The organism is Streptomyces sp. NPDC028314 (assembly GCF_055565795.1).
Map to the genome: position 1 here is coordinate 215066 of NZ_JBVHTP010000003.1, position 110091 is coordinate 325156.

Genomic DNA, 110091 nt, shown 5'->3' on the forward strand with positions numbered 1-110091 from the left:
CGCGCCCGCCAGGTCGGTGGCAACGCCCCGGCGGAGTTCGCCGCCTGGATCGCCTTCCAGCAGGCCGTGGACCGGGAGGACGGGGCGGTGCCGCGCCGCTACCGCGAACTGATCTCGGTTGCGGTCGCGCTCGTCACCCAGTGCTCCTACTGCCTGGACGTACACACCGCCGCCGCCCGCCGCCACGGAGTCACCGCCGAGGAACTGGCCGAGGCCGCCTTCGTGACCGCCTCCGTCCGGGCAGGCGGCACACTCGCCCACGCACTACTCGCCGACCGCCTCTACGAGCAGCACACCCACGCCGCGGCACCCACCCACGGCTGAGGTCACTTCTTCATGCAGAGCTGGCGGTACGCCTCGTCGTAGGCGACGTCGTAACCGACGCGGTAGCCGTTCTGGTACGCGGTGATCCGCACGTCCGGCTTGGTCGGCGGGACCAGGTTCGCGTGCTCCCGGGTGCAGGTCAGCCGGGCGTCCTCCCTGCCCCACGTGGTTCCCGCCGCCCGCCCGGCGGCGGCCATGCTCTCCGGTGTCTGCGTCTGCGGCGGCTTCTGCGCCGGAGGGAGCTGGGGCAGGTCGCAGTTCCTCTCGTACGTGTGCGCGTAGGCCTGGTTGTAGCCGTCCACGTAGCCCTGCCGCTTCCCCTGTTCGAACGGGGTGGGGTTCACCGGCGACAGCGGGGGCGGGAGCTTCTGGCAGCGCAAGCCGCTCTCGTAGCCGGCCGTCAGCCCCAGGCTGAAGCCCTCGCGGCAGCCCAGGTGGTACGCGTCCTTGGGCTGGCTCAAGAGGTGGCACACGCTCGGGACGGCGGGAACGGCCGCCGTGGCAGCCGGAGTGGCCGAAGTGAGGGCGAGCAGGGCCATGAGCGGTGCTGCGCCGAAGGCGGTGAGACGTGCTGTTCGGCTACCGGTCATGGCTGCCCCCACGGGTGGTCACGGGCGTGACCGGGGTCGCGGCGGGCGACGCCGGGCTTGAGGGGTCGAAACCGATTCATGGCGATCCTCCGGGGAGGCGTTCGGCCCGGACGTCCCGCCGGCTCGAGGCGGGGGAATCGGAGGGAGGAAGCCGACGGGGCGGGTCCGGTCCGCAGCCTTCGCGCCGCCTGCCAGACGGCTGGTGAAGGGGGACGCCGAAGCGCGTCACTTCGCTTCCATCGTCCCGCTCCCGGGGTGCGGTGTCGACCGGGAGCGCCACCCGCCGTGCACCGGGCCGGCGACGTCACCGCCTGGACGGACCGGTAGGCCCGTCCAGCACATCGGCAACGCCTAAAGCCGGGCCTGGCGCGCCACGCGGTAGCGGAGGTGGACGACTCCTGAGCTGAAGGTGCGGTTCTCGACGAGTTCGAGATCTACCCTGCGCTCGCGCCGGGGAAAGAACGGAATGCCACCGCCGACCAGCACCGGGTAGACCCTGGCGCGGTACTCGTCGATCAGATCCGACGCGGCCGCCTCGGCGGCGAGAGTCGCGCCGCCGATCGCGATGTCGCCCTCCCCCGGCTCGGCCCGCAACCGCTCGATCTCCTCCGCCAGGCCGCCGGAGGCCAGGCGGGCATTGCCCTGCACCGTCGACAGCGTGGTGGAGAACACGACCTTGGGGAGCGGCTTCCAGAGCGCGGCCCACTCGAGCAGGGAGTCGTCGAGCGATGGGTCCTGGTCGGCGGTCTCCCAGTACAGCATCGTCTCGTACAGCCGTCGTCCCAACAGGTGGACGCCGACCTCTCGGATCTCGTCGGTGACGAAGCGAAAGACCTCCTCGTCGGGATCAGTCCAGTCGAAGTCGTCGTTCGGCCCGACGATGTAGCCGTCGAGGGAGACGCCCATCGAGTAGGTCACGCTGCGCATCAGAAGTCCTCCTCGGGAAGAGGTTCGACACTACGACCGTCGGCCGCCGCCCGCCGCAGGACTCATCACGGCTCGCGGGAATCCCCTCGGATCCCCCCGCACCACGCGAGACCATGCCGAAGGACGGCGATCTTCCACGACACGACACGACACGGCCCGGCCCGGCCCTAGGGCAGGCCCACCAGCCCCCAGCCGCGGCGCGCGGCCTGCGTGGTCACCTCGCCCCATTCGCGCAGCAGCGCGGTGAAGTCCTCGAAGGTGTCCGGGCGGCCCACCCATCCCTGACACTCGATGGCGAACGGTTCGCGCAGCTCCTTCAGCCGGGACTCCACCCGCTGCCAGGCACGGGCCTTGCCGGCTACTGCCTCAGGCGGGCACGCCAGCAGGACGCGCGGGGCCCAGCGGCCGGTGGCCGCCGGGAAGAACCCTCCGCCGCCAGTCAGCGCAGGATCGTCGGCCGGATCCGCATCCCAGATCAGACCTGCGAGAAAGGTGTCCATCTCCTCGCGCACGGACGCGTCGACGAGGGGCCGCATGTCGGCCCACCCATCCCCGGCGTGGGCGTGCGGGCGATAGGAGCCGGTGGTGGTGAAGAAGCTGTACTCGACGCACCACGCGGCCCCCCGATCCGGGGGCCACAGCCAGCCGTCGGGGCGCCCGTCTCCCCGGTACTCGTCGCCGAGCTCCGGTGCCCAGCTTGCGTCGTCCAGTGCCTGGACCCGCATCTCGACGGGGACGGCGCTCAAATGCTCCCAGTCCGCCATGAACAACGTGAGGTCCAGACCCATGGCGCCAGCATAGGCAGACCCCGCGCGCGGGGTCGCCTTGCCGGGACGATCATGACCTCCGCCGGGGCCGTAAAGCGGTGGACAGCCTTTCGGCGCTGGGCGAGCATCTCCGCGATGAACAACGAACTTCTCCCCATCGCCAAACGCGTCCGCTTCGTCGAGCTCAGCGCAAAGGCTCTACGGGCGCTCGCCGACGGTGACCTCGCCGGCGGCAGCGCCGAGGCCGGGGTCGCCCTTGACGAACACTTCGTCTGCGACCGGGCCCGCCGGATCTTCGACTATCGCGCGAACCAGCTCGCCGAGGACCCGTCCGCAGCGCCCTGGATCACCCGGGCCGCGGTGTCCGAGCCGGACGGGGCCGTCGTCGGCGACGCAGGGTTCCACGGGCCGCCGGACGAGGCCGGCGTGGTCGAGGTCGGCTACACCGTCGTGCCCGGGTACCGCCGCCAGGGCTATGCCCGCGCCATGCTGACGGCCCTGCTCGCCAGGGCCGCCGCCGAACCCGGTGTCAGGACCGTGCGGGCCACGATCGGAGCCGACAACAACGCCTCCTTGGCCACCATCGCGGGCTTCGGTTTCACGCGCGTCGGCGAGCGGGGGAACGAGCGCGACGGGATCGCGATCGTCTTCGAGATCCCGGCGGACGCGATTCAGGCCGGGTAGCCGTACGGCCTCGACGGGACATGGTGACCGGCCCGGGCCTCCTGCTCCGGCTCCAGGCGCTCGCGCTCGGCCCGGTCCGCCGCTGCGACAGCGTTCTCCCCGCGCGAAGCCTAGAAGGCCGAGTGGCTGAACCAGTGGGTGAGCAGGTCCGGGTCGCCGAGCAGGTCGAAGGCCTCGCTCCGGCGGTCCAGACGGCCGTAGAGGAGCAGCAGGAGGTCCGCGGCCGTTCCCCGGACCGTGGCGTCCGCCGTGCGGGGCTCGGCTCGGTCGGCCACCAAAGCGAAGCCGTCGGGGCGCAAGGCGACGAGCCAGTCGCCGTCGCCGTCCGTGCAGCTGAAGCGAACGGTCCGGTCAGGGGCGCGCAGTTGGGCGGTCAGCGGCGCGAAAGGGGATGCGAACGGCAGGTTGGTGAGGAACTCGTCGATGCCGTCGACCGCCAGGGGGCGGTCGATGTGCGGTGAGAGCCCCAGTGCGAGTTGGGCGTCGGCCCGGTGGACGAGGGTCTCGAAGAGCATGCGCCGGACCCAGAACCGGGCGTGCTGGTCGACTCCCCAGGCCCACATCGGCGCGTCCAGGTCGGTGGCGGCGAACACCTCGGCGGCCTCTGCCGCGCTCGCGGCCAGCCAGTCCGGCAGAGCGTCGGGGCGCTCCGGGAGACGCAGGTCCACGTCCCGGCTGGTGGGCGGCTGCTGGACGCGTCGGCGAAGCAGCTCGGTGAACCACCGGTGCACGCTGCCGACGTGCTGCGTGAGGTCGGCGAGGGTCCAGCCGGGGCAGGTCGGCACCGGGGTGGAGAGGTCTGCTGCCGTGACCGTGGTGACGAATGCGGCGGTCTCGGCCGCGACGGCCGCTCCGTGCCGGGCGGGGGTCATGTCTGTGCCCTTCCTCTGGTGATGCTGCCCAGGTGGCGAGGATACTTAAGGAAGTAGATGGTTTAAGTCCTTAAGTAATGGCGAAGGTAATCCGCAAGCGTCGGGGATGTCAACTTGCGTGCGGTCCGCGCCGCTCACCGCCGACAGGCCGTCCGGATCGGCCGCCACGAGCAACACCCGGTCCGCGCAGCCGGACAGCAGGGCGCCGGTGGCCGCGGGCAGTCCGTAGACGAAGCCGCTGCAGGCGGCGCTCACGTCCCGGGCCGCCGCGCCGCCGAGGCCGAGGCGCGTCGCCAGCAGCGGGGCCATGGCGGGCATCGGACGGTCCGGAGTGGAGGTCGCGACGAGCACCGTGTCCGCCGGCGCTCCACCCGCCACGGCCGGGCCGGCGCCCGGCTTCGTAGGCGAGTTCACCAGTGGATTCTCCGCGCGCCGCCGTTCACGGATCCCGGTGCGGCGGTACACCCGGGCGTCGTCGACACCCCAGCCCGCCGGGAGCTCCGCGCTGGTGACGACACCGACGGGAACGTACCCGGCGATGCCTTCCAGCACCGCCGGCCTTCCGCGCATCACCTTGAAGATTGAATTCGGAACTTGCGTTCCCTTTCTGCGCGGCGAAAGGGAGGTGTGGCCGCCTAGTGCAACGGGGGGAGGAGTGCGAGGCGTACAGCGGCCTTCCGCGGTGCGGGGGCCATCCTGATGTCTCGCAAGGTCGGCGGGGGATCACTCGCCCGGTCGCCCGCAACCGCCGTTCGACCGCCGTCCCGCCGGAAAGCTACGGAGACCCATGTCCGTGCCCGCCGCCCCTGAAGCCACTGCCGCGGTCCTGCTGCGCCGCCCCCAGCTGTGGCTGGTCCCCACGATCCTCACCGGGCTGCTCGCCCTGCTGCTGTCCCTCCTCTACATGGGCGGCATCGTCAACCCCAACGCGGATCTGCGTGACCTGCCCATCGCCCTCGTCAACGACGACCTCGGCACACCACCGACCGGGCAGCAACAGAACCTGGGGTCACAGATCACGGCCGCCATCGCCACCGACCCCGCGGGCGGCAAGGCCGACTGGCGCACGCTGACCCGCGCCCAGGCCCAGGACCAGCTCGACTCCGGCAAGGTGTACGGCGCGCTGGTGATCCCGGCCGGCTTCACGGACTCCGTCACGGCCCTGACCACGTCCGGGGCCACGAGACTGCCGACCATCACCGTGCTCACCAACCCCGGCAAGGGCAGCCTCGGCTCCTCGCTCGCCGGCCAGATCACGACCCAGGCCGCCCACCGCGCATCCCAGTCCGTCGGCCAACAGCTCACGACGGCCGCCGGCGCCCAGGCGAGCCCCACCGCGAAGCTGCTGCTCGCCGACCCGGTCGACGTCGTCACCCAGGTCGGCCACCCCATCGGCGCCCACAGCGGCCTCGGCCTGACGGCCTTCTACTACACCCTGCTGCTGGTGCTGGCCGGGTTCATGGGCGGCAACGTCATCAGCAACGGCGTGGACACCGCCCTCGGCTACGCCGACAACGAGATCGGCCCCTGGCACACCCGCCGCCCGACCGTGCCGATCAACCGTAGCCAGACGCTGATCCTCAAGATGGTGATGACCGCGGGCATCACGCTCGTCAGCACCGCGCTGGTGATGCTGGCCTGCGTCGTCGTCCTCGGGATGGACGCCTCCCACCGGCCCCTGCTGTGGATCTACTCCTACTGCGCGTCCCTCGCCGTCGGCCTGGGCGTGCAGGCCATCAACGCCGCGTTCGGCGGGATCGGCCAGCTCGTGTCGATGTTCGTGTTCATCGTGCTGGGTCTGCCGTCATCGGGTGCCACCGTTCCGCTCCAGGCGGTCCCCGGCTTCTACCGCTTCCTGTCCCACTTCGAACCGATGCGCCAGCTCAGCGACGGCGTCCGCGCGATCCTCTACTTCGACGCCCGAGGTGACGCCGGACTCACCCGCTCCTGGATCATGATCGCGGTCGGCACCGTCCTGGCCCTGCTCTTCGGTTTCGCCATGACCGCCTACTACGACCGCAAGGGCCACAAGCGCCTCACACCGCAACCCGCCTGATCCTGCCTCTCCCCCTGCCCTGCCCTGCCCTGCCCTCTCACGGTCTTCTGGACGGCCGGCGCAGGACCCGCATGCTGCGGGCGGTCAGGACCGTGGTCGCCGTCGCTTTGATCTCGGTCTCGTCCTGCGCGTCGCCCCCGGCCAGGGCGGTGTCGAGGGCGACCGTCCAGGTCTCACCGTAGGAGGCGGACGGAAGGCGGAAGACCGTGTCCTCAGCGGCCGCGTTGTACATCAGCAGCAGCGAGTCCGGCCACGTGGCGCGTTCGGCGCCCTCTGCCGCGAGGAGGTCCCCGCAGAGATAGACGGTGATGCTGCGGGCGTCGGAGCGGTCCCAGTCCTCCTGGGTCATGCAGTCGCCGTCGGGCCTGAGCCAGACGATGTCGGCGGCCGGAGCGGCCGCGTCCGTGGGAGCTCCCTGCGGGAAGCGACGCCTTCGCAGGACGGGCTGGGCGCGGCGCAGGGCCAAGGCCCGCCGGGTGAACGCGAGCAACTCCGTGTTCGCGGCTTCGAGGTCCCAGTCGATCCAGGACAGTTCGCTGTCCTGACAGTAGACGTTGTTGTTGCCGTACTGCGTGCGGCCCAACTCGTCACCATGGGAGATCATGGGCACCCCCAGGGAGAGGCACAGCGTGGCCATCATGTTGCGCTGCTGCCGCGCCCGGAGGCTGAGAACGCCCTCGTCGCCGGTGGGTCCCTCCACACCGCAGTTCCAGGAGCGGTTGTCGGCGTCGCCGTCGCGGCCGTCCTCGCCGTTGGCCTCGTTGTGGCGCTCGTTGTACGAGACCAGGTCGCGCAGGGTGAAGCCGTCGTGCGCGGCGATGAAGTTGATGCCCGCGCGGGGGCGCCGGCGGTCGGGCTGGTAGAGATCGGCGGAGCCGGCGATGCGGGCGGCGAATTCCGGCAGGGAGGACTCGTCACCTCGCCAGAAGGAGCGGACGGCATCGCGGTAGCGTCCGTTCCATTCGCTCCACAGGGCGGGGAAGTTGCCGACCTGGTAGCCGCCTTCTGCGATGTCCCAGGGTTCGGCGATGAGTTTGACGCGGCTGATGACCGGATCCTGGTGGACGATGTCAAAGAAGGCGGAGAGCTTGTCGACGTCGTGGAACTGGCGCGCCAGGGTTGCGGCGAGGTCGAACCTGAAGCCGTCCACGTGCATCTCGGTGACCCAGTACCGGAGCGAGTCCATGATCAATTGCAGGACGGCCGGGTGCCGCATCAGAAGGCTGTTGCCGGTGCCGGTCGTGTCGAAGTAGTGGGCGGGGCTGTCCTCGACCAGACGGTAGTAGGAAGGGTTGTCGATGCCCCGGAAGGACAGGGTGGGGCCGTGCTCGTTGCCCTCGGCGGTGTGGTTGTAGACCACGTCGAGGATGACTTCGATGCCTGCCCCGTGCAGGGCCTTGACCATGGACTTGAACTCGGTGACCTGGCCGCCGGGGCTTGCGCCGGCCGCGTAGGCGTTGTGGGGAGCGAAATAGCCGATGGTGTTGTAGCCCCAGTAGTTCGACAGACCCTGGTCGGTGAGGAAGCCGTCCTGGGTGAACTGGTGCACCGGCATGAGCTCTAGGGCCGTGACCCCGAGCTCCTTGAGATGCCGGACGACGGCGGGGTGCGCGACCCCGGCGTAGGTGCCCCGTAGTGCCTCGGGCACGTCGGGGTGGCGGCGGGTCAGCCCCTTGACGTGGGCTTCGTAGATGACCGAGTCGTGAAACGCGTGGCCGGGCGGGTGGTCCCCCTCCCAGTCGAACTCTCCGCCGGTCACGACGCCCAGTGGTACGTGGCCCAGGCTGTCGTGGCCGTCCGGGCGGCTCGGGTCCTCGGCATCGTGCCCGCTCAGGGAGGAGTCGCCGTCGATCTGTCCGTCGACGGCCCTGGCGTAGGGGTCGAGCAGCAGCTTGGCCGGATTGCAGCGGAAACCCTCGTCCGGGTTCCAGGGACCGTGGACGCGGTAGCCGTACCTCTGCCCGGGGCCGACTCCGGCGACCCGGCCGTGCCACACTCCGCCGTCCGCCTCGGGCAGGACGATCCGCTGCTCGCCGCCCTCGTCGCCGATCAGGCAGAGTTCCACCTTCTCCGCGCAGTCGGAGAACAGGGCGAAGTTCGTCCCCGAGCCGTCCGGGGTCGCGCCGAGGGGGTAAGGACGTCCAGCGGAGATATCCACCAGGGAAGGTAAGCACGGGAAGGGGGCGGGGCGCCGCGCGCCACGCATCCCGGCTGTGCGTCACCGACCCGAGCCGACCCGAGGACCCGAGCCACCCGAGGCGACCCCCAGCGGCAGGGACGGTTGGGGTGAACGGACTACGCCGTTGGTGTGAGGGGACCAGCGCGGTGACCACTCCCCAGGAACCGTCAGGAAATGCTCTGCTTTGGGTAAAGCGTCGCCGTGTCGCGGCGCCGCCTTCCCGTCTTCGATCCGTCTTCGATCCGTCTTCGATCCGTCTTCGATCCGTCTTCGATCCGTCTTCGATCCGTCTTCGATCCGTCTTCGATCCGTCTTCGATCCGAAAAGCGCCCTTGAAGGAGCCTGACCGTGAGTTACGGGAACACCCTGCGAGAGCAGATCGCGAAGCCCGGCACCACGCCTCTGATCGGCGTGTACGACATGTATTCGGCGTCCGTGGCGGCCGGGCACTACGACGGGATGTTCGTTTCCGGGTTCGGTTTCGCGGCCTCCTACTACGGGCTGCCCGACATCGGGTTCATCGCCTGGCCGGACATGATGGGCTTCGTCCAGCGGCTGCGCGGCGCGTTCCCCCGCCACCACCTCCTGGTCGACATCGACGACGGGTACGTCGACCCGGAGGTGGCCTGCCACGTCGTGGCGGGCCTGGAGCGGATCGGCGCCTCCGGCGTCATCCTCGAGGACCAGAAGCGCCCCCGCCGGTGCGGACACGCGGACGGGAAGCAGGTCCTGCCCCTGGGGGAATACCTCGAAAAGCTCGACATGGTGCTCGCCACCCGCCAGGACCTGGTCGTCGTGGCCCGCACCGACGCCACCGAGGAGGCCGACATCCTCCGGCGCGCGGAAGCCCTGGCCGCCACGGACGCCGACGTCGTACTCGTCGACGGCGTCCGCAGTACCGAGTGGATCGAGCGGATCCGTGGAGTCGTCGGCGGCAAGCCGCTGCTGTTCAACCAGATCGCCGGCGGCAAGTCCCCCCGCCTCTCCCTCAGCGAGCTGGACGACCTCGGCATCGATGCCGCGATCTACAGCACCCCGTGCCTGTTCGCCGCGCACCGGGCGATGGACACCGCCCTCGCTGAACTCCGGCTCGCCGACGGGCGCTTGTCCGCCACCGAGGGCGGCGAGGAGATCGGGGTCACGGAATCCACTCGCCTGCTGGCCAAGAACATCGCCCGCCACCACCCCTTCCCCGCCGCACGCGACAGCGCGGGCGTGAACGCGTGACCCGCCCGCCGGCGGGGTCCCGCCCTGCCGTGGCCGGACGCCGCCGAGCTACGTGTTGTCCTCGTCCGTACGGGCGCGGGCGCCCGAGCGGGTGCGGCCAGGGGTCTGGGCGCGTTTCGGATGGCGGCGAACGTACTCGCTCTCCAGCTCGTTCATCCGCTGCGTATGCGTGGCCAGGGCGGCATCGGACCCGTGCAGCAAGGTCTCGTGGCGCGTCCGGTGGATGCCCTCCAGTTCCTTGAGCAACCGGCCGTCTTCCAGGTCGGGGGCCGACGGCCCGCCCTCGTGGTCTGCCATCGCAGATGCACCTCCTCGCCCCGTACCAGGGCTGCTACCAGTGATCGCGGAGCCGATGCCCCCTCCATCATGGTGCCCCCTTGGGGCGGATTTGGCGCCGTGCCGTGCCCGCCCACCCGCCCATGCCCTGTCCGGGTGGCGCCAGGTTGATCACGCCCTGGGCCTACACGGTGTGTATCCGATTGGCTACGGGTGGGAGCGGGACCGCGGCCCGGGCCGAGCCGGGGCGTCAGCCGGGCGTTCTCCGAGAACGTACAACGCCGGTTGTAGCCGGACGCTCCCCCTGGGGGGAGGAAGGGTCACCTCTTGGTGGTACGGAGGAATCAACTCCCGGCGGACAGACACGGGCGGCGGCCCAGGGCTACGTTGTCGTCCGTTCCGCAACACCCATGACGGAGGATCGCCGCATGCAGACCCGTTTGGCTGATGACCCGCTCAAGCGAACGGTGTGGGGAATAGCCCTCGTCCTGATCGCGGTCACCGCGCTCCTCGGAGCCGCGCCCCGGGCCGCCACGGCGACGACCCTCGCCGCCCCGCCCGTGCCCGTGCTGTCCTGGGGCCCCTGCGCCGACCCGGGGGACGGCTTCGAGTGCGCGACCGCCCAGGTGCCGCTGGACTACCGCCGGCCCACGGGGCGTACGATCCCGCTCGCGGTCACGCGCAAGCTCGCGGCCGACCGGGCGCACCGCACCGGCGTCCTGCTGCTGCATCCCGGCGGACCCGGCAACTCCGGCGTGAACTTCGCCCGTGACAGCTACGAGGCGCTGCCCGCCTCCCTCCGCGACGCCTTCGACGTCGTCGGGTACGACATGCGCGGCGTGGCGCGCAGCGGACAGGTGGAGTGCTGGGACGACAAGGAGTACGCGGCCGCCGTCGACGCGGCACGCGGCGTACCCGGGCCGGGAGCCCTGCAGGACGCCATCCGGCAGGGCCGCGACTTCGCCGCCGCCTGTCAGCAGCGGTCCGGGGACCTCGTGCCGTTCGTCGGCACCGGGTCCAACGCCAAGGACATCGACCTGTTGCGCCAGGCCCTCGGCGAGGAGGCGCTCACCTTCTACGGCCGGTCCTTCGGCAGCTACGTCGGCACCGTCTACGCGGCGCAGTTCCCCCGGCGCGTCCGCGCCATGGTCCTGGACGGGGCCTACGATCCGCGGCGCTACGCCGACGTGCCGTACGCCTACGACGCCGCGCAGTTCGTCGCACTGGACTCCGCCATCGGCCGGTTCCTCGACTGGTGCGCGCAGAACGCCACCACCTGCGGATTCGGCGAGGGCAAGCCCCGGCAGGCCTTCGAACAGCTCAAGCGGGCCCTGGACGCCGACCCGGTCATCACCGCCAGCGGGCGCCCGGCGACCGGTTACACCCTGGCCTACCGCCTGATGTTCAACATCAACTCGGGCAAGGAGGTCTGGCCCTACCTGGGAGAGGCCTTGCGGGCGGCCCAGGCACGGCAGGGTTCCTTCCTGCTGTCGCCCCCCTCGCCCGCGTCCTTCGACTTCCTCAACGTCAACATGGCCGTCGAGTGCGCCGACCGCGTCTACCCGACGAGCCGGCTGCTCCTGGGCGCGCTGGTCAGCGCGCACGTCGCCTCGGCGCCCCTGCTGGGACCCCCCATCGGCCTGGGGCCGCCCACCTACGACCACAACCACGCGCCCACCTGCGCCCAGTGGCCGGCCGAGCGCCCCAGCCGCTTCGAGGGCTCCTACCGGGCGACCGGTTCCGCCCCGATCCTGGTGCTCGGCACCACCGGGGACCCGGACACCCCGTACCAGGACGCCGTGGCCCTCGCCGGGACGCTGGACAACGGACGGCTGCTGACGTTCGCGGGTGAAGGACACACCGCGTACAACCGGAGTGCGTGCGTCAGCGCCCTGGTCACGGACTACCTCGCGACCCTGGCACTGCCCGCACGGGGCACCGTCTGCGCGGACGAGACTCCCCCGGACCCGCTCGCCCGCCGCACCCCGGTCATCGAGGTCGACGAGACGCGCGATGTGATCCCCGCCCTGCGGTGAGCACCCCGCGGTGAGCACCCTGCGCTGAGACCGGTACTGCCGGTCGGGGCCGCAGCCGACCGCGGCTGCGGCCCCGAACTCGTCGCACCCCTCGGCCGTCTGCGGCAGGGTGCGGCGCACGACGTCGGCGGCGGCGTCGGCCGACAGGCGCGGCCGACGGGCGGCTGTCAGGCGAAGTTCGCCGTGATCCGCTGGAGCGGCACGAACTTGAAATTCTGGTTGCCGCTGGTGCCGGGGGCGCCGTTCGAGCCGTCCTGGCAGATGAAGACCCCCTGGGGGAATGCGGGCCCGAGGTTGGCCGTCGTGGCGTCGATGCCGTCGGTGTCCTCGCAATCGTCGGCCGCCGTCCCGTTCGAGACGGAGAAGCGGCCGAGGTAGGCGCGGGTGGTGCGGTCGTAGACGGTGAAGTCGTTGCTGCCCTGGGAGGAGACGTAGATGTGGTTGCCTGCAGCGGTGATGCCCTCGGTGTCGGCGGTGATGTGGCCGCCGGAGCCGGTGGAGTCGAGCTTGGTACGGCTGGTGCCGGAGGTGGGCTCGGCGCCGTACACCCACACGCCGACGTCCTCCTCGCCGAGGTAGAGCTTGCCGGTGGTCTCGTCGGCGTAGCAGCCTTCCACCGCGGAGCCCGCGTCCCACAGGCGGACGGAGGTCGCGGTCACCGAATCGCCGCTGACGGCGAGTTCCCACTGCTCCACGCGGCCTGAGGTGGAATTGGGGAAGGCGTACAGCTTGCCGGTGGCCGGGGAGGTGTAGAGGCAGATGCCGTGCGCGGTGACCTCGGTGGGTACGTCCTTCAGCCGCTTCAGCTGCCGGGTCGCGGGATCGATGCGGTAGATGTGCATGGCACCGTTGCCGCCGGCCGCCTCGTCGTCGGCCGAGACCACGATGTTGCCGCGCAGGTCGACGTTGTTGCCGTAGTCGCCGCTGATCCGCTGGATCCGGGCGCCGGTCATGTCGTAGACCACCAGCGCGCCCTTCTTGTCCGTGGCCACGACCACCGACCTGGCGGGGTCGGTCGGGTGGACCCAGATCGCGGGGTCGTCGGCGGCGTCACCGCTGTGCGCGACCGGAACGGTCTCGACGGCAGCGGTGACGGATACGGCCGCCGCCTGCGCCGGAGCGGCCGGCAGGGCCAGGGCGACCAGGGCGGCGGCAGGCAGTACGGCCGCGCGGACAGAGAAGGCGAATGACACCGGGTTCCCCTCGGTCGGGTGAAGGACAGGAGGAGGCTAGAGAGCCCCGGCGAGCGTGGCGTGAACGGCAGTTGAACCGGTCGCGGGGGCGTCGTGGCAGGGTGAGGCGGGCGGCGCGGACTCAGGCCCTGCCACGGACCAGTCGCAGGATCTCTCCCTTCTCCAGGGCCACGTACAGCGCACCGTCCGGGCCGAAGGACAGGCCGTGGGGTTCGCTACCGGGGTCGGGGAGGGCATGCTCCGTCAGCCGGCCTGCGGGCGTGAGGGAGCCGATGTGACCGGATGCCCACTCGGTGAACCACACGGAGCCGTCGGGCGCGGCGGTGATCGCGTGGGGACGGCAGGCGGGGTCGGGGAGCGGGAAATCGGTGAACTCCCCCGCGGTGGTGATCCGTCCGATCCTGCCGGCTCCGATCTCGGTGAACCACAGGGATCCGTCGGCGCCGGCCGCGATCCCCACGGGGGCGGCCTGCGGAGTGGGCAGGTGATGGAGGGTCACTTCACCGGCCGGCGTGATGCGTCCGATGGCGTGGGCCTGGTTGAGGGTGAACCACAGCGCGCCGTCACCGCCTGCCGTGATCATGGAGGGGAAGGCTCCCGCGAGACCGGGCAGCGGGTACTCCGCCACGGCTCCCCCGGTCTCGATGCGGCCGATCCGGTCGGTGTGCAGCTGGGTGAACCAGAGCGCGCCGTCCGGGCCTGCGGCGATCCCGTACGGGCCGGAGCCCTTGGTGGGCAACGGGTACGAACGGGCCCGCCCGTCCACGTCGATCCGGCCGATCCGGTCGTCCCGCATCCGGGTGAACCAGAGCGCGCCGTCGGGGCCCGCGGTGATGAGCGAGGGCCCGCAGGAGTCCGAGTCCAGCGGGAACTCGTCGAGCCGGCCCTCGGGCGTGAGGCGGGCGATCCGGCCCGCGTGCACGAGGGTGCACCACATCGAGCCGTCGGCGCCGGCGGTGAGGGCGTACGGGCCTGCGGCCGGGTCGGCCACGGGGAAGGAGCGGTCTGCGGTGAGGGCGTGGGGCATGCGGGATCCTCTCGTCACGGGGGGTACGGCTGGGATGAGGGTCTGGCAGGGGCGGCGCGTGCCCGGTCAGGCGACGCGGTCGGCGGCTGCCGACCGTACGGAGCGCCCGGCTGCGGTGGGCGTGGCGGTCACGAGGTCGAGTCGCTCGCCCTGCCAGCGGGAGCGAAGCATCCGGTCGTGGCTGACGACGACCACGGCGCCGGGGAAATCCGCGAGGGCCGCTTCCAGCTCCTCCACCAGGGCGAGGGAGAGGTGGTTCGTCGGCTCGTCGAGGAGCAGTACGTCGTACGGCTGCGTCACCAGGCGCGCCAGGGCGAGCCGCTGGCGCTGCCCGGCCGACAGGCTCCCGACGGGGACGCCCAGCCGGTCCCGGTGGAACAGCCCGAGTGCCAGCAGCTGTTCGGCGTGTTCCTCGGGGTGTCCGGGACGCCCCTGTCCGAAGGCGGCGAGTACGGTCCGCCCGTCCGGGACCGGGTCCGGCAGCTGCTTCAGCAGGCCGATCCGACCACGGCGCAGCAGGCGTCCCCGGGGAGGTGCGGCCGTTCCGGCCAGGAGGTCGAGCAGGGTGGTCTTCCCGGCGCCGTTGGCTCCGCCGATCAGAAGGCGGTCGCCCGGCCCGAGGGTCAGGCTCGTGGGGGCCAGGCGCCCTGGAACCGCTACGTCTTGCGCCGCCAGGAGCCTTCCCGCGCGTACGCCGCCGCTGGCCGGGACGGCGCTGAAGCGCAGGGGTTCCGGTGGCTGCGGCTGCGGATGCGCCAGCAGTCGGCCCAGCCGCTCCTCGGCCTGGCGCACCCGGCTCGCCAGGGACTGCTGCACCCGGCCGGCGGCCCGGTCGTAGGCCATCTTGTTGCCGTCCTTGCGGCCCCGTCCGGGTGCGACCCGCCGCGCGCTGCCGGCAGCGGCGTCGCGCAGCCGGGCGACCTCGGCGCTCCAGTCCGCGTGGGCCTGCGCCCTGCGCTCGCGCGTGGCGGCCCGGTCGGCGAGGTAGCCGGCGTAGCCGTTCCCGTAGCGCACGACTGTGTGGGTGTCGGCGTCGACCTCCAGCAGGGAGGTCGCAACGCGGTCGAGGAAGACGCGGTCGTGGGAGACCGCGACCGTGATTCCTCGGCGGGCGCGCAGGTGCTCCTCCAGCCAGGTCAGGGCGTTGTCGTCCAGGTGATTGGTCGGTTCGTCGAGGAGCAGGACTTCGGGTTCGGCGGCCAGCAGCGTCGCGAGGCGCAAGCGGACCTGTCCGCCGCCGGAGAGCGCGCCGACGGGGCTGTCGCGGCGCAGCCGCAGCAGGCCGAGGCCGTGCAGGGCGCGCTCGATGCGCGCGTCGGCTTCGTAGCCGCCGCGGAGTTGGTACCCGGTCAGCAGGTCGGCGTACGCGTCGAACACGGAGGTGTCCCCGTCCGCCATGCGCTGCTCCAGCCGGCGCAGGCCGGCTTCCATGGTGCGCAGTTCGCCGAGAGCCCGGTCGATGACCTGTTGGACGGTCAGGTGCGCGGGCAGCCGTTCCTCCTGGGCGAGGTGGCCGACTCGGCCGCGGGAACGGAGGAAGACCTTTCCCTGGTCGGGGCGTTCGGCGCCGGCGAGGAGGCGGAGGAGCGTGGATTTGCCGGATCCGTTCTCGCCGACGATGCCGAGGCGGTCCCCCGTCGTGGCGGAGCAGCTGACGGCGTCGAGGACGAGTCGGCCGACGTAGGCCTTCGTGACGTCAAGCGCGGTGAGCTGTGCGGAGGTGTAGGTCGCGGTCATGGGTGGACTCCAAGAGGTGGGCGGCAGGGGCGGGTACGGGAGCCGGGCGGCGGCGTGCGGGCCGGATGCGGCAGATGACCATCGGAACTCCTTAAGGCGACGGATGTTGCGTTAAGATGCTGACATGGCATCCCCCGCAGACGCAAGCGATCTTTCCGAACCCGATCCGGAGGCCGGGCCGGAGTCGGCGCCTGAGCCGGAACCGGCGCCCGGTACGGAGACCCCCCGGCGGCGAACCGGCGGCCGCAGCGCCCGGATCCGCTCCCAGGTCCTCGATGCGGTCGGCGAGTTGCTCGTGGAAGCCGGGTACGACGCGCTGACGGTCGACGCCGTCGCGGAACGGTCCGGTGTCCACCGCACCACCGTGTACCGGCGCTGGCGCGACGTCGGCGGGCTGCTGGCCGATGTCCTCGACGCCGCCGCCGACGACAGCTGGCGCCCGGCCGACACCGGCTCCCTGGAGGAGGACCTCACCGCGCTCAACCAGGAGGTCTTCGACGCCCTGCAGCCGCACCCGTCCGGCGCGGGCGCGAGCCTCACCACGGCGCTGATCGCCGCGTCCTTCCGCTCGGCGGAGGCCGCGCGCGCCCTCACCCTCTTCTGGGAGGGCCGCTACGCCCGGTCGGCGCCGGTCGCCGAGCGGGCCGTGGAGCGGGGCGAAATCCCGCCCGGCCTGAACGCCCGCGCGCTGCTCGTCACGGCCACGGCCCCGCTCTACCAGGAACTGCTCCTCCTACGGGGCTCCCCCGACGCGGAACTGCCCCGCCGCGCCGCGCGGGCCGCGTGTGCGGCGGCCCGGACAGGGGTGTTCCACTGACCTGCCCACAGCCGTCGGCGGATCCGCGCGGGTCGAGCCCTCCGCGCCCGGCCGGCCCCGGAACACGGGCAGGGTGCCCGCCGCCTTCTGCCGCGCCCTACGCTGGTGGCAAGAGCATCTGGGAGGCTGCCGTGGCGGGCCACCACCGGTACCACCTCGATCAGGACGGGCACTCCATCACCGTCCTGTACGACGTGCGGCGCGACCACGTCGAACTCCTCGTCGACGGGCGGGTCGTCTCAACGGCCCGGACATCCGGGGCCGCCGCCCTCCTGCGCGGCGAGGTCGCCACCGATCCGCCGCAGCCGTTCCTGATCCATGTCGGCCATCCCTACGATCCCGACGACGTCCCCCTCTGCATGCTGGAATCGGAAGGCACCCGCTACCTCATGCCGACCGCCCCGCTCACCCGGGGGGAGGGGTGGCCCGCCGAGCACACACCGCCGGCCCGCACACCGGGCGAACTCCTCGCACGATGGACCGCCCGCTACCGCGCCCACCGGTCCCACCGGGCCGCCCGGCGCCGAAGGGACCGCTGACCGGAGAAGTGCCTGCGTCTGCCATCCGGCACCGGCGGGGGGGCTCCCCCGCCGGTCGGGGGGGGGGTGGTTCGGGACGGTCGGCGGATACCTGCGGACGATCAATTCTCTGATGCTCATGACAAGCGGGGGCGGCACTCAGGCCCGTACCCCGTGCGACATGAGGGACGCAGTGAAGAAGATCAGAATCGTTTCCGCGATGGTTCTCGCGGCCGTCGCGTTCGGGGCCGCCCCCGCGCACGCCGTCGACCCGCGGCAGGAGTACAACGTCTCCAAGTGTGTCCTGATCAGCCTACTGGGGTGAGCTCGTCGCCACCGCGGTCATCGCAGCGGTCATGACCTACGCGCTCGGCAAGGTAGGCGCCCGCAAGAGCCCGGAGCCGGGACAGAGCTGAGCACACGCCCCGGGCCCGTCCGGTGGCCGCCCACCGACCGAAGAACCCGGGGGCCGCCGGGCGAGCACCACGGGCAGGTGGGGACGGGCTTCCCACCTATCGGGCCACACCAGGCGGTCTCAGTTTTCTCCCCTTGCGCGGGGGGCAGGGGGGTAGAGAGGCCGCCTGGTGGGAGCGCCATGATCGAGGTAGTGGTAGTAGACGACGAACCGCTGATCAGAGCCGGTCTGCGGCAGGTCCTCGATACGGCGGACGACATCAAGACCACCGCCGCCGTGCCCGTGGGCGAGGCCGTGGCCGCCATCGGTGAAACGCAGCCGCAGGTGGTACTGCTGGACTGCTGCACCACCGAAGCGCCCTCGGTCAACGCGGGGCTGGCACGGCTGGCGGTGGCGCCCGCGGTATGCGTCCTGTCGAGGTCGGCGGACCAGGAGTACGTGGCGCTGGCCTTGGCGTCGGGCGCGGCCGGGTACGTCCTGAAGTCCACGGAGCCCGAGCGTCTGGCTCCGCTGGTGCGATTCCTCGCGCAGGGCTGGACCATGCTGTCCTCCGACGTCAGCAGCGGCATCATCGCCGGCTTCCTCGACCACGCCCGGCAGCGGCCCGACACCACGCGCACCTCGCGCCTGACCCGCCGCGAACACGCCGTCCTCGTCCTGCTCGCTGCCGGCCTGTCCAACGCGGACATCGCCCGCCGCCTGCACCTCGGCCACGGCACGGTCAAAGACCACGTCAGCGCCATCCTGACCAAACTCGAAGTCACCGGCCGCGTCCAGGCCGCACTCCAAGCGGAACGCGCCGGACTCCTCCCCCACGGCCTCCCGCTCTGAGGGCCGGCCGCCCCGCGGGGCGCTCGCCCGGCGTGCCGGACCGGCCGGATCCCCTCAGGCTGGATGTATGCCGGACCAGACGGAGATCGTCATTCATCCCGTGTCACCCAAGGGCGGGCGGAAGGTGACCGTGCACGCCCTGGGCGTGGACGCCGACCTCGGCCGCGCCCACTCGCCGTCCGACGTGTCGGAGTTCCTGCGCCGGGCGGGCCTGGAGGACGTGGACCTGTCCGAGGACGGGCCGATCCGCTGGGAAGGCGGCGGCCCCGAGGTGTGGAGGGCCGGCATCTGAGCCGGGAGGGCGACGGCCCTCCCGCGGAGGACCAGGTCAGGGCATCTCGTCGGGGTCGCAGCTGGCCCGGCGCAGCCCGATCGTACGCAGGGCCCGCATCAGGGCTTCGGAATCCGCCTCGCGCACGACGTGGACGGCGCCCTCGACCGCGAGGCCCGACACCGCACGGGGCACGCGGGCGGCCGCCGTCCGCAGCACCACCCCGCTCGGCGGGTCCAAGGCGCGTACGCCGTGGAACACGCGGAGGGCGTCCGGGTCCGCCTCCAGGCTGTCGATCCCGGCAGGCAGCGACAGGACCGTGATGTCGGGGAGCAGGACGCGGGCGTGCGCGAGAGCGACGGCGGGGTCGTGGGCATGCGATACGACCCGGAAGTGGGGGTTGCGCTGGATACCCGAACGCAGCAGCTCCAGCTGCTCGCCGTCGGGCACGCCGACCACCAAAACCGTCATCACCTACCCCATCCTCCGTTCCCGCGCGCCGGGAGGCGACCCGGGAGCCGGAAGCCGGGGCACGCGTGTCACCCGCGTCCCCCGGAGCCGCTCCTACTCCTCGACGTCGACCATGACCCAGTCGCTGATCTCCCGCCATTGGGTGATCGCGTCCTGATGGAAGGGGTGGACGAGATATCGCTCGACCGCTTCCATGTCGTCGAGGAGCCCGTCGACCAGGAAGTCGTACGCGATGGGGCGCGTCGAGATGTTGCGCCCGTAGCGCCACTCCTTGAGGTCGGGGACTTCTTCGCCGACCCTGGCCGCGGTGCGTTCCGCTTCCAGGACGCGCGGATCGCTCCAGTCGAATCCCGGCTTGAGTTTGAAGAGTACGACGTGGCGTATCACAGTGGTTCTCCTGTACGCCTCGCTGTGCGAGGGCTGTTCGTGTCGGATTCGGACCGGGCCGTCACTCGGTCGTTGCCAGCGCCGAATCCGCCGCGGGACTGGCGCCGCGGCAGAGCTTGAGAACGTTCATCGCGATCGGCGTGCCCGTCGCGCCGAGTCCGTTCTGGTACCGGCCGAGGACTTCCGCCTCCCGGGCCAGAACCGTGCGCGGGCCTCCCCCGCTGATGCGGGTCCTCTGTATGCGCGCCGATACGCGGGCTCGCTGCCCGAGCAGCTCGATGATGCGCGCGTCGAGACCGTCGATCTCCCGCCGGTCCCCTTCGATGGCGTCCTTGCCCTCGATGGCGTTGTCCATGGTCCGGATTCCCTTCTGTGTCACTCACGTGTTTCGTTGCCGCGCGCGGACCGGAAGTCGGCGAGGCGGCCGACAGCCTCTCTGAGCCTGTCCTCGGGCGCCAGGAGACTCACCCGTACGTATCCCTCACCGTGTTCTCCGAACCAACGGCCGGGCGCCACGGCGACCTTGGCCTCCTGGAGCAGCTCGTCGGCGAACGCGACGGAACTTCCCGCACCCGGTATCGGCAGCCAGGCGAAGATCGACCGTGGCACGTCGACGTCCCATCCGGCGCCCCTCATCCCGGCGACGAAGCCGTCCCTTCGGCGTCCATAGATGTCCGACAGCTCCTGGACGCAGTCCTGGGGGCCGGTCAGCGCCGTGACGGCCGCCCTCTGGATGAACGGCGGGAGCGAGACGTAGTAGTGCTCCTGGATGAGGTTGATCGCGGCGATGACGTCGCGGTTGCCCACGACGGCACCGATCCGCCACCCCGCCATGTTGAACATCTTGGACAGCGAGATGAACTCGACGCCGACGTCCTTCGCGCCGGCCGCCTGCAAGAAGGAGACCGGTACGTCGCCGCCCAGGGTCAGTGCCCCGTAGGCGAAGTCGGACGCCACGATGACGTCATGCGCCTCGGCGAAGCGGACGGTGCGCTCGTAGAACTCCAGCGGCGCCGTCACCGAGGTCGGATTGTTCGGGTAGTTCAGGAACATCAGCTTGGCCGCGTCGCGGACGGCCGGGTCGAGGGCGTCGTAGTCCGGGAGGAAACCGTTCTCCCGCAGGAGCGGAAGAGGATGCATGCGCGCTCTGGCCAGCACCACGCCCGCCCAGTAGTCCGGAAACGCGGGGTCCGGCATGAGGCAGACGTCACCCGGGTTCAGGAAGCACTGGCTGATCTCCACCAGGCCCGCCTTCGCACCGAACAGGATCGCCACCTCGGTCTCGGGGTCCAGGTGAACCTGGTGGTGCGCCGCGTACCAGTCGGCGATGGCGACCTTGAGTTCGAGCATCCCGGAGAACGCCGGGTACCGGTGCGTGGCGGGGTCGAGAACCTCCTGGCGCAGGGCCTCGACGATGTGCGGCGGTGTGGGGAGGTCAGGGTTTCCCTGGCAGAGATTGACGACGTCCTCTCCTGCTTCGACGAGCTCGGCGATCCTGCCCGTGGTCGTCGCGAACGAACTTCGGGGCAGGTCCAGGAGCCTGCGCGCGAATTCAGTTTTCACTTCCCGCCGCCTTCGTCTCAAGGGTGCGCACCGGGGCGCCGTCGCCGCCCGTGGCCCGCTCGGTGCCCCGCCGGTGGGCCCAACCGCTGAGCACGAAGGCGACGAGGGTGATCCCTGCGCAGACCCAGCCCACGGCGGAGAACCCGTACTCCGTGAACAGGGGACCGAGCAGCGCGGCGCCCAGGGCCACCGCGAGGTTGGTCGCGAGGCTGTAGAAGGCGAGGACGGTCCCGCGGTACTGCTGGGAGGATTCGCTGAGGAGCGTGCTGAGCAGGGTGACGACCAGGCTCTGCATCGCGCCCCAGAGGAACAGGAAGATCACCAGAAGCGGCGTCCAGCGGGCCACGAGCGGGATGGCCACCAGCGCCGGGACGAGGCCGCCCAGCAGCGCGACCAGGACTCGCTCCTTGCCGAATTTGTCGGCCCACCTGCCGGTGACGAAGCTCGTCGCGAACCCGAGACCGTACAGCAGGATCATGATGCCGGTCATGGAGCTTCCGTCGCCGAACCGGTACTGCATGGCGCTGCCGAGGAAGGTGTACATGCCGTAGAAGCCGAGCATGTTCAGGAAGGTCGCCAGCACGTACAGGCCCACCTTCGGCGCCAGGAACGCCCGGGCTGCCGACCGGATCCACTTCTCCGACGAGACCGGGGCGGCGTCCTGCGCCGGCTGGGGGGCCTCGTCACCGGCAGGACCGGTGCTGCTCCTGGTGATCAGCAGTACGAAGGCGACGAAGACGCCCAGGACCGAGAGCAACCCGAAGGTCCACCGCCAGTTCGCCCATTGCCCGATGAAGGACCCCATGGGCACGCCGAGCACGAGGGAGATCGACCAACTGGACACCAGGATGCCCATGGCCCTGGCCCGATGCTCGTAGGCGATGTTGTCGCCGACGAAGGCGTAGGCGGTCGGCACGAAGGCTCCCGTTGCCAGACCGGCCAGTGCCCTTCCCGTGAAGAAGACGCCCGGTCCGGTGGCGAACGCGCACATCAAGGTGCCCAGGACGAATGCGGCCATCCCGATCGTCAGGCTGAGGCGGCGTGAGAAACGGTCGCCGAGCGGGGCGAAGAGCAGGGCGCCCATCGCCGTGCTGATGCCGTAGGTGCTGACCGACAGTGCCATCACTGCCACCGTCGTGTCGAACGACGTGGCCATGTCCACCAGTAGTGGGGACACCACGAGTTCTTCCGAGCCGACCGCGAAGATGCCGGCCATCAGTGCGAGAACCGCCAGCAAGGGGAACCTGGCCGCGCCCTTCTCGACGCTCAATCGGTTCGACACTACAACCAACCTTTCTTGCGGTGTTTCTGAACAGAACGGCTAGATCGCCGTGTATCCGCCGTCTACGGTGAGCGCGGCTCCCGTGATGAACGACGACTTGTCCGAGGCGAGGAAGAGGATCGCGTTCGCCACGTCCTCGGGCGTGCCGAGGCGCCCGATCGGATTCAGCTTCGCCTTCTCCTCCTTGACCGACGCGTCGTGGGCGATGGACGTGTCGGTCATGGGGGTGTCGATGATGCTGGGACAGACGCAGTTCGCCCGGATGTTGTACCGCGCGTAGTCGACGGCGAGCGACTTCGTCAGCATCATCACGCCGCCCTTCGTCGCGTTGTAGGCGGCGATGCCGGGCCATGCGACCAGCCCGCTGACCGAGCAGACGTTCACGATGACGCCCTTCGTCGCCTCGACCATTTCGCGCAGGGCGTGCTTCGAGCACAGGAACATGCTCTTCAGGTTGGTGTCGACGAGCTTGTCCCACTCCTGCTCGGACATCTCGTGCAGGGGCGTCGAGATCTCGATTCCCGCGTTGTTGACCAGGACGTCGAGCCGGCCGAAGGTCTCGACGGCGGCGCCGATGAGGTTCTTGCAGTCCGCCTCGCTGGTGAGGTCGGCCCTGACGAAGATCGCGTCGAGTCCGTCGCTCTTCAGGTCGTCGACGACGGCGGTGCCGAGCCGCTCGTCGATGTCGGCGACGACGACGTGCGCGGCCTGCCGGGCGAATTCGATCGCGGTCTGCTTTCCGATGCCGGAAGCGGCGCCGGTGACCACGACCACACAATCCTTGAACACGAGCTCGTCTTCTCCTATACGCATGTCAGTTGCCCACCGTCGACCGATATCTGCTGTCCGGTGAGATAGGACGCCTCTTCGGACGCCAGGAAAGCGATGAGAGCGGCCACCTCTTCGGCCTTTCCCGGTCTGGCCATGGGGATGGCCTGCTTCAAGCGGTCCTCCGCCTCGGACCGCGGTACGCCTCGGGCCTGGCTCATGTGCTCCACGGCGCGGTCGTAGCGCTGGGTCCGGATCGTTCCGGGGTGCACGCAGTTGACCGTCACGTTGTGCCGGGCGTACTGACCCGCCAGATACTTGCTGGCGTTCGCCACGGCCGCGTTGACCAGGCCCGAAAGAAACATGCCCGGGGCAGGTTCCTTTCCGATGTTGCCGACGATGTTGATGATCCGCCCGAATTCGTTGCGCACCATCACCGGAGCCACGGATTTGATGAGGTCCAGGTACGGGACGAGTTTCCGCTCCATCGCGGAGGTCACATCGGCGGCGGCCACGCTGTCGAAGGATCCCGGTGCCGGGCCGGGCGCATTGTTGACGAGTACGTCGATCCTGCCGAATCGCCGCTCCACGTAATCGACCAGTTCCTCGCGAAACGCCGGCGACGTGACGTCACCCGGTACTACATGGACGTCCTGCCCGCCGGATACCTCTGCGACCTCTTCCAGTGCGCTCTTCGTGCGTGCGGACAGGACGGTCACATGTCCTTTGGCACGCAGACGCAGGGCGGTCGCGCGCCCGATTCCCTGGCTGGCACCCAGGATTACCGCTACGCGCATCAGCTGGTTTCCTGCTCTTCTTCCTGCTTGGGTACCCGGTGGTACCGGGGCGGAATGAAGATGTTGAGGGAGCGCGCCAGGCCGGTGTTGGGGTTCTCCGCGCTGTGTCCCTCCTGCCCGGCGCAGAAGTAGGTGCCGCCGAACTGGAGCTCGTGGCTGGTTTCCTCGACGGTCATTTCGTAGCGGCCTTCGAGGCATATCCCGATCTGCTCGTGGGAGTGCTTGTGGTACGGCATCTGACCGCCGCCGGGAATGTCGGCGATCATCAGCTCGATCCAGTCGGCCAAGAAGAACGTCACGTCCATCTTGACGAACTTCCGGGACTCGAGGGGTTCCAGGAAGTATCCGTTCGGCGCGGGGTACTTCTCGCCCGGTTTGCTGCGCGTGATCTCGAGCAGGACCGTTTCCTCCGCCGTGGAGTTCACGGCGGACAGTCCGACGTGAGGCGGGACGACGTAGACGTCGTGCTCCGTCCGCATCACCTTCGTCACCTCCCCGACCGTCACGGAGAGTTCGCCGCGGACGATCATGCCGACCCGTGCCTTCTCGAGGTCGGGGCTCGTCGCGACGGCGCCGGGCGGAATGAAGGAGAGCCGGACCTCGGTGTCGTCACGTCGATAGGACTCGAATCGGATCCCGCTGTCGTGGCTCACCACGTCCGGAGCCGGGAAGTACAGCCGTTCATGCGTCTGCGTGGTCACTTGTTCACCTTTCGCGAGAAAACGGTCCACGTCATGGGGATGTGCGAGAACCTGTAGACGAACTTCAGGTTGTGCTCTCTCATCGCCTGCTCGTTGGTGATGGCGATGTCGTACCGCCCGTCGGCGACGTCGCGGGCGGCCTGACTCGTCGAATTCGCGGTGGCCAGCTGAACAGGCCGGTCGAAATGGTATTGCAGGAGGGGAACGGGCGCCGGGTGCGATACGACGGTCTCACTGAAGAGCATCTCTTCATGGAATTCGAAGTCGGGTCGCGTTGCCAGCCCATACTCGGGCGTATTGCCGCGAAAAACGATCGCCGGCTCCAGGAGCGGGTTCATGTAGAAGGCGTTGATCTTTGGATAGGCATGGGCCACGAGCGCCAGGTCGACCTGCCCGCCCGCCAGGGAATCCATGCACCGTTCGTACGTGTTCTCAAGGACGATGCGAAAGGAATCCCGGTCGCCGAGACTGCGCACCATCGATTGGGCGATGTACTCGCTGCTCGTCCCTCGTGGACCCAGTGTGCCCAGCTTGACGGATTTCGCCGAGTCGGCAGGTATAAGCGCATCAAATGCCCGCCTCTCGCTATCGGGTATCTGCAGGATTTCCACGCATCACTCTTTTCCGATATCACTGCCAGTCGACTCGATTTCGCCCTGACAGGGACACCTTTGGGACTCCCCACACCTCAAGTGCCGGTCCGAATGTGAGATGAAGATACATGGCTTGATCCACTCCTTCAACACGTTCCTGAGCCTGGCCGAAAACACCGCACCTCAGGTCTGAACCAACCCCTTTCATCGCTTCACCCAGCGAAGTTACGCCCTTGTTTCCGGTCAATGACGTTTCTTTTCCGCCTACTCGTTTGAGGCCTCGGGCCGACAGCCGACACCAGGAGGAAGCGGGAGCGAAGAGGGTGCACGCGCTTGTGCGACCGAGGGCGGGCTCACGACACCTTGGCCGAAACGCGCCCATCGATGCCCTCTGTTACGCCGGACGTCTCACGATTCGCAGCTCTACGCCTCAAGGCGTGAGGGCGTGGGGAGTTCCCGAGTTCGCGCAGCTGCTGGCGCGTGCAGGCGTGTCGCTGGTGCCGCTTGGTCCCACGGTGCGCTCGGTGGTCGCCGGCACGAAGCCGCCTTCGGCGCACGACGCGTTCCGGCTCGCTCCCGAGCTGGTCGCCGCGCGGTTCGACACGCTCACCGCGGCCGCCCAGGGATGCGACGCGCTGCTGGCGACCGGCTTGATGCCGGCCGGCGCACGGGACGTGGCCGAGAAACTGGGCATCCCCTACGTGTACGCCTGCTTCCACCGATCACGTCTTCACCGACCGGCCGTGGCGGGCGGCAGACGCGAACCTGTGGCCGTCCCAGGACATGACGGACCTCGACATCGTGCAGACCGGGGGCATGGATCCTGCCCGACGACCGTCCGCTCCCAAGAGAGTTGGAGGCGTTCCTGGACGCCGGCGCGCCGCCGGTCTACGTGGGCTTCGGCAGTATGGCCGCGCACGCCCCGAAGGACATCGCCCGGGTGGCGATCGAGGCGAGCCGCGCGCACGGCCGCCGCGTACTGCTCGCCCGCGGCTGGGCCGGTTTGGGCCCGATCGACGACGCCGACGACTGCTGCGTCGTCGGCGAGGTGAACCAGCAGGCACTGTTCGGCCGGGTGGCCGCCGTCGTGCACCACGGCGGCGCCGGCGCCACGACGACGGCCGCCCGGACCGGCGCACCCAGGTCGTCGTACCCCAGGTCGTCGTACCCCAGATCGTGGACCAGCCGCGCCGGGCCGCCCGGGTAGCCGAGCTGGGCACCGGCGCGGCACACGAAGGTCCCGCCGCGACCGTCGACTCCCTGTCCGCCGCGCTCACCACGGCCCTGACCCCCGGGACCCGAGCACGAGCCGGCGCCGTGGCCGGCTCGATCCGCACCGACGGAGCGACGGTGGCCGCGAAGCTGCTGCTCGACACGGTCGGCCGGGCAACGCCGCGCGCGTGTCCGTGCGAACCGGATCCGGGCGAGACCGTGAGGTGGGCCGCACTTACCTCGCCCGGCGGGTGAGGGCGGCGTTGCCCTTCATCAGCGCGGGGACCAGGAGGTAGACGACGATCGGGATGGCGATCGCCGTCAGGATCAGCGTCTGGACCACCAGCGGTATGCCCTTCATGACCGGGCGCAGCAGGGCGAGGGCGATGGTGATGGTGGGGTAGACGGCGATCCAGGTGATCAGAGCGCGGCGGTGGATCGAGGGTACGGGCTGTGCGGACATGGGTTCCCCTTGCCGTAATGGGTCGAAGCGGTGTTTCCAACCTTCCGGTTGGAGTCTGGCACAGCCGTCGATCAAATCCAACCGTCGAGTTGGAAATAGCGTAGGATGGGGCCATGGCCTGGGACACCGCACGCACCAAGCAACTCCTCCTCGACGCCGCCGTGGAGGAATTCGCCGAGCACGGCCCCGAAGGTGCCCGCGTCGCACGGGTCGCCACCCGCGCCGGGGTCAACAAGGAGCGGATCTACCAGTACTTCGGCAGCAAGGAGAAGCTGTTCGTCGCCGTACTGGAAGCGGAGATGGCCAAGCTCGCCACCGCCGTCCCCCTCACCCCCGAACAGGCCCGCGACCTGGGCGACTTCGCGGGGCGCAACTACGACTACCACCGCGCCCACCCGCACTTCGCCCGGCTCCTGGCCTGGGAGGGCCTGATGTGCCAGGACCGCGTCGTCGCCGAATGCGAACGCACCGACTACTACGCGCAAAAAGTCGCCGCCATCACCCAGGCCCAGCACGACGGAGCCGTCACCGCAGAGGTCCCCGCGGCCCAGCTCATGCACACCCTCATCACGCTCACCACCAGCTGGTTCACCCTCCCCCAGCTCGCCCGCATGCTCGTCCCCGAGACCCTCCCGCCAGCAGGCGTCCAGGACGGCACTGCCGCAACCGCGGCCGACCACCGGCGCGACACCCTCGTCGCACTCGCCCGCCACCTCACCGCACCCGGCGCCACCCCACGCCCCGGGCCCTGACATGCCGAGGCGAGCGCGGGCGGGGCGCTCGTTCTCGCCCCCCGCTGGACGGAGCTCCCCCAACTTCCCCTGGAGGAGGAGCAATCCGCGCCTTCGGGGAGGGGAGCACGCCAAAACCTCGTACGCTGCGGACGTGGCGGAAGTCGGCGGAAGGGGGACCCACATGTCCTTGCAGAAGGGTGCCAACGCACCGGTGGCAAGTACCAGCGTCCGGGTGGAGCTGGGCTGGCGAGAAGGTCCCGGAGCCCCGGATGTGGACGTGTCAGCTCTGTTGCTGACGGCGGCCGGCAAGGTGCGGTCGGACGACGACTTCGTGTTCTACAACCAGCCCGTGCATCCCAGTGGTGCGGTGCGTCATGAGGGCAGGCGCCAGGACGGCGCGGGCGCGCTCGAGACGATCGGGGTGAAGCTGTCCGCGGTGGAGCAGGAGATCGGGACGGTGGTGCTCGCGGCTTCCACCGACGGCACCTTCGGTCAGGTGTCCGGCCTGTTCGTACGCGTGCTGGACGCGGAAAGCGGCGCAGAGGCGGCGCGGTTCGACGCCACGGGTGCCACATCGGAGACGGCGTTCGTGCTCGGGGAGCTGTATCGGCGCAACGGCGCATGGAAGTTCCGGGCGGTGGGCCAGGGATACGCCTCCGGTCTGGCAGGGCTCGCCACCGATTTCGGCATCACCGTCGACGAACCCGCCACGCCCGCACCGGCGCCGCGGGCAGCGATTCCGTCAACGCGTCCTTCGCCTGCGCCACTTGCCCCGGCACCGCAGGCTCCGTCGCCCGCGCGTGCGGAGCCGGTGCGGCTGTCGAAGATCACGTTGACGAAGGCGGCGCCTGCGGTTTCGCTGACCAAGCAGGGGGCCACTTCAGGAGCCATGCGGGTCAACCTCTCGTGGAGCGCCCCCAAGCCGCCGCGGGGCTGGATGAACAAGGGGAAGGCCGCCGTCCGGCTGGAGGACGTCGATCTGGACCTCTCCTGTCTGTGGGAGCTGCAGAACGGAACGAAGGGGATCGTCCACCCCATCAACAACCAGTTCGGCTCGTTCGACCAGCCTCCGTACATCCGCCTGGACCAGGACGACCGGACCGGCGCGAGCGAGACCGGCGAGAACCTCATGATCAACCTTGATCACGCGGCCGAGATCAAGCGCATCCTGGTGTTCGTCGTCATCTACGACGGGGCGTCCAGCTTCGCGGGTCTGCACGGGGTCGCCACGCTGTATCCGCCCACCGGTCCGCCGATCGAGGTGCGCCTGGACGAGTGCACCGTTCCTTCACCGGTCGCCGCGATCGCACTGATCGAGAACGTGGGAGGGGAACTGATCGTGCGTCGGGAGGCGAAGTACCTCTTGCTGGCGCCCGGCGTCTTCAAGCAGCAGGCCGCGGATATCGAGTACGGCTGGGGAATGGCCTGGGAAACGGCCAGCAAGGACTGACCGACCCGGCCCGCCGCCGGCCGGGGCGGGGCCTCGTCCTCGCCGTTCTGGTCCTCTCGAAGCAGCATCCGCCCTCATCCCGCCCCTCGGCAAGGACAAGAAGCGCACCGGCCTGGCCGAAGACCTGACCGACCCGGCATCAGGTGCGGCTGAGGGGGCTGAGGGCCTTGGCCATCTCCGTCGCCAGCACCGCCTGGCCCGAGGCCGAGAAGTGGATGCGGTCCTCGCTCAGCAGGTCTTCGCGGGCGTTGACGGGGTGGTCCCACATGTCCACGACGACGCCCGCGTACTCGGCGGCCAGGGCGCGGGTGATGGCGTTGATCCGGGTCACCCGTTCGCTCCAGTCCGGGAAGACGGGAACGACGTACGCCCTGCCCAGGGTGAACGTCGTCAGCTGGGCGCCGGTGCGCGAGGCCAGTTCGTACATGCGCCGGAGCCTCTGCTCGATCTCGTCGAAGTCCGGCTTGCGCCGTACCAGGTCGTTGGCGCCGCAGGGCAGGTGGAGGAGGTCCGGTTCGAAGTCCAGCGCGCGGCCGATCTGTTTTTCGAGGGTCTGCGCCGTCGTCGCTCCGTCCTCGGCCGTGTTCAGGTACTCCAGGTCCGGCCGTACGCGCCGCAGGATGTCGGCGAACCTGTCGGGCCAGCCCCTGTCCTCGTAGCCGGGGCTGGGGTCCCCGGTGCCGGCCGACAGGCTGTCTCCGATCACGGCGAACCGGCGCCAGGGGGCGCCCAACAGCAGCGCTGCGGCGTCCCGCGGCGACAGGCAGAACGGGTCGGACTCCTCGGTGAGGTGAGTAGAAGTCATGATGAAAGAATACGGCCGAGCGTATGTAGAGACAAGGTCCATCCGCGGGTTCCGTCCTGGGGCCACATCTGCCAGTCGTCGCCCAGGGGGAGGAAGTTGTCCACGCTGAACACCGAGAGGTAGCTGCCCCTCCACGGTGCGACGCCTGGCCTTCGGCCCGGAGGAGCGGTTCGACCACCACCTGGGGGACCGGTATGCCCCACGTCACATGCAGTACGATCGACCGTATGGAAAGTGCGACGGAACCGGCCACCTCACGCTCGAACGGCCCCGGATCGTATGCGCTCCCGCCCTCGGACCAGGCTGAGGTCACGGACAAACGCCTCCTGCGCGGCGCCCGTACACGGAAGATCGTGCTCCGTCAGGCTGTGGACGTCGCCTCGCTGGAGGGTCTCGGCAGTGTCAGCTTCGGCCGGCTGGCACTCGACACGGGACTCAGCAAGGCGGGAATCCAGACCCTCTTCAAGACGAAGGAGATCCTGCAGCTCGCGGCCGTCGAATTCGCGCGCGGGCTCTTCATCGACGCCGTCATCCGGCCGGCCGGGTCGGCGCCCCGCGGGGCCGCCCGCCTGCGCTCCCTGCTCGACCACTGGACCGTGTACGCCGAGACGCCGCTCCTCGCCGGCGGGTGTTTCAGAGCCGCGAACCTCGCGGAGTTCGACAGCCACCCCGGGCCGGTCCGCGACGCGCTCTTCCACGACCAGCAGGAATGGCGCGAGGTCATCGCGACCGAATTGCGGTACGCCCTGGAGGCCGGTGAGATCGCCGAACTCGACGTCGAGCTCGCGGTGTTCCAGATCGACGCGCTGTTGTGCGCCGCGAATACGGCTCTACAAGCCGGGGATGCCGATGCGGTGGGCAAGGCCCGCCGCATCATCGATGGCCTGCTCGTCACTCCGCGCTGACGAACGCCGCCTGGGGCTTCTCGTGCTCGGCGAGCGCGCGATGGATGCTGGAGAGGCTGGGGCTGTGTCCCTTGCGGCGGCCGTGGGGATGAGCAGGCCGGGCTGGATGTTCTCGACCGTCTCACCGTTCGCGCGGCGGCGGAGCACAGTGTTGCCGTGCCAGGCGAGCGCGTCGAGCTGCGACTGGAGTTCCCGGGTGAGGCTGGAACACCTCGCGTACCCGATGCGGATGTCCGCGCTCGGGGTGCCGGGTCGACGGGCGCCGGTGTCGGGGTGCCGGGCCACCAGGGCTGGCCGGGGCCGCGGTCGGCGGGTGTCGGTACGCGCAGGAGTTTCGCGAGCCGGGGCACCTTGGTGAAGCGCCCAGTGTGATAGGTGCCAGCGACCGCGCCGGAGCGCGAGCGGCAGGGTGAACCTGGCGCTGCGTGACAGCGCGGGCTGGGGTGGCGCTCGAGGGTCGTTTGTGAGAGCCGATTCGTTTACGCGTCGAGTGAAGCCAGTGCCCTGCGAGTGACGTCGGCTGGGGCCGCAGCGATGACGTTGTTGAGCGCGTCCATGGAAGCCTGAAGGTCGCTGATGGCCTGAGCGATGCGGTCGCGCTCCTGGTGGAGGTCGGCAAGCAGGTCCGAGCAGGTGGGGACGAGACGGTCGCCGGTATCCCGCAGACACGGCAGGACCGCGGTGATCGTAGAGGTGCCCAGGCCGGCGGCTAGCAGGCTGCGGATGCGGCGGACGACGGCAACGTCCTCCTCGACGTATTCCCGGTAACCGCTGGGGCGACGCTGCGGATGGAGCAGACCCTGCTCCTCGTAGTAGCGCAACAAGTGCACGGCCACGTCGGTCCGCCGGGACAACTCACCTATACGCACATGGACCTCCTGATAGTCGCGCGGACATTGCCCGGTCGGCTTGACTCTCATACCGATGTGAGACTTTAGCGTCTGCGGCATGAAGGTGAACAAGGGTTACGCGACGCTCGCCGCATTGTGCGCAAGCGTCTTCGTCGTGGGTACCTCGGAGTACCTGATCGCCGGGCTGCTGCCCCAGGTCGGCGAGGATCTGGACGTCTCCGTGGGAACCGCCGGACAAGCAGTGACCGCATACGCGCTCGGAGTCGTGGTGGGAGGGCCGCTCATGGCCCTGCTGACCTCGCGTCTGCCGCGCAAGGGCCTCGCCATCGGGCTGATGCTGCTGTTCGCGGCGGGCAGCGCGATCAGCGCCGTGGCGCCGTCGTTCGGCCTGCTCCTGGTGGGCCGCGTGGTGTCCTCGCTGAGTCACGCCGCCTTCCTGGCCCTGGCGCTGGTGACGGCGACTCGGGTGGTCCCGGCTGAGAAGACGGGCTCGGCCATCGCCACCGTGGCCTCCGGCTTCACCGTGGCCACGCTCCTCGGAGTGCCCCTGGGGGCACTGCTCGGGCAGGGCGCAGGATGGCGGGCTCCGTTCGCCGCGCTGACCGTTCTGTCCCTGGTGGGCACCGTGCTCCTGGCCGCCGTACTGCCCCGGCAGGAAGCACCGTCCACGCGACTGCGTGACGAGATACGCGTGGTGACGCGTCGGCCGGTCATGGTCGCCATCGCCACCACCGCGGTGGGCTTCTCCGGGGTCGCCACAGTGTTCACCTACATCGCCCCGCTGCTGACCCGGGTCTCCGGCTTCTCCGCCGCGGCGGTCTCCGGTCTGCTGCTCGCCTACGGCGCGGGTGGTTTCCTTGGCAACCTCACCGCCGGAAAGCTGACCGACAAGTCGATGAGCGCCACCGTACGCGGGGTCTTCGGCGGGTTGGCGGGGACGCTCCTGCTCGTCCCGTTCGCCGTGGTGTGGCAGCCCACCGCCGTGGCAGCAGTCCTGGTACTCGGTCTGTTCGCCACCGCGACCATCGCCCCGCTGCAGGGACTGATCCTGCACCACGCGGGCGCCGCGCCGAGCCTGGCGGTCTCCGTCAACGTGGGCGCCTTCAACCTCGGTGCAGCAGCCGGCTCGGTCATCGGCGGCGCGATCGTCGCCGCCGGTGCTCTGCGGTGGACCGGCCTGGCGGGCGCGGTACTGAGCCTGATCGGACTGGCCCTGACCTATCTCGTCCTGCCCCGGACACGGACGTCGGCGAAGGGCGCCGCACACGAAGCTTCGGTCACCTGATTCCCTGTCCACTCGCCTCGCATAGGAGGACGCCATGTACGCAGTAAATCGCTCGTCACGGCGGGCCCGAAGTTCTGTCCGTCCGGGAGGTTCCCCAGCCCACTCCAGGAGTCGGCGAAGTACTGATCCGTACCGTCGCCAGCAGCCTGAACCCGGTGGACTGGAAAACCCGCGCATGGGAAGTCGGGCGCCAACTCCCCGCCACCTTGGGGTGGGATCTGGCCGGTGCCGTGGGCGGTATCGCCGTCCAACTCGCCCGCCACACCGGAGCCACCGTCGACGCCCTGGTCTCACGCCCCGAGCACCTCGACGCGGCCCGGGAACTCGGCGCCGAAGACGTCTGGCACATCCCGGCCGACCTACCCCGCCGCACCTACACGGCCGTACTGGACACCGCAGGCATCGACGCAGGTCCCGCCCTCGCGCCAGGGGGACGGTACATCTCCATCGCTGACCACCCCCTGCCCGACATCCCCGGAGCTGCCAAGAGCTACGTCCAGGAAGACCAGGATCACCTCGCCCGGCTTGCGTGCCCGTCGCGGGATTCCGGTACGGAGTTCGCCTCGAAGAGGATGACGGCGATCCCGATCGGCACGTTGATCCAGAGCACCGACCGCCAGCCGGTGCCGAATTGGTCGGCGCCGATCAGCAGTCCGCCGGCGAGCCGGCCGCTCGCCGGGCCGGCGGGGACGGCTACGCGGCCGCGGGCCAGACCGTCATGTCCAGGGTCAGGAAGCTCTGTACGCCCTTCACCCGCGCGGTCGATTTGATCTGGACCACGAGCAGTGCGATGTCTCCCGACGGGTGCTTGACGCAGATCTCGCTGCCGCCCGCTGCCGCGGCCAGCGGAAGTCGTCGCGAGGTGGCGCTCGCGAGGAGGAGCCGGCAGTCGTCGAGCGAGCCGTGCGGCTCGCCGTACAGGAGGAGGAACGCGCTCGAGTCGCTCTCCAGCTCGCAGCCGACCGCGGCGCAGTTCAGCCGGATGTCCCCCGAGCGGTCATCGCGCCGGACCGGGTCCTTGATGCCGATCGAGGTGTCCTCGTACAGGCTCAACGAGGGGTGGGGGACGGCCTTCGGCGGCGCGGGCGTGCTCGGTGCGGATCCGGAAAGTCCCGGCGTCCGGCTGCCGGTCACGGAGCCGGGCGACCCCGATGCCGGGGGCGTCCGCGGCGCCGACGCGGCCGAGCCGGCGGATCCCGACGACGTGTCCCGGTCGCGCAGCCGGTCCGCCGCGTCCATGACCTGCCAGGCAAGTCCGGTGAGCAGCAGTACCCCTGTCGTCACCGCCGCGACCGTGATCAGCGCGGTACGGCGTCGGCGCGTCCGCCGCTCCTGCGGCCCGTCCGGCGCCGGGAGGTGCGGCGGCCGCGCGAGCAGCGGGAGCGTGTCCACCGGGGTGGGATCCGGGGCGGGCGCGGGGATCGCGACCTCCGGCCCCATCACCTCCCGCCAGACGGCGGGGCCGCCGCCCGCGCCGGCGTCCCCGCCGAGGTGCTGTCGGCACCACGCCACGATCTCCGCCGGGGTGGCCCGCTCCTGCGGATCGGCGGCCAGGCAGCGGGCGATCAGCGGACGCAACGGCTCGGGCAGCCGGGACAGGTCGGGGTCGGAATGCACGATCCGGTACAGCACGGTCATCGAGGGGCCGTCTCCGTACAGCGGCTCGCCGAGCGCCGCGAACGCCGCCGTCTGGCCCAGCGCGAAGATGTCGGTGGCTGCCGTGGCCTCGCCCGCCAACGCCTGTTCGGGAGCCATGAAATGAGGCGTTCCGATGGCGGCGCCCGTGGCGGTGTGCGCGGTGGTGCCGGACGCCAGCGAGATCCCGAAGTCGATGACACGGGGCCCGTCGGCCGCGAGGAGCACGTTCGACGGCTTCAGGTCCCGGTGCACGATGCCCGCACCGTGGATGACTTGCAGGGCCTCGGCCACCCCCGCCACCAGCCACAGCACCGCGGGCGCCGGCAGCGGTCCGCGCCGGGCGACGGCCTCCGCAAGCGAGGGCCCGGGCACGTACAGGGTGGCCAGCCAGGGCGGCACCCCGTCGACCTCGGCGTCGATCAACTCGGCGGTGTAGGCCCCCCGTACCCGCCTTGCCGCCTCCACCTCACGGCGGAACCGCCTCAGGAACGCCGGGTCCTCGGCCAGCTCCGGCCGCACCACCTTGATCGCCACCGGGCGTCCGCCCTGAGTGTGCGAGAGGTACACCCGGCCCATGCCGCCCGCGCCGAGCCGGGCCACCAGGCGGTAGCCCGCCACGGCCTGCGGATCGTCCGCCAGCAACGGCTGGAACACCTCGGTCGCGCTGTTCATGGCCCCCCAGTCCCCCGGATTCCCCCTGGTCAACCGATGGGTTGACCTGCACAACCCTAAACGGTGGCGTTCCGCGCCATGACCCGTCCACGTGCTGAGGAAGTGAAGCCGCGGGCGGTCCTGCGGCGATGGCACAGCCGAGCGCGGCGGCAGCTGTTGCCATCCCCGCGGCGATCTGGTGAAGCCGCGTAGCTCGTGACCTTGCCCGCCTCCCCGCGCCCAGGGACCGCTCCGCACCAGGGCGCGGGTCAGGCGAGGTTGGTCCTGAGCGCGGCGATGTACCGACCGATCGAGTGGTCGCGCACGCCGTCACCGGCCGGGGCGAAGGGATCGGCCGTCAACCCCTTCGCCCGGTCCGCGAGGCCCCCCAGCAGCGTCATCGACTCGCGGACCTTCCCCGAGGCGTCGATGTAGCGCAGCGTGTCGACGTGGGTGTATGCGGGCTCGGGCGGGAGCTGGGGGACGACGTCGTTGTTGTTGACGAAGCGGTGGATGCGCTCGGTCAGGCCCTTGTTGCATGCGGTGGCAAGGAGTCGGTCACAGGTGCGGGGCTGGCCGAAGGTGTAGATGCCGTCGGCGGTGAGCTTGGGGTCCTCGAGGTGGAGGCGGGCGCCCGCGAGCATGGCGAGGGCGCCGCCGAGGCTGTGGCCGGTCAGCCAGACGCTCTGGCCGTTGGTGCGCAGTTCGGCGATGGCGGCCCGTACGTCGGGGTACACGGATTCGAGGGCTTCGCCGAATCCGTAGTGGATGTAGCCCGTCTTCGCCGGCCCCGGCCACGGCGGGGTCGTCGCGTCCGAGAGCCAGTCGCGGATCTGGGCCGGCTCCGTTCCGCGGAACGAGGTGATGATCATGTGGTCGCTGGCCATGGTGAAGGCCTGGGTGTCCTGGAGCGGGAACGGCGGGGAGAACCGGGTGTGGTGGTGGCGCACCCGGTCGAAGCCCCACTCGTGCGCCTTTTCCCCGATCACCGGCTCGGCTTTGTAGGCCAGATCGGCCACTTGGGCCAGGCAGTACGCGTGCGCGAGGCTGTACTCCTTGGCGTGGTGGTCGATCGAGGTCGGTACGGGCACGGGTGAGTCCTCTCGGGAATCCGCGGCTTGAGAGTGGAGTCGGGCGCCGGCGGCAGGGCCGTCACGCTGACGGCATGCGCCGCCGGACCCAACGCCCGGGGCGGCCCCGCGTCACGCCGGTTGGGCCGGTCAGGTGTGGAGGCGGCTGTTGGGGCCGTCCTGGTCGCCGGCGTTCTCGTCGTTGAACCAGTAGTCCCCGGCGGCGAGGTATCGGAAGGAGTGCGTGGTCTCGGCCGGCAGCTCGACCGTGACGGCCCGCTTTCCGTCCTGGCGCGGGTTCAGGGTGTGGACGCCGGGCTGCCAGTCGTTGAAGTCGCCCACCACGCTGACCGGCCCGGGCGGGGTGTCGGCGGGAAGGATGAAGGTGACCTCGGTGCGGTCCTTGCGCAGCGTGCGCTCCAGCATGGGGATCGACTCCTGACGGCGCGGGGCGGGTGGGATGTGCTCCATCCTCGGCACCGGACCTCGCCCCCGCATTCCGACGCATCCGCATCAGCGACGCACATCACCCTCTCGCCACGATCCGCAGCGGAAGCAGTCCGGAATGCGGGGGACGGCCGCCCCCTCAGAACCCGCGTCCCCCGGGGGAACCGGCACTATCCGGTCAGCCTGGATGGACGTTCGATGAACCGCCGGCGGCCGACAGCAGGTCAACGGCTCTCGCACGGGGCGTCACTCCCCGTATCCCCCTCCGTTCGCACGTCGTCGGGCAGGGCGCGCCCCCCGCCTGAGCTGCCTGAACGACCATTCGGTCGCCGATAATCGAACGAGATGTCTGTAAATCGGTCCTCGATGTGCATGCGACCTTCACACCCGACAGACTCAGCGGCGTCCAGTCGACATAACGCAGCCAACTGCTGCTTCTATCCTTCGAATTGAAAGAGAGTTCCATCGTGCGTCACCGCATCGCTGCCATCTCCGCCGCCGCCCTCCTGACCCTGGCCGGCGCCACCGGCGTCGCGGAGGCAAAGCCCGACAGCCTGTACGCGCCGTCCGCCGTGGTCCTCGCCGTCGCCCAGGGCGACGACAACGCCACCGTCCTGCGGGCGTCCACCGTCAGCTGCGCCCCGACCGCCCAGGGAACGCACCCCGACCCCCGGGCCGCCTGTGCGGCGCTCACCGCCACCGCCGGCTCCCTCGACACGCTCCTGGCGGCCCCGGACACCAACCGCGCCTGCCCGATGCACTACGACCCCGTCACCGTCACCGCGGACGGCGTCTGGCAGGGCAGCCGCATCTCCTGGAAGCACACCTTCTCCAACGCGTGCGCCATGTCCGCAACCCTCAACGGAAACGCCGTCTTCGCGTTCTGACCGCCCGGCCCAGGGCCGTCCCCTCTCCCCGTCCGCCCCGCCCCCGCCTGGCGGGGGCGGACACCCCCGCCAGGCGGGGGCGGACACCCCCGCCAAGCGCCAAGGGGCACAGCCGCGCGGAGCCCCTACTTGGGGGCCACCCGGCAGGCGGCCGTGGCGGTCCCGTTCGTCACACCGCTCCCGGTCAGACCGGTCACACATTGCGCTTGGTCGCCGGTCAGCCCGGCGGAACACGCCGTCCGGACCGATTCCGGGGCCTCACCACCCTGTAGCTCCCGCTCGACCTGGTTGATGCAGGCCGTGACGTCCGCGTGGGCGGCGGGGGCCGCGAAGGCCGCGCCACCGAGCGCCAGGGTCAGGCCGGTCAGGGCACCTGCGATACGGGTCGACGTGCGCATGGGACGCACCTGCTCTCCGGGTCTTCGCGCGGCCCGGAATCTGGGGTGCCGGATCCGCGATCCGCGTGGGGACGGCGCCGAGCGCATGCGGCCGGCCTACAGCCACTGGTCACGGGCCCCGCACCGGACCGGCTCGGCAGAACCTCCCCCTCCTTCGACGCTAGAACAGCCCCTTACCGCACGCACCCGCTGGGCCCTCTCCGCCGGACCGTGCCGCTGGCCCTGAGCGGGCAATGCGCAGGTGCGGGAACGTGCCTACGCTGGAAGGGACACCCGGGATGAGGATGACAATGAAGCGCACAGCAGCTTTGCGTTCGGTCAATGGCAAACCCGCCATCGCCGCCGTTGCCGCCGTTGCCGCCACGTGTCTGTTGTCCGGATACGCGGGTTCCGATGGGCGCGCTCCCTCCGCGACGGATGGGGCTCTTGCTGCCGGCTCGCATGCAACACGGTTGTCGGCGGCCGACGATTCCTGCCAGACCTCGCTGCCGGACAGTTTCTGGCGTGCGCCCGTGGACAAGCTTCCCGCACACCCGAGCTCTGCCCAGTACGTCTCCTCGATCGGGTCCACGAAATCCCTGCACCCCGACTTCGGGTCGGGGCTCATAGACGGCGTGCCCTTCGGCATCCCCATCACCGTCTCGGACGCGCAGGTGCCCGAATCGAAGGTCTCCCTGGACTACGCGGAGGAGAGCGACAAGTCCGGGTACCGGATCCCGCAGAACGCCAAGATCGAGAACGGTCCGGCGAGCACCGAGGACCGGCACGTCGTCGTCTGGGACCGCGCCCTGTGCAAGTCCTACGAGCTCTGGAACGCGAAGCCGCAAGGCGGCAATGCCTGGCATGCCGGCGGGGGCGCGGTCTTCGATCTGCGGACCAACCAGCTGCGGCCCGACGGGTGGACCTCGGCCGATGCCGCCGGCCTTGCCATCCTCCCCGGCCTGGTGCGCTACGAGGAGGCGGCAAGCGGGCAGATCGACCACGCGATCCGCATCACCGTGCCCCGCTCGGACCAGAGCTACCTCTGGCCCGCACGGCACCAGGCGGGCTCCGCGGCGGACAAGTCGCTGCCTCCCATGGGGCTGCGACTGCGGCTCAAGAGCTCGGTGGACACCTCGAACCTGGCCCCGCAGGCCAAGGCCGTGGCCGAGGCGCTGAAGAAGTACGGCGCCATCGTCGCGGACAACGGCTCGGCCTGGTACATCTCCGGTGAGGAGAACCCCGGCTGGGACAATGCCCAGCTCGACGGACTCAAGAACATCAAGGGATCGGACTTCGAGGCGGTCGACGCGTCCGGACTCCAGCAGTCGCCGGACTCAGGGGCTGTTGCGCCGAAGTGACCCTCGGGACGTGAGAGCGGCCGGCGCCGCCCTCAGTCCAGCCTGGCGGCGACGTCGTCCCGCAGGCGCGGGAGAAGAGCGTAGAGACGGTCCCCGGGGCAGGCGGTGTGGTTGAAGTCCCGATGGCCGTGGATCTCGTACGGCGCCAGCCCGTACTGCCCACAGACGTACGCGCACAACGACACGAGCGCCTCGTACTGGCCGGCAGGCGGGTCCACTCGCGTATAGGTGCCCTCGGTCTCGATGCCGACGGCCACGTCGTTCTGGCCGACGCAGTGGGCGGACCGGACCTGCCTCAGCCCCTCGGACAGTTCGGCGAGACTGTGGTGGCGCCCTTCGGTGACGTACGCGCCACGGCTGACGGTGAAGTGCTGGCCTGTGTCGACCCACCCCCGGGTGTCCATGTGAAGGCTCTGGACCGCCCGGGCGAGGGCGAAAGCACGCCGCAGCGAGAAGTCATCCCCGTTCGCCGTCGCCGTGTGGTGGACCACGATCCCCCGGGGCGGAGAGGAAAGAACCGTGACGGGCCCCGTCGGCGGCCGAGCACCCCACGCCTCACAGCCGAAGATTTCCGGACCGCCCGCAACCACCGACGCTGAGGCCCGGACGCCAGGCACCCATACCCCCGGCCCGACACCCAGCGCAGCGGCAAGCACCCTCCGGCGGCCGATCAGCCCACGACGCCCAGGCACCGGGACCCCGCCCTCGCCACGCACCGACACGTCCTCCACGAGACGCAGAGCCCGATCACCGCCGCCGTCACCGCTGTCACCGCTGTCACCGCTGTTCGCCCACACGCGGCTCAACGACCGGTCGTTCAAGAAGGAACGCACGGAGACGCGCGTCAGCCTTGCCTGCGTTGCCTCATTCGAGTGACGAGACAGCGGCCGGAGTTGGGGAGAAACCGCAGCTCGTGAGGTTTCTGCACCGGTCGTCGGCGCAGGTGGCCCCTGCGCCACGCGGGTGATCGGTCCGGGACCATTCACTGCTCGCGGACCGCGACGACGCGGCGCCCTGCCGCGAAGCGCAGCGGGCCCGGGTGAGAGTGGGCACTCATGCAGGCAGGAAGCAGGTTCGCCGGCAGCGGCACCGGTATGGCGGCCGGGGTCGCGCTGTGATTCCGGCACAGGCCGCCCGGCCTCCGAAGGACGTGCGGGTCGTGGTCGTCGGCGCGGGGTTCTCGGGCATCGGCGCCGCTGTCCGGCTGCGCGAGGCGGGTGTGCGCGATGTTCTCGTCCTGGAGAAGGGCGAGCAGTTGGGCGGCACGTGGAGGGAGAACACGTATCCCGGCTGTGCGTGCGACGTGCCTTCGACGCTCTACAGCTACTCCTTCACCCCCGGTACCGAGTGGACCCGGCTGTTCGCCGGGCAGCGCGAGATCCACGGATACCTGCGGGCGACGGCCGAACGCTACGGCCTCGGGGCCGTCCTGCGCTGCGGAGTTCGCGTGCTGGCGGCCCGGTGGGATCCGACGGCCGGGCGCTGGCTGCTGGAGACCAGCGACGGGCCCTACCGCGCCGCGGCGCTGGTCCTGGCCACGGGTCCCTGGCACGTCCCGCGTCGTCTTGACGTACCGGGGATCGAGGACTTCGACGGGCCCGTGCTCCACACCGCCCTCTGGGACGACGGCGTCGACCTCGCCGGCCGTCGGGTGACCGTGGTGGGGAGCGGAGCGTCCGCCGTGCAGATCGTCCCTGCGGTGCAGGCCCGGGCGGCCGCCGTGCACCTTTTCCAGCGCACCGCGCAGTGGGTGCTGCCCAAACCCGACCTGCCGTTGCCCCCACTGTTCAACCGGGCCATGGACCGTCTGCCCGGCAGCCGCGCTGCCCTGCGCGCCGGCCAGTACGCCCTTCAGGAGGGCTTCGGCTACGCCTTCCGCCACCCTCGGGTCGCCCGCCTGCTGGAGATCGGAGCCCGCGCGCATCTTCGGCTGGCCGTTCACGACCCGAAGCTGCGGCGGGACCTCACGCCGAAGTACCTGCTCGGCTGCAAGCGTCTGCTGACCTCCAGCACCTTCTACCCCGCGCTGACGCAACCGCATGTTCACCTGCACCCCACTGCGGTGACGGCCGTACGCGGCAACGAGGTCATCGGCGCCGACGGCACCGCGGTACGGACCGACGTACTCGTGGAGGCCACGGGCTTCCGCGTCGGCGAGCTGCCGCTGGCGCGGAGTCTGTACGGGGCGAACGGCCGGAGCCTCGAAGAGGTGTGGGGAGGCGAACCCCAGGCGTACCTGGGCACCACCGTCAGTGGCTTTCCCAATCTCTTCCTGCTGCTCGGGCCCAATCTGCTCGGTGGCTCGGCCTCCGCGATCACCGTCCTGGAAGCGCAACTGACCCACCTGGTCTGCGCGCTCGGCCACCTCGACCGCGGCGGCCATCATGCGCTCGACGTCACCCCAGCCGCACAGGCCGCCCACAACACCGCGCTGCAGGCGGCGTTGGCGACCACGGTCTACAACTCCGGCGGCTGCAGCAGCTACTACTTCTCCGCCCGAGGCCGCAACACCTTCGCGTGGCCCTGGTCCACCGGGCACCTCGTCCGCCGGCTGGGCCGCTTCGACCCCGGTGCCTACACGTGGACGGCGCCCGCGCCCCGCTCGGCGCCGGCCCCCACGGTGCACGGGGAAGAGATCAGCCGGTGAAGCCGCGACAGCCGAGGCGACCGCGCGGAGCTCATCCCGCGCCTTCGGCAGGCTTGTCCCACACGAGTGAGTAACGCCAGAGCAGGTGGCGGCGGAAGCGACATCCCGGCAGCAGGCGCGTCGCCTCCGCACGAACCTCGCGCCACGCCATGGCGGGCATGTGGATGGGCATGCCCTGCGGGTCGGTCTTGCCTCCGTGGCGGCGCGCGTTGAGCCAGGCTGCCGGGACGCCGACACCGCTGATGATCCAGTCCAGCGGAGTCCGGTTGCGGGCGAGGCCGAGGACCACCAGACGCCCGCCCGGCGCGAGCAGCCCGGCCATGGCCTTGATCGCCTGCGAGAAGTCGACGTGGTGGACCACCGCTACGGCGCTGACGAAGTCGTAGGTGCCCTGGGTCAGCAGGCCGTACGAGCCGTCGAGGAAGTCCACCTCGGCGAACGTCGCATTGCGGAGGTGAGAGCCGCGTTCCCGGGCCAGACGGATCATCTCGGCGGAGCTGTCCACGCCGGTCACCGTACGGACTCGCTGGGCCAGCTTGCGCACCATCAGTCCCTCACCGCACCCGATGTCCAGGGCCGCGTTGCATATGTCCGGTACGGCCCCCAGCACCACCGGGTGATAGTGCACGTTGTGGTTCCAGTAGTCCATGACATCACCGTAGCCAGCGGCGGACGGCATCCACCGGCCGGTGAGGAGTCAGCCCTCCGTGTACTGGAGCGCGTCGTGTACCGCCGCGTACGCGGAAGGCTGCGCCATCAGCACGCACAAGGTGTAGAGGGCGTCCTCCATGGCGCGGCGTGCGGCGTCGTCGGTGGGGGCGGCGGACAGTCGCACACGGGCATCGAAGAACCGGCCGAGGGCCTGTTCGGCGTCCGTACGGCTCGGCATGAGGTGCGGCTCGGGCGTGGAAGGTGCGGTGCCCGGGGTCTGGGCCGCCTGTACGGCATGGCGAAGGGCACGCTCGATGCGGACGGGGACGGGCGTGCCCCGGGATGCGGCGACCATCGCTGCCGCCAGCTCGGCCGCGGTGAGCTGGGCATATGCGGCCGCCGCCGACAGGATCCGGTCAGCCACATCAGCCGGGGCGGGGGTCGTCGCCATCAGCATGCCCACCGCCCACGACACGGCCGGCTCGGGCGGCGCCGGCGCGTCGGGGAGGTGAGGCCCCTCTGGAGCGGGCGAGAAAGGGACGTAGGCGGTCATGGAGATCACATGCCTTCGAGGGACGCGATCACGTGAGGCGGGAGCGGGTTCCGGTGCGGTGGAGGAGTCGTTCTTCGAGTCGTTCTTCTTCTACCAGCATCGTGGGCATCCGCCCGACATACGTCAAGAATCGCCCTCCGCCTCAGGCGGCGAGCGCTTCGGCCAGCTGGTCGTGGGTCATGGTCGAGCGGCCGGGTACGTTCGCGGCGGCGGCCCTCTTGTACAGCTCGGCCTTGGTCAGCGACTGGAGCGGCTGGTCCTTGGCACTGCTGATCCGCTTCTTCGCCGCCGGCTTCCCGGCCCGCTTCCCCGCCGCCGTCGTAGCCTTCTCGCCGGTCGCCTTGGGGCTGCGAGCGCGTTCGACGCTCGCGCGCAGCGCGTCCATGAGGTCGACGGTGCCGGTGGCCTTGGCCGGCGGCCCGGCCCTCTCGACGCGCTCACCTGTCTTCTTCGCCTCGATGAGGGCGGAGACCTTCTCCTGGAAGGTGTCCCGGAAGCTGTCGGGGTCCCAGTCCATGGACATGGTGCTGATCAGTTTGTCAGCCATCTTCATCTCACCCGCGCTGACCTGCGTCTTTCCGGGCAATCCGGGGATCTCCTTGCGCGGGTCGCGGATCTCGTCGGCCCAGTGGAGGGTGTGCAGGGTCAGGATGCCGTTCTCGGCCTTCAGCGCGACCAGGTACTCGCGGCCGCGCATCACGAACGTCGCGACGCCCGCCCGGTTGGCCTTCGCCAGCGCCTTCTCCAGCAGGGCGTACACCTTGCCGTACTCCTTGCCCTTGGGGCCCAGGTAGTAGGTCTTGTCGAAGAAGATCGGGTCGACCTGGTCGAGGTCGACGAAGCCGCTGATCTCCAGGGTCTGGGAGCGGCCCGGAGCTATGTCGTCGAGCTCCTCGGGCTCGACCAGGACGTACTCGTCGCCGCTCTCGTAGCCCTTGACGATGTCGTCGAGCTCGACCTCCTTGCCCGTGCGCTCGTTCACGCGCCGGTTGCGGATCCGGTCGGAGGTGCCGCGCTGCAGCTGATGGAAATGGATCGTATGGCTGTCGGTCGCCGTGTAGAGGCCCACCGGCAGGCTGACCAGCCCGAACGACAGGACCCCCGCCCACACTGGACGCGCCATGACGATCACCGTCCCTCGCGTAGCCGCTGTGTCCCCGGCGCCTGGCCACGTGCCGTGTCCGCACCCCACCGGCGCCCGGGCGTGCGGGATGCGGCCCCCGTCGCGGCCATGAGGGCCAAGGCCGCACCCCGCACCGGGCGCCTACCCAGCTCCCGACACGTCAACGCTCCGCTGCCGCTGCCGGTCCAGGTCCCGCTCCCGTGTCGCGACGCCGACGCGCCCGATCGCGTGCAGGCCGCGGCCACGGACCGCCCGGCGAGGCGAAGTGCGCCGTCACCGGCGTTAGGCTCGGAACAGGCTGCGAAGGGGATGGTGTGCATGTGCCGCTGGCTCGCCTACTCGGGTACACCGATGCTGCTCGACGCCGTGCTGTACCGCCCGGAGCACTCACTGATCAACCAGAGCCTCCATGCCCGGATGGGCGTCGAATCGACCAACGGTGACGGATTCGGCATCGGCTGGTACAGCCCGGACGGCGACGGGACGCCCGCGGTGTTCCGCGACATCGGGCCGGCCTGGAACAACCGCAACCTCCGCGAGCTCGCCGCGCATGTCCGTTCTCCCCTGTTCTTCGCCCACGTCCGCGCCTCCACCGGTTCGGCGATCCAGCAGACCAACTGCCATCCGTTCCGCCACGGCCGCTGGCTGTGGATGCACAACGGGGCCATCGCAGACTTTCCCCGGCTGCAGCGTGACCTGTGCATGGCCGTCGACCCGGCGCTCTTCCCGTCCATCGAGGGGTCGACGGACTCCGAGGTGATGTTCTATCTGGCGGTCACTTACGGCCTCGACCAGGACGTGCCGGGTGCGGTGGCCCGTATGGCGGGCCTGGTGGAGCATCTCGGCAAGGAACACGGCGTGCCGGATCCGCTGCAGATGACGGTCGCGGTGAGCGACGGCGAGCGCGTCTGGGCCTTCCGCTATTCCAGCCAGGGGAAATCCCGCTCGCTCTTCTACAGCAGCCGGGCCGAGACCGTCCGCCACCTCCACCCGGAACTCGACTACCTCAGAGGGGTCTCCGACGAGACCCGGATGGTGGTTTCCGAGCCCCTGGGAGACCTACCCGGTGTGTGGAACGAACTGCCCGAGGCCAGCTACGCGGTGATCCCGTCGGGCCCTCATACGGACTACCTTCCGTTCTTCCCCGAATTCCAGTGACGCAGTGACGGTCCGGCGACGCAAGGGACCCCCGGTCGACACCGAGAGTCCGTGGCGGGACGATGGAATCAGACCGATGAGGTTGCCCAGGCTGCCACCGGCGGGGCTGTGGTCGTCCTGGAACGCGGGACCGATGGATCGGGCCCACCCTCAGGGGTCTGCTCGGCGGACCGGCCCTCTGGGCCTGCGGACGCGCTTCCCAGGCGCGACTGCCGCCTGAAGAAGGCGTATCCGCCCTTCCCCCTCCGCGGCCCCGCATCATGTACGTCCGCGAGCTCCCGGACGGGAGAAGGAACAATGAATCGACGTATCAGGCTGGCCGTGCTGACGCCCGTGGTGGTGTCGTCGCTGGCGCTGGGTTCGGTGGCTTTCCTAGGGGGTACGGCCCAGGCGGCGCTCCCCGCTGCCACATGCAGCGTGACGCAGAACGCCGCGGATGCAACAAAGTTCGACTTCAAGGGTCAGGGTTTCAAGCCCGGTGAGGACGTCAAGGTCACGGTAAAGGGAGAGCCCGTGGGCGCTGCGGCGGCGGCGGCTGACGGGACGCTCGTGTTCACGGCGATCCCGCCTGCCGGAGTCGTCCCGGTCACCATGCAACAGGGCGACGACCCGAAGGTCACCTGCACCACGGTCAAGGAGGCCGAGCAGCAGGACGCCCGCGCCGAATACCGCAAGGGCTACCGGCAGGGCGTCGCCGACACCAAGGAAGACTGCAAGAAGGAACCCCCGAAGCAGGGTGTCGCCCCGCTCGACCCGAACTACGAGAAGGGCTACGCCGCCGGCTCGGCAGCCGCACTGGCTCAGTTCTGCAAGTGACGGGAAGAGTTCCCTACCGCGGCCAAGGCGGCCCCAGGCTTCAGCCGCCGGGGGTGAAGGTCACCGGCAGACTCTGGGGCCCGCGCAGTCCGCCGGGGCGCCAGCGGATCTCCTCCGGTGCCACGGCAATCGCGAGCCCTGGGAGGCGGCGCAGGGCGGTGCCGATGGCGATCTGCCCCTCCAGCCGCGCCAGCGGCGCACCGAGGCAGTAGTGGATGCCGTGCCCGAACGCGAGGTGGGCGTTGTCCGGCCGGGTGATGTCCAGGCGGTCGGGTTCGGGGAACCGTGCCGGGTCTCGGTCGGCGATGGCCGAGGCGATCAGTACGGTCGCACCGCGCGGGATGGCCACGCCCGCGATCTCGGCGTCTTCGCGGGCGAACCGGGCGATGCCGGGGCTGACCGGGCCGTCGTAGCGGAGGAACTCCTCGATCGCGCCCGGCAGCAGCTCGGGGTCGGAGCGCAGCAGGTCCATCTGGTCGGGGTGGGCGAGCAGCGTGGCGATGCCGCCGCTGATCAAGTTGACCGTGGTGATGTAGCCCGCCGCCAGCAGCAGGAACACCATGGCGATCAGCTCGTCCTCGGTCAGCTGCTGTTCCTCGTCCCGGGCGGTGATGAGGGCGCTGAGCAGGTCGTCACCGGGGTGGGCCCGTTTGGCCTGGATGAGCTCGGTCACGTAGGCGCGCATGTGCTGCCACGCCTCGTTCACCACGGCGGGGTCCGGCGGTTCCGCGCCCCGCATGACCATGCGGTCGGTCCAGCGCTGGAAGTCGTGACGGTCGTCCACCGGCACGCCGAGCAGTTCGCTGATCACCGTGACCGGGAGAGGCAGCGCGAAGTCCGCCACGATGTCGGCGTGGCCGGCCGGGAGGACCGCCTCCAGCAGCCGGTCGGTGACGGCCTGGATCCGGGGCCTCAGCTCGGCCACTCTGCGGGCGGTGAACGCCTTGGAGACCAGGCGGCGCAGGCGGGTGTGGTCGGGCGGGTCGCTGCGGAGCATGTTGCTCAGCATCGACTCGCGCTGCACTTCTGGCAGCTGCTGCAGGAGCCGGGTGTCCGAGGCATCGCGTACGTCGCTGCTCAGGTGGGGGTCGGACAGGGCCACGAGTGCGTCTTCGTAGCGGGTGACGAGCCAGGCATCCAGACCACCCGCGATGACGACGCGGCGCACGGGCGCGTCCTCGCGCAGTTGCCGGTAAAGGGGGAAGGGGTCCGCGACGAAGGCCGGGTCGGCGTAGGGCAGCAGGACCGGCCGCTCACTCATGATGCCTCCAGGAGTACGTCGCCCTAGCTGTGGAGAGCCTCAACCCTGCCCCCGCCCGCCGTAGTACGAGCGCCCTGCCCGATGCGTGGGGGCAGGGCGCTCGGGGTGCTGAGGAGAGCGCCGTTTCGCTGACGCGGAACGGGCTACTTCTTGTCGCGCAGGGTGTCCCTGGTGCTGCGGGCACGCTCTTCGGCGTCGGACATGGCTTCCTTCGCCTTCCCCTTGGCCTGGTCCATCTTGCCCTCGGCCTTCAGCTGGTCCTTGCCCGTGACCTTGCCCATGGCTTCCTTCGCCTTGCCCTTGGCCTGGTCCATCTTGCCCTTGTCAGCCATCGTGGATTCCTTCCGGTTCGGACTCCCGGCGCGTGTCGCCGGTGCCTGGGGAGTGGCGGGCGCGCCCGGACTGCGGCCTCCTACGAGGCCTGGGCGAGCGGCCCGCTCGGGTGGCACTCCGCCTCTGATCATGTGGGGGCCGGCGCACTGGCGCACCCCGGAATGCGCCAGCCGGGCCAACGCACCCGGAGAGCCCTTTGACGCGGCGTGTGCGGGGCAGGTGGCCCGGCAAGCGGCGGGGCGGGGCGGGGCGGTCTGCGGTCCCGATCGGGCTCGGCCCGGCTGACATGGACTGCAGCGGCCTTCGGTCCACCGTGGTGGACGGATCCCGCGAACGTGGGGCGGGCCCTGGAGCGGGCAAGGCCGGCGGCCGGCGCCGAGAGATGGCGCAGCAGGCCGAGGCCGCAAGGAGGCCGGACAGAGGGGGCCGCGCGAGGCGGGCGCGGGAGGCGGGCGGCGGGCGGAGAGACCCGCTGGAGGTGGCTCGCCGTCCGCAGGTTCACGCCGACGCAGTGCCTGGCAGCTTCGTCGTGGGCGACAGCCGGGATCCGGCTGCCGATCCGGCACCGCCCCGGAGCCTTATGGCCCCGGGGCGGGTGGATGCGCTGCCGGGTCAGGCGGCGGTGATGTTCTCCGCCTGCGGGCCCTTCTGGCCCTGCGTGATGTCGAAGGTCACGGCCTGACCTTCCTGGAGCTCACGGTAGCCGGTGGAGTTGATGTTGGAGTAGTGCGCGAAGACGTCCGGTCCGCCGCCGTCCTGCGCGATGAAGCCGAAGCCCTTTTCGGAGTTGAACCACTTCACGGTTCCGCTGGCCATGTCCATGCCTCTCAGTCGATGTCGGATCCGCACCGCGCGGACCCGGAGGTGATCGCCCTGGTCCGGCACTGCACAGCAAAACGCCCACGCCAGGGCGCGGGCAGGGACTGCGAACCACGACAGCTGGAGCTGAAGCTACACGCCGAAACCGCCTGCCACCAGAGAGCAACCGTCACTGGTTGCGGACGGAGGCATTCACCCGAGCCCGGAGGGCTGCCGAGAGAGCGGGCACGGAGTCCGCCGAGGCGTACACCGTGGTCGCGTCGACCTGCCCGGCCGCGCCAAGGTCGAGGCGTACCGGCGGGTCCAGGTGCAGGGCGACGTTCAGCGAAGTCTCCACCGAGCAGGCCACCGCCCCCGGTTCGCCCGGCACCGGCCGCGGGCCCCGGCCCGGGACGGTGCGGATCACCGGCGACGCGGAGCGGACCGCCGAGCGCGGCAGCGTCACGTCCCCGAGGAAGCCGGTCCGCAGGACCACCCGCTCCGCGTCCACCTCGTGCGGATGCCGGAGCACCGCGGCCACCAGGCCGAATCCGGCCAGCACCAGCAGCGCCTCCAGCGCCGCGTGCACCGGCCGGACCGCGGGCGGCAGCATCGAGGACAGCAGGAAGGCCACCACGACCTCCATCGCCGCCAGGGTGAACACCACCTGCCGCAGCCCCGCCGAATGCCGCAGCCCCGGCACCGGCGGGCGCCGCACCAGTACCGCCGTCAGCGACCCGGCCCACACGCGCGCGATGCCTGCCCGGGTCGGCCTGGTCGTCACGGCCCCCGTCATCCGTTCCGTCGCGGTCACGGATACCCCCCCTGTTCCGTCGTTTCCTCCTCTCAGGCTCGGGCGAGTTCGGGGAGGAGGAAAGTGACGAATGTCAGCGGCAAGCGGGGCATTTGCCGGACCCGCGCTCCCTCCCCGGATGCATCGGCGTGTACAGGGCCGCGACTCACGTGGCGCCCAGTAGTGTCCCGAATCAACACATTTCGTCCGATTTCGGGGATGCGCGTTGCGTCGATTCACTGTTGCTCTCGCCCTCCTGGCAACCCTCGTCCCTGGCTCCCACCTGGGCTCGCAGGCCGTCTCGGCCGTGAGCGGGCCGGCGAGGGGCGGCAGCCACGGCACGAACATCCTGATCGTCGGCACCGACAGCCGCGCCGGTCTCTCCGCTGCCGAGAAGCGCCGGCTCCACGTCGGTGGCGAGGGGTGCAACTGCACCGACGTGATGATGCTCGTACATCTGTCCGAAGACGAGCGGCGCGCCAGTGTCGTCTCCATCCCGCGCGACTCCTACGTCGCATACGCGGGCGACACGCAGCCCGCGCGAGGCAAGATCAACGCCGCGTTCAAGCTCGGCGGCGGCCCCCTCACGGTGGCCACCGTCGAGAAGGTCACCGGTCTGCACATCGACCACTACCTGGAAACCGGCTTTCTCGGCTTCGAGCAGACGATCGACAACCTCGGTGGCGCGACGGTGTGCACGGACCGGCCGGTCAAGGACGAGAATTCCGGCCTCGACATCGGCGCCGGCCGCCACCACGTCAATGGCAACGGAGCGCTGCGCTACGTCCGGGCCCGCCATGTCGACGTCCGGCCCGGTGACCTCGGCCGCGTCCGGCGCCAGCAGCGCGTGGTGAACGACCTGCTGGCCCGCCTTCGCTCCGAGGGCGCCCTTTCGGGGCCGGTGAGTACGGCCCAGACGGTCCGTACGCTGTTGAAGACCGTACGCACCGACGAACGGACCGGGCTGTACGACCTGGTCCGCATCGGGTGGGCCCTCGGCCGTCTCCGTGCAGAGCGGACCGAGTTCGCCACCGTACCGATCCGGCTCTTCGACCACCGGGTGCCCGGCGTGGGCTCCACGCTCGTGTGGGACGAGCCCCGCTCCGCCGCGCTGTGGGACGCCCTGGGCGCGGACCGCCCGATCACCGGCGACCCGCGCATCCAGCCCGTCCCGGAAACCCCGGCCGTGACGAATCCCGCCCACATCGCCGTGCGTGTGGACGACGCCGCCGTCGCGGCGGCCTTGCGCGCCAACGGGTTCGTCGTCACCGACACCTCGCGGTCGGCGCCGGCGGTACGCCCTGCGGGCCCCCCGGTCATCCGGTACCCCGCCGGCCGGGAGGACGATGCGGCGACCCTCGCGGCCGCTCTGCCCGGCTCCGTCCTGCGGCCGGTCGCGGTTCAGGGCGCGCCGTTCGACGTCGCCGTCGGCACGCAACCCGCCGTGGTCAAGACCGTCACGTACGACCGCAACGTCGCCGACGGCGCCCCGGTCACCGCCGACCACCTCCGCTGCGCCGGCCCTAAGGACCGGCCGGAACCCGCCAGCACACCCGCCGGCAGCTGACGCGGCCCAACTCACCCACCTGCGGGGACCTTTGACGCCCTGGCATATCATCCACTCGATCCCCGCTGCCCGCCCTACCGCAGGGTCGGCGGGAAGTGATTCCTGACGAGAGGGCAATGAGCACTTGCGATTGACAGGCAAGCACCGGATATCCATCGTTGCCGCGGCGGCGGCCGCGGCGGCCGTCGTGGGGAGTCTGCAGCTCTCGGCCACCGCGTTCGGCACCGAGGACACCGGGAACAGTGCGTCGGAGTCCGTGGCATCCGAGACGGCGCCGCAGACCGAGGCACCCGACACCCACGCCGAGGACTCCGCCACCTACAGCAGCGACAGCACCACCTTCAAGGGTGGCGTCATGTCGCTCGGCGCGCCGGCCTCCCAGCAGTCGACGAGGTCGGCCGCAGCCGCCGCACCCGCACCGCCCCAGGGCGAGGGGTGGAAGCTGAGCGGTGCCACCAAGTGGCTGGAAACCGGCTACACGATCAAGTTCTACGACCAGAAGTCCGCGGACTGGCTGGGCCCGTACGTGCAGGCCACCGCCGCGGACCTGCGGCGCATCACCAACCTGCCGGTCACCGTCGACACGAAGCCGGTCGGCTGGGACTACGCCAGGCCCAGGGGCGAGGTGGTCATCGGGGTCCTGCACCACCCGTGCGTTCCGCCGACCGAGGGCGGCTCCATGGGCAGCACCGGCTGGAAGGTGGTCCGGGACGGTTCGGGCACCGCGCACCTCAGCTGCGGTCTGACCGCCTCCTCACTGCCGGACACCGTGACCAGTGGGCACGCGTACATAGACGACGAGTTCTTCACCTCGGCCGGCAAGCCCGCCGCCGCCACGGGTGAGGCGTACATGCGCAACCACATCAGCCACGAGATCGGGCACACGCTGGGCCTGACCCACGCCAACCGCAGCCTGAACAAGAGCGATTGCGTCAAGGGAACCGACTCCGGCCAGTTCCCGGTGATGTGCACGCCCACGTACGCCTACCAGGACAAGCGCGCAGGCAACTACGTCCAGCAGTTCGACGTGCAGGGCCTGCGCCGCCTCGCCGCCGGCGCCGGCGCCGCGCTGTCCCCCCAGGGGAAGGTGACCGGGATCGGCGCCAAGTGCCTGGACGTCAAGGGCGGGAAGGCCGTCAACGGCACGCAGATCCAGCTCTACACCTGCAACGGCTCCGCGGCGCAGTCGTGGATCCTGGGCAAGGACGGTACGTTCCGCGCGCTGGGCAAGTGCCTGGACGACGCGCGCAACGCGAACACCGACGGCAACAAGATCAGCCTCCATGACTGCAACGGCACCGCGGCGCAGCGCTGGTCCGTCAACGCCAAGGGCCAGATCGTCCACGTCGCGTCGGGCAAGGTCCTCGACGTGACGGGCGGCGCGACCGCCAACGGGACCGCGGTGCAGCTCTACACGGCGAACACGAACAAGCGCCAGGTCTGGGTCACACCGAAGTAGCCCCTGCTCCGGTCGACCGTGTGCCGCACGCGGCTGTACGCGCGCACCGGGCCCGGGTCCCTGGAGCCCCTGCCTCCGCTCCTCGACCGGAGCGGGGCAGGGGCTCTTGTCGTCTTCGCGACGAGGCCGGCCAGTGGGGCAGCCCGACGGCCCTCTCTCCGCTGCGCCGCTGCTGGATGACGACGGCGACGACGAGGAGGGCGGGCGGCGAGTGTGCCCCTGGCACTCGCCGCCCTCACCCTCTTCGGGTCCCGCTACTTGTCGACGCTGAAGCCCTGGTCCGCGCCGTACCTGGTGCTCGACTTCCGCCAGGCCTCCAGTCCCTGGTCAAGGGTCGTCGAGGAGACGTACGCCTTGCCGACGGTGTCGTTGAAGACGGAGTTCGCGTACACCTGGTACGGCAGGTACGACCACCCGGTCCCGACGTTCCGGGCGGCGTCGGCCAGTACCTGGTTGACCTGCTGACCGCCGAAGTAGGGGAAGCCGGTCTCCAGGAACGCGTTCGACTCCAGGTCCGCCCGCGTGGCGGGGAAAGCCCCTTCGGCGACCCGGGTCGCGACTCCGGCTCCCGTGGTCGCGTATTCGATGAAGGCGTAGGCCAGCTCCTTGTTCTTGGCGGCCTTCGGTACGGCGAGGGAGCTGCCGCCGTTCTCGGCGCCGGCCTTGGCTCCCTTCGTCCACTGCGGGAGGGGAGCCACGCGCCAGTCCCCCGATGCGCCGGGAGCGCCCGAGGCGAGGTTGGCGGGCATCCAGGCGCCTATGGCCAGCGTGGCGATGCTGCCGTCGGACAGGCCCTTGTACCACTCGTCGCTCCAGGAGCCGACCGGTGCGAGCAGGCGCTCGTCCAGCAGCTTCTGCCAGGTGCTCGTGTACGTCTTGGTACCGGGGTCGCCGAAGTCGATGCCGACCTTGGTGCCTTCGACCTTGTAGGGGCGGCCGCCGGCCTGCCAGATGAGGCTGGTGGTGGCGCCCGCGTCCCCGGTGTCGTTCGTGATGAAGAGCTTCGGGTCGGCCTTGTGCAGGGCCCGGGCCGCCTCGACGTACTCGTCCCAGGTGGTGGGGACGGCGACGCCGTGCTGGTCGAATACCTTCTTGTTGTAGAACAGGGCCATGGGGCCGGAGTCCATGGGGAGGGCGTACACGGCCTTGTCGTACCGCACCGCGCTCCACGGCCCGGTGGTGAAGGCCTTGTCGTACGCGGACGCACCGTAGCGCGTGAGGTCCTCCATGGACTTGCCGATGGCGAACTGGCCGAGGGCGTAGTACTCGACCTGCGCGACGTCGGGGGCGCCCGAGCCGGCGGCGATGGCGTTCTGCAGCGCCGTGTACTGCTTGTCTCCCGTACCGGCGTTGACGAGCTCGATGTCCACCTTCGGGTACTTCTTCTCGAAGTCGGCGGCCACCTTCTTGAGCGTGGGCTCCCACGCCCACACCGTCACCTTGCCGCCCTCTTGGAGCGCCGCGGCCACGTCCTTCACCTCTCCGTCTTCGGCGGGGTCCGAGGTGCCGCAGGCGGTGGGCCCGAGGGCCATGACGCACGTCGCGGTGACGGCGGCGAGGAGCCGGCGGGTGCTGTTCGTTCTCATCGGTGGTGGTGCTCCTGATTCGGTGTGCGGAAAAGGAGGGTCGACAGGAGGAACGGGGGCGATCGCGCTCACTCCTTGACGCTGCCCGCGGCCAGGCCCGACTGCCAGTACCGCTGGAGCAGGAGGAAGACGACGACGATCGGCGCGATGGTGAGCAGGGAGCCGGTGATGATGAGGTCGAAGACGGCCTCCCCACCCGCGGTCTGGGCCTGGGCGCTCCACGCGTTGAGTCCCAGGGTGAGCGGGTACCAGTCCGGGTCCTTGATCATGATCAACGGCAGGAAGTAGTTGTTCCAGGTCGCGACCATGGAGAAGAGCAGCACGGTAACGGTTCCCGGCATGAGGAGCGGCAGGGCGACCCTGAAGAAGGTGCGCAGCTCCCCGGAGCCGTCGATGCGGGCCGCTTCGAGGAGCTCGCGGGGTACCGCCTCGGCGGCGAACACCCACATCAGGTACAGCCCGAAGGGCGAGATGAGGGAGGGGATGATCACGGCCCACGGCGTGTTGACCAGCCCCATGTGGCTGAACATCAGGAACGTGGGTACGGCGAGGGCGGTACCGGGTATGGCCACCGCTCCGATGACGACGGCGAAGACGGCGCGCCGGCCCGGGAACTCGTACACGGCCAGGGCGTATCCGCCGAGGACGGCGAGGGCCGTCGCGCCGCCCGCCCCGGCGGCGACGTACAGCAGGGTGTTCAGCATCCAGCGGACGAAGACGCCGTCGTCGTAGGTCAGGGTGCGGGAGATGTTGTCCCAGAGGTGGAAGTCCTTGCCGAACCACAGGCCGAACGAGCCGAGCAGGTCCTCCTGGTCCTTGGTCGCGTTGATCACCAGCCACACGAGGGGAAGCAGCGTGTAGACGAGGACCAGCGCGGTCACCAGGGTCAGCGGGACACTGGGCCGCGGGTCGAGGGGGGTGTGGGGGCGCCGGGGACGGCGTCGGCCCGCGGATACGCCCGTCCGTCTCCGGTCGCCCGGAGGGCGCGTGTCCGGGGTGCGGGGCCGTGCTGCGGCCTTCGTGGTTTCCGCGGGGGCGACGGAGGAGTTCGGGGTCATGTGCTCAGCCCTTCCGCATGCCGCGGAACTGGACCGCGTAGGCGATGACCGCGGTGATGGCGCCCATCACGATGGCCACGGTCGCCGCGTAGTTGTGCTGTCGGCCGGAGAAGGCCAGCGAGTAGGTGTAGAGGTTCGGCGTGTATCCGCTCGTGATCGCGTTGGGGGCCAGCTTCTGCAGGATGCTCGGCTCGTTGAAGAGCTGGAAGCTGCCGATGATCGAGAAGAGGGCTGCGATGACCACGGCGCCGCGAATGGCCGGCAGCTTGACCGCCGTCACGACCCGCCACTCCCCCGCACCGTCGATCGCGGCCGCTTCGTAGAGCGAACGGGGCACGACTTTCAGCGCGGAGTAGAAGATCAACATGTTGTAGCCGACGAACTCCCAGGTCACGATGTTGCCGATCGAGGCGAGCACCAGCTGGGGCGAGAGGGGATCGGGAAGGGAGAGCCCGAAGACGTCGTTGACGTCGCCCACCAGCCCGAACCTGGTGCCGTAGATGAATCCCCACATCAGGCCGGCCACCACTGCGGGGACGGCGTACGGAAGGAAGACCGACACGCGGAAGAAGGCCTTGCCGTACAGCCTGCCGCTGTCGATGGCGAGAGCGACCAGCAGCGCGATCCCGAGCATGATCGGCACTTGGACGGCGAGGAAGAGCGCGACCCGGGCGAAGCCCTCCCAGAACCGGGGATCGGTCAGCGCCTGGACGTAGTTGTCCGCGCCGACGAAACTGGTTCCGCCGATGAGGCGGTCGCGCATCAGGCTGAGGTAGAGCGCGTATCCGATGGGCGCGAGGAAGACGAGCCCGAACACCGCGGCGAACGGCCCGGCGAACCCCCAGCCGACGAGGGACTCCCTTCGGACGCGGAAGCGGGGTCGTGGACGGGGCTGGGAGACTGCTGTGGCCGGTGACGGCTGGAGCGTCATGGTGGGGTCCTTGTGTCGGTGACCGACAGGTGTGCGACGAAAGGGAAGAGAGGCCTCCGGGCCGGAAACGGCCGCATCGGGCAGGCAGCGATGAGAAATGTTTACGTAATCATCGGTAGCGTGATGGTGGCACTCCCGTCGGGGAGCGTCAAGCACGCCGAAGTCGATGGAGGAAACCCGGTGACGGAAAAGGACACGGCCACGCTCGCCAAGGCGGCTGCTGTCGGAGGCCGACGCACGCCGAAGGGCCGGCAGGCCCGTGTGTCGATGGCGGACGTCGCACACCGCGCCGGGGTTTCCTCGCAGACGGTGTCCCGGGTCTCCAACGGACATCCGGCGGTCGTCGAGGAGACCCGGCGCAAGGTGCTGGAGGCGATGAAGGAGCTCGGCTACCGGCCCAACAGCGCTGCCCGCGCCCTCAAGCGCGGCGATTTCCGAACCATCGGCGTCATCACCATGAGCCTGTCCAGCACCGGCAACGTGCGCACGCTGGAAGCCATCGCCACCTGCGCGTCCCGTGCCGGGTACGCGGTCACGCTGATCCCGCTGGACGCCCCGACACGGGACAACGTCAAGGGTGCTTTCACGCGGCTGGACGAACTCGCCGTCGACGCGATCGTGCTGATCATGGAGGTCCACCTGCTCGACGCGAGGCTGCTGGAACTGCCCCCTCACGTAAAGGTCGTGGTCGTGGACTCCGATGCCGGAGACCGCTTCCACGTGGTGGACACCGATCAGCAGCAGGGCGCTCGCGCCGCGGTGGAGCACCTCCTGGAACTGGGCCACGACACGGTCTGGCACATCGCGGGGCCCGAGGAGTCGTTCGCCGCGGGCCGGCGCGCGGCCTCCTGGGAGGCGACCCTGCGCGAGCGGAGCCGTGACGTGCCTCCCGTGCTGCGCGGCGACTGGACCCCGGAATCCGGCTACCGGGCAGGGCTGCGCCTCGCTCAAGAGCCGGGCTGCACCGCGGTGTTCGTGGCGAACGACCAGATGGCCCTCGGAGTGCTGCGGGCCCTGCACGAGAGCGGCCGGCGCGTGCCCGAGGACGTGAGCGTGGTCGGCTTCGACGACATCGCCGAGGGGACGTCCTTCATTCCCCCTCTGACCACAATCCACCAGGACTTCGCGAAGGTGGGGGAACTGTGCGTCGACGCCATCCTGCGGGAGCTCGGCGGAGAGACCCTGGAGGGCGGTACGACGCTCGTACCGACCCGGCTCGTCGTCCGCCGCAGCACGGCTCGCTGCGGGGCCGGCCACCTCGGGTGACGTGACGCCGACGGGCCGGCCGCGCGGCGTCCCCGCACGGCGCGACCGGGTCCCGCAAGCCGGCACCGTGATCCGCCGTGGCGGGCAAACACGGCCCGCTGAGGGTGAGTTGACGGGGCAGGGCTGCTCCGGACGCGCTGCCGCGGATTCCTGCCCAAACTCTTGACAGGCCTCGGATCGGCTTCCACACTCACAGCCAACTCCCGCGTGTTTACGTAAACATAACCGGGGCGATACACCGGTTTCACAGAACCCGACGCCGGGCCACCGGCCCGCGGCGCCCCCTGCGCACACGCACCCGCACGCATCCGCGTGCACCCGCACCCGCATCCGCACCCGTCAGCCGGCAAGAGGTACACACCATGCGACGTCATCCCCCGCGCACAGCGGCCGTGGCCCTGTTCGCCCTCGTGGCCGCCCTCCTCGTGAGCTTCCTCGGCACTCCGGGCATCGCCGAGGCATCGCCGTCCCCCGTGACCGTCGTCAACGCGACGCAGTTCACCGATCCCACCGGCAGCCCCGTCCACGCCCACGGCGGAGGGGTGATCAAGGTGGACGACTACTACTACTGGTTCGGTGAGGACCGCAACCCCGACAACAGCTTCCGGTACGTGTCCGCCTACCGTTCCACCGACCTCAAGACCTGGGAGTTCCGCAACCACGTCCTGTCCCAGGCCAGCGATCCGGAACTGGCGACCGCCAACATCGAGCGTCCCAAGGTCATGTACAACCGCGCCACGGACGAGTTCGTCATGTGGATGCACAAGGAGGGCAGCGCCAGCGACTACAGCGAGGCCCGAGCCGCGGTCGCCGTCTCCTCCACCGTCGACGGCGACTACTCCTGGCGCGGCAGCTTCCGGCCCCTGGGCCACATGTCCCGGGACATCACCACCTTCGTCGACACCGACGGCGCCGGCTACATGATCTCGGCCGCCAACGAGAACGCGGACCTCCACGTCTACCGGCTGAACGCGAGCTACACCGGCGCGGAGACCCAGGTCCAGAAGCTGTGGGCCGGCCAGTGGCGCGAGGCTCCGGCCATGTTCAAGCGCGACGGCGTGTACTTCCTGCTGACCTCCGGCGCCACCGGGTGGTCGCCCAACCAGCAGAAATACGGGACGGCCGACAGCATCACCGGTTCATGGAGCTCGCTGCGGGACTTCGGGGACAGCAGGACCTACGGCTCCCAGACCGCCTACGTACTGCCCGTCGAAGGCACCTCGGGTGTCACCACCCACATGTACATGGGCGACCGCTGGGGCGACTCGATGGGAGGCCGGGTCCAGGACTCCCGGTACATCTGGCTGCCGCTGAAGTTCCCGACCAGAACCACACTGTCCATGGACTACTTCCCCCGGATCATCATCTCCACGGTTGCCGGCACCGTCCGGGGCACGGGCGACTGGAACACGCTGACGGCCGTGCACAGCGGCAAGTGTGCCGACGCCGCCGACTGGTCGGTCGCCGACGGGGCCGCCCTGGTCCAGTGGACCTGCGGATCCGGCAGCGTCAACCAGCAGGTGTGGTTCCAGGGCGCCGGGGCCGGCACGGTGCAGATCATGCTGCGCCACAGCGGCAACTGCCTCGCGGTCCGTGACGCGTCCACCGAGGACGGCGCCGCCGTCGTCCAGACCGCCTGCGGGGACGGACCCGGCCAGAAGTGGAAGACGGCCCAGTCCGGACCGGGCGGGCTGCGGCTCGTCGCCCAGCACAGCGGGAAGTGCCTCGACGTCACCAACCAGGCCACGACCGACGGCGCGCCGCTCATCCAGTGGACGTGCAACTCCGGCGACAACCAGAAGTGGCGGCGCTCGGCCGCTTGACCTTCCGGCGCGCCTCCGGTGGCCGCCCGGCCGTGCCCCGTGCCGTGTGCGCGGGGCACGGCCGGCCGTCTACGGGCCGCCACCGGCAGCCGGGTGCCTTCGGCTTCGGCTTCCAGGACGGATGCGCTACTCCTCGGTGGGGCCGAGGTCGGGTGCGTCCCGGAAGTCGACCTCACGTGCTCGGTCGGGGGCGTGCAGTTCGAGTACGACGACCTCGTTGGCGCCGGTGCGCAGCACCGGGCCGGGTACGTACAAGGACCGCTGGGGGCCCCGGGACCAGTAGCGGCCGAGCGCGAAGCCGTTGATCCAGGCGCAGCCCTTCGTCCACCCGTCGAGGTGGAGGAAGGTGTCCGCCGGCCGGGCCACGTCGAAGGTGCCGCGGTGGAAGGCGGGTCCGGTCGGCGTCGTCGGGCCCGCTGCGGCGAACGGCAGGCCCGCGAGCGAGGTCAGCGGCAGCGGCCTGCTGCTCCACCCGACGAGCGGCGCCCCGTCCAGCAGGACGCGCCCGGGCAGCCCCTTGCGGTCGTGGATGCCCGGCCCGTAGTTCACGCGGCCCTGGTTCTCCACGAGGATGCTCAGGACACTGCCGGGGCGCCCGACGGTGAAGGCGAGGGAGTTCTCGTGACTCTCGCGTTCCAGCACCCCGACGGGCTGTCCGTCGAGGAAGACCTGGGCGCGGTCGCGCACCTGCTCCAGTTCGAGCAGTACGGGACCGGTGCCCGGCAGGGTCGTCTCGTACAGCACGAAGCCGAAGTCCTGCCCGAGCTGTTCCATCGTCAGCGGTGACGGGGACTCGACGGCGTCCCCGAGGATCGGCGCGCAGTCCAGCAGGCTGACGCTCTCGCCCAACGCCACCGCTTCCAGGCTGATCTTCTCCCCGCGTACGGGTGGGGGCCCGGCGGGGACCGGCGCGTACTTGGCGATGACCTCGCGGAAGGCGGTGAACTTCTCGGTCGGGTCGCCGGCCTCGTCGAGGGGGGCGTCGTAGTCGTAGGAGGTGACGGTCGGCCGGTAGGTGTGCTTGTCGTTGGCGCCGTTGGTGAAACCGAAGTTCGTGCCGCCGTGGAACATGTAGAAGTTGACCGAGGCTCCGGTCGCCAGCAACGCGTCGAGCTCCTGGGCGGCCTGCTCCGCGTCGCGCACCACGTGGTGGCCGCCCCAGCGGTCGAACCAGCCGATCCAGAACTCCGTGCACAGCAGCGGACCGAGCGGACGGAGGGCGCGCAGCGCCGCGAGGTTCTGCACGGAACGGCTTCCGAAGTTGGCGGTCGCGAGGACGCCGGGCAGTGCGCCGCGTTCCAGGTCCGCGGGCTGGTCACAGGTGAAGAGCGGAACGTCGACACCGCAGCGGCGGATCGAGGCCGCGAGGTGCTCCAGGTAGGCGGTGTCGTCGCCGTAGGCCCCGTACTCGTTCTCCACCTGCACCGCGAGCACCGGACCTCCCCGGCTGGCGAGCCGGGACGTCAGCGGGCTCAGGAGCCGCGCGAAGTAGTCGTCGACCGCGGCGAGGAACCGCGGGTCACGGGTGCGCAGCCGGATGTCGGCTTCGGCCAGGAGCCACGAGGGCAGGCCGCCGCCCTCCCACTCGGCGCAGATGTAGGGCCCGGGCCGCAGGAGGACGTGGAGTCCCTCGGCGGCGGCGAGATCGAGGAAGGCCGGCAGATCGAGCTCGGCGTCCATGCGGAACCGGTCCGGGCGGGGCTGGTGGAGGTTCCACGGCACGTACGTCTCCACCGTGTTGAGCCCCATGAGGCGGGCCTTGCGGAGCCGGTCCCGCCACTGGCCGGGATGGACGCGGAAGTAGTGCAGCCCACCGGAGAGCAGGCGGAAGGGCTCGCCGTCGAGTCGGAACCCGTCGTCGTCGGTCTGGAGAAGAGGCATGTACGGGTGCTCCTGAGCTGAAGCTGGATGCGTGAAGGTCGGGCGCATCGGAGGAGGCTCTTGCCATTCCCTGCATGTTTGCGTAAACATCAGTGCCATGGCAAGCCCCTCCCCCGCGGCGTGGACCCCGGCCCCCGGGGCTGTTCCACGCCGTCGGCGCTCCGCTGGGCGGCCGTCACCGCGTGAGGGACTCCAGCGCGCTCCGGGTGGCCGGACCGTAGACGCCGGGCGGGTCCGTGCGGATCCGGTGGGCGGCCTGGAAGGACCTGACGGCTTCCTCCATCTTGTTGTCGTACCGGCCCCGCCGCGGGTGGGGCCACAGCCCGATCTGCGCGAGCCGTGCCTGGAGTTCGGACACCTGCTTCCCCTCGCTGCCCCGCTTCAGCGTCGGGCCTGCGTCCGACGGTGTCGCCGTCGGGGCTCCCCCGGTGGGGTCCGGGATGGCGTCGGGTTCCCCGGGAGGCGACGTATCGGCGGCGGGTCCGGTGGGCGCGGGGGCGGCGGCGGGCGAGACGGAGGGGGGCTGGGACGGTGGCGGGGACGGCCGGGCGGATGCGGGCCGCGTGGGCGCCGGCCCGGTGGGCGCGGCCGGGTGCGGAGCGCTCGATCCGCCCGGCGAGGCTCCGCCGGACGGATCGACGAGCTCCAGCCTGACGGCCGGAGGGCCGGCCTTCGACTCCCCCGGGTCCGCGGTCTCGACGAAGGACAGCGCGCCTGCGATCGCGGCGGTGCCCAGGACGGTGGCGGTGGCGGTGGCCGCGAGCCGTGTACCGCTCGACCGCCCGGGTAGCCTGCGACGTTGCCGGTGCCCGGAGCCGCGCGGTGGGGCGGTCGGCCACGGTTGCGACGGGGAGTGCCAGCCCTCTCCCGGGGCGATCCGGTGAGGCAGCCAGGTGGATTCCGGGGCCTGTATGTGATCCGGCGCGGCCTCCAGGACGACATAGGGCCGGATCCGCTGCTGGACGAACTCGTCGTCCGGCTGGTCGTGGCGGCAAGCGCAGCGGGAGCCGGCGCCGCACAGCGGGCAGGGGGGAGGGGTGGTCACTGTTCTCCAGTCGACTGGGTGGGTGCAACCGATGCGGCCCGTTCGCGTCCCGACTCCCGGTACGTGCGTGCGAGATGACGGCCCGTCGTCGGCGGCCACGGGAGCGGGGTGTTCCTCGCAGGTGCGCGCGGCCGGCATCGCTGCCGCGGGATCGCCGCCGCGGGATGGCCGGCCGCCCTGGGCGGGCACGGCCGGGAAGCTAACGCGGGTGTTGATTACCGCCACGTTCAAACATCGTGCAACACATTCCATCGCAGCGGTGTTGCGGCGTCAAGGTGCGACAGAGGAACCGTCGGATGCTTTCCGAACGGCGAACTCTGTCGCGGGTAAGGCTGGTTGATCCGGGGCGCCCGATCTGCGGCCGCGCCGTACGCTGCTACGCCGACTGGGTGTCGGCCAGGATCAGCCGGCCCACCGTGTCGCCCAGGACGGCACGGGCATGCGCGTCGAGCCCGTCGTCCGAGACGAAGTAGTCGATCTCGGAGAGCGTGATGAACTGACTGAGCCCCACCACGCCCCACTTGGTGTGGTCGGCGACCACGGCCACCTGCGTGGCGGAGGCGATCAGCGTGCGGTTGGTCTGCGCCTCCGCCAGGTTCGGGGTCGTCGCGCCCGCACGCTCGGAAACGCCGTGGGCGCCGATGACGAGCAGGTCCACCTGGAGGGAGCGGATCGCCTGGTCCGCCAGGGGGCCGACCAGGGAGGCCGACTTCGTCGGAGTCCCTCCCGTCAGCAGCAGTGTGTGGCCCGCGGAGCCGTGCTCCGCCCCCTTCGTCCGCATCAGCTCGGCGACGGGCAGGGAGTTGGTCACCACGGTCAGACCCGGGACGTCCCGGAGCCGGGTCGCCACGGCGTAGGACGTCGTCCCTCCGGAGATGGCGACGACACTGCCCGGCTTCACGAGCGCGGCCGCGGCTTCCGCCACCGCCGCCTTGGCGCGCGATTCCAGGGCGGTCTTGGTCTCGAAGGACGGCTCGTCGCCGGTCGTGGCCGCGGCGCTGATGGCACCACCGTGCACCTTCGAGAGCGAGCCGCCGCGGGCCAGCACGTCCAGGTCACGGCGGATGGTCATGTCGGAGACCCCGAGCCGCTCCACGAGCTCGGCCACGCGCACGGCTCCGTCGCGGCGCACGATGTCGAGGATCAGCGCCCTCCGCTGGGGAGCAAGGCGTGCTGCGTCCGTCACGATCTCGTCCCCGCTCCTCTGTGCCTCGGCCGTGTGCGAAATCAAAGACACACGGCACCCCTCACAAACGAACAGTCTACGTCCCGGGGTCCTGGCATCCCAGGTCGGCTCAAGCGATGCGCCGGGCGCCGGCCGCCGGGGTGACCGGGAGCAGCTGCGGCGCCTGGTACCCGGCGGACCGGAAGGCCGCTGCGATCGCGGCGACCACCTCGTCGGCCCGGTCCTCGCCCACCAGAGCGATGACGGATCCTCCGAACCCCCCACCGGTGATCCGTGCCCCCAGGGCTCCCGCCGCCACGGCGGTGTCCACCACGAGATCGGTCTCGGCGCAGGAGACCCGGTAGTCGTCGCGCAGCGAGACGTGACCGGCCGTGAGGATCGGGCCCAGCTCCGCGACACGGCCCGCCCGCAGGTGGGAGACGGCCTCTGCGACCCGGGCGTTCTCGGTGACCACGTGCCGGACCAGCGGCACCAGCCGCGCGGGGAGCCGGCGCCCGGCCCAGGAGAGGTCCGCCGGGGTGAGGTCTCGCAGGGCGGCCACGTCGAGCAGGGCGCAGGCGTGCTCGCACCCGGCGCGCAGTGCGGCGTACGCGCCGTCCCCGAGGTCGTGTTTGACGCGGGTGTCGACGACCAGCAGCCGCAGCCCGCGTTCCTCGGGGGCGAACGGAACCTGTTCGTGGGTCCCGGCGCGGACGTCCAGGTGGAGCGCGGCACCGGTGGTGCAGCAGGCGGAGGCCATCTGGTCCATGACCCCGCACGGGACGCCGGCGAAGGCGTTCTCCGCCCGCTGGGCGAGCAGGGCGAGGTCCGGGGCGCTCAGGCCCAGTCCGTAGAGATCGTCGTAGGCGCGGGCGACCGCGCACTCCAGTGCGGCGGAAGACGACAGGCCGGCGCCGGCGGGCACCGTGCTGTCGATGTGGAGGTCCGCGCCCCCGACCGCGAGCCCGGCCTCGCGGAGCGCCCAGACGACACCGGCCGGGTACGCGGCCCACGTGGTGACGGCGCCGGGCATCAGGTCGGCGACCGCGAGGTCGATGACCGGACCGTCGCCCTGGGCGCTGTGCAGTCTCAGCCTTCCGTCCTCGCGCCGCCGCGCCGCGACCAGGGTGGTCTGCGGGATCGCGATGGGCAGGGCGGAACCGTCGTTGTAGTCGGTGTGTTCGCCGATGAGGTTGACCCTGCCGGGGGCCGCCCAGACTCCGTCCGGGTACGCGGCGAAGATGCGCCGGAAGTCCTCGTTCACGCGCTCTCCTCGAGTGCGAAGGCCCAGGCGTCGGCCACGATGGAGTCCAGGTCGGTGCGGCGCGGACGCCAGCCGAGGAGCTCGCGTGCGCGGTCGGCCGACGCGACGAGCACGGCCGGGTCGCCGGCGCGGCGGCCCCGTGCGACGGCGGGGATCGCGTGGCCCGTCACCCGCCGGACGGAGTCGATCACCTCGCGGACCGTGAAGCCCTCGCCGTTGCCCAGGTTGCAGATCAGGTGCTCGCCGGGGCGGGCCGCGTCCAGGGCGAGGAGGTGGGCCTCGGCGAGGTCGGCGACGTGGATGTAGTCGCGTACGCAGGTGCCGTCGCGCGTGGGGTAGTCGTCGCCGTAGACGCTGATGTCCCTGCGCTGCCCGAGGGCCACCTGGAGGAGGAGCGGTATGAGGTGGGACTCGGGGTCGTGGCGCTCGCCGTGGCCCGCGTGGGCGCCCGCCACGTTGAAGTACCGCAGGGAGACGGCGGCCAGGCCGTGGGCCGCGGCCTCACCGGTGATGAGGTGGTCGACCGCGAGTTTGGTCGCTCCGTAGGGGCTCGTCGGCGCGGTCCGGGAGGTCTCGGTGACCGGCACGTCCTCGGGTTCGCCGTAGACGGCCGCGGTGGAGGAGAACACCAGGGTGCGCACGCCGGCCCGGCGCATGGCGGTGATGAGCTCCAGCGAACCGGCCACGTTGTTGCGCCAGTACTTCTCCGGGTCCCGCACGGACTCCGCGACCTGCGAGGACGCGGCGAAATGCAGCACCCCGTCGTAGTCTGCGTCCAGGAGGGCGGCGGCCTGCGCGATCCCGCCGCGGACGAACTCGGCTCCTTCGGTGACGCCTTGGGACGTCCCCGTCGTCAGGTCGTCCAGCACCGTCACACGGTGGCCGGCCTCCAGCAAGTGGGCGGTGACCACGCCGCCGACGTAACCGGCGCCGCCGGTGACCAGGTACCTGCTCATGACGCGACCTCTCTCAGGCGCCGCGCCGCGGCTTCCGGCGCCACGTCGTTGACGAAGGACTCCATGCCCGACTCGACCCCGGCCAGGAACTTGAGCTTGCCGACCGCCCGCCGGACGGTGAACAGCTCCAGGTGCAGGGCCAGTTCATCCCCGCCGGACTTCGGTGCCTGGTGCCAGGCGGAGATGTACGGGGTGGGTGCGGTCGGCGCCGGCTCCGGCTCCGCGTCGCCGGGGAACAACCGGTCGAACCTGCGCAGCAGTTCCAGGTAGAGGCCCGGGAACTCGGCGCGTTCGGCCTCCGTGAGCCGGGTGAGATCGGGGACACGGCGGTGCGGATAGAGGTGCACCTCGTACGGCCAGCGCGCTGCGTAGGGAACGAAGGCCGTCCAGTACTCGCCCGCGAGCACCACCCGCGACGCCGTCGAGCGGGCCTCAACCAGCAGGTCCTCGAAGAGGTTCCGCCCGGTCGCGGCCCGGTGCGCGTCCGCGGCGGCAACCATCTTGGCGGTGCGCGGGGGGACGAACGGGAATGCGTAGACCTGCCCGTGCGGGTGTGCCAGGGTGACGCCGATCTCGGCGCCCCGGTTCTCGAAGCAGTACACCTGCTCGATGCCCGGCAGGTCCGCCAGCCGCGCGGTGCGGTCCGTCCAGGCGTCGAGTACGAGGCGGGCCCGGTCCTCGGTGAGATCGGCGAAGCTCTCGGCGTGCTCGGGGGTGAAGCACACCACCTCGCAACGTCCCGCTCGGCCGGCCAGGGACGGGAAGCGGTTCTCGAACACCACCACCTCGTAGTCGGCGGCCGGGATCTCGCTGTGGCGCCCCTCCCGAGAGGGGCACAGGGGGCAGGTGTCGGCCGGCGGGTGGTGCGCGCGCCCCTGGCGGTGGGAGGCGATGGCCACCCAGTCTCCGGTCGCCCTGTCCAGCCGCAGTTCCGGCTCGCTCACGACGGGCTCCAGCGTGCGCTGGTCGAGCGCGTCGCGGTCGGCGCCGTCGTCGAGGTCGTAATAGATGAGCTCGCGGCCGTCCGCGAGCTTGGTGGTGGTTCTCTTCACGGAACTCGCCCGTCTCATCGGTGTGCGGCAGCTCCCAGTCGAGCCACACACCAAGAGAGTAAACAGAAAGCAACGAAAGTCAACAGACTCCTTCACGGTCCTCGCCAGAGGCGCCAACACGGCCCGTCCGGGGACGACGTCGCCCAGCACCTCCGCGCATGTGGGGGCTACCGTTTTGGCCATGGCAGAACTGAAAGCGCGGCAGGTCGGCCCGTCCGGTATCGAGATCGCCTACGAACGGTTCGGTGCGCCGGGCGCACCGCCGGTTCTTCTGATCATGGGAGCCGGTGCCCAGATGATCAATTGGCCGGAGGGGTTCTGCCAGGCTCTGGTGGACCGCGGCCTGCAAGTGATCCGGTTCGACAACCGTGACAGCGGCCGGTCGACGCACTTGCATGACGCGCCCGTGCCGGACTTCCCGGCGGCCCTGGCCGGCGACCTCTCGACGGCGTCCTACTCGCTCTCCGACCTGGCTGCCGACACCGTCGGCCTGCTCGACGCGCTCGGCCTGGCGGGCGCGCACCTCGTCGGCTCCTCGATGGGCGCGATGATCGCCCAGATGGTGGCGATCGAGCATCCGGACCGGGTCCGCTCGCTGACCTCGATGATGTCCACGACCGGTGAACCCGGTGTGGGCGAGGCCGACTTCTCCTTGTTCGCCGGGCTGGGAGGCCCTCCGCAGGACCGGGAGGCGTTCGTAGAGTGGCAGGTGCGCGCCCTGCGCCTCGCTGCGTCACCGGGTTTCGGGTTCGACGCGGATGTCGCCGCCGAGCGCGCCGGACGGGTCTTCGACCGCGGCTACGACGCCCTCGGCATGCAGCGGCAGGGTCTCGCGGTCGTGGCGACGGGCGACCGCACCGAACGCCTCCGGTCCCTGCGGGTGCCCACCCTGGTGGTGCACGGCGCGTCCGACGCCTTGTGCGATGTCAGCGGCGGCAGGGCCACGGCCGCCGCCGTCCCGGGTGCCGAACTGGTGGTCCTGGAGGGGATGGGCCACAGCCTTCCGCGGGAGTTGTGGCCCGAGCTCGCCGCGCACATCGCAGCGCTGGTCCACCGCGTCGAGAGCGGGCGACGGGCCGACTGAAGCGTCGGCGGCCGAGCGAGCGCCTCGGCCACACCCCGGCGAGCCTGTCACCTGGGCCGGGATCACAGACCCGCCGGAACGCTCCCGAGAACGCGTCCTTGCGGTGGTCAGACGGACCGCAGCGGCGCCGCGCCGAAGGAGACGTCGAAGCGGTCGCACCAGATGGTGACGCTGCTGTAGTCGGCGATGTTCACGTCGGCGGGGATCGTGTAGTTCTGGTCGCCCTTGTTGCCCTTGAGCTTGCCGAGGCTCACGTACTTCCCGTCGTCGAACACGCGCCAGCCGGCCGTCCCCTCCTTCACCGGGGCATCGGTGAGCCAGACGCGCAGGTCGGGACCGTTGCTGGTCTCGAGGTTCTCCAGACGGAGGGTATGGGACCCGTCCGGGAGACGGACGAGCTTCGCCGTACCCGTGGTGCTGTGCTCGTGGCTGATCAGCGAGCCGTGGGCGACGGTCAGCGGGCCCGATGGGACGCTCGGCGCCACCGCGCCGGTGGAGGGAGCCGACGAGGACGGAGCGGCGGGGGCGCTCGAACCGGTCGGCAGGGCCTCCCGGACCGTCTCGTCCTGCCACAACTTCCATGGCTGGAACCAGTACAGGCCCGCGCCCAGCACCACCACCGCCGCGATCAGAGCGGTGGCGATGAGCCTGCCGCGGCGTCCCGTACCTCGTGTCATGACCGTTCCTTCTCCGTCGGTGGTGCGTCATGGTCATTCAACGCGGCAGTGCGGTCGCCACGCCATCCGCACACTGATGACGAAAGCCTTACGTCACGCGGCGCGGGTACGAGCCTGACCAGCGGCTCGGGGTCATGTCCCGCTGGGCGGGGGCGGGGAGGGTGAGTTCGAAGCGGCATCCGCCGGGGACGTTGTGGACGTCCGCGTGTCCGGAGTGGGCCTCGACGATGCCCCGGACGATGGCCAGGCCGAGGCCGGCGCCCGAGGGAGGGGTGCGGGCCTGGGAACCCCGCCAGCCGGTGTCGAAGACGCGGGGCAGGTCCTCTTCGGGGATGCCGCCGCAGGCGTCGGTGACGGAGAGGACCACCGTGTCCGCGCGGCGTTCGGCGGCGATCGCGACGGTGCCGTCGGCCGGAGTGTGGCGGATGGCGTTGACCAGCAGGTTGGACAGCACCCGGGTCATCTCCTTGCCGTCGACCTCCACCGGCAGCGGGGCCACTCCGGCGCCGGCGAGCCGCACCCCGTGTTCGCGGGCGAGCGCGTCGGTTCCCGCCAGGGCGTCACCGACCAGGTCGTAGAGGGAGATGCGGCTGGGTGTGAGGGAGAGTGCGCCCGCATGGATACGGGACAGCTCGAACAGGTCGGTGACCATGGAGTTGAGGCGCTCCACCTCGGCTCGCATCTGGCGGTGGTAGCGGGCCGGGTCGGCGGCCATACCGTCCTCCAGCGCCTCCGACATCGCGCGCAGCCCGGCCAGCGGGGTGCGCAGGTCGTGCGAGATCCAGGCCACGAGTTCGCGTCGCGAGGCCTCCAGGGCCCGCTCCCGTTCCCGGGAGGCGGCGAGGCGTTCGCTGGTGAGGGCCAGTTCGCGGCTGAGCGCGGCGAGTTCGGCGGGGGCGGGTACGGCGGGAGTCGTGAAGGTTCCCTCCGCTCCGAAGGCGCGTGCCGCGCCGACGAGTTCCCGGCAGCGCCGTACGACCTGCCGGCCCAGCAGCAGGGCGGTGCCCAGCGAGACGGCGGCGGCCATGGCGAGGACGGTGGTCACCACGGCGAGGTCGTGGGGGGACAGGAACATCGCCCACGCCACCGCGAGCGTCCCGGCGAGCATCGCGGACACGGCGACGGCGGCGACGACCGCCAGGGACACGGCGACGCTTCGCCTGCGCAGTATCCGCAGGGCGGCGGTGCCGAGAAGTCCGGCGGCTCCCGCTCCGAGGAGGGCGTAGAGGGCGATCAGCAGCAGGTCACGCACGGCCGTCCTCCGTCCGGGTGCCGGCCGGGGCTCCGGGGTGGTGCGGCGCGTCCGGTGCCGCTTCGAAGCGGTATCCGGCGCCCCATACGGTCCGGATCAGTTGCGGGTCTGCGGGATCGTTCTCGGTCTTGGCCCGGAGTCGGCGGACGTGGACGGTGACCGTGGACGGGTCCCCGAAGTCCCACCCCCAGACCTCGCGCATGAGCCGCTCCCGGTCGCAGACCTGTCCGGGGTGCCGCAGGAAGTACACCAGCAGGTCGAACTCCCGCTGGGTGAGGGCGAGTTCCCTGCCGTCCTTGGTCGCCCGGCGGGCGGCCGGGTCCACGGCCAGGCCGGCTGCCGCGAGCAGGGGCTGCCCGGCCGGCGGCTGCGCGGACGCCCGGCGCAGCACCGACTGCACGCGCAGGACCAGCTCGCGCGGGCTGAAGGGTTTGGTCACGTAGTCGTCGGCGCCGACCTCCAGGCCCAGGATCCGGTCGTCCTCGTCACCGCGCGCGGTGAGCATGACCACGGCTACGTGAGGGCTCCCTTCCTGGCCGGCGCGCAGCCTGCGGCAGACCTCCAAGCCGTCCATGCCGGGCAGCATCAGGTCCAGGACGACCAGGTCGGGCCGGTGGCGGGCGGCGGCTTGCAGGGCGGCCGGTCCGTCGGCGGCCTGGTGCACGGTGAACCCGGCACGTTCGAGGTAGCCGGTGACCACCTCCGAGACGGTCGGGTCGTCGTCCACCACCAGGACGCTGCCCGTGACGTCACCGGAGGCGGTGCGGCGGTGATCGGCGCCCGTGGCTGCGAGCCGCTCGTTACTGGGTTGCATGCCTCCAGGGTGGCATCGCGCCGCGTGGTGGCGGACCCCGCCCGCCCGCTTCGCTTCGCGCGCCGTCAAGGCCGGCCGTCGCGCGGGGTGTCGCTCTACGGTGTCCGCGACTCGTGTTCCCTGATCGCCGCCTCCACCAGGCACGCGTGGTGCGGCGACGACCTTTACCTGGCCGGCGCACGGGCGTTCGCCGAGCGGCTGCGGGCCGCAGGCGGTGCGGTGTCCTGACCGACGGCGACGATGAGTCGGCGTCCCCGTGCCAGGCCGGTCCAGGCATCCACGCCCGGACCGGCACCCCGTCCAGCTCGCTCGCCGCCGGACCCCGCGCCCGTTACTCGGTCTCGTCGTCGTCGCGGGCCATCCGCCGTTCCTGCCGCTTCCTGAGTTCCTCAGGGCTCCGGCCGGGAACCGGCTTGCTGGCCTCGGGGTGCACCGGGTCCGGCCCGGGATGCTCGCTCGCCTGCTCCTCACGACCCTTGCCGGGCTTCTGCGGCGCTTGCTCCGTGCTGTCCATGCCGGCGGGCTCCTTCGTCTTCGCATCGGTTCGGGCAGGGGCACCTACCCGCCCAGGAGCGAGCCACTCGTGTCGGACGGCAGGCAGGCTGCGGCCACCTGCCGGAGATTGGCGCCTGACATGCGGGGTATGTGCTCCGCGAATGCCCCTGCGCCGGTGGTCCCGCCGGTCACCGCGGACACGTACGAACGCTCACTCACAGGCTTCCGGGAGGCGGTTTCATGATCCAGGTCACCATTCCGCTGATCCCGGGAGGCCACGGCGGCCCGCTGATCCCCGCCGACCAGGTCACCGCCCTGCTGCGCTCCATCGCCATCGACTGGGTGCGTGCGGCGGACGCCGAGGGTACGGCCGTCGACCGGCAGACCGTGGACAGCCTGGCCGGCGTGCTGGACGGCCTCGCCGACAGCATCGACGTGGAGTGCATCGCCTTCGCGTCAGCCCCGGAGGACGAGGAGGGGCAGGGGCCGGACGGGGAGTGATGCGGCAGGGACGACTGGCGTGCACGCTGTACTCGCGGTTCAGGCGCTGTGCCCACTCCGGTCCGGGGTCCCGTGCGCCAGCCGGGTCCGGACCAAGGCCGCAGCCAGTCGGGGCAGGTCGGCGGCGGGAACGAGCCCGGCCAGCCCCTCCGGTGTCTGCGGGAGCCCCAGGGCGCGAGCGCCCTCCCGGGCCCTGCGGTCGAAGGCGGGCCGCAGCTCGGGCCACAGGCCCTGGACCTCCCGGCAGAAGATGTCCGCCCCGACCGGGCCGATCCGGGGCACCTCCCGCAGCAGCTCGCGGATCCGGGCCGGATTCCGGCCCGCCCGGTCACGCATCCGCCGCAGGTCTGCGCCGTACCGCTCCAGCAGGAACACCGCCCCGTCGCCCAGGGCGGTCGCCGTGCTCTCGTCGTAGCGCCGGTAGTGGGCCCTGCCGAGGGCGTCGACGCGCTCCTGCCACGCCGCGTCGGCCATCGCCCGCGGGGTGCGCATACCGGCCGAGAACAGCTCGCGCGCCGCGGCGACGGCGATGTCGGACCTGATGCGTACGGAGAAGAGCACGGTCAGCACCAGCACCTGGTAGAGCGGGGCCGGGGTGTTCCGCAGCCGGATGCCCGCTTCCTGCGCGTGCGTCCGGCCGTATTCCGCCAGCAGGCGGTTCACTTCCGCTCGCTGATCCATCCGCCGCCTCCCCGCAGTCTGGACAATTGGCATCTAAACGGTTGACGCCTGAATGGTTGACACCGAGGCCGGCCGCCGCCGGTCCGGTACGTACGGTCCCCCTGGCGCCTGCCCGGCCGCACCCGGCATACGCCCCCGCGTGCGCGCCGGCGGACCGCCTGGTTTCGGCCGCCGGGGGACGGGCAGCCGCCATGGAGAGAGGCCCCGAAAGACGAGGAGGCAGCCATGGACGAGCAGGGCGGCGCAGGAGGCGTACCCCCGCACGACGGGCACAGCTCCCGGCGGGCCGGGCGACGAACCGCGCGGCACGACCAAGAACGGACGGCCGCCGCCGACACGGACGAGGCGAGCCGCCTCGACCGCCCCGGTACGGCACCGGACCCCGCGACGGGGCTCAGGCACTGGGTGGGCCCGAAGAGCGAGGGGGTGGAGAAGAAGCGAGGTGAGAACCATGGGTGAGGAAGGCATCTGGGGATACGGGCAGGACGTCGGCCATCAGGAGGGCCTGGACCTGGTCGGATACGAGGTCGAGGCCACGGACGGCGGTATCGGCAAGATCGACAAACACTCGGAGGACGTGGGGGCGTCCTATCTGGTCGTCGACACCGGGCCCTGGATCTTCGGCAAGCACGTACTGCTGCCGGCGGGCACCATCCGACGGATCGACAAGGTCGAGGAGAAGGTGTACGTCGACCGGACCAAGGAGCAGATCAAGAACGCGCCCAGGTACGACGCGGCGGCTCACTCCGGCGAGACCACTTACCTGGAACAGTTCGCCCGCTACTACGGAATGCCGCACATGTAGGCGACTGCTCGGGGGGGCGTACAGGTCGGCGCTACCCGTCGTCCGCCCTACCCGTCCCGCCGCCGGACCGCACGGTTCGGATCCTCGTCACGCTCAGGATCCTCGTCGGTTTCGGCGGCCGCTCGTGCGACCCGTTCCGGATCGGCCGGTGGCGCGCTCGATCCGGTTCCCGTACGCGACGGCACTCCGGGCGCTCGGCCGTGTTCGTCGACCATGGCGCCCTTGTCGGGCAACTGGGGGCCGGCCCCTTCCGGTTCCCGCTCCGGGGCCCGTTCGTTGTCGTTCACGGTTCCGCTCCTCTCCTTCGCATGCTCACGCGGCCAGGGGTGTGTGCCCGGGCGGCACCGCCTCCTCCGGGGCCACCGGTCCGGGCGGCGTTCCGTCGCCGAAGGGCCGGCCGCCGAGCGCGGCGCGGTCGTGTGGTTCCAGCCAGCCCGACAGGTCCGGGCCGAGCGGGACGATCCCGGTCGGGTTGATGTCGGAATGCACCGTGTAGTAGTGCTGTTTGATGTGGTCGAAGTCGACGGTGTCCCCGAAGCCGGGTGTCTGGAACAGGTCCCGGGCGTAGGCCCACAGCACCGGCATCTCGCTGAGTTTGCGCCGGTTGCACTTGAAGTGGCCGTGGTAGACGGCGTCGAAGCGCACGAGTGTGGTGAACAGGCGTACGTCGGCTTCCGTGATGGTCGAACCGACGAGGTAGCGGGCTCGTTCGAGGTGCTGTGACAGCTGGTCGAGGCGGGCGAAGAGCGTTTCGTAGGCCTGCGCGTACGCGGTCTGCGATCCGGCGAATCCGGCCCGGTAGACGCCGTTGTTCACGTCCCGGTAGACCGTCTCGTTCACCTCGTCGATCCGGCTGCGCAGGGCCTGCGGGTAGAGGTCCGGCGCGCCGGCTCGGTGGTAGCGCCTCCACTGCGTCGACATGTCGATCGTGATCTGCGGGAAGTCGTTGGTGACCACCTTGCCGGTCGGGATGTCCACGATCGCGGGAACCGTGATCCCCCGGTCGTAGCCGGGGTCACGCGCGAGGTAGGCCTCTTCCAGGCGCTCGATGCCCAGCACCGGGTCCCGGCCGCCCGGGTCGAGGTGGAAGGACCAGCTGCGTTTGTCGTGCACGGGCCCCGCGACGGCCATTGCGAGGGCATCCTCCAGCCCCAGGAGCCTGCGTACGATCACCGCCCTGCTCGCCCACGGGCACGCGCGGCTGACCACCAGCCGGTAACGGCCCGCCTCCACCGGGTAGCCATCACGCGCGTCCGCCGTGATCCTGTCGGTGAGGTACCGGCTGTCTCGGGAGTAGTCCTTGCCCGCCGTCACATAGTTCACACAGGGCGCCTACCCGGCACGAACGAGAACAACACGAACGAGAACAAGGCGCGCCGACCGCCTGACTGCCGCCGCTCAGGCCGTCACAGACCTCGTTACAGACCCTTGAACCCGTTCGGCGCAGGGTGCACGGGCGGCAGAAGGGCCCCGCTCCTGCGAGGTGGGCGGCTGCGGACCAAGGGCCTTCTGGGCAGGCATCGGAACTGCCGCCTCCGGGGGTCAACACGGCCTTGACTCATGCCTCCTACAAGGGAGAGTCACGGATATGTCCGCATCACGCAACACGGGCTGCTTTCGTTGCTTTTGGGCGTGATCGGGGCCAGAGTGTGGCTCCTCGGCAGGACGCCGAGAACTGTTCGGAGGTCGCCCGGCTTGCACAAGGCCGGGCTGGACTGACCGTTGAAGGAGTCATCCGCATGTCTGCTTCTCTCTCCACCCGCCGCTCTCTCGCCGCCCTCCTGGCTGCCGGAGCCCTGCTCGGCGCCGCGGCGGTGCCGGCTGCCGCCGACGACCACCGGCGCGACCACCGCGGCGCCCAGTCCTCCATCGTCATCGGCGACGTCCAGAACGACAGCCGGGGCCGCGACAACCGCGCCCTGAACGGTGAATGGGTCGAGGTGAAGAACACCGGCCGCCACAGCGTCGACCTGCGCGGCTTCACCCTCACCGACAAGCAGGGCAACCGCTACCGCTTCAACGGCCTCCGCCTGGACGGCCGCTCCAGCGTCAAGGTTCACACCGGCAAGGGCCGCGACACCCGCCGCGACGTCTACCAGGACCGGCGCCACCAGATCTGGGACGAGCGCGACACCGCCACCCTGCGCGACAACCGCGGCAAGGTCCTCGACACCGAGAGCTGGGGCCACCGCGGACACCACCGCGGCCGCTAGTCCAACGCGGCAGCCACACCCACCGGGACCGTGAACTGCCGCAGACCAGTCGGTCCGACCTGCGTGCCACGGCCAACCGGCCGCGGCACGCAGCAGGGGTGGAGTAGCGGAGCAGGACGTCCTACCGTGAGAACAGCAGCAGCTGGAGCGGCCGTGCTCACCACGTCGCTCTCGGACTCCGCGTCCCCTTCGTCACCCCCTCTCCCACGAGGACCCTGCCGATCCGCACCCCGCCGGGGCAGCGGCCCCGGCGGGGGCGCCTGAGTGCGCGCTACCGAGATGAGCAGATCCGAGAAGCCGAGACGACCCTCGCCCGTCGCGCGGGTGGGCAGCGCGATCCGCCGCGTGCGGGCCGGACGGCGCTGGGGACGCGTCCGGGAAGTGGATCTGTGGCAGCGCTCGCTCGGGTTCGCCGCCCTCGGGTTCCTGACCTTGGTACCGCTGCTGATCGTCGTCTCCGCCGCGGACGCCGCCGGCGGGCAGGGGTTCGCACAGTGGCTCGGGGACGGGCTCGGCGTGTCGGCGCCCGCCAGGCTGGAGATCGAGCGGCTCTTCGCCCTGCCCGGCCAGGCGTGGCGGACCACGACGGCCTTCGGCCTCGCGCTGCTGGCCGTGTTCGGCCTCTCGTTCGCGACCATGCTCCAGAGCGGCTACGAGAAGATCTGGGACCTGTCCCCGGCCCGCTGGTGGGGGAGGTGGCGGCACCTGCTGTGGCTCGGCGTACTCATCGGATTCCTGTACCTGTCGGCGTTCTCCCCGCCGTGGCGGGAATCCCCGGCCCGCGGCTTCGTCACCGTCGTGGTCGGCACCCTCTTCTTCTGGTGGTCCCAGCGCCTGCTGCTCGCCGGCCAGATCCCCTGGAGCGCCCTCCTCCCCGGCGCCGTGGCCACGATGCTCGGGCTGCTCGGGCTCCGGATCTTCTCCCGGCTCCTCTTCTCACCGCTGATCGCGTCCAGCGCCGTCACGTACGGCCCCTTCGGGACCGTCCTCGTCATCCAGTCCTGGCTCGTCGGCGTCGGCTTCGTCGTGTTCGGCGGCGCGCTCGTCGGCCGACTGCTCCACGACGAGCTGCTGCTGCACCGCACGCGACCGACTCCGCAGGGTGGCAGCGGCTGACGGATCCGGCCGTGCGCGTCCGGGAGAGCCGCGAGGGGGTCAGGCGGCGGCCGTGGTGCGCGCCAGATCGCTCACCACATCGCCCAGCCGGCCGCGGCGCATGTACGCCGCACGCTGACGGGCGGCCCCGCCGCCGGATCGCCGCACCCGTTGGAACAGCTCCTGCGCGAGTTCGAGGTCGCCGGCGGCTGCCAGCCCGGGCGCCGCCAGGGCCAGCAGCCGCTCCGCCAACACCGCGGCCGGTACGAGTTCTCCGCGCGCGGGGTCCAGACCTTCGCCCTCCAGCCCGTGCCGGGCGGCGATCCGGTGCGCGGCGTACAGGCGCCGGTCGGAGAGGTCCGGCGGCGGGCGGCCGTCTCCGATGTCGGGCAGCAGCGCGGTGGCCAGGCCGCGCGCCAGGGCGGTGAGCAGCAGCACCACGTCGAGGTCGGCGTTCACGTCGGCAACCCGGATCTCCAGCGTGGGTACGTGCTCGGAGGGGCGGGCGTACCAGTAGATCATCCGCCGGTCCAGCAGGGTGCCGGTCCGGACCAGGTGGTCGGCGAGGTGTTCGTAGCCGGCCGTGTCGAGCAGAGGGGCGGGTCCGACGCTGGGCCAGCGGGAGTGCTCCACCGACCGCCGGCTCGCCCAGCCGGTGTCCCGGCCAAGGGAGAAGGGCGAGTTGGCGGCGATGGCTTGGAAGGCCGGCAGCCAGGGACGCATGTGGTTGGCCAGCGCGAGGGCCTGGGCGTGCCCGCTCACCCCGACGTGGATGTGGCAACCGCACACCATTCCGTCGTACGAACTCACCAGAGTGGGCCAGCGGGCGGCCATGCGTCCGTAGCGCTCGGCCGCAGTGACGGCCGGCGGGTGCCCCGGCGGGATCGCGGGCGTGCCGGTGGCGACCAGCAGGCATCCCTCCGCGGCTGCCGCCTCCCTCATCACCTGACGTAGCAGGGCCAGTTCGGACCTCAGCCGGGCCAGATCCGCCGTGGGGCTGGTACAGACCTCGACCTGCGCGCCGAAGAACTCCGTCTGTGCCTGCGCGCCCAGTACCGCGGCCGCGGCCTTCACGACGAGCGGGCCGCGGGCCACGGGTACTCCCGTCTGGCCGTCGACCAGCAGGAACTCCTCCTCCACCCCCACCGTCAGCCGTCCGCCTGCCGGCGGCATGCCCAGGGCAAGGGCGGCGTGGTCGATGTCGCTGACCGGGGCGAACATTCCGGGCGCCATGGAGAGGCCTTTCGCCAGAGGGTTCCGGGGCCTCGGGGCCGAACCTCAGCGCCTTGGCCAACGAAGTCGTTCACGCCGGCGCGCGCCGCCCCTACCCCGGAATCCGAGCCTCGCCGGGTCGGCCGCGGGGCCCGTCACCAGTAGTGGCGACGACCGCCGACGGCGTGACCGGCTGCGCCGAGGATCCAGAGGATGGCGCCGATGACGACCAGAATGATCCCGATGGTCCACAGGATGGAAATTCCCGTCACGAAGCCGATGACGAGCAAAATGATGCCGAGGATGAGCATGGCGCCCTCCGCTTTCGCTTGACGCTTCCTTCTCCAGGGTAGGCACCAACCGTGCCCGACCGCTTGTCCGGGCGCAGGCCCGAGGAGCGATCCCAGCTCCGCGGCGCCCCGCCGGACGGCCGCTCACGGCGTCCGGCGCCCCGAGCGGCGGGTCAGCCCGGCGCCGCGGCCGGTCAGCCCGGCCAGGTGCCCGTCATGCGCCGGGTGGCCACCGCCCCCGAGCGGTCGACCGCGGCCTTGACCACGGCGAAGATCGCGCCCTGGAGGGCGGCGGCGATCAGGATCTGCCTCCAGGAGCGGTCCTCGTCCGTGGCGTCGGGGGCGTCGCCGTCGCCTTCGACGATCTTCCAGGCCTGCTTGAACGCCGCGCCCGCGATCATGCCGCTGACCGCACCCAGGACCAGCCCGACCGGCTTGTAGGCGATCTTGGCCGTGTTCATCGGCGTCCGCGGCTGCGCCGCACCAGCAGGAGGACGACCAGGGCGGCTCCGGCCAGGAGCAGTGGCTTGCGGTTGGCACGCGCAGCCGTCGCGGCCTGGCCGGCCTTGTCGAGAAGCGGCTCGGGGGTCTTCTGCGCCGCGAGCCGGCCGGCGCGGACCGTCGCGTCGGCGACCAGCCCGGATGCCTGGCCGGCCCGGTCCAGGACGGGATCGGGCGTCCGGTCCTTCACCAGCTGCGCGGCCTGCCGGGCCTTCGTACGGATCTGGTCGGCGACCACGGCGGCCTTCTCGGCGGCCTCTTCCTTCACGGCGGCCGTCTTCTCCTTCGCCTGTGCCTTGACGTCGGCCTTGCCCGCCAGCGCCTCGACGGTCTGCCCGAGTTCGTCACGGGTGCGCTCGACCTGCTCGCGCAGTTCCTCGGGGGTGCGCTCGACCTGCTCGCGCAGTTCCTCGGGGCTGGGCGTGCCGATATTGGTTCGCGGTTCGTTGCTCATCGGTGTGCCTTCTCCTTGATCTCGGCCAGGTCGGCCTTGACGCTGTCGATGGTCTGCGCGGGGGCCGGGCTGCCGGCCTTGGCGATCTGCTTCTTCCCGGCCATGGCGGTCACCGCGGCGACCACCGCCAGCACCGCCGTCAGGATGAGGGCCGAAGCCCACACCGGCAGTACCAGCGCGAGGGCTGCGATGCATGTGGCCACCAGGGCCTGGGCTGCCAGGATGCCGATCAGGCCCGCCGCGCCGAAGAGGCCGCCGCCCTTCCCGAAGCGTTTCCCCTTCTGGGTCATCTCCGCCCGGGCCAGCTGCATCTCCTCGCGGACCAGCTCCGAAATCTGCTGGGAAGCGCGCGATACCAGCACGCCCACCGACTCTTCGGTGCTGTGGGTCTGCCGCTCTACCGTGCTCATGACATGGTCACCTGCCTTCCTCCCTTGTCACGGCGCGACTACCCAGCAATCGACCCGGCACCCACCCCACAAGCGGAAGTTGGTCGTGCGGCCTGCCGCCCCGCGGTCCGGTACGCGATCACTGCTCCATCCGTCGGCGGTCCTGATCACTCCACGCGCGGGTGTCGCGGGGCCGGACATAGGGCTCCTCGTCCTGGGGCAGCCCTCCCGCGATCGCCCGCTGGCGGGCCATCTCCGCGTCGAACTCCAGCCCGAGGAGGATCGCGAGGTTGGTGATCCACAGCCAGACCAGGAAGACGATCACGCCCGCGACCGTGCCGTACGTCTTGTTGTAGGAGGCGAAGTTCGCGACGTAGAACGCGAAGCCGGCCGAGGCGATCAGCCAGATCGCCAAGGCCAGGAGACTGCCGGGCGTCACCCACCTGAAACCGCGGCCCTTGGCGTTCGGTGCCGCCCAGTACAGGAGCGCGATCATGATCGTGACGAGGAGCACCAGGACCGGCCATTTCGCGATCGACCACACCGTCAGCGCACTGTCACCGATCCCCAGAGCGGTGCCGGCCTGCCGTGCCAGGCCGCCGGTGAAGACCACGATCAGCGCGCTGGCGCAGGCGAGGACCATCAGTGTGACGGTGAGCGCCAGGCGGAGCGGCAGCACCTTCCACACGGGACGGCCCTCGGGTACGTCGTAGACGGCGTTCGCGGAGCGGATGAACGCGGCGATGTAGCCGGAGGCGGACCACAGCGCCACGACGAGGCCCACGATCGCCATCAGCGATCCGACGCCGCTGCGGCCCTGCAACTGCTCGACCGCATCGGTGATCACATCCCGGGCGGAGCCGGGAGCCAGCCGCCGCAGGTTGTCCAGCACCCGCTCGGTCGTCGACTCGCCGGCCAGACCCAGCAGGGACACGAGGACCAGGAGGGCGGGGAAGAGCGCCAGCACCCCGTAGTAGGTCAGGGCCGCGGCGCGGTCGGCCAGCTCGTCGTTCCGGAACTCCTTGACAGTGCCGCGCAGCACGGCCGTCCAGGAGCGTGCGGGCAGGTCCGAGGGCTGATCCGGGGACCGCTCCTCGACCTGCTCGTCCGGCCCCGGGCCGGCGTCGCGGCCGCTGTCGGCAGGCTCGCTGTCGCTGCCATGGCTTCGGTTCGGTAGACGTGTCATACCCTGCGGCTTTCCATCTCGGCCCCACTCATGTGAGTGGGCCCCGGGAAAACGACCTGCTTCGAGCAGAGCAGGGCCGTGCGGATCCGGATGCCTAGAGCCAGCCGTTGCGGCGGAAGGCCCGGTAGAGGAGGCCCGAGGCCACCGCCATGAGGGCGACGGCGAGGGGGTAGCCGTAGCTCCAGCCCAGTTCCGGCATGTGCTCGAAGTTCATCCCGTAGACGCCGGCGACCATGGTGGGGATCGCGAAGATCGCGGCCCAGGCGGAGATGCGCCGCATGTCGTCGTTCTGCCAGGTGCCCACCCGGGCCTGCTGGGCGTCGAGAACCGAATTCAGCAGCTCGTCGAGCGTCCGTACCTCGGTGTCGGTGCGGTGCAGGTGATCGGCCACGTCGCGGAAGTACGGCAGGACCTTCGCCGGGCGCTCTTCCTCGCCCAGCCCGCTCAGAAGTCCGGGCAGGACCGGGACCAGCGGCTGTACGGCGTCGCGGAACTCGCGTACCTCTCGCTTGAGCGAGTAGATGTCCTCGGTGTGGTCGACGCGAGAGGACGAGAAGACCCGGTCCTCCAGCCGGTTGAGAGCTGCGCGCACCGTCTCGGCGGCCTCGCCGTAGGCGTCGACGACGACGTCCAGGACCGCGTGCAGAACCGACAGGGGGCCGAAGCGCAGCATGGACGGGTCGGCATCCAGGCGGCGCGCTGCCTCGGCTGCCGGGTCCGCCTCGCCGTGGCGGACGGTGAGTACGTAGCGAGGCCCGACGAAGAGCATCAACTCGCCGGTTTCCACCGCCTTTTCCTCCTCGACGTACCAGAGCGTCTTCAGCGCGACGGCCAGGACGTCGCCGAACCGCTCGCGTTTGGGCCGCTGATGCGCCTGCACCGCGTCCTCGACCGCCAAGGGGTGCAGGCCCAGTTCGTCGGCCAACTGGACGAGCTCGTCCTCGGCCGGGTCGACGAGACGCACCCAGCCGAACTCACCGTCGCCCAGCCCGCGCAGCCGCTTCAGCACCAGTCGGCAGGCCTCGTCCTCCAGGCCGCACTCGACCGTCTCCGACCGACCCGACCGCTCCTCGTACAGCACACATTCCATACGCCCCGCATGCTTCGAAGACCCGACTTCATGCGCACCCGCGGTCAGCATCGGCGGCTCGCGGTCGTGCTCCCGCCTCCGCACCACGTGTACGGCCTGCGACATCAAAGCCGGGTGCGCGGGTAGCCGGACACCATGGACACCAGTGAAAACACCCCGCTCCGCGCTGTCGCGCTCGTCTGCACCCTGTCCCCTTCCCCCGCCCCGTCCAGCTCCCAGCTGCTGGCGGAGCAGACCATGGAGGCCCTGGCCGAGCACGGCGTGACGGGCAAGACGATCCGGATCGCCGACCACGACGTGAAGCCCGGCGTGGAGACCGACATGGGCGACGGGGACGCCTGGCCCGGTATCCGGGACACCATCCTCGGCTCCGACATCCTCGTACTGTCCACACCGATCTGGCTGGGGCACCCTTCGAGCATCGCCCAGCGGGTCATGGAGCGCCTGGACGCGGAGATCTCCGAGACCGACGACGAGGGCCGTCCGCTCACGTACGGGAAGGTCGCCGCGATCTGCGTCGTGGGCAACGAGGACGGCGCCCACAAGGTCAGCGCCGACCTCTTCCAGGGCCTCAACGACGTCGGCTTCTCCCTCGCCCCCAACGCCGTCACCTACTGGGTCGGCGAAGCGATGCAGGGAACCGACTACCAGGACCTGGACAAGACCCCCGAGAAGACCGCCGGCACCACGGCCACACTGGCCGCCAACACCGCCCACCTCGCGCGCCGGCTCAAGGCCGCCCCGTATCCGGCGAGCTGACCTGCGGCTTCGGCGTTCGGCGTTCGGCGTTCGGCGTTCGGCCTAGGAAGGTCGCCTGTCCGGGCCATACCCCTCCGGGGGACGATGCCTCCGTCGACGGACCGGGTACACGGCGTCAGGGTGCACAGCCGCGCTGCCCGGTGGCGAGACGAAGGAGGCCCGGTGGACGGGATCGTACTGCTCAAGGAAGACCACAAGACGGTCGAGAAGCTGTTCAAGCAGTTCGAGAAGGCCGGCGACAACGCCCACGCGACGAAGCGGAAGCTCGCCGATCAGGTGATCGAAGAGCTCACCACGCACACCTGGATCGAGGAGAAGATCTTCTATCCGGCCGCCCGGGAAGCCGCGCCCGACACCAAGGACCACGTCCTCGAAAGCGTCGAGGAGCACCACGTCGTGCTGTGGATGCTCTCCGAACTGAAGGACCTCGACGCCGCGGACGAGCGGTTCGACGCCAAGATGACGGTCCTGATGGAGAACGTGCGCCACCACGTCGAGGAGGAGGAGAAGGAGTGGTTCCCCGAGGTGCGCAAGGCCATGGGCCGCAACCGCCTCCTCGAACTCGGCGAGCAGATGGAGCGGGCGAAGAAGAAGGCACCCGGCGACCCCTTGGCCGTCCCCAGCGCCGACCAGTAGCTCCCCTCTGCCCCGGCCACGACTCCCCCATTGGCAGGCAGGCCGTTCGGGTGCAGTCGGGGCCATGTTGGGATGGCAGCGTGATGCCGGGTAGGCGTCGTGTATGAACTCACACGCCCTCGATACCGCATCGACATGCTGGCTGACGGCCCTGGACCGGCTCGAACGGACGACGGTCGCCGATCCGGCGATCAGGGTTCTCCAGCGGGGAATCCGCTCGCTCCCCTTGGGCGGGATGCGTGACCTGCTGCGCGGCAGGCCGCTGGGCCACCCGGTGCATCCCGTTCTGGTGCAGGTACCGATCGGCTGCTGGTTGTCGGCCGCGGTACTGGATGTCGTACCGGGGGCGCAGCGCGCGGCAACGACCCTCACGGCCGTCGGGCTGGTTGGGGTCGCCCCGGCAGCGGTCACCGGCTGGGCGGACTGGGCTGACCTGCCCCCCGAGCAGGCCCGGGTGGGCCTGGCCCACGCGGCCACCAACGCGGCCGCGGTGGCCTGCTACGCCATGTCCCTCACGGCGCGGCTGCGCGGCCGCTCGACGAAGGGCAGGCTGTGGTCGTTGGGCGGGCTGGCGGCGGTGGCCGTCACCGGTGCGCTGGGCGGGCACGTGGCCTACCGGCAGGCCGTCGGGGCGCATCCCGCGACCTGAGGATGGTCCGGCGCTCAGTCGAGGCAGAACTCGTTGCCCTCGATGTCCTGCATCACGATGCACGACTCGTTGGTGTCGTCGGCGAGCATCGTTCGCACGTGTACCGCGCCGAGCGCGGCCAGTCGTGCGCACTCGGCCTGGAGTGTGGCGAGGCGCTCCTCACCCACGAGCCCGGTGCCGGCCCGCACGCAGAGGTGCACCCGATTCTTGACGACCTTGCCTTCGGGCACGCGCTGGAAGAGCAGCCGCGGGGCCACACCTGAGGGATCGACGCAGGAGAACCACTGCACCTGATGGTCAGGCGGCAGCGAGCGGTGGTAGTCGTCCCACGTGTCGAACCCCTTCGGCACCGGCGATACGACGTACCCCATCACCTCGCACCAGAAGCGGGCAAGGCGCTCAGGTTCCGCGCAGTCAATGGTGACTTGGAACTGCTTGATCGTTGACATCGGCGCACCCTAGCAGGGGGACGCCGACTACCGGGAAGGAGCTGGGCACCCACACCGCGACCGAGGTGACGGGCAGTGTGGCGCTGCCGCGGAACCACAGGACGAAGGAGATCAGCCCGCCGAACAGGCCCAGCCAGAGGCAGCCGAGGACGGCGGGCAATACCGCCCGGCAGCCGTTCGGCCGCGAGGAACAACAGCGGGAAGAGCAGCCCGATGTTGTCCGGAGCCACTCCGGCCGCGACCGCCTCCTCGCCGTCCTCGGCATCCCAGCCGTGCCGAGCACGCAATGAACCGGCCGACGGACGCCCGGGCGGACCCCCTCGGCGGGCAGGGCCGCCCGGGGCGTGCCGTCTGCGCGGGCGGTTCAGCCTTCGATGCCCGTGGAGGTGTGCGCCGCGCCCACGGGCTTGGACTCCGGCGAGCCCCGCTGGCGCAGGTACACCGCCAGGATCGCCATCGTGGCGACGGCCAGGAGTTCGGACTGCCAGTTCTGCAGGGTGCGGTTCCAGAACTCCGCCGAGGTCACGTACGTGAGCCAGCCGACCGGGTCCTGGAAGCCGCGCAGCTGTTCCTCGTTGAAGGCGATGCGGCCGGTGACGGACTGGGCCAGCCACGACAGGACGAAGATCAGGCACATCACGATGCCGAGCGAGCGCGAGTACAGGGCCTGTCGAAGGCCTCCGGCGGAGGCGGACTTCGGCGAGTCCGGTGTGGCCCAGGCGCCGGTCTTCTGCTCCCGGTCCGACTCCAGGCCGGCTTTGTCGAGCGGTTTGGATTCGGGCGATCCGCGCTGCAGCAGCCAGACGGTGCCGACGATGTAGAGGAAGAACTGCAGGAATTCCGACTGCCAGTTCTCGGTGACGTCGACCATGAAATCGGAGGTGAACAGGTATTCCGTGAAGGAGAGCGGGTGCAGGCTCTGGGAAGTCAGGACGCTGTTGAGTTCCGCGTGCCCTGCTACCGCCTGCCCGACGAGGGTCAGGAGGAAGCCCGTCCCGAACGCGAGTGTGAGGCCGTTCTCGCGGACGAACCCCATGTCCCGGCTCACCGCTGCATCAGCCCTACCGTGAACGCGTAGGCCAGTCCGCCGAAGACCACGGTCAGGCACAGCAGGAACATCGTGCGCATCTCACTCGCCCTTCAGCTCGCACCGGTACGGGCGCCCCTGACGCGGGGTGCAGCCTGCGGCGGTGACCTTCCATCCCCCGGGGAAGAGGGCCAGGAAGACGGTGTCGTCGGGGTAGACCACGCGTGCCTGGGAGCCGTACACGGCGGACGCGCCTGCCCGGCCTGCGACCGGGGTGAGTTCCAGGGAGGTGAGGGCGGCGGGGCACGGCGCGTCCTGCTCCGCCTCTTCCCGGGTGCCGGGCGCCAGGGCCTGGCAGGCACGCTGGGCGTCACCGACCGCGAGGGCGGTCTCGAACTCCGCCGCGGCCGCTCGCGCGGCACTCGCCCGGGCGTCGGTCGTGGCACATCCGCAGAGCGCCAGACACAGGGACCCCAGGAGGAGGGGGACGGTGATCGGTCGCATGAACGGAGCATGGACCGCGCTCCGCGGCCGCGGAGCGCGGGTGGCCGTGACACGCAGGGCGTTGCCCCGGTGAGACCAGGCGTGCCTTAGAGCAGGGCCACTGCGGCGGGAACGATGCGGGCCCCCATGTTGATCTCCATCATGCGCAGGGCGGCGTCGGCCAGGTCCTGGTGGATGTGGGCCACGGCGTCGCGGGCGACCGTGACCGACAGGTGCCTGATGTGCGCGTCGAGGGCGGAGTAGAGCACGCACTGCTCCGTGACCTGTCCGCACAGGACGAGGTGTGACACGTCGAGGGTCCGGAGCAGGTAGGCGAGGGGCGTCTCGTAGAAGACGGAGTGGCGCGCTTTGACGATGAAGTAGGAGGCCTCGTCCGGCCGCACCGGTTCGACGAGGCCTGCGTGGGGGCCGGCGAGCGCGGCGTCGAGGATCTCCCCATGGTGGGAGCGCCATTTCCCGAAGTTTTCGTTGACGTAGATCACCGGAAGGTCGCGTTTCCGCGCCTCCTCCAGCAGGTGCACCACGGCGGGCAGCGCCTGCTCGACCGAGGGGACGAGGCGGTCGGCGTCCTCGTGGTCGTACGTGTTGAGCATGTCGATGATGACAACAGCGGTCTTCGCCATGGTCTCCAAGCTTCCAGAAGTATCCGGGCAGAGCCGGTGACACGGCCGCACGCCGCGCCTGTGCGCCCTCTGACGGGCCCGTCCTGTCCGCCACGCACGGGCTCGGGCGAGGGCCGGTCGTCGCGGATATGACAGCGCCTCAGAAAGTTCGGCGTCGGGGCGTTTGTCCGGCGCCGGAGGGGTCACACGCGCGGACAGGGTCCTCCCGTCAGCCGACAGCGACAGCCGACGGGGACCCGTACGAAGGCCCCGGCCGCGGGGTGCCGCTCCCCGGCGCGACGCGAACCGGGCCACCGGCGACACCGGACTGCCGTCCGGGATCCCACGGCAACCGGGCACCCGCGAGACCCGGCCTCCTCCCCGGCCGGTCTTGCGGGCGACCCGGGCGGAAAGCCCCCGGCGACGGCGCTCGGACCGCCGCCCCCGGGCAGCGGACCCCGACGGCAGCCGCCCCGCCCCCGGGTGTGCGTGCCCTGCGGCCATTGGAGTGGCAGGTATGTGGCGGGTGGCGTACTCCCCCGCTGCGCATGCCGCTGGAGCGGGCAGGGATGGCGAGGCCATTCCCCCGTAGGTGAGGAGCTGATGTCCCGTGCTGGAACGCACCCGGCGCAAGAAGCGCACCGAGATCACGTTCGTCCTGCCCGCCGGCCACCCGGCCGGTGAGGTCAGCGTGGTCGGTGACTTCAACGACTGGCAGCCCGGCGCCCATCCGCTGGCCGAGCGCCCGGACGGGTCCCGCGCGGTCACCGTCACCTTCCCGGTCGACGAGCGACACGGCTTCCGCTACCTCGCCGACGGCGGGCACTGGCTCGACGAGGAGGAAGCGGACGGCCACGACGGCCACAACAGCCTCCTGCACACCTGACCCTGACCCTGACCCTGACCCGCCGCGAGAAGTGGAGCGTGCTGTGACCGCAGACATGTGGAGCTACAACCCCGAGTCGCACTACAAGCCGGGCACTCGCCTGATCGACTTCAAGGTCGAAGCCAGTGACGGCCACATCGGCAAGGTCGACGAAGCCACCGAGGAGGTCGACGCCTCGTACGTCGTCGTCGACACCGGCCCCTGGATCTTCGGCAAGCACGTCCTGATCCCCGCCGGGGCGATCGTCCGGATCGACCTGAAGGCCGAGAAGATCCACGTCAACCTGACCAAGGACCAGATCAAGGGCTCCCCCGAGTACGACAAGGACAAGCACCGCGGCGACGCCGCCTACCGTGACCAGCTCGGCCAGTACTACGGCCACGACCACAGCTGACCCTCCCGTTGCGGCAGTGGCTGCGGCTCCCACCACGCCGGGAGCCGCAGCACCCGCTTTGCGCCCGGGCCGGCCGCCTACCAGCGGGACGCCATCGAGGCCCTACACGGCGGCCCGGCTCAGCTGACCGGCGGTGCAGCTCCGTCAGCGCCCGATGCCCGGCATCGGCTCCTGGTCGGGTGCCGTGGCCTCCTCGGGCGCTGCCGGCACTGCGGGCACTGCCTGGCTGCCGAAGCGCCATACCGAGCCGAGCAGCAGCGCGCCGGGAGCGATCCCGGACGCCGTCGCGATGATGGCGGCGGAGGCGCCGTACGCGGCCAGCACGAGTCCGGCGGCGCCGCAGAGCGTGATCGCGATGGCGAGCGTGCGGAGCGAGGGCCGGCGCCAGACTGCCGCCAGCCCGAAGAAGTGCAGGCCGACGACGAGCGCGATCCACCCCACCGTCGCGCTGGGGATGTGCAGGACGGGATTGATCACGATCAGCCCGGCCAGAATGGCGAACACCTCGACCGCGACCACGTACCGGTAGCGCCGTCCGAAACTCGTGCCCTGCCCGGCCGGACCGACCGGCTGGGGCGTGCCGCCGCGGCTCCTCAGCACCACACCGAAGAATACCGCGATGGCGAGCAGCCGCAGGGGTACGGCCATGCCCACCGGCAGGGATCCGGCGTTCACCAGAATGAAGACGAGCCCGAAGCCCGCGCCGATGATCCGACTGACCCGATCATTGTTCATGATCGTCATCATTCAACACGGTGGATCCCCGAACAAATTCGATCAGGAGGCGCTGCCACCTGCGCCGGCGACCCGCGATCTACGGCCATCCCGCCGCCCGGCGCTTGACGCGCGGGCGGCGGGGCACCAGCCTTGCCCGGAGTTACCGGCAGGTAAGACAAAAAGGGGTGGTGGCCATGGACAGGGACGGCACGCGGGGCGGGGAACAGGACCGCGACGATGCGGAGTTGATGTTCCAGGGAGTCGAGCGGCAGGCCGAGCTCGTGCGCACCGGCAAGGTCACCTCCCGTGCCCTCGTCGAGGCCGCGCTGCGCCGCACGGCCCGGATCGACCCCGCCCTCGGGGCCTTCCGCGTCGTCCTCGCCGAGCAGGCGCTGGCCGAGGCCGACGCCCGGGACGCGGAGACGCCGGACGGCCCCCTCCACGGCGTGCCCGTCGCCGTCAAGGACGAGCTGGACGTCGCCGGGCAGGTCACCACCTTCGGCGGCGCAGCCAACCGCACCCCCGTCGCCGCCGATTCCGAGTCCGTACGCCGCCTGCGCGCCGCCGGAGCCGTCGTCATCGGCAAGACCGCGATGCCCGAGTTCGGCCAGTGGCCGTTCACCGAGTCCGCCGCCCACGGCCGGACCCACAATCCCTGGGACACCACCCGCACTCCCGGCGGCTCCAGCGGCGGCAGCGCGGCCGCCGTCGCGGCCGGACTGGTCGGGGCGGCGCTCGGCGGCGACGGCGGCGGGTCCATCCGCATCCCGGCCGCCTGCTGCGGGCTGTTCGGCCTCAAGCCCCAGCGCGGCCGGGTCTCCACCGCCCCGCACCCCCACCTCTGGTACGCCCTCGGCACCGTGGGACCGCTGACCCGCACCGTGCGCGATGCCGCCCTGCTCTACGACGTACTGGCCGGCACCACGCCCACCGACCGCTGGAGCGCCCGCCCCGCTGACACCAGCTGGGTACGGGCCCTGGAGACGCCGCCCGGCCGGTTGCGCATCGGCTACTCCGCCAAGCCCGCCGTGCCCGGGGTGCGCCCGCATCCGGAACACGTCGGGGCCCTGCTGGAGACCGTACGGGCGCTGCGCGAACTGGGCCACGACGTACGGGAGGTCGACCCCCGCTACCCGGACGCCACGGTCCCGTTCGTCGCGCAGTTCTGCGGCGGGGTGCGGGCGGAGGCCGATGCCGTCGAGCGCCCCGACCTGCTGGAGCGGCGCACCCGCCGCACCCTCGCACTCGCGCGGCTGGTTCCCGAGACCGCCGTGGAGCGCGGGATCCGGGCGGGTGAGCGGCTGGCGGCGCGCGCCGACCGGATGTTCACCACCATGGACCTGCTGCTGACCCCGGTCGTCGCCGCGCGCCCGCGACCGGTGGGCGCACTGGACGGCGCGGGGCTGCTGAGGGCGCTGGTGCGTTCGCGCCCGATGGTCGCCTACACCGCGCTGTGGAACGTCACGGGGCACCCGGCCGCCTCCGTCCCGGCGGGCCTCGGCGGGGACGGGCTGCCGCTCGCCGTACAGCTGGTGGGCCGCCGTGACGACGAGGTCAGCGTGCTGCGGGTGGCGGCGCAGCTGGAGGCGGTCCGCCCGTGGGCGCAGCGACGGCCGGAGCTGCCGGCTTCGTGACCGGCGGCGGCGCGGGCGGGCGCGCGGGTGGCGGCGCGCCGGCTCAGCGGGCGGGCGGGGTCCAGGCCGATTCGGCTGCCTGCGCGGTGGGGTGGGTGGGGAAGACCTGTTCCAGACCCACGATGCGGAAGATCCGGCTGACGCGTTCGGGTACGGCGGCCAGAGCGACGGCCGCGTCGGCTGCCAGGGCGTGGTTGCGGGCGGCGAGCAGGACGGTGATGCCGGTGGAGTCGCAGAAGGTGAGCCGGGCGAGGTCGATGACGAGTTGCTGGCCCGGGCGCAGGACGAGGCCGGGCAGCAGGGCGCGTACCTCCGGGGCGGTGTGATGGTCCAGGGCCCCCGTCAGTTCGACGACCGGACCGGCGGGCGTGGTGCGGGTGTGGACGGTCAGCGCATGGGTCACGTCGGCTCTTCACTGGCGGATCGGGGCACGTTGAGCGCCAGGACGGCGGTGTCGTCGTCCACGCCGGTGCCGAGGGTGTCGAGCAGGTCCCGGATCGCGGCCACGGCGTCGCGGGCGGTGGTGGGGGCCAGCGCCTGGGCGAACTTCAGGAGGGCTTCGTCGCCGTAGCGGTCACCGGTGCTCGCGGAGTGGGCTTCGGTGAGGCCGTCGGTGTGCAGGAGCAGCGTGTCGCCGGGGCCGAGGCGGACGGTGGTGGTGGCGATGTGGGCGTCGGGCAGGACGCCGATGAGCTGGCCGCCGGGGGTGGGCAGGTGGTCGGCGTGGCCGTCTGCGCGCATCACCAGGGCCGGCGGGTGGCCGCCGCTGGCCAGGGTGGCGCGGAAGCCGCCCGCGTCGCCGTCGGGGGTGAGCAGGCCGAAGATGACGGTGCAGAACCGCGGGTCGTGGCCGTTGTACTCGTGGTTCAACACCGTGTTGAGGTTGGCGAGGACGCCGGCCGGATCCGGGTCGTAGACGGCGGCGGCGCGCAGCGTGTAGCGGGCCAGGGAGGTGACGGCCGCGGCGGCCGCGCCTTTGCCGCACACGTCGCCCAGGAAGAACCCCCAGGTGCCGGCGGTCAGGGGGAACAGGTCGTAGAAGTCGCCGCCGACCTCGTCGACGGAGGCGACGTGGTAGTGCGCGGCGACGTCCAGGCCGGGCACGTCGGCCAGGGCGGGCGGCAGGAGCGTCTTCTGGAGCGTGGCGTTGAGGCGTTGCAGGCGTTCGCGTTCCCGCTCCGATTCCCGGCGGGCGCGCAGCAGCTCGCTCTCGTAGGCCCGGCGGTCGCGGGCGTCGAAGACGGTGGTGCGGATCAGCAGCGGCTGGCCGTCGCTGCCCGTGCGGACCCTGGAGGTCACGAGGACGGGCAGTCGGCTGCCGTCGGCGGCCTTCAGTTCGAGGGCGATGCCGCTGATCTCGCCCTGCATGCGCAGCAGCGGTGCGAAGTGGGTCTCGTGGTAGAGGCGGCCGCCGACGGTGAGCAGGTCGGAGAAGCTCCGGCGGCCGACCAGGTCGCCGCGTTCGTATCCGAGCCAGTCCAGCAGGGTCGTGTTGACCTTCGCGATCCTGCCGTCGAGGAGGGTGGAGAGGTAGCCGCACGGCGCGTGCTCGTACAGGTCCTCCGCGCTGTCCTCCAGCAGTGCCGAGAACGTCGCCTGATCGTCACCGGGCTGCCCGGCCGGGGTGGATCTGTCGCTGTCCCCGTTGTCGTCGGTCTCGCACATCATCGGCCTGCTCCGGCGAAGGCGGCGATCGCGGCAGCCGTCTCCTCCGGGGCGGCGAGCTGAGGGCAGTGCCCGGTCGCGTTCAGGGTGATCAGCCGGCTGCCGGGGATCTGCGACTGTACGAAGGCGCCCACCTCGGGCGGTGCGATCGCGTCGCTGGAGCACTGCGCGACCAGGACGGGAACGGTCACCTTCGCGAGGTCCTGGCGGTTGTCGGACAGGAACGTCACCCGGGCGAAGACCCGGGCGATGTCCGGATCGGTGCGGCAGAAGCTGTTGGTCAGCTCCTCGCCCAGTTCCGGACGCTCCGGATTGCCCATGATCACCGGGGCCATGGCCCCCGACCATCCCAGGTAGTTCGCGTCCAGCGACTCGAGCAGCTCGTCGATGTCCTCGGCGCTGAACCCGCCCCGGTAGCCGGTGGCGGGATCGTCGATGAAACTCGGGGAGGGGGCGAGGAGGACCAGGCCCGCGAACGCCTCGGGCTCTCGCGCCGCGGCGAGTACGCCCATCATCGCGCTGACGGAGTGCCCGACGAACGTCACCGGGCCGAGAGCGAGCTCGCGGCAGATCTCCAGCACGTCCTCGACGTAGCCGTCCATCGTGGAGTAGCGCGCCTCGCTCCACGAAGAGAGATCGGAACGTCCCGCCCCCACGTGGTCGAAGAGCACCACAGTGAAGTCCCGCTCCAGAACCGGCACGACCAGGCGCCACATGTTCTGGTCGCACCCGAACCCGTGCGCCAGCATCACGACCGGGCCGCCGGGCCGCCCGGTCACCGTCACGTGGTTCCTGCTCCGCACATCCATGCGGCACATCCTCGCAGACAGACCCTCACGGGCCTTACCGGCGACACTTCGACGGCTCCCCCTAGCTCTGCGCCGTGGGACGTACGACGATGTCGCCCACATCGACACCGTCCGGCTGCTCGATGGCGAACGCGATGGCGCGGGCCACCGCGTCCGGCGCAAGGGCCTTCTCCATCATCTTGTCGATCTGGGCCTTCGCATCCGGCTCCATGCGTTCCGCGAAGTCCGTACGGACGGCTCCGGGCGAGACGACGGTCACGCGCAGGCTGTCGCCGGCCTCTTGGCGCAGGCCCTCGGAAATGGTGCGGACGGCGTTCTTCGTGCCGGCGTAGACCGACTGGAGCGGCACGATGCGCAGTCCGGCGGTGGACACGGTGTTGACGAAGTGTCCGAAGCCCTGCTCCCGGAAGACGGGAAGGGCTGCGGCGATGCCGTAGAGGACGCCTTTGAGGTTGACGTCGATCATCTCCTCCCAGTCCTCGACGCGCAGGTCGTCCAGGCGGGAGATCAGGCCGATCCCGGCATTGCCGACGAGGACGTCGAGCTTGCCGTACCGGTCGCGCGCCAGCTGGACGAGACCGGTCAGGTCCTCCCGTCGCGTCACGTCCGTACGGGTCCAGGCGGCTTCGCCGCCGGCCTCTTCGATGCGGGCGGCCAGCGCCTCCAGCCGCTCCGGACGACGCGCCCCGAGGACGACCTTCGCCCCGCGCTCCGCGAGCAGGAGGGCGGTCGCCTCGCCGATGCCGCCGCTCGCGCCGGTGATCGCCACGACTTTGCCTTCGATTCCCGACATGACGGGCATCCCTTCGGAAGGGGACGAGGGCAGGCCACGGGCGTGCCCTACAGTGAAAGTGGAGGTGCCGCCACTTAATCCAAGACTAAGCGGCGACGCCTCCACTTAGCAAATGAAGGAGCAGGGAGAGCCACTGATGGCCGCAGACCCAGGACGCCCGCTGAGGGCTGACGCACAGCGCAACCGGGACAGGATCCTGGCCGCCGCGGTGCGCGTGTTCACCGAGGAGGGGCTGGACGCGCACTTCGAACGCATCGCCGCGGAAGCCGGCGTGGGAACCGGCACCCTGTACCGCAACTTCCCGACCCGGGAGGCCCTGATCGAGGCGGCCTACCGCAACGAAGTGGCCCAGTTGTGCGACTGCGCCCCCGCCCTCCTGGCGGCCATGCCTCCCCACGAGGCCCTGCGCGCCTGGACGCGTCGCTTCATCGACTACGCCACGGCCAAACTCGGCATGGCCGACGCGATGCGAGCCGTCCTCGCCGCAGGGACCAACCCCTACGCCGACAGCCACAAGATGATCCAGGACGCCCTCGCCTCCCTCATGGAGGCCGGTACCGCCGCGGGCGTGATCAGGTCCGACATCAGCCCGACCGACATGTTCGCCGCCCTCGCCGGCATCGCGCTCACCTCGGCCGAGCCCGAGCAGCGGGAGCGGGCCGAGCGCCTGCTCGACCTCACCCTGGACGGACTGCGCCCACCGCCGCCCCGGCCCCCCGCGAGCTGACGGCGCCCACGGCGGCCGTCGCCCGCAACCGGGCCGGCGTTCAGGAACGTGCGGAGCTCGTCGCGAGCTTCGGCCGGGCCTCCTCCTCCACCGGCCCCGTACGGCGGTCGGGGCGGAAGCCGATGGCGAGGACCGCCGCGCCGATCAGCGCGAATCCCGCCGTCCAGAGCGCCCCCACATGCATGGCGTGGATGAACGCGGTATCGGCCGCTGTGGCGAGCCGGGTGTCGTGGGTGGCGGCCGCCACGTGCCTGGCGAGCTCGGCGGAGACCCGGGCCTGTTGCCGTACCGGATCCGGGAGGCCGGTCAGCGAGCCGTCGATCGAGCGCCGGTAGACGATGGAGGTGATCGTGCCGCCTGCCGCGATGCCCAGCACGCTGCCGGTCTGGCGCAGGGTGCTGTTGACCGCGCTGCCCGCGCCGGACCGCTCCAGCGGCAGGGAGCCCAGGACCGCGCCCGTGACGGGGGCGATCACCATGCCGATCGAGGTGCCCTGGACCAGCATGACCACCGAGTACCAGGCGATGGGCGTGCTCGTGCCGAACAGGGCCAGGGACCCCATCGCCACGGCCGCGACGGTCAGCGAGATCGAGGAGACGAGCCGGACGGACGTCCGGCGGGCCATCCGGACTGCCACCGGCGAGCCGACGACCACTCCGAGGGCCCCCGGGAGCGCCAGCAGCGAGGCGTCGAACGCCGAGTACCGGCGGGCGCCTTGCAGGTAGAAGGCGAGGTAGAAGGATCCGGCCGTCATCGTCAGGAAGACCATCATCAGGGTGATGTTCCCGGCGGCGAAGCGCCGTTGTGCCAGCAGTCGGGGATCGAAGCTGGGGTGGGCGATCCGCAGCTCCGTGACGACGAACGCCGCGATCAGCGCGATGCCCGCGGCGGTGCTGCCCCAGACGCCCGGCTGCGCGAAGGACGCGTCCTGGCCGGCCCGGATCAGGCCGTACGCGAGGATGCCCAGGCCGGCCGTCGACAGGAGCAGCCCGGCCGGATCGAGGCGGCGGACCCGGGGGCTGCGGGAGTTGGGGACGTACCGCGCGACGAAGCCGATGCCGAGGACGACGACGGGTACGTTGACGAGGAACACCGAGCCCCACCAGAACGTCGCGAGCAGCGCCCCGGCCAGGATCGGCCCCGCGGCGAGGCCGACGCCCGCGAAGGACGACAGCGTGCCGAAGGCCGCCGGCCGCTCTGCGGGCTCGAACGTCCAGCTGACCACCGCCATGGTGGCCGGGACGAGCAGGGCGGCGCCGGCGCCCATCACGGCGCGTCCGGCGATGAGTTGGCCGGGTGTCGCGGCGTAGGCGGCGAGGGCCGAGGCGGCACCGAACAGGGCCATGCCCGCCAGGAGGGTGTTGCGGTGGCCGAACCGGTCGCCGAGCGAGCCCCCGGTGAACATCAGGCCGGCGAAGGCCAGGGTGTAGGCGCCCGTGGCCCACTGGAGCTGGCCGGGTGTGGCCCCTAAGCCCCGGACGGGGTCGGACAGCGTTTCGAAGGCGGTGGACAGGATGGTGCCGTCGAGCCAGATGAGGAGCTGGGCGAAGACGAGGACGCCGAGGATGAGCCGTCGGCGGGCCGGTGGTGGCGTGGACGGCGCCGGTGGCTGTGTTGTCGGTGACGGTGGCGTGGCGGATGACATGCGTGACTGCCTTCGGATCAGGAGGGTTTCGGCGCGGCCGCAGAGTAGGATCGTCAGGTACCTGACGGTCCGCCCATCGTGGCAAACTCGTCAAGTTCCTGTCAATCACATGTTTGGAGATCGCCTCATGGGTGAGCAGAGCGAAGATCTGGTACTCAGCTTCCTGGTCCGCCACACCTGGCTCAGCATGCGGGCGGCGATCGGGGGCGAGTTGGAGGAGTTCGGGCTCACCGTGCCGCAGTTCGCGACCCTGATGATGGTCGGGACGTCACCGGGCATGTCGGTGGCCCAGCTGGCCCGCTCGGTCGGGAGCAGCCGCCAGGCCGCGAACGAGATGCTCGCGGCGCTGGAACGCGACGGCCTGATCACCCGCTCCCCCCACCCCACCGACCGCAGGACGCACCAGCTGCACCTGACCGACCTCGGAAGCACGCGCTACGAGGAGGCGCTGCCGGCCGTCCTGCGACGGGAGGCCTCGCTCGTGGAGGGGTTGGCCCCGGAACAGCGGGAGGCGGTCATCGCCTGGATGTCGGCCGTCTCGACCGCCTGCCATGGGCCGTTGGAGAAGTGACCATGCTGCGCGAGCGGGACTCTGACCGGCGCCGGCAGGCGCGCGAACTCCTCCTTCTCACGGCAGTCGTGACGGGCCGGGCGATGTCAGACCCGCGTGGAACACTTCGGCCATGTCCCTTGCTGATCTCACTCTCGTCCAGTGGCGGTCCTTCGAGCCGGCGACCGCGCGTCGCGTGGCCCGGGAAGCCGCCGCCCTGGTGAACGGCCGTGTCACCGACGTCCAGACCATCGAGCACCTCGGCGCCCCGCTGCACCGCGTCCGGATCGAGCGCGACGGGCAGGAGTTCGCCCTCATACCCGCGGGCCCGGTGACTCTGGGGTTCGACCTCGACGCCTGGCAGCCGACGCCCGAGCAGAGCGCCGATCACACCGAGAGCCTGGAGCAGGGCTTCGGCTGCGGCCCGGACCTGCGGGCCCACCTCGCAGAGGTGCTCAGCCCTCGCCGGAACGTCGTCCTGGCGACCGTGCTGATGGCCGTCGAGGACGAGGCCCTGACCGAAGCACCTGCTGACATGCCGGCTGCTCTCGCGGCTCGCGGCCTGCGGATGCCGAGCTCCGACGAGTGGGAGCACGCCTGTGGAGCCGGAGCGGACACCCTCTTCCGGTGGGGCAACGACTGCCCGCTCGACCGCGTCCCGTACGGGGACCGCACCGGCCCGCAGAACCAGCTGAACGGCTTCGGTCTGCGCATCGCCTACGACACCTACCGCACGGAGCTCACCAGCGATATCACCGCGGTCCACGGCGGAGACGGTGGCGAGTCGGTGTGCGGCGGGTACGGCCCGATGCTGGCGTGGCTGCCCCTGGCCACGGCCAACCGCAATCCCTCGATGGCCGAGTTCGTGTACGGGCCGGACGGAGAGGACCTCTACGAGGACTTCTCCGTCCGGCCCGTGCTCGCGTTGTGAGCACGGGACCCGTCGCTACTGCGCCGCCGTCGCGGCGGGAATGTCGACGCGGGCGGCCCTGCGGGCCGGCCAGAGCGAGGCGAGCAGCGCGCCTGCCAGGGCGATGAGCACGCCGAGTGCGAGGCGTCCCCAGGGAATGACCAACGTGTAGCCCGCGACGCTCTCCTGGAGGGTGCGCCCGAGCGCCCAGCCCAGGAACACGCCCAGGACCGTGCCGACGGTGGCACCGAGTGCGCCGACGAGCAGGGCTTCCAGGCGGATCATCCGGCTCACTCCGGTGCGGTCGAGGCCGAGGGCGCGCAGCGTGCCGATCTCCTTGCGGCGTTCGAGGACGGACATCGCGAGGGTGTTGGCGATGCCCAGCGCGGCGATCGCCAGGGCCATGCTCAGCAGGGCGTAGAAGACGTTGAGCTGCTCGCCGATGGAACCGCTGTCCTGGGCCCGGATGTCGGCCTGGTCGAGCACGGCCAGGGCGGGGTTGTCGCCCAGGGCCTGGGTGAGGCTGCCGAGCGCGGCCCGGCTGGGTCCGCCGTCCGTGGCGACGAGGATCGAGTCGGTGTGCGGGGTGGAGTCGTACCGGGCGACGAGGGAGTCGGGCGCGGTGATGCTCGGCAGCAGGTTGCTCTGCTCGTCCGCCTGGTAGATCGCTCCGATGGTGACACTGCCCTGCTTGTCCTGACGCTGCAGGGGGAGGGTCTGGCCGACGTGCCAGCCGGACTGCCTGGCCTTGAAGTCGGCCACGGCGATCTGGCCCTGGGCGAGGCGGTCGAGGGAGCCCTCGACCACGTCGTACCGCAGCAGTCGGCCGATGGTGGCGGGGTCGACGCCGGTCAGCACGGATGAGGCGCCGGCCAGCCGGTACTCGGTGGACTGGTTGAGCGGGCTGGACACCGCGCCCGGCAGCTTCTTGAGGGTCGCCGCGGTGGCCGGGGTCAGTTGCATGCCGCCCTCGGCGGGCTTCACCAGGTAGTCGGCGGTGAAGTCGTGGGTGGTCGCGCGGTCGAGGTACCGGGCTGCGGAGGCCCCGAGGACGGACAGGCCCGAGGCGAGGGTGAGGGCGATGGCGAGGGCCGCGGCGGTGGCGCCGGTGCGGCGCGGATCGCGCACGGTGTTGCGGGCGGCGAGGTTGCCGTGCACCGGGTGGAGGCGGGTCAGCAGCGGCTGGAACAGGGCCACGAACGGCCGGGACAGCAGCGGGATGAGGACGATCGCCCCGGTCAGGGCCAGGGCCGCGCCGAGGGCGATGACGGTCCGGGCGTCCTTCCCCGTGGTGAGGGCCCCGTACACCACGGCGGTGGTGCCGGTGAGCACCAGCGCGGCGCCGAGGCCGTTGCGCAGCGAGCCGGCGCGCGCGGACGCCGTGGGCTCGACGGCGCTGAGCGCGGCGACGGGCGGGATGGCCATGGCCCGGCGGATCGGAAGCCATGCGGCGACCATGGGCAGGACGGTGCCGACCAGCATGGACGTGATCACGGTGCCCGGGGTGAGGACCAGCGGGCCGGCCGGGGTGTCGGCGGGGGCGAAGAGCGTCCGGAGCAGGGCGGCGACCCCGGTGCCGACGGCGAGACCGGCCGCGGACGCGATCGCGCCGACGAGGAGGGACTCGGTCAGCAGGATGCGGCGGACCTGCTTGCGCGAGGCGCCGACGGCCCGCATCAGGGCGAGTTCCCGGGTGCGCCGGGCGACGAGCATCGTGAAGGTGTTGGAGATGAGGAAAGTGGCGACGAACAGGGCCACCGCGGCGAAACCCAGCAGGATCTGGCTCATGGTGTCGCTGTCGCTGGTGGCGAGGTTCGTCTTGATCTGGGCGAGCCGGGCGCCGGTGACCGCGCCGGCGCCCTGGGGCAGCGCCTGTTCGACGCGGTCGAGGAGCTCCTGCGGATGGGTGCCGGGGGCGGCCGTGAGTTCGACGTTGCGGTAGCGGTCGGGCCGGAGGAAGAGTCGCTGGGCGGTGGCGTTGGTGAACAGGGTCAGGCTGCCCCCGGAGGGGAGCCGCATCCCGTCGGTGCGGAAGATCCCGCTGAGGGTGTAGGCGGCGGCGCCCTGGTCCGTACCGACGCGCACGGAGTCGCCGACGCGGTAGCCGCCCTTGGCGGCGGTGGTCTCGTCGAGGGCGATCGTGTCGTTGCCGGTCGGGCCGGAACCCCGGGTGAAGCGGTAGGCGGGGTCCGTGCCGTCCGCTCCCGGGGCGAAGTTGCCGCCCTGGTGCGACGGGCCGTGACCGATCAGCCGGCCGTCACGGCCGGCTACGGCCGCGAAGCCGTCGACCCGGCCCGCGGCGCCGGCGACGCCGGGGATCTTGGTGAGCGTGGTCACGGTGCGGGCGTCGATGCCGGCCGGCCCGCTGCCGTCGGCGGGTGCGCCGTCCGGCGCGACGCTGACGGCGATGCGCTCGAAGCCGTCGGTCGCCCGGGCGGCGGAGGCACGGCTCAGGCTGTCGCCGAAGACGAGGCTGCCGGAGACGAACGTGACGCCGAGCATGACCGCGAGCGCGGTCATCAGGAGGCGGGCCTTGTGCGCGAACACGTTGCGCAGGGCGGTACGGAACATGAGGGTGCGGATCCTCGGATGCGGGCTCGGCGGATGCGAGCGGAGGGCTGGTTCGGTGCCGGTGGCGGTGCCTGTGCCGGCGTCGGTGCCGGCGTCGGCGTCGGCGTCGGCGTCGGCGTCGGCGTCGGCGTCGGCGTCGGCGTCGGCGTCGGCGTCGGCGTCGGCGTCGGCGTCGGCGTCGGCGTGCGGTGGTGGGTCAGCTGGTGCGTCGGCGGGTGTCGAAGGCCTTCATCCGGTCCAGGACCCGGTCCGGGGTGGGATGTGCCATCTCGTCGACCAGGCGGCCGTCGGCGAGGAAGACCACGCGGTCGGCGTAGCCGGCGGCGACGGGGTCGTGGGTGACCATGACCACGGTCTGGCCCAGCTCGCGCACCGAGTCGCGCAGGAAGCCGAGGACCTCGGCCCCCGCGCGGGAGTCGAGGTTGCCGGTGGGCTCGTCGCCGAAGATGATCGCGGGCCGGGAGACCAGGGCCCGGGCCACCGCGACGCGCTGCTGCTGCCCGCCGGACAGCTGGCCGGGCCGGTGGTCCAGCCGCTGGGCGAGGCCGACCATGGAGACCACGCGGTCCAGCCACTGCCGGTCGGGCCGGCGACCGGCGATGGTCAGCGGCAGCGTGATGTTCTCCAGCGCGGTCAGTGTCGGCAGCAGGTTGAACGCCTGGAAGATGAAGCCGATCCGGTCGCGGCGCAGCTGGGTCAGCTGCCGGTCGCCCAGCGTGCCGAGTTCGGTGGTGCCGATGCGCACGGAACCGGAGCTGAACGAGTCGAGCCCGGCGGCGCAGTGCATCAGCGTGGACTTGCCGCAGCCGGAGGGGCCCATGATCGCGGTGAACTCGCCCTCCCGGAAGGAGATGCTGACACCGTCCAGGGCGACGACACGGGTGTCGCCGCTGCCGTAGACCTTCGACAGGTCGGTGACGGCGGCGGCGCTCGCGGCCCCGGTCCTCGGGTGCGGCGTGAGGGCGTCAAAGGGTGCGGCGGTCACGGGGACTCCTCTTCGGGTGCGGTCTTCGGATGCGGAAGGGTGCACACCAAAAGGTGTCCGGGGGACGTATCGGGACCTCGGCCGCCGTGTATCGGTACCCGCTGGGATTCGTATCGGTTCGGTAGCGGCGGACGGGCAGGCGGCGATCGGTCGGTCAGTTCGGCAGGCGCAGAGTGGCGACGGCGCCGCCGGCCGGGGCGTTGTCCAGGCGCAGCTCGGCGCCGAGGAGCCGGGCCTGGCCCAGCGCGATGGTCAGGCCCAGGCCGTGGCCGGAGCCGCGCTCGGTCGCGCCCGTGTGGAAGCGGCGGGGGCCGTCGAGCAGCAGGTCCGCGGGGAAGCCGGGACCGTGGTCGCGCACGACGACCGTCCGACCCTCTACGGTGACCTGTACCGGGGTGCTTCCGTGCCGGTGGGCATTGAGGACGAGGTTGCTGACGATCCGTTCGAGGCGGCGCGGGTCGGTCTCCACGGTCTCAGCGGTCTCAGCCGTCTGCGCGGTCTCAGCCGTCTGCGCGGCCCCAGCGGTCTGCGCGGCAGCCTCTGCGTACGTCCCGCCGGTGACGGTGACCTGGGTGTCGAGGCCGGTGCGCGCCACGGCCTCCGAGACGACCGCCCCGAGCGGGACGCGGGCGCGGACCGGCTGTTCGGCGCCGGCGTCCAGCCGGGAGATCTCCAGCAGGTCCTCGACCAGTCCGCGCAGGTCGCGTACCCGGGCGCGGAGCAGATCCTCCGTCTCACCGGGCGGCAGCAGGTCCGCGGTGACCAGCAGACCGCCGACCGGTGTGCGCAGCTCGTGCGCCACGTCCGCGGTGAACTGGCGCTCGGTGCGCAGCCGTCGGCCGAGGCTGTCCGCCATCTGGTCGACGGTGGCTGCGATCTCGGACACCTCGTCGCGGCCCTTGGTGGGCCCGGTTCGGGCATCCAGGTCCCCGGCGGAGATCCGGCCCGCGGTCTCGGAGACCCGCCCCAGCCTGCGGCCGAGCAGCCCGGCTCCGTAGACCGCCAGGGGTGTGGCCGCGGCGAGTGCGATCAGGGAGGCCACCGCCATGGTCACGTCGAGCTGGCGTAGCCCGTGGAGGTCCGAGCTCATGTTGAACCGGAAGGCCAGCACCGGGCTGCCCGGGCCGTCGACCCGCTGGGCCGCCCAGACGCTCGGGCCGACGTTTCCCTCGACCTGCCCGTCGTAGGCGGTGTGCCGGTCGCCGTTGCCCGGGTGCCGCAGCGCGGCGGGCAGCTCGGCCGGATCGAGCTCGGCGCCGTCCGTGAGGGTTCCGGTGCGCCGGTAGGTTTCCATGGCCGAGTACAGCCTGTTCCATGCCTCGGCCTGGGCCCGGCTCCGGATGTCCTGCGCGGTCCATACGTGGACCAGTACGCCCACCGCTGCCGCGACCAGGCACGCCGTGGAGGCGGCCAGAGCGGCGATCTTCCAGCGCAGGGGTACTCGGGCCGGCCGCGGCCGGCGCAACGGGCGCACCGGTCTCAGCGCCTGAGCTTGTAGCCGAAGCCGCGGACCGTCTCGATCCGGTCCCGGCCCAGCTTGCCGCGCAGCCGCTGCACGCACAGGTCGACGACCCGGCTGTCGCCGTCCCAGCCGTAGTCCCATACGTTCCGCAGCAGGGTGTGCCGTTCCAGCACGATGCCCGGGTGGGCGGCGAACTCCAGCAGGAGCTTCAGTTCGGTCGGGGTCAGCGCCACCGGGCTTCCGGAGACGCACACCTCCAGGCCACCGGTGTCGATGGTCAGGTCCCCGAAGACCAGCAGCCCCTGCTCTGACGGTGACGGCCCGTCTCCGACGGCCGGCGCGGGTCCGGGGGTGGGCGCGTAGGTCGCCCGCCGCAGCAGCGAACGGATGCGTGCCACGAGCACGTAGGTGTCCACGGGTTTGACCACGTAGTCGTCCGCCCCGGCCTCCAGACCGGCGACGACGTCGAGGCCGTCGCCCCGGGCCGACATCATCAGAACCGGCACCAGGCTGCTCTCCCGGACCCTGCGGCACAGGCCGATCCCGTCCAGCCCGGGCAGCATGACGTCCAGAATCAGCAGGTCGAAGCTTTCGTCGCGGAAGAGCTCCAGCCCCGCGAGCCCGTCGGCCGCCGCCGTCATCCGGTAGCCGTAGCGTTCGAGGGCGACGGTGAAGGAGCGGCGCATCAGCTCGTCGTCCTCCACCAGCAGTACGCGCACGGGTCGCGGAGAGGCCGGAGGAGGCGGGGCGGACGAGGACACGGGCAGCTGGCTCCTGTTCGGACGGTCGTGAGGCACAGGTCCCCCGTCCACTCCTGCGCGGTCGGCGGCCTGAAGGGAACGATATGGCACGCACCGGGCCTGGCGACCGCACCGCACAGCGGCACGGCTCACACCCCGCACACTGCCGTCCGTGCGCGAATGCCCAGGTCAGGTCGGCATGGCGCGGCCAGGGAAGCCGCCGGGCCCAAGGCCCTCCTGCTCCCCATGACCCCCTTCGGCGTGGCCCGGCGCACCGTTTCGATGGACAACCAAGCGCTCACTGATACGTACCCGATACAACGAACCGAGCCCCTGCGCCTGTCGACCTGATCTACGGGGCGCTCTCCGTCGTCATCCGCCGCCGCCCCGCCAGATGTTGTCGAAGGCCGCGTCCTCGATCGCTCGGCGCTGCCGTACGGCCGCCAGTTCCACCAGCGCGTCGTTGACGGCGGCCAGCACGGTCGCCACGGCGTCGTCGGCCACGTCCGGTGCGTCTCCGGTCCGCTCGCCGCGGATTCCCACGGCCTCCGCGAGGCCGGCCAGGACGGGTTCGTCCGAGGCCCAGCGGTCCGCGGCCCGGCGGCGGGCGGGAGAGTCGACGACCACCTTGTCACCGGCCCGGAAGGAGATCCCGCGGCGCGGTTGCCGGGCGATGTGCCCTTCCGCCTCCAGCGCGGCCCGGTAGGTCGCGGACAGATCGCGGCCTCTGCGCCACAGCCAGTCGGAGACGGACTCGTAGGGCGCCTCCCGGACGAGCGACGCGGCCGCCTCGTCCAGGAGGCGGTCGGCCAGGGTTGGCTGGTGGCCCGGCACGATGTCCTGCCCCTCCAGCCTGACGGCCTGGGCGGCGAGGAGGTCGATCACCTCGGCCCCTGCGAGTGCGAGCGAGAGGTCGCCCTGTTCGACGGGGCGACCGGACCCCCTGTCCAGGGTGACGATCAACAAGTCCCGCGGTGTGGTCACAAAGGGCCCCTCTCGACCGTGCAGGCAGCTGGCCGGACCATTATCGATCGCTTGGCCACCTGGCGGTCGACGGCACAGCGACACGAGTGCCGGCGCGCGGATATCGAGATCGTCCAGAGGCGGGCGGTGGCGATGGCGGTGGCGTCGGCTTCCGCAGCGAATCCATCCGCATAGACGGCGGCGCCGCGCGGTCCCTGTGAGCGGTGAGGGCGGGCGGGGCCCTTGCGTGTCGATGTCGAAGCGCCCCGCCCGGGCCGTGGCCGTCAGCGGTTGTCGTGGAGTTCCTGGTGCATCTGCGGCTGGTCGTCCTCTTCGTGGGTCAGCGCGAACTTCTCGACCTCGTTGAATCCCTTCGAGGCGACGCCCAGGATGTCCTTGTAGGGGTTGACGCCCACGGTCTTCTTGGCGGCGCCGCCCAGCAGGCCGCCTCCCACGCCGCTGACCAGGCCGTGGCCTGCCGACAGGGGCCCGGCTGCCGCCCCGAGGACGCTCTTGGGCAGGCCGGCCATGTCGGCGTACTTGTCGGTGAGTGCGTGGCGGACCATCGCGATGAACGCGTCGTGCACGCCCGGCGGGTAGAACTTCCTGTAGAAGTCGACGGCCTGCTTGGTCATGAAGACGCCGTCGTCGGTCTTCTTCCACTCCTTGTCCCGCTCCTGGTTCCACATGGCCTCGACCTGGTCGGCGTCCTTGGGCAGGAGCCACTCGTCGGCGGTGCCGAGGTAGTGGCTGACGTAGTGCCAGGCGCACATGAAGCCGCGCGCGTCGTCCTTCGAGACGTCGACGCCGAGGCGCGCCATGGCCTGGAGGATCTGGGTGGAGAAGACGCAGGCGGCGCCGGTGGTGTACTTCTGCGAGACCGGCTCGCCCCACTTCGCGTAGTCCCACTCGCCGCTCTTCTTGTGCAGCTGGCGCACCGAGGCGTGGACCAGGCGGACCTTGGTGACGTTCGCGGCGAGCGTGCCGTCGCGCATGGCGTTCCGGTTGCCCATGTCGAGGAACAGGCGGGAGGACTGCGAGAGCCGGCGGCCCGGTCCCTCGACGCCGCCGAGGCGGCCGGTGGAGCGGAGGGTGAACGCGCCGGTCGGGGAGAGGTAGGTGCCGATGAGGCCGACGGTGCCCTGGAGCATGGACACCTCGCCGTGGTGGTGGGCGAAGAAGCCCTCGGCGGCCTTGACGTCGGCCTCCGACCAGTCCGGCGGCGCGGCCGCGGCCTCCTTGAGGAACTCGGCCAGCCGCGGTGGGAGCTGGGACAGGTCCTGTCCCGGCTTGAGCGTGCCGATCGTGCGGAACAGGGCGTTGACCCCGTCGATCTCCTTGTTGTCGATCAGGCCGGACACGAGTTCGTCGGCCTTCGGGTCACCGACCTTGCTCGCCGCTTCCAGTTCCGAGGCGATCGTCGCTGTCGTCAGTCCCACAGCAGGGCTCCCATCAGGGGCAGGGTTCTGCGCCGCCGCAGGTGCGCGCGTCGGCCGGCACCTGCCGGCGGCGGCCCGGCACGGACCGCCGGGCAGGGCCAGCCTGTGGCGGCCTCCGGGGCGTTGGGAACTCCCCGCGGAAAAGGGATCGTTTCCGCCTCACCCGATCAGCCCCGGGGCGGCCGGGCTCGGCATCAGGGGCCCGTGCGTGAAGCGGGCGTACGCGGCCCCGTACGAGAGAAACGTGCACGGAGGGCTGCGTACGCCGCGCCTCAGGCCAGGAGTGCGGCCGCCTGCCGGCGTGCGTGGTCCAGCCAGGCCGCGCGTTCCTCGTCGGTCGAGTCGGTGACGGTGCGGAAGACGACCCGGCGTACGTCGCCGACTCCGACGTACGGCAGGACGCAGGCCGACCAGATCTTCTGGAGGGGGTCGCCGAACTCGTTCTCCTCCCGGTCGGCGGGAGTGTCGGAGGTGTTCAGCACGAGAGCGCTGGCCGCCTTCAGGAGTCCGGCGGGTTCGCCGTCCGCGGTGCCCAGCTTGTAGGCGACGCCCGGCACCAGGACGCGCTGCACCCAGCCCGTCATGACGGCGGGCGGCATGCCCCACCAGTTCGGGTGGACGAACACCAGGGCATCCAGCGTGGCCACCTCTGTTCGGTGCAGCGCCACCCGCGCGTCGTCGGCGCGCGCCGCCGACTCGACCGTTCCCGTCTCATCGGCGGACAGCTGCGGTTCGAACTCTTCGGCGCAGAGGTCATGCGCCAACACCTCGGCTCCGCGCCCTCGCAGCTCCTCCACCACGGCGTCGAAGACCGCGTGGTTGAAGCTCCCCGGCCGCGGGTGTGCGAGATACACCCCTATACGCATCTTTCCCCCAGTCGATACGGGCACGGAAACCCTCGGCCACCGCACGTACGAGCCTGTGCGCAGCCCCGTGCCCAGCTGATCGCCATTATCCGTCAGCCCCCCTTTCTCACGGGAGCGTGTGCCGAGACCGCCACGCGGTCACTCGGCGATCGCCCGCGTGAGCATGACCACGGCAACGAAGCCGCGGTACAGGCGGATCGGGTCGCGCGCTTGCGCCGGGTGCATGCTGTCGGCGGCGAAGCGCGATACCGAGGTCTTGACCACGGCGGCGCGGATGCCGGGGCAGAACGGCTCGGTCTCCTCGGCCGTGGTCCGGTCACCCGTGATCAGCACCACCGGTACCCCGTGCCCCAGTGCGACCAGCGCGTTGATGCCGCTCTCCCCCGCCGGCAGGCCGTTGAGCCGGACGCCGGCGATGGCCTTCGGGTTGTAGGTGTGCGACAGCGTCGAAGCCTCGCCGGCCATCGACCCGTGGTAGGAGACGAAGAAGACGCCGTCGAGCGAGGCGTCGAGGCCCTGCATCATGTACAGCGGCTTGTGACGGCCCGACAGGTAGCGGGCGTTGCCGACGAGCTCGTCCGGGCGGAGGTTGGCCATCGCCGAGTGCGCGTCGTTGACGAGGAACTCGCGCGCAGCCCTTCACCCTGTCACCCCTGTTGTCGGGTTGCTCCCTGTTATCCGGGAGACCCGGGCGGGGTGCCAGAGCGCCGTTCCGGCCATACGCTCGGCCACCGTCGCGCCCGGCGGTGTTCCACGCCCAGACCGAGCGGCGCCTGTACATCGCCGAGTTGACGGTACGACTGGACACGCGCCCTCTGTCGTAACAGAATCAGTTGCGACACAGGTGGTGTCGGCAACCTCCGACGATGGAAGCTTTCATGAGCGCGAGCAGTCGTATGACCGTGGCCACGCACACGCTGACCTGGATGGCGCTGGTGTGCCCCCGGCGTCCCGACGGCATCGTGACGTCCGCCCAGATCGCCGACAGCGTCAACACCAACCCCGTCGTCATCCGCCGCACGCTCGGAAGCCTGAAGGACGCGGGCCTCGTGGTGTCGCAGCGCGGCCAGGGCGCGGGATGGAGGCTGGCTCGCGCCCCGGAGGCGATCACCCTGAAGGACATCTACCTCGCCGTCGAGTCCGGTCCGCTCATCGCACTGCACCCCGCTCCTCCGAACCAGGAGTGCCCCATCGCGCGGGGCATCCCGCCCGTCCTGCGAGAGGCGTACAGCCGCGCGGAGGAGTCGATGAAGGCCGAACTGGCAACCGTCACCCTCGCCAACGTGGCGAGAGGAACCATCGCCTGACCCCGAAAGCCAACCCCCGCTCCCTGTCGGCCGGTCCCCACGGACCGGCCTCTCTTCGGGGCATTGTCGTAACCGTTTCTGTTACATCAAGCACATCGAACCTGGAGGTCCCTCCGTCGTGTACGGACCACTCACCGTCCTCGCCGCCGCGATGTTCGCCATCGGCACCGACAGCTTCGTCATCGCCGGCATCCTGCCCGACGCTGCACACTCCCTCGGCGTCCCCGTCGGCACCGCCGGCTGGCTGCTCAGCGCCTACGCCTTCACGTACGCCGTCCTCGGCCCCGTCATGGCAGCCCTCACCACCCGGTGGTCCCGCCGCACACTGTTCGTCGCCGGGCTCGCGGTCTTCACCGCGGGCAACCTCGTGACGGCCTTCGTTCCCGTCTTCGGCGTGGCTCTGGCCGGACGGGCGCTCGCCGGACTCGGCGGCGCCATGGTCACCCCCGCCGCCGTCGCCGCGGCCGCCGCGCTCGCGCCGCCGGAGCGTCGCGGCCGGGCCATCGCCACCGTTATGACCGGCCTCAGCGCCGCGACCGCGCTGGGCGCGCCCATCGGTACCGCCATCGGCAGCCTCACCGGCGACTGGCGCGCCACCATGCTGTTCGTCTCCGCGCTCGGCCTGCTCGCCGCGGCGGGCACGGCCCTCCTCCTGCCTGCGGTACCCATGCCCCCGGCGGTCCCGCTGCGCACCCGCGTCGCCCCTCTCGCCGACCGCCGCATCGGCCTGACCCTGCTGACCACGCTCCTCGTCTACACCGGCCTGTACACCGTCTACTCCTTCATCGGCGACAGCCTCGACCGCGCCACCGGCGGCAACGGCACCACCCTTGCCGCCCTGTTGTTCGTCTGGGGGCTGGCCGCCACCGCCGGAACACTCGGCTCGGGCGCTCTGACCGACCGCTTCGGCAGCCGTCCCGTCATCAATGCCGCGATCACGGCGGCGGCGATCGACTTCGCGCTGCTGCCGTGGACGAGCGCACACCTGCCCTCCGCCATCGCGGCACTCCTGGTGTGGGGCGTGTGCGGATGGGCGGTGCTGGCGCCCCAGACCCACCGCCTGATCAGCGCCATGCCGACGGCGGCACCGCTGCTCACCGGCCTCGCCTCGGCCACGGTCTACGTCGGTGTCGCGATCGCACCCCTGGTCGGGCAAGCCGGCATGGCCTGGTTCGGCGCGCACCGGTTGGGTCCCGTCGGCGCGGTGTTCATCGTGCTCGGCCTCGGGGCGGCGGAAGCGGCGCACACGGTCATCCGCCGACGCGCGCCGCGGAGCACGCCCGCGGCGCAGGGTCATCCCGCGCCGGCGAAGTAGCGTACCGCCCTCAACAACCCACGGATCAAAGGACTGTACGAGAGTGATCACCACAGAACGCCTCCGGCTGCGCCCGCTCACCGACGCCGACACCGACTGGTGGGTACGGCTCCACGCCGACGAGGAGGTGAACCGGTTCGTCGGCGGCTACACCCGGGAACAGGCCGCCACGCGCCTGCGCGACATCCAGCGGCAGTGGAGCGAACGCGGTCACGGGCTGTGCGCCGTCGAGCTGCGCAGCACCGGCGAGACGATCGGACGCTCCGGCCTGAACTGGTGGGAGCAGTTCGACGAGACCGAGATCGGCTGGACCTTCGCCCGCGAGCACTGGGGGCGGGGCTACGCCACGGAGGCGGCCGAAGCCGTCCTCGCGTGGGGCTTCGGCTCCCTGGGGCTCAAGCGGATCACGGCCATGATCCATCCTGGCAACACCGCGTCTTCGGCCGTCGCCGGGCGCCTCGGGTTCACCCCCCTGCGCGAGGACACCATCCTCGGACGGCCCTGCACCGTCTACGCGCTGGACCGGACCGATGCCCGCTCCCACGCGGCCGAGTAGAGCGCGAGGACGGTGTCCGGCAGGCCCGTCACCCCACGCGTGCTCGCCGGCGGCGGACGGCCCCCGTCCGGGTCGTGGACGGGGGCGGCGGTCGGCGGTCGGCAGTCGGCGCGGTCGGCAGTCGGCGCGGTCAGCCGCGCGGGCGGCGGCGGAGCTCCGGGGCGGAGAGTGCGGGCGGCACGTACCCCGCGTCCCGGGCGGACAGATTGGTGCCCGGCGGCACGATCTTGTCGATCCGGTCGAGCACGTCCGTGCTCAGCCGTACCCGGTCGGCGCCCAGCTGGCTCTCCAACTGCTCGAAGGTGCGCGGTCCGATGATGGCCGAGGTGACGGCCGGGTGCTCCAGGACGAAGGCCAGGGCGAGCTGGACCAGGGTCAGCCCCGCTTCTTCCGCGAGCTGGGCCAGCGCCTCGGCGGCGTCGAGCTTGGCCGCGTTCTCGGGGTCGGCGATGTCGAAGCGTGCGGCCTGCCGGTCGATCCGGCTGGACGAGGGCTGTTCGGCACCCTTGCGGTAGCGGCCCGACAGCCAGCCGCCGGCCAGCGGGCTCCAGCTGAGCACGCCGAGCCCGTACCGCTGGGCGACGGGCAGGACCTCGCGTTCGATGCCGCGCGCGAGCAGCGAGTACGGGGGCTGCTCGGCCACGACGCGTTCGCGGCCGCGGCGCTCGGCGAGCCACTGGCCCTCGACGATCGCGGACGGTTCGAAGGTGGACGTACCGATGTAGCGGATCTTGCCCTGGTGGACGAGGTCGCTGAGCGCGCCCAGCGTCTCGTCGAAGTCGGTCTCCGGCTCGGGTCGGTGCACCTGGTACAGGTCGATCCAGTCGGTGCCGAGCCGGCGCAGGCTGTTCTCCACCTCACGGATGATCCAGCGGCGGCTGTTCCCCTGCTCGTTGGGGTCGCCGCCGAGGCTGCCGTGGAACTTGGTGGCCAGCACCACCCGGTCCCGGCGGCCTCCGGCGAGTGCCTTGCCGACGATGGTCTCCGACTCCCCCGCCGAGTACACGTCGGCCGTGTCGACGAAGTTGATGCCCGAGTCGAGCGCCCGGTGGATGATGCGGACGCTGTCCTCGTGGTCGGTGTTGCCGCGGGCGCCGAACATCATGGTGCCCAGACAGAGCGGGCTCACCTTGACGCCGGTGCGTCCGAGCAGGCGGTGGT

At 71.0% G+C, this 110091-nt stretch carries 117 protein-coding genes and 2 pseudogenes (2 of these 119 only partly in view); 43 read left to right on the plus strand and 76 right to left on the minus strand.

Annotation, left to right across the window (positions count from 1 at the left end):
- Positions 1–324: the 3' portion of a carboxymuconolactone decarboxylase family protein gene (locus ACZ4TG_RS08715; RefSeq protein WP_468160808.1), read on the plus strand. The gene continues 27 nt to the left of window position 1, outside the view; 324 of the gene's 351 nt are visible here — the last part of the coding sequence; the start codon falls outside the window, past its left edge; the stop codon is at positions 322–324.
- A gap of 2 nt (positions 325–326) precedes the next feature.
- On the opposite strand, the gene ACZ4TG_RS08720 is transcribed toward ACZ4TG_RS08715, so the two are convergent.
- The 3 genes from ACZ4TG_RS08720 to ACZ4TG_RS08730 form a co-directional block, all read right to left on the minus strand.
- Positions 327–914 carry a hypothetical protein gene (locus tag ACZ4TG_RS08720; RefSeq protein WP_468160810.1) on the minus strand — a complete coding sequence of 196 codons (588 nt, stop codon included), beginning with the start codon at positions 912–914 and terminating at the stop codon, positions 327–329.
- A gap of 351 nt (positions 915–1265) precedes the next feature.
- On the minus strand, positions 1266–1841 hold the full coding sequence (locus ACZ4TG_RS08725; protein WP_468160812.1) for a dihydrofolate reductase family protein: 576 nt from the start codon (positions 1839–1841) through the stop codon (positions 1266–1268).
- A 167-nt stretch (positions 1842–2008) separates the two neighbouring features.
- Entirely contained in the window at positions 2009–2629 is a 621-nt protein-coding gene (locus ACZ4TG_RS08730) for a hypothetical protein (protein WP_468160814.1), read from the minus strand.
- A 114-nt stretch (positions 2630–2743) separates the two neighbouring features.
- Between ACZ4TG_RS08730 and ACZ4TG_RS08735 the strand changes: the two genes are divergently transcribed.
- On the plus strand, positions 2744–3292 hold the full coding sequence (locus ACZ4TG_RS08735) for a GNAT family N-acetyltransferase (RefSeq protein ID WP_468160816.1): 549 nt from the start codon (positions 2744–2746) through the stop codon (positions 3290–3292).
- Between the two features lie 110 nt (positions 3293–3402).
- Here the strand turns inward: ACZ4TG_RS08735 and ACZ4TG_RS08740 are convergent, their stop codons facing one another.
- Together ACZ4TG_RS08740 and ACZ4TG_RS08745 are read right to left on the minus strand one after the other, a co-directional pair.
- A complete protein-coding gene (locus ACZ4TG_RS08740) occupies positions 3403–4164 on the minus strand; it encodes a maleylpyruvate isomerase family mycothiol-dependent enzyme (protein WP_468160818.1) in 762 nt (253 codons plus the stop codon).
- A 45-nt stretch (positions 4165–4209) separates the two neighbouring features.
- Entirely contained in the window at positions 4210–4734 is a 525-nt protein-coding gene (locus tag ACZ4TG_RS08745; protein ID WP_468160820.1) for a hypothetical protein, read from the minus strand.
- Positions 4735–4951: 217 nt separating this feature from the next.
- Between ACZ4TG_RS08745 and ACZ4TG_RS08750 the strand changes: the two genes are divergently transcribed.
- On the plus strand, positions 4952–6220 hold the full coding sequence (locus ACZ4TG_RS08750) for a YhgE/Pip domain-containing protein (RefSeq protein ID WP_468160822.1): 1269 nt from the start codon (positions 4952–4954) through the stop codon (positions 6218–6220).
- Positions 6221–6257: 37 nt separating this feature from the next.
- Here the strand turns inward: ACZ4TG_RS08750 and glgX are convergent, their stop codons facing one another.
- Positions 6258–8372: a glycogen debranching protein GlgX gene (gene glgX, locus ACZ4TG_RS08755; RefSeq protein ID WP_468161442.1), complete on the minus strand. Its 2115-nt coding sequence runs from the start codon at positions 8370–8372 to the stop codon at positions 6258–6260.
- A 375-nt stretch (positions 8373–8747) separates the two neighbouring features.
- Between glgX and ACZ4TG_RS08760 the strand changes: the two genes are divergently transcribed.
- Entirely contained in the window at positions 8748–9626 is an 879-nt protein-coding gene (locus ACZ4TG_RS08760) for an isocitrate lyase/PEP mutase family protein (RefSeq protein WP_468160824.1), read from the plus strand.
- Between the two features lie 48 nt (positions 9627–9674).
- Here the strand turns inward: ACZ4TG_RS08760 and ACZ4TG_RS08765 are convergent, their stop codons facing one another.
- Entirely contained in the window at positions 9675–9923 is a 249-nt protein-coding gene (locus ACZ4TG_RS08765) for a DUF6158 family protein (RefSeq protein ID WP_468160826.1), read from the minus strand.
- Positions 9924–10330: 407 nt separating this feature from the next.
- Between ACZ4TG_RS08765 and ACZ4TG_RS08770 the strand changes: the two genes are divergently transcribed.
- A complete protein-coding gene (locus ACZ4TG_RS08770; protein ID WP_468160828.1) occupies positions 10331–11938 on the plus strand; it encodes an alpha/beta hydrolase in 1608 nt (535 codons plus the stop codon).
- 167 nt (positions 11939–12105) lie between these two features.
- Here the strand turns inward: ACZ4TG_RS08770 and ACZ4TG_RS08775 are convergent, their stop codons facing one another.
- The 3 genes from ACZ4TG_RS08775 to abc-f all read right to left on the minus strand — a co-directional run bounded on the left by ACZ4TG_RS08775 (position 12106) and on the right by abc-f (position 15895).
- Positions 12106–13131, minus strand: coding sequence for a phytase (locus ACZ4TG_RS08775; protein ID WP_468160830.1), 1026 nt, complete (start codon positions 13129–13131; stop codon positions 12106–12108).
- A gap of 121 nt (positions 13132–13252) precedes the next feature.
- Positions 13253–14158, minus strand: coding sequence for a Vgb family protein (locus ACZ4TG_RS08780; protein WP_468160832.1), 906 nt, complete (start codon positions 14156–14158; stop codon positions 13253–13255).
- A 66-nt stretch (positions 14159–14224) separates the two neighbouring features.
- Positions 14225–15895, minus strand: coding sequence for a ribosomal protection-like ABC-F family protein (gene abc-f / locus ACZ4TG_RS08785; RefSeq protein WP_468160834.1), 1671 nt, complete (start codon positions 15893–15895; stop codon positions 14225–14227).
- Positions 15896–16019: 124 nt separating this feature from the next.
- On the opposite strand from abc-f, the gene ACZ4TG_RS08790 reads away from it, so the two are divergent.
- From ACZ4TG_RS08790 to ACZ4TG_RS08810, 5 genes are all read left to right on the plus strand, one after another.
- Positions 16020–16712: a TetR/AcrR family transcriptional regulator gene (locus ACZ4TG_RS08790; protein WP_468160836.1), complete on the plus strand. Its 693-nt coding sequence runs from the start codon at positions 16020–16022 to the stop codon at positions 16710–16712.
- Between the two features lie 131 nt (positions 16713–16843).
- Positions 16844–17251, plus strand: coding sequence for a hypothetical protein (locus tag ACZ4TG_RS08795; RefSeq protein ID WP_468160838.1), 408 nt, complete (start codon positions 16844–16846; stop codon positions 17249–17251).
- A gap of 160 nt (positions 17252–17411) precedes the next feature.
- Positions 17412–17555, plus strand: coding sequence for a hypothetical protein (locus ACZ4TG_RS08800; protein ID WP_468160840.1), 144 nt, complete (start codon positions 17412–17414; stop codon positions 17553–17555).
- 270 nt (positions 17556–17825) lie between these two features.
- Positions 17826–18476 carry a response regulator transcription factor gene (locus ACZ4TG_RS08805; protein WP_468160842.1) on the plus strand — a complete coding sequence of 217 codons (651 nt, stop codon included), beginning with the start codon at positions 17826–17828 and terminating at the stop codon, positions 18474–18476.
- A gap of 67 nt (positions 18477–18543) precedes the next feature.
- Complete coding sequence (locus tag ACZ4TG_RS08810; RefSeq protein ID WP_468160844.1) at positions 18544–18768, plus strand: hypothetical protein; 225 nt, start codon at positions 18544–18546, stop codon at positions 18766–18768.
- A gap of 36 nt (positions 18769–18804) precedes the next feature.
- Here ACZ4TG_RS08810 and ACZ4TG_RS08815 read toward each other — a convergent pair whose 3' ends face one another.
- The 9 genes from ACZ4TG_RS08815 to ACZ4TG_RS08855 all read right to left on the minus strand — a co-directional run bounded on the left by ACZ4TG_RS08815 (position 18805) and on the right by ACZ4TG_RS08855 (position 25327).
- A complete protein-coding gene (locus ACZ4TG_RS08815; RefSeq protein WP_468160846.1) occupies positions 18805–19218 on the minus strand; it encodes a response regulator in 414 nt (137 codons plus the stop codon).
- 93 nt (positions 19219–19311) lie between these two features.
- The gene (locus tag ACZ4TG_RS08820; protein ID WP_468160848.1) at positions 19312–19605 is read right to left on the minus strand and encodes a Dabb family protein; all 294 of its coding nucleotides are present in this window, start codon (positions 19603–19605) and stop codon (positions 19312–19314) included.
- Between the two features lie 61 nt (positions 19606–19666).
- A complete protein-coding gene (locus ACZ4TG_RS08825) occupies positions 19667–19960 on the minus strand; it encodes a chorismate mutase (protein WP_468160850.1) in 294 nt (97 codons plus the stop codon).
- 20 nt (positions 19961–19980) lie between these two features.
- Positions 19981–21168 carry an aminotransferase class I/II-fold pyridoxal phosphate-dependent enzyme gene (locus ACZ4TG_RS08830; RefSeq protein ID WP_468160852.1) on the minus strand — a complete coding sequence of 396 codons (1188 nt, stop codon included), beginning with the start codon at positions 21166–21168 and terminating at the stop codon, positions 19981–19983.
- Entirely contained in the window at positions 21158–22450 is a 1293-nt protein-coding gene (locus ACZ4TG_RS08835; RefSeq protein WP_468160854.1) for an MFS transporter, read from the minus strand. Before ACZ4TG_RS08835 ends, ACZ4TG_RS08830 begins: the two co-directional genes overlap by 11 nt.
- Before the next feature lie 39 nt (positions 22451–22489).
- Entirely contained in the window at positions 22490–23263 is a 774-nt protein-coding gene (locus ACZ4TG_RS08840; protein WP_468160856.1) for an SDR family NAD(P)-dependent oxidoreductase, read from the minus strand.
- Positions 23254–24015, minus strand: coding sequence for an SDR family oxidoreductase (locus ACZ4TG_RS08845; RefSeq protein WP_468160858.1), 762 nt, complete (start codon positions 24013–24015; stop codon positions 23254–23256). Before ACZ4TG_RS08845 ends, ACZ4TG_RS08840 begins: the two co-directional genes overlap by 10 nt.
- Positions 24015–24716 (minus strand): cupin domain-containing protein, encoded by a 702-nt coding sequence (locus ACZ4TG_RS08850; RefSeq protein WP_468160860.1) that lies wholly within the window; start codon positions 24714–24716, stop codon positions 24015–24017. Before ACZ4TG_RS08850 ends, ACZ4TG_RS08845 begins: the two co-directional genes overlap by 1 nt.
- Positions 24713–25327 carry a type 2 periplasmic-binding domain-containing protein gene (locus tag ACZ4TG_RS08855; protein ID WP_468160863.1) on the minus strand — a complete coding sequence of 205 codons (615 nt, stop codon included), beginning with the start codon at positions 25325–25327 and terminating at the stop codon, positions 24713–24715. The genes ACZ4TG_RS08850 and ACZ4TG_RS08855 overlap by 4 nt, the downstream gene beginning before the upstream one ends.
- 395 nt (positions 25328–25722) lie before the next feature.
- On the opposite strand from ACZ4TG_RS08855, the pseudogene ACZ4TG_RS08860 reads away from it, so the two are divergent.
- Positions 25723–26776: pseudogene (locus tag ACZ4TG_RS08860) on the plus strand (glycosyltransferase).
- Here the strand turns inward: ACZ4TG_RS08860 and ACZ4TG_RS08865 are convergent.
- On the minus strand, positions 26757–26984 hold the full coding sequence (locus tag ACZ4TG_RS08865) for a hypothetical protein (protein WP_468160865.1): 228 nt from the start codon (positions 26982–26984) through the stop codon (positions 26757–26759). The pseudogene ACZ4TG_RS08860 and the gene ACZ4TG_RS08865 overlap by 20 nt on opposite strands.
- Positions 26985–27097: 113 nt before the next feature.
- Here ACZ4TG_RS08865 and ACZ4TG_RS08870 point away from each other — a divergent pair, with 113 nt between their 5' ends.
- Both ACZ4TG_RS08870 and ACZ4TG_RS08875 read left to right on the plus strand, forming a co-directional pair.
- On the plus strand, positions 27098–27736 hold the full coding sequence (locus ACZ4TG_RS08870) for a TetR/AcrR family transcriptional regulator (protein WP_468160867.1): 639 nt from the start codon (positions 27098–27100) through the stop codon (positions 27734–27736).
- A gap of 163 nt (positions 27737–27899) precedes the next feature.
- Positions 27900–29168 carry a TerD family protein gene (locus ACZ4TG_RS08875; RefSeq protein ID WP_468160869.1) on the plus strand — a complete coding sequence of 423 codons (1269 nt, stop codon included), beginning with the start codon at positions 27900–27902 and terminating at the stop codon, positions 29166–29168.
- 139 nt (positions 29169–29307) lie between these two features.
- Here ACZ4TG_RS08875 and ACZ4TG_RS08880 read toward each other — a convergent pair whose 3' ends face one another.
- Positions 29308–29973, minus strand: coding sequence for an SGNH/GDSL hydrolase family protein (locus ACZ4TG_RS08880; RefSeq protein WP_468160871.1), 666 nt, complete (start codon positions 29971–29973; stop codon positions 29308–29310).
- A 353-nt stretch (positions 29974–30326) separates the two neighbouring features.
- Between ACZ4TG_RS08880 and ACZ4TG_RS08885 the strand changes: the two genes are divergently transcribed.
- A complete protein-coding gene (locus ACZ4TG_RS08885; protein ID WP_468160873.1) occupies positions 30327–30878 on the plus strand; it encodes a TetR family transcriptional regulator C-terminal domain-containing protein in 552 nt (183 codons plus the stop codon).
- Between the two features lie 479 nt (positions 30879–31357).
- Here the strand turns inward: ACZ4TG_RS08885 and ACZ4TG_RS08890 are convergent, their stop codons facing one another.
- Positions 31358–31747, minus strand: a complete 390-nt coding sequence (locus ACZ4TG_RS08890; RefSeq protein ID WP_468161444.1) for a MerR family transcriptional regulator — start codon at positions 31745–31747, stop codon at positions 31358–31360.
- A gap of 79 nt (positions 31748–31826) precedes the next feature.
- Between ACZ4TG_RS08890 and ACZ4TG_RS08895 the strand changes: the two genes are divergently transcribed.
- Together ACZ4TG_RS08895 and ACZ4TG_RS08900 are read left to right on the plus strand one after the other, a co-directional pair.
- Positions 31827–33014 carry an MFS transporter gene (locus tag ACZ4TG_RS08895; RefSeq protein ID WP_468160875.1) on the plus strand — a complete coding sequence of 396 codons (1188 nt, stop codon included), beginning with the start codon at positions 31827–31829 and terminating at the stop codon, positions 33012–33014.
- Between the two features lie 125 nt (positions 33015–33139).
- On the plus strand, positions 33140–33784 hold the full coding sequence (locus ACZ4TG_RS08900) for a hypothetical protein (RefSeq protein ID WP_468161446.1): 645 nt from the start codon (positions 33140–33142) through the stop codon (positions 33782–33784).
- Here the strand turns inward: ACZ4TG_RS08900 and ACZ4TG_RS08905 are convergent.
- The 3 genes from ACZ4TG_RS08905 to ACZ4TG_RS08915 all read right to left on the minus strand — a co-directional run bounded on the left by ACZ4TG_RS08905 (position 33708) and on the right by ACZ4TG_RS08915 (position 36844).
- The gene (locus ACZ4TG_RS08905; RefSeq protein ID WP_468160877.1) at positions 33708–35324 is read right to left on the minus strand and encodes a serine/threonine-protein kinase; all 1617 of its coding nucleotides are present in this window, start codon (positions 35322–35324) and stop codon (positions 33708–33710) included. The genes ACZ4TG_RS08900 and ACZ4TG_RS08905 overlap by 77 nt on opposite strands.
- A 248-nt stretch (positions 35325–35572) precedes the next feature.
- The gene (locus ACZ4TG_RS08910; protein WP_468160879.1) at positions 35573–36394 is read right to left on the minus strand and encodes a lipase family protein; all 822 of its coding nucleotides are present in this window, start codon (positions 36392–36394) and stop codon (positions 35573–35575) included.
- A 129-nt stretch (positions 36395–36523) separates the two neighbouring features.
- Positions 36524–36844 (minus strand): isoamylase early set domain-containing protein, encoded by a 321-nt coding sequence (locus ACZ4TG_RS08915; protein WP_468160881.1) that lies wholly within the window; start codon positions 36842–36844, stop codon positions 36524–36526.
- Between the two features lie 443 nt (positions 36845–37287).
- Between ACZ4TG_RS08915 and ACZ4TG_RS08920 the strand changes: the two genes are divergently transcribed.
- Positions 37288–37707: an SSI family serine proteinase inhibitor gene (locus ACZ4TG_RS08920; RefSeq protein WP_468160883.1), complete on the plus strand. Its 420-nt coding sequence runs from the start codon at positions 37288–37290 to the stop codon at positions 37705–37707.
- A gap of 125 nt (positions 37708–37832) precedes the next feature.
- Here ACZ4TG_RS08920 and ACZ4TG_RS08925 read toward each other — a convergent pair whose 3' ends face one another.
- Entirely contained in the window at positions 37833–38105 is a 273-nt protein-coding gene (locus ACZ4TG_RS08925) for a hypothetical protein (protein WP_468160885.1), read from the minus strand.
- Between the two features lie 512 nt (positions 38106–38617).
- Here ACZ4TG_RS08925 and ACZ4TG_RS08930 point away from each other — a divergent pair.
- Positions 38618–39445, plus strand: a complete 828-nt coding sequence (locus ACZ4TG_RS08930) for a hypothetical protein (RefSeq protein WP_468160887.1) — start codon at positions 38618–38620, stop codon at positions 39443–39445.
- Between the two features lie 32 nt (positions 39446–39477).
- Here ACZ4TG_RS08930 and ACZ4TG_RS08935 read toward each other — a convergent pair whose 3' ends face one another.
- The gene (locus tag ACZ4TG_RS08935) at positions 39478–40572 is read right to left on the minus strand and encodes a peptidoglycan recognition protein family protein (RefSeq protein WP_468160889.1); all 1095 of its coding nucleotides are present in this window, start codon (positions 40570–40572) and stop codon (positions 39478–39480) included.
- On the opposite strand from ACZ4TG_RS08935, the gene ACZ4TG_RS08940 reads away from it, so the two are divergent.
- Positions 40560–42092: a flavin-containing monooxygenase gene (locus tag ACZ4TG_RS08940; RefSeq protein WP_468160891.1), complete on the plus strand. Its 1533-nt coding sequence runs from the start codon at positions 40560–40562 to the stop codon at positions 42090–42092. The two genes, ACZ4TG_RS08935 and ACZ4TG_RS08940, sit on opposite strands and share 13 nt — an antisense overlap.
- Before the next feature lie 31 nt (positions 42093–42123).
- On the opposite strand, the gene ACZ4TG_RS08945 is transcribed toward ACZ4TG_RS08940, so the two are convergent.
- The 3 genes from ACZ4TG_RS08945 to ku form a co-directional block, all read right to left on the minus strand.
- Positions 42124–42741, minus strand: a complete 618-nt coding sequence (locus ACZ4TG_RS08945; RefSeq protein WP_468160893.1) for a class I SAM-dependent DNA methyltransferase — start codon at positions 42739–42741, stop codon at positions 42124–42126.
- Positions 42742–42789: 48 nt separating this feature from the next.
- Positions 42790–43194, minus strand: coding sequence for a DUF5133 domain-containing protein (locus tag ACZ4TG_RS08950; protein ID WP_468160895.1), 405 nt, complete (start codon positions 43192–43194; stop codon positions 42790–42792).
- A 244-nt stretch (positions 43195–43438) separates the two neighbouring features.
- On the minus strand, positions 43439–44419 hold the full coding sequence (gene ku, locus ACZ4TG_RS08955) for a non-homologous end joining protein Ku (RefSeq protein WP_468160897.1): 981 nt from the start codon (positions 44417–44419) through the stop codon (positions 43439–43441).
- Between the two features lie 318 nt (positions 44420–44737).
- Between ku and ACZ4TG_RS08960 the strand changes: the two genes are divergently transcribed.
- Together ACZ4TG_RS08960 and ACZ4TG_RS08965 are read left to right on the plus strand one after the other, a co-directional pair.
- Positions 44738–45577, plus strand: coding sequence for a class II glutamine amidotransferase (locus tag ACZ4TG_RS08960; RefSeq protein WP_468160899.1), 840 nt, complete (start codon positions 44738–44740; stop codon positions 45575–45577).
- Positions 45578–45874: 297 nt separating this feature from the next.
- Entirely contained in the window at positions 45875–46393 is a 519-nt protein-coding gene (locus ACZ4TG_RS08965; RefSeq protein ID WP_468160901.1) for a hypothetical protein, read from the plus strand.
- A 40-nt stretch (positions 46394–46433) separates the two neighbouring features.
- On the opposite strand, the gene ACZ4TG_RS08970 is transcribed toward ACZ4TG_RS08965, so the two are convergent.
- The 4 genes from ACZ4TG_RS08970 to ACZ4TG_RS08985 form a co-directional block, all read right to left on the minus strand.
- Entirely contained in the window at positions 46434–47654 is a 1221-nt protein-coding gene (locus ACZ4TG_RS08970; RefSeq protein ID WP_468160903.1) for a cytochrome P450 family protein, read from the minus strand.
- Positions 47655–47797: 143 nt separating this feature from the next.
- Positions 47798–47986, minus strand: coding sequence for a CsbD family protein (locus ACZ4TG_RS08975; RefSeq protein WP_468160905.1), 189 nt, complete (start codon positions 47984–47986; stop codon positions 47798–47800).
- A gap of 613 nt (positions 47987–48599) precedes the next feature.
- Positions 48600–48803 (minus strand): cold-shock protein, encoded by a 204-nt coding sequence (locus ACZ4TG_RS08980; protein WP_328929665.1) that lies wholly within the window; start codon positions 48801–48803, stop codon positions 48600–48602.
- 172 nt (positions 48804–48975) lie between these two features.
- Positions 48976–49599, minus strand: coding sequence for a hypothetical protein (locus ACZ4TG_RS08985; protein WP_468160907.1), 624 nt, complete (start codon positions 49597–49599; stop codon positions 48976–48978).
- Between the two features lie 205 nt (positions 49600–49804).
- Between ACZ4TG_RS08985 and ACZ4TG_RS08990 the strand changes: the two genes are divergently transcribed.
- Positions 49805–51145 carry an LCP family protein gene (locus ACZ4TG_RS08990; protein WP_468160909.1) on the plus strand — a complete coding sequence of 447 codons (1341 nt, stop codon included), beginning with the start codon at positions 49805–49807 and terminating at the stop codon, positions 51143–51145.
- A 130-nt stretch (positions 51146–51275) separates the two neighbouring features.
- Positions 51276–52604, plus strand: coding sequence for a ricin-type beta-trefoil lectin domain protein (locus ACZ4TG_RS08995; protein ID WP_468160911.1), 1329 nt, complete (start codon positions 51276–51278; stop codon positions 52602–52604).
- A gap of 254 nt (positions 52605–52858) precedes the next feature.
- Here ACZ4TG_RS08995 and ACZ4TG_RS09000 read toward each other — a convergent pair whose 3' ends face one another.
- The 3 genes from ACZ4TG_RS09000 to ACZ4TG_RS09010 form a co-directional block, all read right to left on the minus strand.
- Positions 52859–54190 carry an ABC transporter substrate-binding protein gene (locus ACZ4TG_RS09000; protein ID WP_468160913.1) on the minus strand — a complete coding sequence of 444 codons (1332 nt, stop codon included), beginning with the start codon at positions 54188–54190 and terminating at the stop codon, positions 52859–52861.
- Positions 54191–54258: 68 nt separating this feature from the next.
- On the minus strand, positions 54259–55248 hold the full coding sequence (locus tag ACZ4TG_RS09005; protein WP_468160915.1) for a carbohydrate ABC transporter permease: 990 nt from the start codon (positions 55246–55248) through the stop codon (positions 54259–54261).
- 4 nt (positions 55249–55252) lie between these two features.
- Positions 55253–56179 carry a carbohydrate ABC transporter permease gene (locus ACZ4TG_RS09010; protein WP_468160917.1) on the minus strand — a complete coding sequence of 309 codons (927 nt, stop codon included), beginning with the start codon at positions 56177–56179 and terminating at the stop codon, positions 55253–55255.
- Between the two features lie 267 nt (positions 56180–56446).
- On the opposite strand from ACZ4TG_RS09010, the gene ACZ4TG_RS09015 reads away from it, so the two are divergent.
- Positions 56447–57445, plus strand: a complete 999-nt coding sequence (locus tag ACZ4TG_RS09015) for a LacI family DNA-binding transcriptional regulator (RefSeq protein WP_468161448.1) — start codon at positions 56447–56449, stop codon at positions 57443–57445.
- A gap of 362 nt (positions 57446–57807) precedes the next feature.
- Complete coding sequence (locus tag ACZ4TG_RS09020) at positions 57808–59268, plus strand: RICIN domain-containing protein (RefSeq protein ID WP_468160919.1); 1461 nt, start codon at positions 57808–57810, stop codon at positions 59266–59268.
- A gap of 126 nt (positions 59269–59394) precedes the next feature.
- Here ACZ4TG_RS09020 and ACZ4TG_RS09025 read toward each other — a convergent pair whose 3' ends face one another.
- The 6 genes from ACZ4TG_RS09025 to galT all read right to left on the minus strand — a co-directional run bounded on the left by ACZ4TG_RS09025 (position 59395) and on the right by galT (position 66631).
- Positions 59395–61149, minus strand: coding sequence for a glycoside hydrolase family 35 protein (locus ACZ4TG_RS09025; protein ID WP_468160921.1), 1755 nt, complete (start codon positions 61147–61149; stop codon positions 59395–59397).
- 175 nt (positions 61150–61324) lie between these two features.
- Positions 61325–62194: a peptidoglycan-binding domain-containing protein gene (locus ACZ4TG_RS09030; RefSeq protein WP_468160923.1), complete on the minus strand. Its 870-nt coding sequence runs from the start codon at positions 62192–62194 to the stop codon at positions 61325–61327.
- A gap of 376 nt (positions 62195–62570) precedes the next feature.
- A complete protein-coding gene (locus tag ACZ4TG_RS09035) occupies positions 62571–63380 on the minus strand; it encodes a DeoR/GlpR family DNA-binding transcription regulator (protein ID WP_468160925.1) in 810 nt (269 codons plus the stop codon).
- 109 nt (positions 63381–63489) lie between these two features.
- Positions 63490–64623, minus strand: a complete 1134-nt coding sequence (gene galK, locus ACZ4TG_RS09040; RefSeq protein WP_468160927.1) for a galactokinase — start codon at positions 64621–64623, stop codon at positions 63490–63492.
- A complete protein-coding gene (gene galE / locus ACZ4TG_RS09045) occupies positions 64620–65579 on the minus strand; it encodes a UDP-glucose 4-epimerase GalE (RefSeq protein WP_468160929.1) in 960 nt (319 codons plus the stop codon). The genes galK and galE overlap by 4 nt, the downstream gene beginning before the upstream one ends.
- Positions 65576–66631: a galactose-1-phosphate uridylyltransferase gene (galT, locus tag ACZ4TG_RS09050; protein WP_468160931.1), complete on the minus strand. Its 1056-nt coding sequence runs from the start codon at positions 66629–66631 to the stop codon at positions 65576–65578. The genes galE and galT overlap by 4 nt, the downstream gene beginning before the upstream one ends.
- Positions 66632–66812: 181 nt before the next feature.
- Between galT and ACZ4TG_RS09055 the strand changes: the two genes are divergently transcribed.
- Entirely contained in the window at positions 66813–67715 is a 903-nt protein-coding gene (locus tag ACZ4TG_RS09055; protein WP_468160933.1) for an alpha/beta fold hydrolase, read from the plus strand.
- 107 nt (positions 67716–67822) lie between these two features.
- On the opposite strand, the gene ACZ4TG_RS09060 is transcribed toward ACZ4TG_RS09055, so the two are convergent.
- The 4 genes from ACZ4TG_RS09060 to ACZ4TG_RS09075 form a co-directional block, all read right to left on the minus strand.
- On the minus strand, positions 67823–68392 hold the full coding sequence (locus ACZ4TG_RS09060) for a DM13 domain-containing protein (protein ID WP_468160935.1): 570 nt from the start codon (positions 68390–68392) through the stop codon (positions 67823–67825).
- Positions 68393–68480: 88 nt separating this feature from the next.
- Complete coding sequence (locus ACZ4TG_RS09065) at positions 68481–69644, minus strand: sensor histidine kinase (RefSeq protein ID WP_468160937.1); 1164 nt, start codon at positions 69642–69644, stop codon at positions 68481–68483.
- Entirely contained in the window at positions 69637–70458 is an 822-nt protein-coding gene (locus ACZ4TG_RS09070) for a response regulator transcription factor (protein ID WP_468160939.1), read from the minus strand. Before ACZ4TG_RS09070 ends, ACZ4TG_RS09065 begins: the two co-directional genes overlap by 8 nt.
- Positions 70459–70789: 331 nt before the next feature.
- Positions 70790–70972: a hypothetical protein gene (locus ACZ4TG_RS09075; RefSeq protein ID WP_468160941.1), complete on the minus strand. Its 183-nt coding sequence runs from the start codon at positions 70970–70972 to the stop codon at positions 70790–70792.
- 221 nt (positions 70973–71193) lie between these two features.
- Between ACZ4TG_RS09075 and ACZ4TG_RS09080 the strand changes: the two genes are divergently transcribed.
- Positions 71194–71454, plus strand: a complete 261-nt coding sequence (locus ACZ4TG_RS09080; protein WP_468160943.1) for a DUF6213 family protein — start codon at positions 71194–71196, stop codon at positions 71452–71454.
- A 39-nt stretch (positions 71455–71493) separates the two neighbouring features.
- Here ACZ4TG_RS09080 and ACZ4TG_RS09085 read toward each other — a convergent pair whose 3' ends face one another.
- Positions 71494–72135: an endonuclease gene (locus ACZ4TG_RS09085; RefSeq protein ID WP_468160945.1), complete on the minus strand. Its 642-nt coding sequence runs from the start codon at positions 72133–72135 to the stop codon at positions 71494–71496.
- Between the two features lie 225 nt (positions 72136–72360).
- Here ACZ4TG_RS09085 and ACZ4TG_RS09090 point away from each other — a divergent pair, with 225 nt between their 5' ends.
- Together ACZ4TG_RS09090 and ACZ4TG_RS09095 are read left to right on the plus strand one after the other, a co-directional pair.
- On the plus strand, positions 72361–72594 hold the full coding sequence (locus tag ACZ4TG_RS09090) for a hypothetical protein (RefSeq protein ID WP_468160947.1): 234 nt from the start codon (positions 72361–72363) through the stop codon (positions 72592–72594).
- Entirely contained in the window at positions 72587–72940 is a 354-nt protein-coding gene (locus tag ACZ4TG_RS09095; protein WP_468160949.1) for a PRC-barrel domain-containing protein, read from the plus strand. The genes ACZ4TG_RS09090 and ACZ4TG_RS09095 overlap by 8 nt, the downstream gene beginning before the upstream one ends.
- Positions 72941–72987: 47 nt before the next feature.
- Here the strand turns inward: ACZ4TG_RS09095 and ACZ4TG_RS09100 are convergent, their stop codons facing one another.
- Together ACZ4TG_RS09100 and ACZ4TG_RS09105 are read right to left on the minus strand one after the other, a co-directional pair.
- Positions 72988–73227 (minus strand): hypothetical protein, encoded by a 240-nt coding sequence (locus ACZ4TG_RS09100; RefSeq protein WP_468160951.1) that lies wholly within the window; start codon positions 73225–73227, stop codon positions 72988–72990.
- A gap of 25 nt (positions 73228–73252) precedes the next feature.
- Complete coding sequence (locus tag ACZ4TG_RS09105; protein WP_468160952.1) at positions 73253–74263, minus strand: glutathione S-transferase family protein; 1011 nt, start codon at positions 74261–74263, stop codon at positions 73253–73255.
- A 416-nt stretch (positions 74264–74679) separates the two neighbouring features.
- Between ACZ4TG_RS09105 and ACZ4TG_RS09110 the strand changes: the two genes are divergently transcribed.
- Positions 74680–75153: a lamin tail domain-containing protein gene (locus tag ACZ4TG_RS09110; RefSeq protein ID WP_468160954.1), complete on the plus strand. Its 474-nt coding sequence runs from the start codon at positions 74680–74682 to the stop codon at positions 75151–75153.
- A gap of 279 nt (positions 75154–75432) precedes the next feature.
- On the plus strand, positions 75433–76269 hold the full coding sequence (locus tag ACZ4TG_RS09115; protein WP_468160956.1) for a YhjD/YihY/BrkB family envelope integrity protein: 837 nt from the start codon (positions 75433–75435) through the stop codon (positions 76267–76269).
- Positions 76270–76308: 39 nt separating this feature from the next.
- On the opposite strand, the gene ACZ4TG_RS09120 is transcribed toward ACZ4TG_RS09115, so the two are convergent.
- From ACZ4TG_RS09120 to ACZ4TG_RS09150, 7 genes are all read right to left on the minus strand, one after another.
- Positions 76309–77481, minus strand: coding sequence for a carboxylate-amine ligase (locus ACZ4TG_RS09120; RefSeq protein WP_468160958.1), 1173 nt, complete (start codon positions 77479–77481; stop codon positions 76309–76311).
- A gap of 134 nt (positions 77482–77615) precedes the next feature.
- On the minus strand, positions 77616–77771 hold the full coding sequence (locus tag ACZ4TG_RS09125; protein ID WP_468160960.1) for a DUF6131 family protein: 156 nt from the start codon (positions 77769–77771) through the stop codon (positions 77616–77618).
- 173 nt (positions 77772–77944) lie between these two features.
- Positions 77945–78211, minus strand: coding sequence for a DUF4235 domain-containing protein (locus ACZ4TG_RS09130; protein WP_468160962.1), 267 nt, complete (start codon positions 78209–78211; stop codon positions 77945–77947).
- Complete coding sequence (locus tag ACZ4TG_RS09135; protein ID WP_468160964.1) at positions 78208–78705, minus strand: DUF3618 domain-containing protein; 498 nt, start codon at positions 78703–78705, stop codon at positions 78208–78210. The genes ACZ4TG_RS09130 and ACZ4TG_RS09135 overlap by 4 nt, the downstream gene beginning before the upstream one ends.
- Positions 78702–79115 (minus strand): phage holin family protein, encoded by a 414-nt coding sequence (locus ACZ4TG_RS09140; RefSeq protein WP_468160966.1) that lies wholly within the window; start codon positions 79113–79115, stop codon positions 78702–78704. Before ACZ4TG_RS09140 ends, ACZ4TG_RS09135 begins: the two co-directional genes overlap by 4 nt.
- 118 nt (positions 79116–79233) lie before the next feature.
- Positions 79234–80280: a YihY/virulence factor BrkB family protein gene (locus ACZ4TG_RS09145; RefSeq protein ID WP_468160968.1), complete on the minus strand. Its 1047-nt coding sequence runs from the start codon at positions 80278–80280 to the stop codon at positions 79234–79236.
- A gap of 94 nt (positions 80281–80374) precedes the next feature.
- The gene (locus tag ACZ4TG_RS09150) at positions 80375–81370 is read right to left on the minus strand and encodes a magnesium and cobalt transport protein CorA (protein ID WP_468160970.1); all 996 of its coding nucleotides are present in this window, start codon (positions 81368–81370) and stop codon (positions 80375–80377) included.
- A 135-nt stretch (positions 81371–81505) separates the two neighbouring features.
- Between ACZ4TG_RS09150 and ACZ4TG_RS09155 the strand changes: the two genes are divergently transcribed.
- The 3 genes from ACZ4TG_RS09155 (at position 81506) to ACZ4TG_RS09165 (ending at position 83414) form a co-directional block, all read left to right on the plus strand.
- Positions 81506–82129 carry a flavodoxin family protein gene (locus tag ACZ4TG_RS09155; protein WP_468160971.1) on the plus strand — a complete coding sequence of 208 codons (624 nt, stop codon included), beginning with the start codon at positions 81506–81508 and terminating at the stop codon, positions 82127–82129.
- A gap of 162 nt (positions 82130–82291) precedes the next feature.
- Positions 82292–82765, plus strand: a complete 474-nt coding sequence (locus ACZ4TG_RS09160) for a hemerythrin domain-containing protein (RefSeq protein WP_468160972.1) — start codon at positions 82292–82294, stop codon at positions 82763–82765.
- 103 nt (positions 82766–82868) lie between these two features.
- Positions 82869–83414: a DUF2231 domain-containing protein gene (locus tag ACZ4TG_RS09165; protein ID WP_468160973.1), complete on the plus strand. Its 546-nt coding sequence runs from the start codon at positions 82869–82871 to the stop codon at positions 83412–83414.
- Between the two features lie 14 nt (positions 83415–83428).
- On the opposite strand, the gene ACZ4TG_RS09170 is transcribed toward ACZ4TG_RS09165, so the two are convergent.
- The 4 genes from ACZ4TG_RS09170 to ACZ4TG_RS09185 form a co-directional block, all read right to left on the minus strand.
- Entirely contained in the window at positions 83429–83863 is a 435-nt protein-coding gene (locus ACZ4TG_RS09170) for a VOC family protein (protein ID WP_468160974.1), read from the minus strand.
- Between the two features lie 364 nt (positions 83864–84227).
- On the minus strand, positions 84228–84911 hold the full coding sequence (locus ACZ4TG_RS09175) for a DUF6766 family protein (RefSeq protein ID WP_468160975.1): 684 nt from the start codon (positions 84909–84911) through the stop codon (positions 84228–84230).
- A gap of 81 nt (positions 84912–84992) precedes the next feature.
- Positions 84993–85394, minus strand: coding sequence for a hypothetical protein (locus ACZ4TG_RS09180; RefSeq protein WP_468160976.1), 402 nt, complete (start codon positions 85392–85394; stop codon positions 84993–84995).
- An 86-nt stretch (positions 85395–85480) separates the two neighbouring features.
- Positions 85481–86017, minus strand: a complete 537-nt coding sequence (locus ACZ4TG_RS09185; protein WP_468160978.1) for a cysteine hydrolase family protein — start codon at positions 86015–86017, stop codon at positions 85481–85483.
- Positions 86018–86606: 589 nt separating this feature from the next.
- Between ACZ4TG_RS09185 and ACZ4TG_RS09190 the strand changes: the two genes are divergently transcribed.
- Together ACZ4TG_RS09190 and ACZ4TG_RS09195 are read left to right on the plus strand one after the other, a co-directional pair.
- Positions 86607–86882 (plus strand): isoamylase early set domain-containing protein, encoded by a 276-nt coding sequence (locus tag ACZ4TG_RS09190; protein WP_468160979.1) that lies wholly within the window; start codon positions 86607–86609, stop codon positions 86880–86882.
- 43 nt (positions 86883–86925) lie between these two features.
- Positions 86926–87276: a PRC-barrel domain-containing protein gene (locus ACZ4TG_RS09195; RefSeq protein WP_468160980.1), complete on the plus strand. Its 351-nt coding sequence runs from the start codon at positions 86926–86928 to the stop codon at positions 87274–87276.
- A gap of 144 nt (positions 87277–87420) precedes the next feature.
- On the opposite strand, the gene ACZ4TG_RS09200 is transcribed toward ACZ4TG_RS09195, so the two are convergent.
- Positions 87421–88011 (minus strand): hypothetical protein, encoded by a 591-nt coding sequence (locus ACZ4TG_RS09200; protein WP_468160981.1) that lies wholly within the window; start codon positions 88009–88011, stop codon positions 87421–87423.
- Positions 88012–88187: 176 nt separating this feature from the next.
- Between ACZ4TG_RS09200 and ACZ4TG_RS09205 the strand changes: the two genes are divergently transcribed.
- Complete coding sequence (locus tag ACZ4TG_RS09205; protein WP_468160982.1) at positions 88188–89627, plus strand: amidase; 1440 nt, start codon at positions 88188–88190, stop codon at positions 89625–89627.
- Positions 89628–89670: 43 nt separating this feature from the next.
- Here ACZ4TG_RS09205 and ACZ4TG_RS09210 read toward each other — a convergent pair whose 3' ends face one another.
- The 4 genes from ACZ4TG_RS09210 to ACZ4TG_RS09225 form a co-directional block, all read right to left on the minus strand.
- A complete protein-coding gene (locus tag ACZ4TG_RS09210; protein ID WP_468160983.1) occupies positions 89671–90030 on the minus strand; it encodes an STAS domain-containing protein in 360 nt (119 codons plus the stop codon).
- The gene (locus ACZ4TG_RS09215) at positions 90027–91292 is read right to left on the minus strand and encodes a SpoIIE family protein phosphatase (RefSeq protein ID WP_468161450.1); all 1266 of its coding nucleotides are present in this window, start codon (positions 91290–91292) and stop codon (positions 90027–90029) included. The genes ACZ4TG_RS09210 and ACZ4TG_RS09215 overlap by 4 nt, the downstream gene beginning before the upstream one ends.
- Positions 91292–92101, minus strand: a complete 810-nt coding sequence (locus tag ACZ4TG_RS09220) for an alpha/beta fold hydrolase (protein ID WP_468160984.1) — start codon at positions 92099–92101, stop codon at positions 91292–91294. The genes ACZ4TG_RS09215 and ACZ4TG_RS09220 overlap by 1 nt, the downstream gene beginning before the upstream one ends.
- 61 nt (positions 92102–92162) lie before the next feature.
- Positions 92163–92894 (minus strand): SDR family oxidoreductase, encoded by a 732-nt coding sequence (locus ACZ4TG_RS09225; RefSeq protein ID WP_468160985.1) that lies wholly within the window; start codon positions 92892–92894, stop codon positions 92163–92165.
- Between the two features lie 136 nt (positions 92895–93030).
- On the opposite strand from ACZ4TG_RS09225, the gene ACZ4TG_RS09230 reads away from it, so the two are divergent.
- Entirely contained in the window at positions 93031–93621 is a 591-nt protein-coding gene (locus ACZ4TG_RS09230) for a TetR/AcrR family transcriptional regulator (RefSeq protein WP_468160986.1), read from the plus strand.
- Between the two features lie 40 nt (positions 93622–93661).
- On the opposite strand, the gene ACZ4TG_RS09235 is transcribed toward ACZ4TG_RS09230, so the two are convergent.
- Entirely contained in the window at positions 93662–95266 is a 1605-nt protein-coding gene (locus tag ACZ4TG_RS09235) for an MFS transporter (protein ID WP_468160987.1), read from the minus strand.
- Positions 95267–95393: 127 nt separating this feature from the next.
- Here ACZ4TG_RS09235 and ACZ4TG_RS09240 point away from each other — a divergent pair, with 127 nt between their 5' ends.
- Complete coding sequence (locus tag ACZ4TG_RS09240; protein ID WP_468160988.1) at positions 95394–95837, plus strand: MarR family winged helix-turn-helix transcriptional regulator; 444 nt, start codon at positions 95394–95396, stop codon at positions 95835–95837.
- 112 nt (positions 95838–95949) lie between these two features.
- A complete protein-coding gene (locus tag ACZ4TG_RS09245) occupies positions 95950–96747 on the plus strand; it encodes a hypothetical protein (protein ID WP_468160989.1) in 798 nt (265 codons plus the stop codon).
- A gap of 15 nt (positions 96748–96762) precedes the next feature.
- On the opposite strand, the gene ACZ4TG_RS09250 is transcribed toward ACZ4TG_RS09245, so the two are convergent.
- From ACZ4TG_RS09250 to ACZ4TG_RS09285, 8 genes and pseudogenes are all read right to left on the minus strand, one after another.
- Positions 96763–99297, minus strand: a complete 2535-nt coding sequence (locus tag ACZ4TG_RS09250; protein ID WP_468160990.1) for an ABC transporter permease — start codon at positions 99295–99297, stop codon at positions 96763–96765.
- A gap of 196 nt (positions 99298–99493) precedes the next feature.
- Entirely contained in the window at positions 99494–100282 is a 789-nt protein-coding gene (locus ACZ4TG_RS09255) for an ABC transporter ATP-binding protein (RefSeq protein ID WP_468160991.1), read from the minus strand.
- Between the two features lie 154 nt (positions 100283–100436).
- On the minus strand, positions 100437–101756 hold the full coding sequence (locus ACZ4TG_RS09260) for a sensor histidine kinase (protein WP_468160992.1): 1320 nt from the start codon (positions 101754–101756) through the stop codon (positions 100437–100439).
- 5 nt (positions 101757–101761) lie between these two features.
- Positions 101762–102463: a two-component system response regulator CseB gene (gene cseB / locus ACZ4TG_RS09265; protein WP_468160993.1), complete on the minus strand. Its 702-nt coding sequence runs from the start codon at positions 102461–102463 to the stop codon at positions 101762–101764.
- 393 nt (positions 102464–102856) lie between these two features.
- Positions 102857–103468: a GOLPH3/VPS74 family protein gene (locus ACZ4TG_RS09270; protein WP_468160994.1), complete on the minus strand. Its 612-nt coding sequence runs from the start codon at positions 103466–103468 to the stop codon at positions 102857–102859.
- 263 nt (positions 103469–103731) lie between these two features.
- Entirely contained in the window at positions 103732–104886 is a 1155-nt protein-coding gene (locus ACZ4TG_RS09275) for an oxygenase MpaB family protein (protein ID WP_468160995.1), read from the minus strand.
- 272 nt (positions 104887–105158) lie between these two features.
- Positions 105159–105740, minus strand: a complete 582-nt coding sequence (locus tag ACZ4TG_RS09280; protein ID WP_468160996.1) for an NAD(P)H-dependent oxidoreductase — start codon at positions 105738–105740, stop codon at positions 105159–105161.
- 150 nt (positions 105741–105890) lie between these two features.
- Positions 105891–106373, minus strand: a pseudogene (locus ACZ4TG_RS09285) (M55 family metallopeptidase); the annotation flags it as partial.
- A 257-nt stretch (positions 106374–106630) separates the two neighbouring features.
- Between ACZ4TG_RS09285 and ACZ4TG_RS09290 the strand changes: the two are divergent.
- The 3 genes from ACZ4TG_RS09290 (at position 106631) to ACZ4TG_RS09300 (ending at position 108930) form a co-directional block, all read left to right on the plus strand.
- Positions 106631–107059: an Rrf2 family transcriptional regulator gene (locus tag ACZ4TG_RS09290; RefSeq protein ID WP_468160997.1), complete on the plus strand. Its 429-nt coding sequence runs from the start codon at positions 106631–106633 to the stop codon at positions 107057–107059.
- A 118-nt stretch (positions 107060–107177) separates the two neighbouring features.
- Positions 107178–108374, plus strand: coding sequence for an MFS transporter (locus ACZ4TG_RS09295; RefSeq protein WP_468160998.1), 1197 nt, complete (start codon positions 107178–107180; stop codon positions 108372–108374).
- 43 nt (positions 108375–108417) lie between these two features.
- Positions 108418–108930, plus strand: coding sequence for a GNAT family N-acetyltransferase (locus ACZ4TG_RS09300; protein WP_468160999.1), 513 nt, complete (start codon positions 108418–108420; stop codon positions 108928–108930).
- A gap of 130 nt (positions 108931–109060) precedes the next feature.
- On the opposite strand, the gene ACZ4TG_RS09305 is transcribed toward ACZ4TG_RS09300, so the two are convergent.
- Positions 109061–110091, minus strand: partial view of an aldo/keto reductase gene (locus ACZ4TG_RS09305; protein ID WP_468161000.1) — the 3' portion only. It continues 7 nt past the right edge of the window; the window shows 1031 of its 1038 coding nt (coding positions 8–1038); its start codon lies beyond the right edge, outside the window — the gene reads right to left on this strand; the stop codon is at positions 109061–109063.

Coding starts and splice junctions, on each gene's coding strand:
- ACZ4TG_RS08720 (WP_468160810.1), bottom strand. CDS start 914: ATGACCGGTAGCCGAACAGCACGTCTCACCGCCTTCGGCGCAGCACCG.
- ACZ4TG_RS08725 (WP_468160812.1), bottom strand. CDS start 1,841: ATGCGCAGCGTGACCTACTCGATGGGCGTCTCCCTCGACGGCTACATC.
- ACZ4TG_RS08730 (WP_468160814.1), bottom strand. CDS start 2,629: ATGGGTCTGGACCTCACGTTGTTCATGGCGGACTGGGAGCATTTGAGC.
- ACZ4TG_RS08735 (WP_468160816.1), top strand. CDS start 2,744: ATGAACAACGAACTTCTCCCCATCGCCAAACGCGTCCGCTTCGTCGAG.
- ACZ4TG_RS08740 (WP_468160818.1), bottom strand. CDS start 4,164: ATGACCCCCGCCCGGCACGGAGCGGCCGTCGCGGCCGAGACCGCCGCA.
- ACZ4TG_RS08745 (WP_468160820.1), bottom strand. CDS start 4,734: ATGCGCGGAAGGCCGGCGGTGCTGGAAGGCATCGCCGGGTACGTTCCC.
- ACZ4TG_RS08750 (WP_468160822.1), top strand. CDS start 4,952: ATGTCCGTGCCCGCCGCCCCTGAAGCCACTGCCGCGGTCCTGCTGCGC.
- ACZ4TG_RS08765 (WP_468160826.1), bottom strand. CDS start 9,923: ATGGCAGACCACGAGGGCGGGCCGTCGGCCCCCGACCTGGAAGACGGC.
- ACZ4TG_RS08770 (WP_468160828.1), top strand. CDS start 10,331: ATGCAGACCCGTTTGGCTGATGACCCGCTCAAGCGAACGGTGTGGGGA.
- ACZ4TG_RS08780 (WP_468160832.1), bottom strand. CDS start 14,158: ATGCCCCACGCCCTCACCGCAGACCGCTCCTTCCCCGTGGCCGACCCG.
- abc-f (WP_468160834.1), bottom strand. CDS start 15,895: ATGACCGCGACCTACACCTCCGCACAGCTCACCGCGCTTGACGTCACG.
- ACZ4TG_RS08790 (WP_468160836.1), top strand. CDS start 16,020: ATGGCATCCCCCGCAGACGCAAGCGATCTTTCCGAACCCGATCCGGAG.
- ACZ4TG_RS08800 (WP_468160840.1), top strand. CDS start 17,412: ATGAGGGACGCAGTGAAGAAGATCAGAATCGTTTCCGCGATGGTTCTC.
- ACZ4TG_RS08805 (WP_468160842.1), top strand. CDS start 17,826: ATGATCGAGGTAGTGGTAGTAGACGACGAACCGCTGATCAGAGCCGGT.
- ACZ4TG_RS08810 (WP_468160844.1), top strand. CDS start 18,544: ATGCCGGACCAGACGGAGATCGTCATTCATCCCGTGTCACCCAAGGGC.
- ACZ4TG_RS08815 (WP_468160846.1), bottom strand. CDS start 19,218: ATGACGGTTTTGGTGGTCGGCGTGCCCGACGGCGAGCAGCTGGAGCTG.
- ACZ4TG_RS08825 (WP_468160850.1), bottom strand. CDS start 19,960: ATGGACAACGCCATCGAGGGCAAGGACGCCATCGAAGGGGACCGGCGG.
- ACZ4TG_RS08840 (WP_468160856.1), bottom strand. CDS start 23,263: ATGCGTATAGGAGAAGACGAGCTCGTGTTCAAGGATTGTGTGGTCGTG.
- ACZ4TG_RS08845 (WP_468160858.1), bottom strand. CDS start 24,015: ATGCGCGTAGCGGTAATCCTGGGTGCCAGCCAGGGAATCGGGCGCGCG.
- ACZ4TG_RS08865 (WP_468160865.1), bottom strand. CDS start 26,984: ATGTCCGCACAGCCCGTACCCTCGATCCACCGCCGCGCTCTGATCACC.
- ACZ4TG_RS08870 (WP_468160867.1), top strand. CDS start 27,098: ATGGCCTGGGACACCGCACGCACCAAGCAACTCCTCCTCGACGCCGCC.
- ACZ4TG_RS08875 (WP_468160869.1), top strand. CDS start 27,900: ATGTCCTTGCAGAAGGGTGCCAACGCACCGGTGGCAAGTACCAGCGTC.
- ACZ4TG_RS08880 (WP_468160871.1), bottom strand. CDS start 29,973: ATGACTTCTACTCACCTCACCGAGGAGTCCGACCCGTTCTGCCTGTCG.
- ACZ4TG_RS08895 (WP_468160875.1), top strand. CDS start 31,827: ATGAAGGTGAACAAGGGTTACGCGACGCTCGCCGCATTGTGCGCAAGC.
- ACZ4TG_RS08905 (WP_468160877.1), bottom strand. CDS start 35,324: ATGAACAGCGCGACCGAGGTGTTCCAGCCGTTGCTGGCGGACGATCCG.
- ACZ4TG_RS08915 (WP_468160881.1), bottom strand. CDS start 36,844: ATGGAGCACATCCCACCCGCCCCGCGCCGTCAGGAGTCGATCCCCATG.
- ACZ4TG_RS08925 (WP_468160885.1), bottom strand. CDS start 38,105: ATGCGCACGTCGACCCGTATCGCAGGTGCCCTGACCGGCCTGACCCTG.
- ACZ4TG_RS08945 (WP_468160893.1), bottom strand. CDS start 42,741: ATGGACTACTGGAACCACAACGTGCACTATCACCCGGTGGTGCTGGGG.
- ACZ4TG_RS08950 (WP_468160895.1), bottom strand. CDS start 43,194: ATGGCGACGACCCCCGCCCCGGCTGATGTGGCTGACCGGATCCTGTCG.
- ku (WP_468160897.1), bottom strand. CDS start 44,419: ATGGCGCGTCCAGTGTGGGCGGGGGTCCTGTCGTTCGGGCTGGTCAGC.
- ACZ4TG_RS08960 (WP_468160899.1), top strand. CDS start 44,738: ATGTGCCGCTGGCTCGCCTACTCGGGTACACCGATGCTGCTCGACGCC.
- ACZ4TG_RS08965 (WP_468160901.1), top strand. CDS start 45,875: ATGAATCGACGTATCAGGCTGGCCGTGCTGACGCCCGTGGTGGTGTCG.
- ACZ4TG_RS08970 (WP_468160903.1), bottom strand. CDS start 47,654: ATGAGTGAGCGGCCGGTCCTGCTGCCCTACGCCGACCCGGCCTTCGTC.
- ACZ4TG_RS08975 (WP_468160905.1), bottom strand. CDS start 47,986: ATGGCTGACAAGGGCAAGATGGACCAGGCCAAGGGCAAGGCGAAGGAA.
- ACZ4TG_RS08980 (WP_328929665.1), bottom strand. CDS start 48,803: ATGGCCAGCGGAACCGTGAAGTGGTTCAACTCCGAAAAGGGCTTCGGC.
- ACZ4TG_RS09000 (WP_468160913.1), bottom strand. CDS start 54,190: ATGAGAACGAACAGCACCCGCCGGCTCCTCGCCGCCGTCACCGCGACG.
- ACZ4TG_RS09005 (WP_468160915.1), bottom strand. CDS start 55,248: ATGACCCCGAACTCCTCCGTCGCCCCCGCGGAAACCACGAAGGCCGCA.
- ACZ4TG_RS09010 (WP_468160917.1), bottom strand. CDS start 56,179: ATGACGCTCCAGCCGTCACCGGCCACAGCAGTCTCCCAGCCCCGTCCA.
- ACZ4TG_RS09015 (WP_468161448.1), top strand. CDS start 56,447: ATGGCGGACGTCGCACACCGCGCCGGGGTTTCCTCGCAGACGGTGTCC.
- ACZ4TG_RS09020 (WP_468160919.1), top strand. CDS start 57,808: ATGCGACGTCATCCCCCGCGCACAGCGGCCGTGGCCCTGTTCGCCCTC.
- ACZ4TG_RS09025 (WP_468160921.1), bottom strand. CDS start 61,149: ATGCCTCTTCTCCAGACCGACGACGACGGGTTCCGACTCGACGGCGAG.
- galE (WP_468160929.1), bottom strand. CDS start 65,579: ATGAGCAGGTACCTGGTCACCGGCGGCGCCGGTTACGTCGGCGGCGTG.
- ACZ4TG_RS09055 (WP_468160933.1), top strand. CDS start 66,813: ATGGCAGAACTGAAAGCGCGGCAGGTCGGCCCGTCCGGTATCGAGATC.
- ACZ4TG_RS09060 (WP_468160935.1), bottom strand. CDS start 68,392: ATGACACGAGGTACGGGACGCCGCGGCAGGCTCATCGCCACCGCTCTG.
- ACZ4TG_RS09070 (WP_468160939.1), bottom strand. CDS start 70,458: ATGCAACCCAGTAACGAGCGGCTCGCAGCCACGGGCGCCGATCACCGC.
- ACZ4TG_RS09075 (WP_468160941.1), bottom strand. CDS start 70,972: ATGGACAGCACGGAGCAAGCGCCGCAGAAGCCCGGCAAGGGTCGTGAG.
- ACZ4TG_RS09080 (WP_468160943.1), top strand. CDS start 71,194: ATGATCCAGGTCACCATTCCGCTGATCCCGGGAGGCCACGGCGGCCCG.
- ACZ4TG_RS09085 (WP_468160945.1), bottom strand. CDS start 72,135: ATGGATCAGCGAGCGGAAGTGAACCGCCTGCTGGCGGAATACGGCCGG.
- ACZ4TG_RS09090 (WP_468160947.1), top strand. CDS start 72,361: ATGGACGAGCAGGGCGGCGCAGGAGGCGTACCCCCGCACGACGGGCAC.
- ACZ4TG_RS09095 (WP_468160949.1), top strand. CDS start 72,587: ATGGGTGAGGAAGGCATCTGGGGATACGGGCAGGACGTCGGCCATCAG.
- ACZ4TG_RS09110 (WP_468160954.1), top strand. CDS start 74,680: ATGTCTGCTTCTCTCTCCACCCGCCGCTCTCTCGCCGCCCTCCTGGCT.
- ACZ4TG_RS09115 (WP_468160956.1), top strand. CDS start 75,433: ATGAGCAGATCCGAGAAGCCGAGACGACCCTCGCCCGTCGCGCGGGTG.
- ACZ4TG_RS09120 (WP_468160958.1), bottom strand. CDS start 77,481: ATGGCGCCCGGAATGTTCGCCCCGGTCAGCGACATCGACCACGCCGCC.
- ACZ4TG_RS09125 (WP_468160960.1), bottom strand. CDS start 77,771: ATGCTCATCCTCGGCATCATTTTGCTCGTCATCGGCTTCGTGACGGGA.
- ACZ4TG_RS09130 (WP_468160962.1), bottom strand. CDS start 78,211: ATGAACACGGCCAAGATCGCCTACAAGCCGGTCGGGCTGGTCCTGGGT.
- ACZ4TG_RS09135 (WP_468160964.1), bottom strand. CDS start 78,705: ATGAGCAACGAACCGCGAACCAATATCGGCACGCCCAGCCCCGAGGAA.
- ACZ4TG_RS09140 (WP_468160966.1), bottom strand. CDS start 79,115: ATGAGCACGGTAGAGCGGCAGACCCACAGCACCGAAGAGTCGGTGGGC.
- ACZ4TG_RS09145 (WP_468160968.1), bottom strand. CDS start 80,280: ATGACACGTCTACCGAACCGAAGCCATGGCAGCGACAGCGAGCCTGCC.
- ACZ4TG_RS09150 (WP_468160970.1), bottom strand. CDS start 81,370: ATGGAATGTGTGCTGTACGAGGAGCGGTCGGGTCGGTCGGAGACGGTC.
- ACZ4TG_RS09155 (WP_468160971.1), top strand. CDS start 81,506: ATGGACACCAGTGAAAACACCCCGCTCCGCGCTGTCGCGCTCGTCTGC.
- ACZ4TG_RS09165 (WP_468160973.1), top strand. CDS start 82,869: ATGAACTCACACGCCCTCGATACCGCATCGACATGCTGGCTGACGGCC.
- ACZ4TG_RS09170 (WP_468160974.1), bottom strand. CDS start 83,863: ATGTCAACGATCAAGCAGTTCCAAGTCACCATTGACTGCGCGGAACCT.
- ACZ4TG_RS09180 (WP_468160976.1), bottom strand. CDS start 85,394: ATGCGACCGATCACCGTCCCCCTCCTCCTGGGGTCCCTGTGTCTGGCG.
- ACZ4TG_RS09185 (WP_468160978.1), bottom strand. CDS start 86,017: ATGGCGAAGACCGCTGTTGTCATCATCGACATGCTCAACACGTACGAC.
- ACZ4TG_RS09200 (WP_468160981.1), bottom strand. CDS start 88,011: ATGAACAATGATCGGGTCAGTCGGATCATCGGCGCGGGCTTCGGGCTC.
- ACZ4TG_RS09205 (WP_468160982.1), top strand. CDS start 88,188: ATGGACAGGGACGGCACGCGGGGCGGGGAACAGGACCGCGACGATGCG.
- ACZ4TG_RS09215 (WP_468161450.1), bottom strand. CDS start 91,292: ATGTGCGAGACCGACGACAACGGGGACAGCGACAGATCCACCCCGGCC.
- ACZ4TG_RS09220 (WP_468160984.1), bottom strand. CDS start 92,101: ATGGATGTGCGGAGCAGGAACCACGTGACGGTGACCGGGCGGCCCGGC.
- ACZ4TG_RS09225 (WP_468160985.1), bottom strand. CDS start 92,894: ATGTCGGGAATCGAAGGCAAAGTCGTGGCGATCACCGGCGCGAGCGGC.
- ACZ4TG_RS09230 (WP_468160986.1), top strand. CDS start 93,031: ATGGCCGCAGACCCAGGACGCCCGCTGAGGGCTGACGCACAGCGCAAC.
- ACZ4TG_RS09235 (WP_468160987.1), bottom strand. CDS start 95,266: ATGTCATCCGCCACGCCACCGTCACCGACAACACAGCCACCGGCGCCG.
- ACZ4TG_RS09240 (WP_468160988.1), top strand. CDS start 95,394: ATGGGTGAGCAGAGCGAAGATCTGGTACTCAGCTTCCTGGTCCGCCAC.
- ACZ4TG_RS09245 (WP_468160989.1), top strand. CDS start 95,950: ATGTCCCTTGCTGATCTCACTCTCGTCCAGTGGCGGTCCTTCGAGCCG.
- ACZ4TG_RS09250 (WP_468160990.1), bottom strand. CDS start 99,297: ATGTTCCGTACCGCCCTGCGCAACGTGTTCGCGCACAAGGCCCGCCTC.
- ACZ4TG_RS09290 (WP_468160997.1), top strand. CDS start 106,631: ATGAGCGCGAGCAGTCGTATGACCGTGGCCACGCACACGCTGACCTGG.